Annotated in this window: 83 protein-coding genes and 1 pseudogene (2 of these 84 cut by a window edge); 39 read left to right on the forward strand and 45 right to left on the reverse strand. The window is 65.4% G+C overall.

Features of this window, described 5'->3' with window-relative positions:
- Positions 1-1,561: the 5' portion of a PVC-type heme-binding CxxCH protein gene (locus ACYOEI_RS19605; protein WP_462851249.1), read on the reverse strand. The gene continues 1,415 nt to the left of window position 1, outside the view; the window shows 1,561 of its 2,976 coding nt (coding positions 1-1,561); its start codon is at positions 1,559-1,561; its stop codon lies off the left edge, out of view.
- A gap of 343 nt (positions 1,562-1,904) precedes the next feature.
- On the opposite strand from ACYOEI_RS19605, the gene ACYOEI_RS19610 reads away from it, so the two are divergent.
- The 3 genes from ACYOEI_RS19610 (at position 1,905) to ACYOEI_RS19620 (ending at position 3,905) form a co-directional block, all read left to right on the forward strand.
- A complete protein-coding gene (locus ACYOEI_RS19610) occupies positions 1,905-2,789 on the forward strand; it encodes an aldo/keto reductase family oxidoreductase (RefSeq protein WP_462851250.1) in 885 nt (294 codons plus the stop codon).
- Between the two features lie 69 nt (positions 2,790-2,858).
- Positions 2,859-3,446: a TetR/AcrR family transcriptional regulator gene (locus tag ACYOEI_RS19615; RefSeq protein ID WP_462851251.1), complete on the forward strand. Its 588-nt coding sequence runs from the start codon at positions 2,859-2,861 to the stop codon at positions 3,444-3,446.
- Positions 3,447-3,485: 39 nt separating this feature from the next.
- Complete coding sequence (locus ACYOEI_RS19620; RefSeq protein ID WP_462851252.1) at positions 3,486-3,905, forward strand: VOC family protein; 420 nt, start codon at positions 3,486-3,488, stop codon at positions 3,903-3,905.
- Between the two features lie 113 nt (positions 3,906-4,018).
- Here ACYOEI_RS19620 and ACYOEI_RS19625 read toward each other — a convergent pair whose 3' ends face one another.
- Complete coding sequence (locus ACYOEI_RS19625; protein WP_462851253.1) at positions 4,019-4,231, reverse strand: hypothetical protein; 213 nt, start codon at positions 4,229-4,231, stop codon at positions 4,019-4,021.
- A gap of 303 nt (positions 4,232-4,534) precedes the next feature.
- Between ACYOEI_RS19625 and ACYOEI_RS19630 the strand changes: the two genes are divergently transcribed.
- From ACYOEI_RS19630 to ACYOEI_RS19655, 6 genes are all read left to right on the forward strand, one after another.
- Positions 4,535-5,245, forward strand: a complete 711-nt coding sequence (locus ACYOEI_RS19630; protein ID WP_462851254.1) for a response regulator transcription factor — start codon at positions 4,535-4,537, stop codon at positions 5,243-5,245.
- Entirely contained in the window at positions 5,242-6,714 is a 1,473-nt protein-coding gene (locus ACYOEI_RS19635; protein WP_462851255.1) for a sensor histidine kinase, read from the forward strand. The genes ACYOEI_RS19630 and ACYOEI_RS19635 overlap by 4 nt, the downstream gene beginning before the upstream one ends.
- Before the next feature lie 288 nt (positions 6,715-7,002).
- Entirely contained in the window at positions 7,003-8,445 is a 1,443-nt protein-coding gene (locus tag ACYOEI_RS19640; RefSeq protein WP_462851256.1) for a putative sulfate exporter family transporter, read from the forward strand.
- 1 nt (position 8,446) lies between these two features.
- The gene (locus ACYOEI_RS19645) at positions 8,447-8,674 is read left to right on the forward strand and encodes a hypothetical protein (protein WP_462851257.1); all 228 of its coding nucleotides are present in this window, start codon (positions 8,447-8,449) and stop codon (positions 8,672-8,674) included.
- Positions 8,675-8,838: 164 nt separating this feature from the next.
- Positions 8,839-10,290 carry a sulfatase family protein gene (locus tag ACYOEI_RS19650; RefSeq protein WP_462851258.1) on the forward strand — a complete coding sequence of 484 codons (1,452 nt, stop codon included), beginning with the start codon at positions 8,839-8,841 and terminating at the stop codon, positions 10,288-10,290.
- Between the two features lie 148 nt (positions 10,291-10,438).
- Complete coding sequence (locus ACYOEI_RS19655) at positions 10,439-10,567, forward strand: hypothetical protein (RefSeq protein WP_462851259.1); 129 nt, start codon at positions 10,439-10,441, stop codon at positions 10,565-10,567.
- Between the two features lie 251 nt (positions 10,568-10,818).
- Here the strand turns inward: ACYOEI_RS19655 and ACYOEI_RS19660 are convergent, their stop codons facing one another.
- The 6 genes from ACYOEI_RS19660 to ACYOEI_RS19685 form a co-directional block, all read right to left on the reverse strand.
- A complete protein-coding gene (locus ACYOEI_RS19660; RefSeq protein WP_462851260.1) occupies positions 10,819-11,238 on the reverse strand; it encodes a Dabb family protein in 420 nt (139 codons plus the stop codon).
- A 356-nt stretch (positions 11,239-11,594) separates the two neighbouring features.
- Entirely contained in the window at positions 11,595-11,978 is a 384-nt protein-coding gene (locus tag ACYOEI_RS19665; protein ID WP_462851262.1) for a hypothetical protein, read from the reverse strand.
- 372 nt (positions 11,979-12,350) lie between these two features.
- Complete coding sequence (locus tag ACYOEI_RS19670) at positions 12,351-13,349, reverse strand: lysophospholipid acyltransferase family protein (RefSeq protein ID WP_462851263.1); 999 nt, start codon at positions 13,347-13,349, stop codon at positions 12,351-12,353.
- A 161-nt stretch (positions 13,350-13,510) separates the two neighbouring features.
- Positions 13,511-13,768: an acyl carrier protein gene (locus tag ACYOEI_RS19675; protein WP_462851264.1), complete on the reverse strand. Its 258-nt coding sequence runs from the start codon at positions 13,766-13,768 to the stop codon at positions 13,511-13,513.
- A gap of 701 nt (positions 13,769-14,469) precedes the next feature.
- Positions 14,470-18,450, reverse strand: coding sequence for a DUF6797 domain-containing protein (locus tag ACYOEI_RS19680; RefSeq protein ID WP_462851265.1), 3,981 nt, complete (start codon positions 18,448-18,450; stop codon positions 14,470-14,472).
- Positions 18,451-18,674: 224 nt separating this feature from the next.
- Positions 18,675-19,391, reverse strand: a complete 717-nt coding sequence (locus tag ACYOEI_RS19685) for a GntR family transcriptional regulator (protein ID WP_462851266.1) — start codon at positions 19,389-19,391, stop codon at positions 18,675-18,677.
- A 181-nt stretch (positions 19,392-19,572) separates the two neighbouring features.
- Between ACYOEI_RS19685 and ACYOEI_RS19690 the strand changes: the two genes are divergently transcribed.
- On the forward strand, positions 19,573-20,430 hold the full coding sequence (locus ACYOEI_RS19690; RefSeq protein WP_462851267.1) for an alpha/beta fold hydrolase: 858 nt from the start codon (positions 19,573-19,575) through the stop codon (positions 20,428-20,430).
- A 13-nt stretch (positions 20,431-20,443) separates the two neighbouring features.
- The gene (locus ACYOEI_RS19695; RefSeq protein WP_462851268.1) at positions 20,444-21,724 is read left to right on the forward strand and encodes a metal-dependent hydrolase family protein; all 1,281 of its coding nucleotides are present in this window, start codon (positions 20,444-20,446) and stop codon (positions 21,722-21,724) included.
- Positions 21,725-21,917: 193 nt separating this feature from the next.
- Here the strand turns inward: ACYOEI_RS19695 and ACYOEI_RS19700 are convergent, their stop codons facing one another.
- Positions 21,918-23,102: a M24 family metallopeptidase gene (locus ACYOEI_RS19700; protein WP_462851269.1), complete on the reverse strand. Its 1,185-nt coding sequence runs from the start codon at positions 23,100-23,102 to the stop codon at positions 21,918-21,920.
- Between the two features lie 266 nt (positions 23,103-23,368).
- Positions 23,369-24,376 carry a methyltransferase gene (locus ACYOEI_RS19705; protein WP_462851270.1) on the reverse strand — a complete coding sequence of 336 codons (1,008 nt, stop codon included), beginning with the start codon at positions 24,374-24,376 and terminating at the stop codon, positions 23,369-23,371.
- A 265-nt stretch (positions 24,377-24,641) separates the two neighbouring features.
- On the opposite strand from ACYOEI_RS19705, the gene ACYOEI_RS19710 reads away from it, so the two are divergent.
- The 5 genes from ACYOEI_RS19710 to ACYOEI_RS19730 all read left to right on the forward strand — a co-directional run bounded on the left by ACYOEI_RS19710 (position 24,642) and on the right by ACYOEI_RS19730 (position 26,809).
- Positions 24,642-24,875 (forward strand): hypervirulence associated TUDOR domain-containing protein, encoded by a 234-nt coding sequence (locus tag ACYOEI_RS19710; protein ID WP_462851271.1) that lies wholly within the window; start codon positions 24,642-24,644, stop codon positions 24,873-24,875.
- On the forward strand, positions 24,872-25,228 hold the full coding sequence (locus ACYOEI_RS19715; RefSeq protein WP_462851272.1) for a DUF3140 domain-containing protein: 357 nt from the start codon (positions 24,872-24,874) through the stop codon (positions 25,226-25,228). The genes ACYOEI_RS19710 and ACYOEI_RS19715 overlap by 4 nt, the downstream gene beginning before the upstream one ends.
- 40 nt (positions 25,229-25,268) lie before the next feature.
- Positions 25,269-25,745 carry a DUF4385 domain-containing protein gene (locus tag ACYOEI_RS19720; RefSeq protein ID WP_462851273.1) on the forward strand — a complete coding sequence of 159 codons (477 nt, stop codon included), beginning with the start codon at positions 25,269-25,271 and terminating at the stop codon, positions 25,743-25,745.
- 322 nt (positions 25,746-26,067) lie between these two features.
- The gene (locus ACYOEI_RS19725; protein ID WP_462851274.1) at positions 26,068-26,673 is read left to right on the forward strand and encodes an NAD(P)/FAD-dependent oxidoreductase; all 606 of its coding nucleotides are present in this window, start codon (positions 26,068-26,070) and stop codon (positions 26,671-26,673) included.
- Positions 26,630-26,809 carry a hypothetical protein gene (locus tag ACYOEI_RS19730; protein WP_462851275.1) on the forward strand — a complete coding sequence of 60 codons (180 nt, stop codon included), beginning with the start codon at positions 26,630-26,632 and terminating at the stop codon, positions 26,807-26,809. The genes ACYOEI_RS19725 and ACYOEI_RS19730 overlap by 44 nt, the downstream gene beginning before the upstream one ends.
- Before the next feature lie 12 nt (positions 26,810-26,821).
- On the opposite strand, the gene ACYOEI_RS19735 is transcribed toward ACYOEI_RS19730, so the two are convergent.
- Both ACYOEI_RS19735 and ACYOEI_RS19740 read right to left on the reverse strand, forming a co-directional pair.
- A complete protein-coding gene (locus ACYOEI_RS19735; protein WP_462851276.1) occupies positions 26,822-28,219 on the reverse strand; it encodes an FAD-dependent oxidoreductase in 1,398 nt (465 codons plus the stop codon).
- A gap of 154 nt (positions 28,220-28,373) precedes the next feature.
- Entirely contained in the window at positions 28,374-28,529 is a 156-nt protein-coding gene (locus ACYOEI_RS19740; protein WP_462851277.1) for a hypothetical protein, read from the reverse strand.
- A 24-nt stretch (positions 28,530-28,553) separates the two neighbouring features.
- Between ACYOEI_RS19740 and ACYOEI_RS19745 the strand changes: the two genes are divergently transcribed.
- The 4 genes from ACYOEI_RS19745 (at position 28,554) to ACYOEI_RS19760 (ending at position 34,062) form a co-directional block, all read left to right on the forward strand.
- Positions 28,554-29,030 carry an isocitrate lyase/phosphoenolpyruvate mutase family protein gene (locus ACYOEI_RS19745; protein WP_462851278.1) on the forward strand — a complete coding sequence of 159 codons (477 nt, stop codon included), beginning with the start codon at positions 28,554-28,556 and terminating at the stop codon, positions 29,028-29,030.
- Between the two features lie 112 nt (positions 29,031-29,142).
- A complete protein-coding gene (locus tag ACYOEI_RS19750) occupies positions 29,143-31,089 on the forward strand; it encodes a PAS domain S-box protein (RefSeq protein ID WP_462851279.1) in 1,947 nt (648 codons plus the stop codon).
- Complete coding sequence (locus tag ACYOEI_RS19755; RefSeq protein ID WP_462851280.1) at positions 31,077-31,727, forward strand: response regulator; 651 nt, start codon at positions 31,077-31,079, stop codon at positions 31,725-31,727. The genes ACYOEI_RS19750 and ACYOEI_RS19755 overlap by 13 nt, the downstream gene beginning before the upstream one ends.
- Before the next feature lie 937 nt (positions 31,728-32,664).
- The gene (locus ACYOEI_RS19760) at positions 32,665-34,062 is read left to right on the forward strand and encodes a monooxygenase (RefSeq protein WP_462851281.1); all 1,398 of its coding nucleotides are present in this window, start codon (positions 32,665-32,667) and stop codon (positions 34,060-34,062) included.
- A gap of 18 nt (positions 34,063-34,080) precedes the next feature.
- On the opposite strand, the pseudogene ACYOEI_RS19765 reads toward ACYOEI_RS19760, so the two are convergent.
- The 4 genes and pseudogenes from ACYOEI_RS19765 to ACYOEI_RS19780 all read right to left on the reverse strand — a co-directional run bounded on the left by ACYOEI_RS19765 (position 34,081) and on the right by ACYOEI_RS19780 (position 42,759).
- Positions 34,081-34,491, reverse strand: a pseudogene (locus ACYOEI_RS19765) (IS66 family transposase).
- A 45-nt stretch (positions 34,492-34,536) separates the two neighbouring features.
- Positions 34,537-37,905 carry an efflux RND transporter permease subunit gene (locus ACYOEI_RS19770; protein WP_462851282.1) on the reverse strand — a complete coding sequence of 1,123 codons (3,369 nt, stop codon included), beginning with the start codon at positions 37,903-37,905 and terminating at the stop codon, positions 34,537-34,539.
- Positions 37,902-41,309 carry an efflux RND transporter permease subunit gene (locus ACYOEI_RS19775; protein WP_462851283.1) on the reverse strand — a complete coding sequence of 1,136 codons (3,408 nt, stop codon included), beginning with the start codon at positions 41,307-41,309 and terminating at the stop codon, positions 37,902-37,904. The genes ACYOEI_RS19770 and ACYOEI_RS19775 overlap by 4 nt, the downstream gene beginning before the upstream one ends.
- A gap of 124 nt (positions 41,310-41,433) precedes the next feature.
- Positions 41,434-42,759: an efflux RND transporter periplasmic adaptor subunit gene (locus tag ACYOEI_RS19780; protein WP_462851284.1), complete on the reverse strand. Its 1,326-nt coding sequence runs from the start codon at positions 42,757-42,759 to the stop codon at positions 41,434-41,436.
- A 1,109-nt stretch (positions 42,760-43,868) separates the two neighbouring features.
- On the opposite strand from ACYOEI_RS19780, the gene ACYOEI_RS19785 reads away from it, so the two are divergent.
- The 3 genes from ACYOEI_RS19785 to ACYOEI_RS19795 all read left to right on the forward strand — a co-directional run bounded on the left by ACYOEI_RS19785 (position 43,869) and on the right by ACYOEI_RS19795 (position 61,752).
- Positions 43,869-60,041 carry a PKD domain-containing protein gene (locus ACYOEI_RS19785; protein WP_462851285.1) on the forward strand — a complete coding sequence of 5,391 codons (16,173 nt, stop codon included), beginning with the start codon at positions 43,869-43,871 and terminating at the stop codon, positions 60,039-60,041.
- 331 nt (positions 60,042-60,372) lie between these two features.
- Positions 60,373-60,951 carry a YceI family protein gene (locus tag ACYOEI_RS19790; RefSeq protein WP_462851286.1) on the forward strand — a complete coding sequence of 193 codons (579 nt, stop codon included), beginning with the start codon at positions 60,373-60,375 and terminating at the stop codon, positions 60,949-60,951.
- Positions 60,952-61,110: 159 nt separating this feature from the next.
- The gene (locus ACYOEI_RS19795) at positions 61,111-61,752 is read left to right on the forward strand and encodes a ribulose-phosphate 3-epimerase (protein ID WP_462851287.1); all 642 of its coding nucleotides are present in this window, start codon (positions 61,111-61,113) and stop codon (positions 61,750-61,752) included.
- Between the two features lie 33 nt (positions 61,753-61,785).
- Here the strand turns inward: ACYOEI_RS19795 and ACYOEI_RS19800 are convergent, their stop codons facing one another.
- Both ACYOEI_RS19800 and ACYOEI_RS19805 read right to left on the reverse strand, forming a co-directional pair.
- A complete protein-coding gene (locus ACYOEI_RS19800) occupies positions 61,786-63,207 on the reverse strand; it encodes a sensor histidine kinase (protein WP_462851288.1) in 1,422 nt (473 codons plus the stop codon).
- Positions 63,204-63,905, reverse strand: coding sequence for a response regulator transcription factor (locus tag ACYOEI_RS19805; protein ID WP_462851289.1), 702 nt, complete (start codon positions 63,903-63,905; stop codon positions 63,204-63,206). Before ACYOEI_RS19805 ends, ACYOEI_RS19800 begins: the two co-directional genes overlap by 4 nt.
- Before the next feature lie 523 nt (positions 63,906-64,428).
- On the opposite strand from ACYOEI_RS19805, the gene ACYOEI_RS19810 reads away from it, so the two are divergent.
- The 4 genes from ACYOEI_RS19810 to ACYOEI_RS19825 all read left to right on the forward strand — a co-directional run bounded on the left by ACYOEI_RS19810 (position 64,429) and on the right by ACYOEI_RS19825 (position 66,326).
- Positions 64,429-65,172, forward strand: coding sequence for a YncE family protein (locus ACYOEI_RS19810; RefSeq protein WP_462851290.1), 744 nt, complete (start codon positions 64,429-64,431; stop codon positions 65,170-65,172).
- Positions 65,157-65,483: a YncE family protein gene (locus tag ACYOEI_RS19815; protein ID WP_462851291.1), complete on the forward strand. Its 327-nt coding sequence runs from the start codon at positions 65,157-65,159 to the stop codon at positions 65,481-65,483. The genes ACYOEI_RS19810 and ACYOEI_RS19815 overlap by 16 nt, the downstream gene beginning before the upstream one ends.
- 238 nt (positions 65,484-65,721) lie before the next feature.
- On the forward strand, positions 65,722-65,976 hold the full coding sequence (locus ACYOEI_RS19820) for a ribbon-helix-helix domain-containing protein (RefSeq protein ID WP_462851373.1): 255 nt from the start codon (positions 65,722-65,724) through the stop codon (positions 65,974-65,976).
- The gene (locus ACYOEI_RS19825; RefSeq protein WP_462851292.1) at positions 65,973-66,326 is read left to right on the forward strand and encodes a type II toxin-antitoxin system RelE/ParE family toxin; all 354 of its coding nucleotides are present in this window, start codon (positions 65,973-65,975) and stop codon (positions 66,324-66,326) included. The genes ACYOEI_RS19820 and ACYOEI_RS19825 overlap by 4 nt, the downstream gene beginning before the upstream one ends.
- Before the next feature lie 469 nt (positions 66,327-66,795).
- Here the strand turns inward: ACYOEI_RS19825 and ACYOEI_RS19830 are convergent, their stop codons facing one another.
- The 12 genes from ACYOEI_RS19830 to ACYOEI_RS19885 all read right to left on the reverse strand — a co-directional run bounded on the left by ACYOEI_RS19830 (position 66,796) and on the right by ACYOEI_RS19885 (position 85,997).
- Positions 66,796-67,926, reverse strand: a complete 1,131-nt coding sequence (locus ACYOEI_RS19830; RefSeq protein ID WP_462851293.1) for a sensor protein KdpD — start codon at positions 67,924-67,926, stop codon at positions 66,796-66,798.
- 79 nt (positions 67,927-68,005) lie between these two features.
- Positions 68,006-70,144, reverse strand: coding sequence for a potassium-transporting ATPase subunit KdpB (kdpB, locus tag ACYOEI_RS19835; protein ID WP_462851294.1), 2,139 nt, complete (start codon positions 70,142-70,144; stop codon positions 68,006-68,008).
- A 193-nt stretch (positions 70,145-70,337) separates the two neighbouring features.
- Positions 70,338-72,107, reverse strand: a complete 1,770-nt coding sequence (kdpA, locus tag ACYOEI_RS19840; RefSeq protein WP_462851295.1) for a potassium-transporting ATPase subunit KdpA — start codon at positions 72,105-72,107, stop codon at positions 70,338-70,340.
- Positions 72,108-72,134: 27 nt separating this feature from the next.
- A complete protein-coding gene (locus tag ACYOEI_RS19845) occupies positions 72,135-72,272 on the reverse strand; it encodes a potassium-transporting ATPase subunit F (RefSeq protein WP_462851296.1) in 138 nt (45 codons plus the stop codon).
- Positions 72,273-72,595: 323 nt separating this feature from the next.
- Positions 72,596-73,318 carry a sigma-54-dependent transcriptional regulator gene (locus tag ACYOEI_RS19850; protein WP_462851297.1) on the reverse strand — a complete coding sequence of 241 codons (723 nt, stop codon included), beginning with the start codon at positions 73,316-73,318 and terminating at the stop codon, positions 72,596-72,598.
- A complete protein-coding gene (locus tag ACYOEI_RS19855) occupies positions 73,315-75,174 on the reverse strand; it encodes a HAMP domain-containing sensor histidine kinase (RefSeq protein WP_462851298.1) in 1,860 nt (619 codons plus the stop codon). The genes ACYOEI_RS19850 and ACYOEI_RS19855 overlap by 4 nt, the downstream gene beginning before the upstream one ends.
- Positions 75,175-76,134: 960 nt before the next feature.
- Complete coding sequence (locus ACYOEI_RS19860) at positions 76,135-77,175, reverse strand: tetratricopeptide repeat protein (protein ID WP_462851299.1); 1,041 nt, start codon at positions 77,173-77,175, stop codon at positions 76,135-76,137.
- A gap of 1,883 nt (positions 77,176-79,058) precedes the next feature.
- Entirely contained in the window at positions 79,059-79,988 is a 930-nt protein-coding gene (locus tag ACYOEI_RS19865; RefSeq protein ID WP_462851300.1) for a hypothetical protein, read from the reverse strand.
- A gap of 224 nt (positions 79,989-80,212) precedes the next feature.
- A complete protein-coding gene (locus tag ACYOEI_RS19870; protein ID WP_462851301.1) occupies positions 80,213-81,604 on the reverse strand; it encodes an alkaline phosphatase PhoX in 1,392 nt (463 codons plus the stop codon).
- 448 nt (positions 81,605-82,052) lie between these two features.
- Positions 82,053-83,135, reverse strand: coding sequence for an alkene reductase (locus ACYOEI_RS19875; RefSeq protein WP_462851302.1), 1,083 nt, complete (start codon positions 83,133-83,135; stop codon positions 82,053-82,055).
- A 143-nt stretch (positions 83,136-83,278) separates the two neighbouring features.
- Complete coding sequence (locus tag ACYOEI_RS19880) at positions 83,279-83,986, reverse strand: M17 family peptidase N-terminal domain-containing protein (RefSeq protein WP_462851303.1); 708 nt, start codon at positions 83,984-83,986, stop codon at positions 83,279-83,281.
- Positions 83,987-84,140: 154 nt separating this feature from the next.
- A complete protein-coding gene (locus tag ACYOEI_RS19885; RefSeq protein ID WP_462851304.1) occupies positions 84,141-85,997 on the reverse strand; it encodes an amidohydrolase in 1,857 nt (618 codons plus the stop codon).
- Between the two features lie 142 nt (positions 85,998-86,139).
- Between ACYOEI_RS19885 and ACYOEI_RS19890 the strand changes: the two genes are divergently transcribed.
- From ACYOEI_RS19890 to ACYOEI_RS19900, 3 genes are read left to right on the forward strand one after another with little or no spacing between them, the layout of a single operon-like run.
- Positions 86,140-86,316 carry a hypothetical protein gene (locus tag ACYOEI_RS19890; protein ID WP_462851305.1) on the forward strand — a complete coding sequence of 59 codons (177 nt, stop codon included), beginning with the start codon at positions 86,140-86,142 and terminating at the stop codon, positions 86,314-86,316.
- 32 nt (positions 86,317-86,348) lie between these two features.
- A complete protein-coding gene (locus ACYOEI_RS19895) occupies positions 86,349-86,567 on the forward strand; it encodes an RNA polymerase sigma factor (RefSeq protein ID WP_462851306.1) in 219 nt (72 codons plus the stop codon).
- A 33-nt stretch (positions 86,568-86,600) separates the two neighbouring features.
- Positions 86,601-89,501, forward strand: a complete 2,901-nt coding sequence (locus ACYOEI_RS19900; RefSeq protein ID WP_462851307.1) for a protein kinase domain-containing protein — start codon at positions 86,601-86,603, stop codon at positions 89,499-89,501.
- A 168-nt stretch (positions 89,502-89,669) separates the two neighbouring features.
- Here the strand turns inward: ACYOEI_RS19900 and ACYOEI_RS19905 are convergent, their stop codons facing one another.
- The 3 genes from ACYOEI_RS19905 to ACYOEI_RS19915 all read right to left on the reverse strand — a co-directional run bounded on the left by ACYOEI_RS19905 (position 89,670) and on the right by ACYOEI_RS19915 (position 92,122).
- Complete coding sequence (locus ACYOEI_RS19905) at positions 89,670-90,182, reverse strand: DinB family protein (protein WP_462851308.1); 513 nt, start codon at positions 90,180-90,182, stop codon at positions 89,670-89,672.
- 179 nt (positions 90,183-90,361) lie between these two features.
- Complete coding sequence (locus ACYOEI_RS19910; RefSeq protein WP_462851309.1) at positions 90,362-91,093, reverse strand: SDR family NAD(P)-dependent oxidoreductase; 732 nt, start codon at positions 91,091-91,093, stop codon at positions 90,362-90,364.
- 282 nt (positions 91,094-91,375) lie between these two features.
- Positions 91,376-92,122: an SDR family NAD(P)-dependent oxidoreductase gene (locus ACYOEI_RS19915; RefSeq protein ID WP_462851310.1), complete on the reverse strand. Its 747-nt coding sequence runs from the start codon at positions 92,120-92,122 to the stop codon at positions 91,376-91,378.
- A gap of 125 nt (positions 92,123-92,247) precedes the next feature.
- Here ACYOEI_RS19915 and ACYOEI_RS19920 point away from each other — a divergent pair, with 125 nt between their 5' ends.
- Positions 92,248-92,652 (forward strand): ArsR/SmtB family transcription factor, encoded by a 405-nt coding sequence (locus tag ACYOEI_RS19920; protein ID WP_462851311.1) that lies wholly within the window; start codon positions 92,248-92,250, stop codon positions 92,650-92,652.
- 148 nt (positions 92,653-92,800) lie between these two features.
- Here the strand turns inward: ACYOEI_RS19920 and ACYOEI_RS19925 are convergent, their stop codons facing one another.
- The 6 genes from ACYOEI_RS19925 to ACYOEI_RS19950 form a co-directional block, all read right to left on the reverse strand.
- Positions 92,801-94,138, reverse strand: a complete 1,338-nt coding sequence (locus ACYOEI_RS19925; protein ID WP_462851312.1) for a sigma-54-dependent transcriptional regulator — start codon at positions 94,136-94,138, stop codon at positions 92,801-92,803.
- A gap of 88 nt (positions 94,139-94,226) precedes the next feature.
- Positions 94,227-94,631: a peptide-methionine (R)-S-oxide reductase MsrB gene (gene msrB / locus ACYOEI_RS19930; protein ID WP_462851313.1), complete on the reverse strand. Its 405-nt coding sequence runs from the start codon at positions 94,629-94,631 to the stop codon at positions 94,227-94,229.
- Positions 94,632-94,802: 171 nt separating this feature from the next.
- Complete coding sequence (locus ACYOEI_RS19935) at positions 94,803-95,999, reverse strand: hypothetical protein (RefSeq protein ID WP_462851314.1); 1,197 nt, start codon at positions 95,997-95,999, stop codon at positions 94,803-94,805.
- A 418-nt stretch (positions 96,000-96,417) separates the two neighbouring features.
- Complete coding sequence (locus ACYOEI_RS19940) at positions 96,418-97,260, reverse strand: NYN domain-containing protein (RefSeq protein ID WP_462851315.1); 843 nt, start codon at positions 97,258-97,260, stop codon at positions 96,418-96,420.
- A gap of 209 nt (positions 97,261-97,469) precedes the next feature.
- The gene (locus tag ACYOEI_RS19945) at positions 97,470-97,766 is read right to left on the reverse strand and encodes an RNA recognition motif domain-containing protein (RefSeq protein ID WP_462851316.1); all 297 of its coding nucleotides are present in this window, start codon (positions 97,764-97,766) and stop codon (positions 97,470-97,472) included.
- Positions 97,767-98,297: 531 nt separating this feature from the next.
- Positions 98,298-98,801, reverse strand: a complete 504-nt coding sequence (locus ACYOEI_RS19950; RefSeq protein WP_462851317.1) for a hypothetical protein — start codon at positions 98,799-98,801, stop codon at positions 98,298-98,300.
- Positions 98,802-99,421: 620 nt separating this feature from the next.
- On the opposite strand from ACYOEI_RS19950, the gene ACYOEI_RS19955 reads away from it, so the two are divergent.
- From ACYOEI_RS19955 to ACYOEI_RS19980, 6 genes are all read left to right on the forward strand, one after another.
- Positions 99,422-100,753 carry a hypothetical protein gene (locus ACYOEI_RS19955; RefSeq protein WP_462851318.1) on the forward strand — a complete coding sequence of 444 codons (1,332 nt, stop codon included), beginning with the start codon at positions 99,422-99,424 and terminating at the stop codon, positions 100,751-100,753.
- A gap of 498 nt (positions 100,754-101,251) precedes the next feature.
- Positions 101,252-103,312, forward strand: a complete 2,061-nt coding sequence (locus ACYOEI_RS19960; protein WP_462851319.1) for a PrkA family serine protein kinase — start codon at positions 101,252-101,254, stop codon at positions 103,310-103,312.
- Positions 103,313-103,723: 411 nt separating this feature from the next.
- Positions 103,724-104,827 carry a DUF444 family protein gene (locus ACYOEI_RS19965; protein WP_462851320.1) on the forward strand — a complete coding sequence of 368 codons (1,104 nt, stop codon included), beginning with the start codon at positions 103,724-103,726 and terminating at the stop codon, positions 104,825-104,827.
- A gap of 53 nt (positions 104,828-104,880) precedes the next feature.
- The gene (locus ACYOEI_RS19970; RefSeq protein WP_462851321.1) at positions 104,881-105,153 is read left to right on the forward strand and encodes a hypothetical protein; all 273 of its coding nucleotides are present in this window, start codon (positions 104,881-104,883) and stop codon (positions 105,151-105,153) included.
- A gap of 90 nt (positions 105,154-105,243) precedes the next feature.
- Positions 105,244-106,794, forward strand: coding sequence for a SpoVR family protein (locus ACYOEI_RS19975; RefSeq protein WP_462851322.1), 1,551 nt, complete (start codon positions 105,244-105,246; stop codon positions 106,792-106,794).
- Positions 106,760-107,242 carry a hypothetical protein gene (locus tag ACYOEI_RS19980; RefSeq protein ID WP_462851323.1) on the forward strand — a complete coding sequence of 161 codons (483 nt, stop codon included), beginning with the start codon at positions 106,760-106,762 and terminating at the stop codon, positions 107,240-107,242. The genes ACYOEI_RS19975 and ACYOEI_RS19980 overlap by 35 nt, the downstream gene beginning before the upstream one ends.
- A 117-nt stretch (positions 107,243-107,359) precedes the next feature.
- On the opposite strand, the gene ACYOEI_RS19985 is transcribed toward ACYOEI_RS19980, so the two are convergent.
- The gene (locus ACYOEI_RS19985; RefSeq protein ID WP_462851324.1) at positions 107,360-107,653 is read right to left on the reverse strand and encodes a hypothetical protein; all 294 of its coding nucleotides are present in this window, start codon (positions 107,651-107,653) and stop codon (positions 107,360-107,362) included.
- 277 nt (positions 107,654-107,930) lie between these two features.
- Complete coding sequence (locus ACYOEI_RS19990) at positions 107,931-108,140, reverse strand: hypothetical protein (protein ID WP_462851325.1); 210 nt, start codon at positions 108,138-108,140, stop codon at positions 107,931-107,933.
- A gap of 555 nt (positions 108,141-108,695) precedes the next feature.
- Here ACYOEI_RS19990 and ACYOEI_RS19995 point away from each other — a divergent pair.
- A complete protein-coding gene (locus ACYOEI_RS19995) occupies positions 108,696-111,056 on the forward strand; it encodes a PAS domain-containing hybrid sensor histidine kinase/response regulator (protein ID WP_462851326.1) in 2,361 nt (786 codons plus the stop codon).
- A gap of 170 nt (positions 111,057-111,226) precedes the next feature.
- Here ACYOEI_RS19995 and ACYOEI_RS20000 read toward each other — a convergent pair whose 3' ends face one another.
- Together ACYOEI_RS20000 and ACYOEI_RS20005 are read right to left on the reverse strand one after the other, a co-directional pair.
- Positions 111,227-111,622 carry a hypothetical protein gene (locus ACYOEI_RS20000; RefSeq protein ID WP_462851327.1) on the reverse strand — a complete coding sequence of 132 codons (396 nt, stop codon included), beginning with the start codon at positions 111,620-111,622 and terminating at the stop codon, positions 111,227-111,229.
- Between the two features lie 46 nt (positions 111,623-111,668).
- Positions 111,669-112,160, reverse strand: coding sequence for a hypothetical protein (locus ACYOEI_RS20005; RefSeq protein ID WP_462851328.1), 492 nt, complete (start codon positions 112,158-112,160; stop codon positions 111,669-111,671).
- 451 nt (positions 112,161-112,611) lie between these two features.
- Between ACYOEI_RS20005 and ACYOEI_RS20010 the strand changes: the two genes are divergently transcribed.
- A complete protein-coding gene (locus ACYOEI_RS20010) occupies positions 112,612-114,507 on the forward strand; it encodes a PAS domain-containing protein (protein WP_462851329.1) in 1,896 nt (631 codons plus the stop codon).
- Positions 114,508-114,901: 394 nt separating this feature from the next.
- On the opposite strand, the gene ACYOEI_RS20015 is transcribed toward ACYOEI_RS20010, so the two are convergent.
- Together ACYOEI_RS20015 and ACYOEI_RS20020 are read right to left on the reverse strand one after the other, a co-directional pair.
- Positions 114,902-115,267: a VOC family protein gene (locus ACYOEI_RS20015; RefSeq protein WP_462851330.1), complete on the reverse strand. Its 366-nt coding sequence runs from the start codon at positions 115,265-115,267 to the stop codon at positions 114,902-114,904.
- Between the two features lie 70 nt (positions 115,268-115,337).
- Positions 115,338-115,343: the 3' portion of a hypothetical protein gene (locus tag ACYOEI_RS20020; protein WP_462851331.1), read on the reverse strand. The gene runs 525 nt beyond the window's last position; only the last 6 of its 531 coding nucleotides appear in the window; its start codon lies off the right edge, out of view — the gene reads right to left on this strand; its stop codon occupies positions 115,338-115,340.

Genomic DNA, 115,343 nt, shown 5'->3' on the forward strand with positions numbered 1-115,343 from the left:
GATCCACCAGCGGCCTGGCGAGCTCCTGGGGGAAGTCTTCGAGGTCGCCGATCAAGCGGACGGTCCACGAGCGGATGTCCTCGTCGGCGTGGCCGAGCAGGTTCATTGCGGTCTTGTCGTCGAAACCGCCCGTGTTGCTCAGGATCCAGAGGCTTTCGAGTGCGGCCCGGCCTCGGCCCGAGGTCGCGCGTTCGCGAAGCTTCGGCCAGAGCGAGGCGTCGGCCCGCTCGGAGAGGAGACGCCGGGCTTTGCGGACATTCGCCACGTTCGGATCCGCGAGCCGCTCGAGCAATGCGTCGTTCGAGAGCGTGGCGAGGTCGACGCCCGGTGACGAGACCCGGGGTGCCCCCGCGCCTTCGATTGCGAAGATCCGGCCGTTGCTGCGGTCCCAGTCGGCGTCCGGGTCGGGGTGGGCGGTCCGCTTGTCGTGCCAGTCGGTGATGTAGACCGAGCCGACGGGCCCGAGGGTCATGTCGCTGGGGGCAAACCAGGTGTCGTTGCCTCGCAGCAGGTCCCCTTCCTGGGTCGCTTTGAAGGTGGAGCCGAGCCGCTCGACCTTGTGCCAGTGGGCCGAGTGGTCGAGCAGGTCGCCCGAGAGGAATTTGCCACGATACGACTCGGGGAAGCCCTCCGCGTCGTAGAAGAAACCGCCTACCGACACGTGCCCCCCGCGCACCCCAACATGGGCGACGTGGTCGAAATATCCGAATGTGTAAGGGTTGTGCAGCGGGCCATGCTTGCCGAACGACTTCCAGTAGTATCCCCCCTGGACCCCGTGGAGCATGACCGAGCCGCCGTAGTTCGTGCAGGCGAACAGATTCCCGTGGCGGTCGAAGTCCAGTCCCCACATGTTCCCGCCCCCCTCGCAGAAGAGCTCGAACCGCCGAGTCTTCGGGTGGTAGCGCCAGACCCCTTGCTGGAACTCGATGCCGCGGATCTTGGCCGTGACCGTGCTCCCTTGCAGGCCGTAGAGCCAGCCGTCCGGCCCCCACGTGAGCGAGTTGACGACCGAGTGGGCATCCTCCATCCCGAACCCCGTCAGGAGGACCTCGGGGTCGCCGTCGGGGACGTCGTCGCGGTTCCTGTCGGGATAGAAGAGGAGATAAGGCGCCTGGGCGACGAACACGCCGCCGTGCCCGAACGCGAGCCCGCTCGCCAGGTTCAGGTCCGAGAGGAAATCCTTCGCGTGGTCGGCCCGGCCGTCGCCGTCGCGGTCCTCCAGGATCGTGATCCGATCTCCCCCCTTCGGCCCCTTCGGCGGCGGCTCGGGGATCCGGTCATAGGCCGTTCGCGAGTACCGGTCGACCGTCACCCGACTCAGGCCGGCGGGGTTGGGATATTGGAGGTACTGGATGACCCACAATCGCCCCTTGTCGTCGAACTCGATCGCTACCGGCTGATGGATCATCGGCTCGGACGCGAAGAGCCGCACGGATAACCCCGGCGCGGGCGACATCTTCCGCGCCGCCTCCTCGGGGGCGTACCCCTGGCCCAGCACGGTCATCGGCGCCAGGGTTGCCAACACTCCCAGGATCCGCAGGAACGCTCCGGCTCGACTCATCGTGCTGCCCATGGGGTTGAATCAATGTTGGATCGCCGTCCGCCCATCATAGCGGCCCGCCCGGGCCGAAGGGATGGCCGACCCCGTAAAACCGAGACGGCGAGCGAAGCGTCACGAGAGCAGGATATGATTCGAGGTTGTGCTCAACCGAACAAGTCTTGTATGATTATCGAAATGTGAAACGAATTAGATGTTGTTCGGTCGGTCTCCGTGGGACCGAGTCATGAATATGTGAAGTCATTGCACGGAGTAGAGTGGTCGGCGTTTGATGTTTCAAAGTTTGACTTTTGAAACTTGTCCTCCTACACTGACTCGGGTCCGCAAAGAACTCAAGGAGCCGAAGATGAGTGAAGGCACGCTTGGGGGACGCTTCACGTTCCCGGGGACGTCATTGACGGTTCAGCGGATGGGCTATGGGGCCATGCAACTGGCGGGGCCCGGGGTTTATGGGCCGCCCAGGGATCCGGAGGAGGCGGTGGCGGTCCTCCGCGAGGCGGTGGCGTCCGGTGTGGATCACATCGACACCAGCGACTATTACGGCCCGCACGTCACCAACCAGATCATCCGGCAGGCGTTGCATCCGTATCCGGAGGGGCTCGTGATCGTCACGAAGCTCGGCGGGAGGCGCCCGCCCGACAAATCCTGGCAGCCGGCGATTACGCCCGAGGAGTTGACTCAGGGGGTCCACGACAACCTCCGCAACCTCGGGCTCGAGACGCTCGACGTCGTCAACTACCGGGTGATGGGCGGAGGGCTTGGCCCCGAGGAGGGATCGATCGCCGAGCAGGTGTCGGTGCTGGCCGACTTGCAACGCCAAGGTTTGATCCGCAACGTCGGCATCAGCAACGCGACGGCCTCCCAGGTCGCCGAGGCGCAGGGGATCACGAAGATCGTCTGCGTCCAGAACAACTACAACCTGGCGCACCGGCACGACGACGCCCTGATCGACGACCTGGCTAGGCAGGGGGTCGCCTACGTGCCGTTCTTCCCGCTCGGCGGGTTCACGCCGCTCCAGTCGTCGACGCTGTCGGCCGTCGCCGAGCGGCTCGGGGCGACGCCGATGCAGGTTGCACTCGCGTGGTTGCTCCAGCGCTCGCCGAACGTGCTGCTGATCCCGGGCACGTCGTCGCGGGCCCACCTCCGCGAGAACCTGGCCGCCGCCCAGCTCGCCTTGCCGGAGGAGGCCCTTGCGGAGTTGAATGGGATCGCCGCGTCGGCGCAAGCGTGACGCGGGCCGACCCTCGGGTGTTCCTCGAGGGAGGTCCGAGGGGCTTGCCGCCGGGTCGAGAGGTGACCAATGTCTCCCGCCGATGCTCCGCTCACGCTCGAACGGGTCCTGGCCACGGCCGAGGACGTCATCCGACGCTTCGGCCCGGCCAAGGCGACCGTCGTCGATGTGGCGCGGGCCCTGGGGGTGAGCCACACGGCCGTCTATCGACACGTGGCGACCAAGGCCGAGCTGCGGGACCTCGTCGTCGGCCAGTGGTTGGAGGTGATGATGCCCACGCTGCGCGCGATCGTGGCCCAGCCGTGCCCGGCCCCGCAGCGGCTCCGAAGCCTCATCGACGCCATCATCGCGTTCAAGCGGCGACGGGCCGCCAATGACCCCGAGCTCTTCGCCGCGTATCTGCAACTCTCGGCCGACGCCAAGTCGGTCGTCGCGTCCCACGTCGGGGAAATGGTCGCCCTGGCCGCCGCGATCATCACCTCGGGCGTTGAGGAAGGCGCCTTCCGCACGGCCGACCCCGCGGCCGCCGGCCGCGCGGTCCTCATCGCTACGTCACGCTTCCATCACCCGGTCCATTCCGCGGAATGGGCCGATCCGGAGATCGACGCCGACTATGACCATGTCTGGCGGTTGATCATGGACGGCCTGCGCTTCTAGGAACACGGGCTTTCGATGGGATAAACCAGGAGGCGAGCCATGCAGGTTGGAGGGATTCTCGAGACGGCCCTGTATGTGGCCGACATCCGGCGATCGTCGGCGTTCTACCGGCGGGTTTTCGGGTTCTCGACGCTCCTGGAGAGCGATCGGCTGATTGCGATGGACGTCGCCGGGAAGAGCGTGCTCTTGCTCTTCCCCGAAGGCGGCACGACCGAACCGTTCCCGGTGCCGGGGGGACGCGGGGTGATTCCGCCGCATGGCGGCTCGCGCGGGGGATACCATTTCGCGTTCTCGATCGAACGCGAGGAGGTCGAGGCGTGGAAAGGGCGCCTCGAGGCCGAGGGCGTGGCGGTGGAGAGCGTCGTGGAGTGGCCGGGCGGGGCCACAAGCGTCTATTTCCGCGACCCGGATCAAAACCTCGCGGAGCTGATTACGGCGGGTTTTTGGAAGACCTCCTGATTCGTCATGGCATGACAGAAGTCCCCATGGGCGATGCCCACCCTACAAGAAAGAATGAGCATTTCTTGTAGGGTGGGCCTCGCCCGCCGAATTTCCCCGGTCGGTGCGCGAACTCAAGACCTCGGGCGTCGGGGCTCTCTCGCGAAGTCGGCGAGGGTGATGGGGCGTCGGGGGCCGGAGTCCCAGGAGTCCTTGGCGGACCAGCCGAGGCGGGAATGGTCGACGCCCCAATGGTTCCCCCGGCGCAAGGTGTCGAGGGTCCAGCCGATCAGGAGCATGCTCAATCCGACGGAGAGCATGCCCAGGCTCAAAGATGTGAATGTCATGCAAGATCTCCCGTTGCGAGGCCAACCGCGGGGGCTCGACCGAGCCGACCGACATGGCCCGCGTGGCCTCGGCGTCGTCGCTTGGGGTAATCATAGGCGCCCAACATAAACCCCGCCTAAGACGCTCGTGAAATCCCCTTTAACTTCGAAGGGTCGCATGGGGGAAAGCCCCTGGATGGGACCCGCCGGGCTCGCCATCACTCGACTTTTCCCCGGCCGCGGCTATCGTTGGGAGGGGTAAGGTGTCGGGACGAGTCGGCGTGCTTGGGGGACCGGGGGCGTCAGGACGGGGGCGGTAGCGGTATGGGTATCCGGATCCTCGTGGCCGAGGATGACGCGAGAGTCGCCAAATTCCTCGTGCGAGGCCTGCGCGAAGAGGGATTCGTCGTCGAGCACGCCCCCGACGGAGAGTCGGCCTGGCACTCGCTGCGGTCGGGGGACTGGGACCTCGTGCTGCTCGATTGGTGGCTCCCCGCCCAGGACGGGCTGACGGTGTTGAAGCGGTTCCGCCAGGTCAACCGCATCACGCCCGTCCTGTTCCTGACGGCCCGCGACGCCGTCTCGGATCGCGTCCAGGGGCTCGACGCCGGAGCGGACGACTATCTCGGCAAGCCGTTCGAGTTCGAGGAACTCCTGGCCCGAGTCCGCGCCCTGATCCGGCGCCGGGACGTCGCGGCCGGGACGACCCTGACGTATCGAGACGTCCGCGTCGACCTCGCCTCCCAGCGTGCCGAGCGGGCCGGGCATTCGCTCGAGCTCACGGCCAAGGAGCAGGCCCTCCTGATCTTCTTCCTGAGGCACCCCGGCCAGGTCCTCTCGAGGACCAGGATCTACGACCACGTCTGGGGGGAGAACAGCGACCTCTTCTCGAACACGCTCGACGTCCACATCAAGGACCTCCGCCGCAAGCTCGAGGCCCAGGGGCCTCGCCTGATCCAGACGTTGCGCGGACGGGGCTATCTCCTCGGTGATGCGCCCGACGCTGTCGCTTCGGCGACGGAGGGGGGGCCGTGAGCCTCTCGACGCGGCTCTCCGCGTTCTTCCTGGTGACGCTCGCCCTGGCGCTCGGGGGCTTCTCGACGACCCTCTACTTCCTGGCCCGGATTTATATGATCCGGCACCTGGACGAGCACATCATGTCGGACCTCGACGCGCTCACCGCCGCCGTCGAGGACGGCCCGGGGCGCGTCCAGGCGTGGGAGGCGCGTCGGCCGACGGTCGGGCTCGACCCCGAGGTCGAGGAGATCTTCTGGGTCCTCTACGACGAACAGGGCCGGTCGGTCGCTCGCTCGAGGAACGCAGGCCGCGAGGACTTCTCCAGTAACCGAGGGCTGGCGGCGGCCATTGGCCATGCCCACGCCTCCGCGACGAACCCGGACGGCCGCCATTGGCGACTCGCGCTCCGGCGCCTGGAGGCCGACGAGCCGGAACCGTCCGCGAGGCCGTCGCAAGGGGGCCCGAGGGCGGCTCCGAGTTGGGGGTATCCCGCCCTGATCCTCATGGCCGGCACGTCGCTCGCTCCGTTGGATACGACCTTGCGAAGCCTGGCCGCGGTCCTCACCGTACTGTCGGCGGTCCTCTGGGGAATGGTCGCCGCCGTGGGCCGGATCTTCGCCCGACGCGCCCTCAGTCCGATGACCCGGATGGCCGAGGCCGCCCGCGTCATGACCACGACCGACCGCGCACAACACCTCCCCAGCCCCGAGACCGACGACGAGCTGGTCCACCTCGCCGAGAGCTTCAACGGCCTCCTCGACCGCTTGAACGAGGCACTTGAGCGCGAGAAACGGTTCACGGGCGAGGCCTCGCACCAGCTCCGCACCCCTTTGACGGCCCTGATCGGCGAGATCGAGGTCGCCCGGCGTCGCGTGAGGACGGTCGAGGAGTACCGCGAGATCCTCGACGAGATCCACGGCGACGCCCTCCGCCTTCGCCAGATCGTCGAGGCGATGCTCTTCCTCGCCCGGGCCGATGCCGAGTCCGCCCGCCCCAGCCTCCAGGCCCTGGACCTGTCGGCCTGGCTCGTCGACCACCTCGCCCAATGGTCCGGTCACGAGCGAGTCGCCGACCTCCAGGCCTTGGACACGTCCAACGGCCCCGCGACGATCCGCGCCCATCCGCCCTTGCTCGGGCAACTTCTCGATAACCTGATCGAGAACGCCTGCAAGTACAGCCCGCGCGGGACCCCGATCCGCATCCGGATCGACCGCGAGCCCGGATTCGTGGCCCTGGTCGTGGAAGACCGGGGCCGGGGTATCGAGCCGGAAGATCAGCCTCATGTGTTCAAGCCCTTCTATCGTGCCGAGCAAGCCAGGAGGCACGGCGACCCCGGGATCGGACTGGGCCTCGCCGTCGCCCAGCGGATCGTCGACGCCTTCGGGGGCACGATCGAAGTCGCGAGCCAGCCGGGCCGGGGCTGCCGCTTCCTCGTCCGGCTCCCCGAAGCCGCGCTGCCGGTGCCGATCCCCGCGGCGGCGGATTGAGTGGAGGAGGATTCACCACAAAGGGCACAAAGGGGAATAACATGTAATTTCTTGCTTGGTATTCTTTGTGTCCTTTGTGCCTTTGTGGTGAATCCTCCGCGATTCGTTCCTTCGAGAGTCTGGCTAGCCCGGTGACGCTTGCTTGTGGTGATCCGGAGCCTGCGTGTATAACCTTCGTCACGCACGGTCGAGGCAGAGCCGTCGATCGCGCAGAGGAGATGACTCGACCCGTCGTGAATCGGGACCGCGGCGGCCTTGTGAGTTGGTGATGGAATGGGGGAAGGCGCCGTGCGATCGTGGTTCGCGTCGGAGGACTGGTTTGCGGTGTGGCTGGCGTTCGCGCTCGTGCTGATTGCGCTGCCGACCGCGATGGGGATCGACCTCCTCGGATGGGTGGCGGCTCCTCAGGTCTGGCTGGGCCCCGCCGAGGCGGTTCGTCCCGTCTCGAAAGCCTATGTGTCCCTGCCCGGGCTGGTCAGCCTGGCCGCCACGTTTGTGCTCATCCTCGGGCTCGTCGGCATCTGTGCGGCCGTCCGGGCGATCGACTTGCGATCCTTCGTGCCAGCGTTCACATTCATCTACTGGGTCAGCGTCCTGAGCTGGATTGCCGGGCACTATGGCTATATCGCGCTGACTCCCGACAAGCGGGCGGGTAAGGGCCTCTCGTGGTCGTTGGGATTGACGGGCGAGGCGGGATACCTCGTGGCGTTGATGGCGGGTTTGTTCGTGGCGAACGTGACCCCTGCTCTCGCCGCGCGACTCAAGTCGGCGGCGCGTCCGGAATGGTTCATCAAGACGGCGATCGTGCTGCTCGGTGCGGGCCTTGGCGTCAAGGCGGCCGCGGCCTCGGTCCTCGTCACGTCGATCATGTTCCGGGGCCTCGCGGCGATCATCGAGGCGTATTTGATCTATTGGGCCTTGGTCTACCTCTTCGCGCGGACCGTCTTCAAGTTCAGCCGGGAGTGGGCGGCCCCTTTGGCTTCGGGGATCTCGATCTGCGGGGTCTCCGCCGCGATCACGACCGGGGCCGCCATCCGCGCCCGGCCGGTCGTGCCGATCATGGTCTCGTCGCTCGTCGTCATCTTCTCGGTGGTGGAACTCCTGATCCTGCCGATCGCCGCGCGGGAATTCCTGTGGGAGGAGCCCCTGGTCGCTGCGGCCTGGATGGGCCTGGCGGTCAAGACCGACGGCGCGGCGGTGGCGAGCGGGGCGGTCACCGAGGCGTTGATCCTGTCCAAGGCCTCGGCGGCCGGGATCGCGTATGAGCCGGGCTGGATCGTGAACACGACGACCACGGTCAAGGTCTTCATCGACGTCTTCATCGGGATCTGGGCCCTCGTCCTGTCGGCCGTCTGGGCGTATGGGATCGAGCGGAAGCAGGGCAAGGGGATCGCGTTCCGCGAGATCCTGGCACGCTTCCCGGCGTTCGTCTTCGGCTACTTCGCGTTGTTCCTGGCCTTCCTCGGCGCGGCGCTCGGCTGGCCGAGTCTGGCGAAGGGGCTCGCGGCGGCGACCGCCCAGACCGACCCGTTGCGGGGCCTCTTCTTCGCGATGACCTTCTTCACGATCGGGATGGCGTCGGACCTGAAGCGACTCTGGGCCGAGGGGATCGGCCGGCTCGCCCTGGTCTATGCCGTGAGCCTCTTCGGTTTCATCATCTGGATCGGCCTGGCGATCTCGTGGTTGTTCTTCCACGGGGCCCATCCGCCGATCCTCCGCGGGGGGCTCTGAAATGAGCGACCGACCATCCGAACGCCCGAGCCTCCCGCAGCCCTCGCTCGCCGAGGAACTGGCCGCGATCCCTTACGAACCGCTCCTCGCGGTCGAGAAGTGGCTCATCGCCTCGAGCCTGCTCCTCGGCGTCGTGCTCCTGGGGCTGCTCCTCTGGCTCAGCACGACGTATTTCCCCGTCAATACCGCGCCGGGATCGCGCGAGCCGGCCGCGCAGAAAAAGGCTTGAGGGATTGCCTCGAAACCTGTTTTTTTCTTAAAAAACGGGTTCCTGACGCCCTCGAACCCCGACGACCCCTCTCTCGGGGATGCCGTTGTGTGGTCCCACAGCAACCCGTTCTTTATGAAAAGAACAGGTTTCGGGCCAGTCACGACCACGACCAAGGGTTGACCATGAACGATCGTCGTCCGAGTCGGTCGGATTCACCTGCGCGTTGGGTTGGGTTCCTGGCGCTGGCCCTGGCGGCACCCGCCGACGCGGGCGAGTCGGCCCAGCCCGTGGCGAGGCCGAACGTCCTGATCCTGTTCGCGGATGACCAGCGGGCCGACACGATCGGGGCCCTGGGCAATGCACAGATCAAGACCCCGAATCTCGACCGCCTCGTTCGCGAGGGGACGTCGTTCACTCGGGCCTACTGCATGGGCTCGCAGCAGGGGGCGGTCTGCGTCCCGTCGCGGGCGATGCTGCTGACCGGCCGGTCCCTCTTCCATATCAAGGAGGATCTCGAAGGCCAGCGTACCTGGCCCGAAGCCTTCGCGGCGGCGGGCTATCGGACCTTCCTGACGGGCAAGTGGCACAACGGAGCCGAATCGGCGCTGCGGGTATTCCCGCAGGGTAAGGCGATCTTCCTGGGTGGGATGGGTGACCCGTACCGACTCCCGCTCCAGGACATCTCGCCCGAGCACACGTTCGTGAACAAGCGGACGAGTGGCGAGCATTCCGTGGGCATCTTCGCCGACTCCGCGATCGAGTTCTTGAAGGGGCAGGGGAGGGCGACGCCGTTCCTCTGCTACGTCCCATTCAACCTCCCGCACGACCCTCGCGTGGCCCCTCGGCCGTATCACGAGCGTTACGAAGGCCAAAAGCCGTCTCTCCCCGCGAATTTCCTCCCGCAGCATCCGTTCAACAACGGCGCCCTGGTGATCCGAGACGAGGAGCTCGCCCCCTGGCCGAGGACGGCCGAGGTCGTTCGCAAGCATCTCGCGGACTATTACGCGGCCATTGAGTATCTCGATGCGCAGGTGGGGCGCATCTTGGATACGCTCGAGGCCACCGGCCAGCGCGAACGGACCCTCATCGTCTTCGCCAGCGACCACGGCCTGGCCATCGGGAGCCACGGGCTCTTCGGAAAGCAGAACCTCTACGACCACTTGATGCACGCCCCCCTGATCATGGCGGGCCCGGGGATCCCCGCGGGGCAGCGTGTCGACGCGATGGCCTACCTCTTCGACATCTTCCCGACGCTCGGCGAGCTCGCCGGAGTCTCCGGGCCCGAGGGGAGCGAAGGGCAAAGCCTCGTGCCGACCCTCTCCGGCCGCGAAGGGGCAGGCCGGTCGTCGATCTTCACGTCCTATGCGACCTACCAACGTGCCGTACGAGACGACCGCTGGAAGCTCATCGTCTACCCCAAGGTCAACAAGACCCAACTCTTCGACCTCAAAGCCGACCCGTCCGAGATCCACGACCTCGCCGCCGACCCCAGCCACGCCCGCGAAGTCGAACGACTCACGGCACTCCTCCGCGACTGGCAGACGAAACTCGACGACCCCCAACCCTTGACGTCCCCAAACCCCGAACCGCTCGAGTTCGACTTTGCCAAGGCGGCTTCGTCCAAGACGAAATAGCCACTGTTCGATGCAACCTTTGAATCTTGATGCGCTGCCGTTTTCCCGGGCGCCAAACCCTGATTCAAGCGTTGGCATGCTGTTTGCTTTTCCATCCTCCCGTGGCCGATTCGCTCCGAAACCGGCATGACTTACAGGGAGAAGTGAAATGGAATCTTTGGATTTGGTGGTTCTCGCCGTGTCCGCCTGGCGTTACTCCGCGGCCTACCTGCTTTGCGGTGGCGGCGTCTTCGGTGCCATCGTCATCTTCTTCGGGGCCAAGGTTCTCGGGAAGTGATCATACGTGGCCTGAGAGGCCGAACTCTCCGCGACAAGCCCGACGCACCAGCGAGTGAATCATCCCAAAAGGCGTGGATGATTCACTCGCTGGTGCGTCGGGCTTGTCTTTGTTGAGCTGACGATATCCTTGCGCAATGAGATGTTGCGCGTGAGGAAATCCTTTGCGGCCTTGTCCCGAACCGACCGGTCGTCGGAAGTCGCGACGCTCCCAACCGTATCGGGAGCGTCGCGGTCTGATTGTCCGGTCGCTCAATGCTTGAACGGCACGATGTAGGAATCGAAGACGCGGACCTGGGCGAACGACGCCTTGCACTCCTCGACGAACTTCAGGTGGCGAGGGGCGACGAGGTACTTCGCGCCGGCTTCCTTGTTTTCGAAGACGAGGTGGAGGGCGACGTCGAAGTCGCGGACGCTGACCTTCGGCTCGACGACGTCATGGGCGATCGTGCCGACCGAGAACGAGACGGTGCCTTCGTGCTCCGAGAGGTACTTGTGGCACGCGGCGACGAACGTCTTGACGGCCTCTTCGGAGTGGTCCTTGAGCGTGAAGAAGACCATGTGGGCCTGCTGCGGCTCGGTCTTCTCGGCGGACTTCGATCGCGAGACCACGCCGACGATCAGGAGCGCGGCGAGCGCGGGGACGACGGCAAGGACGGAAAAGTGCTTCATCGGAGCGTCTCCTCGGTGGTGGACCGGGCAGGTCCGTGGCAGGGCCTTGGGGAACGACATCATGTCTAGCCTCGCCCGGATTGGCAAGGGTGTGGCCAACGCTTGAAGGGCCATTCCTTCCAGGCCGAGACGGCCTCGTCTGGGCACGAAGCTTTGCATCCTGGATGGTCGCTTGCCGCTTGTGTTGACTGCTTCCCGGTCAAGTGCGGTTCTTTTGCCCTCTCTCTCCGTGCTGTGCGCGAGGATTCGTTATTGTCGTCGCGGAACTTCGGCCACCGAGATCCTCTCTCCCAGCCTCTCGACGTCCATCCTCGTGGCCACGGCCCGCCATGAACGACAAAACGCCGACCCGCGAATCAAAGCTTTGCGGTGAATATCGTCACGATGAGCGTGATGACGATCACCGTGATGAACCAGAGTGCCAGCATCAGGCAGCCGTTGCCTTGGCCGAAATAGGCGCGGAGGAGAAAGTTGACGCGTTTCCCTTGATCGACCCGGCGCACCACGACATCCCGGAGCGAGAGTCCAAGTACGACGATGGCCCCGACTGCTGCCGCGATGATAGCGATCGCGACCTTCACGGGCGTGGCGGTCGTAAGCCCTCCACGGCCCGGTTCTTTGAACAACGAGCCCATCGTGACTACGACGCCCACGAACGCCCCTGCGATCATCTTCAACGCGATTGACTTGTCGGAGGCGAACAGGTCTTCGATTTCGCGCCGGAAAGGAACTTTGCCCATTATGAAGATAACCCTGGTATTATTTAGTGTTTTCGCGTCGGAACGAGGGTCCTCATTCGAGGATTCCTCGCGACGACCTCGGATGCGTTACATTGTATTCTGAAGTGAGTAATAATAAATTTTGTCGACTTGATGTGGGCGATAAGCGTGATTAGGGGCTGGGTCGCGACTCTCGACACCAAGAATGGCGCGAGCCTTTGCGGCCGAAAAATGGTCTCACGCCCTCGAAATGTAGTAACCGACTGCAAGTTTGCAGAGTCTGTGGATTGCGATGAACCGTGGCAGACTGGAGGCCAAAAATGGAGGATGCGTGAGAGGTCCGAGTGCCTGGGATTCGAGTCAACACCACGATAGTCTGGCCGACCGAATCCGCTATGAACCCTTCTCATTCACGAACGTGGATCGTTGCCGACGTGGCTCGTGGGGGGCTTTGATGGCGGGGAGACGCTTGCCGTGCTCGGCTTCGGACTGCCAGAAGAAGTAGTCGTTGCTCTGCTCGGGGTGTCGGCGGACCTGGTCTTCGAGTTCCTTGAGGGCGCGTTCGACCCACTCGGTGGCGCGGCCTTCGCGGCGGGCGTCGGGGGGGACGTGGAAGGCGTCCAAGAAGTCGAGCTGGAAGGTCCCGTCCTCGTTCATCCGGCAAGAGGCCGGGACCACGGCGGCGCCCGTCATGGCGGCGAGGGTCACCCAGGTCGTCGAGAACGACTCGCGGCGGCCGAGGAACGTCACGTGGGCGGCCTTGGCGTCGCTCCAGCGGACGTCGCAGGCGATCTTCAGGACCATCCCGGCCCGGAGCGCCTTCGACGCATTGTAGACGTTCGAGGCGGCCTCGGCGGTCGCGGCCTTGCGCGAGACGAATAGGCCGTCCTGGCCGACCGGGCCATCGGTCTCGAACTGCGACATCACGTAGGTCGAGACGTTCCGGGGCTTCTCGCCGAGCCAGCGGAGGGGATACTTCTGGCGGAAGAGCCAGTGGGTCATCAGGACGTGCGAGCCGAAGTGGTTGGCGAGGAGGATCACGCCTTTGCCCTCGGCCAGGGCCGAGTCGAGCTGGTCGCGTCCTTGTACCCGGAAGAGGCTGTTGACCCAGGGGTCGGGCCGGCCATCGAGGAGGAGGTCGCGGATCCTCCAGCGGTAGGTCTGTCGGGCCAGGGCCCGGCTGACCTCGCGGTTGTTCCAGGAGCAGCCCAGACGCCTGGCCCCGTCGGCGACGGCCTCGTCGTAGAGGCGCGTCTGATGGGGGATGACGATCAGGTCGAGGCGACCCATGAGGCTCAAGAAGGCGTGCGAGAGCCGGTACGGCGCGCGACGCAGGACCGGGAGGACGACCTGCAAGACGACCTTGTGAACGATCATCCATCGTTGCCACATCGCCTTGCCTGCGCTCCTCTCTGACTTCCCCGAAACGCGGTTCTTCCGAGCTACCGGGTTGACTCATGCGGCGAAATTAATGGTCAGGATCGGGACTTCGCAACCTCCGTCGATCCACCAATTTCGCGACATGAGCTGACCAGGTTTCGGGATGGACGGCCTTACGCCGCCGATTTTCCGATGAGCCGGGACATGTGGTCCATCAGGTCGGAGACGAAGCGGAGATCCTTGACCTCCTTGACGTCGATGCTCACGAGGAAGCGGTCCTCGAGCCGGATCGTGACCGCGACGATGTCGATCGAATCCAGGTTCAGGTCTTCCACGAGCCGAGAGTTGGCATGGATGGGGAGCATCTTCGTGCTCTCCACTTCCGCTCGGATGGAACTGGCAACAGCCTCGAGAAGTTCGGCCTCGGTCACGGATCGACCTCCCGCGCAAGGATTCGCGTGTTCGGGTCTTCGAGGACTCGTCCGCTCGTGGGAAGGATCCTCAGCACCCCGCCGTCTCGACCGGGAACCTCTTTGCTGCAAAGAGACCCCATTTTGGTCGATCGGCCACGCCAATTCGGTTACGTCAACCACACCACCAAGGCCCGCGTCATTCGCCTCGCACATCGTGGAGGCGACGTCGATGGTCCCCGATGAAGGGTGTCTGCGAGGGCGTGATTCTCCCGGGAGTTGGACCGATCGACGGCCACCCAACCGAACCGCGTGCGAGGCTCATGTCGCCCGGGACTTCGATCGGCCGAAGGCTCGGGGGGGACGATTGGCCTCCGAATCGAGGCGGTGCGACGATCGGTGTCGCACCGCGCGATTCGCGGACATGGGGCCGTGGACCGGGCCTCTCTCGGTGTCGAAAACCGTCTGCCTCCGACACCCTCAGCCCTCTATCTCGACAGGTCACGCGACGAACTTGAGGATTCTCAGAGATGTGGGGTTTGTCGCGGTCCTGTCGTCGGGCGAGCGTTCACGCCTCGGTCCTGAACCCGAGTCGAGCACGCCCGGCAAGCTTTGCCGGGCCTCTCGTCCTCGGGCGGCCCCTTTCTAACGACTTTCCCGGATCAGTTGAATGGGGGTTTTGCTGAATTCTCGGTCCTGGCTTGACGCGTCCTCCCTGGGGATCATTCCACGACCATGACGCCGTTCATGACCATCCAGTGTCCGGGGAACGTGCAGAGGAACGGGTATCGCCCCTTGACGGTCGGGGCGAGGAAGGAGATCGAGAACTGGTCGAGGGGGTACACCATGTCGGTGCCGGCGAGGACGTCGTCCGTCTTGGGGATGTAGTGCCGCAAGACGGCTTCGGGGTCGGCGACGATCTTATTCACCAGGTCGCCGACCTTCGCGAGCGTCCCCGGCTTGATCAGGACCCAGTTGTGGGGGACCTGGTCGGGGTTGAGGAACGTCAGCTTGATCGGCTCGCCGGCGCGGACGGTGAAGGTCTTCGTCGCGAAGGTCAGGTTCTTGCCGGCCTCGATTGTGATCGGCCGTGAGTTCGGGATCCCCTTGCGCCACGGGTTCGGGACCGTCTTCGTCGACAAGGCGAGGTCGGAGAGCATCGGATGCGCGGCGATCGTCTTCGCGACCGGCTGATAGCCGGGGATCGCGGTGAAGGGGGCGCCAAGCTTGTGGACGGTGGCGATCAGGTCGCGCGGGGGGCCAGGGTCGACTCGCATGTGCAGGTGCAACTGGTTCACGGGCTGCAGGGCCGGGATTTCGAGGAAGAGGCTCCGGCCGTCGTCGAGCACCGTCGCCGAGCGGATCGCCAGCGGGTCATGGCCGGGCATGCCGGGGTGGCTCGGGGAGAGCTCCGCCGACCCGTAGGCCGCGCCGTAGCGGTAGTTCCAGGCCTGGGCGAGGTGGCTTTTGGGATTCGCCGCGATCGACGGGTCGATCGGGCTCGAGAACGTGACCAACACGCCGTTCTGGTGAGCGTGGAAGGCGACCGGGAGTTGGACGGGGTCGCCCGTGTATCGGACGCGTTGGAAGCAGCCGTCATCCGGGGTATACGTCCCCCAGCCGCCCATGCCGGAGACGTAGAGCTGCCCGTCCTTGGGGTTGAACCGACCCCGGTGGGTGCCCGAGAGGAAGTCGCCGAGCAGGGGGACGATCGCCCCCTGGGACTGGCCGTCGACCTGCTCGCGGAGCAGGAGGAAATGGGTCCCCGTGCCGAAGGAGAGGTGGACCATCTGTCCCTTGAGAGGGCCCCAGCGGTCGCTGGTGACGGTCACCTGGGCGCCGCTCGAGTTGTCGAGCCCGCGGGGGAGGTAGACGAGCGGGAGTTCCGGGGCTTTTCCTTGCTTGGGGCCGCCGTAGCCGTAATGACCACCGGGCTTGATCTCGCAGATCATCGACGCGGGGGTCCATTCCCCCTCGGAGCAGGGGACGGTGATGATTCCATCGGGGGAGAGGCCGAGGCCGTCCGGGTTCCGGAAGCCGGTGGCGAGCACCTCGGCCTTCTTGCCGTCGGCGGGGATCCGGAGGAGCCCTTGCTTGCTCGAGGCGCTGTAGAAGGTCCCCGAGGCGTCGCGCTGGAGCCCCGAGACGAAGTCGTGCCCGCCGGGTGATGTCTCGTAAGTATTGTTCACGCACTCATAATAGTCGGCCTCGCCGTCGCCGTTCAGGTCGTGGAGCCGCGTGATTTGGTCGCGCCCGAGGACGTGGGCGACGCCGTCGGCGATCACCACGCCGAGCGCCTGGTGCAGGCCCGAGGCGAACCGCCGCCAGCGGACGTGCGCGAGCGACTCGTCGAGGCCCTCCACCCGCCAGATATCTCCCTGCATCGTGCTGATCATGGCCGTGCCGTCGGGGAAGAAGTCGTGGTCGCCGAAGTAGAAGAGGGCGTTCCAGGGATTCTTGAGCGGGCGCACGATCGTGTCGACGGCGTAGGGGCGGCCGTCGCCGAGCGTCCCTTTCGTCTCGAGCGTCTGGGGCCACTGCGGCGATCCCCCTCGGGTCAAGCTCGCGAGCGGGTGATCCTTCGCGGGACCGACGAGCCGGGTGAACTTGCCTCCTTCGACCCAGGGGGCGTCGAGCATCTCGACGTCGCCCACGCGGTACGAGAAGACGATGCGCTTGCCGTTGCGGTAGAAGCCGTGATAGGTGAACGGGCCGGTCGGGGCCTTCCCCTCGGGGCGGGGCAGGGCGGTCCCGTCCATGTTGAGGCCGTCCATGAAGCCGTGGCGGACCTTCGAGAACCGGACGAAGCCCCCTTGCCAGACGGCCTCGAACTGGAGCGTCTCGGGGTTGAAGCACGCGGCCATCTCCCCGTTCTCGCCGAGCCGGACGCAGACGCCCTTGGGCACGGTCACGCCGTCGCCTCGGAAGACGCCCGAGAGGACCGTGCCGAGGTCGGTCTGGTTCCAGCGCTCCGAGGCCCACGTCCCCTCGTTCTGGTTCCCCCAGTGCCCCAACGTGCCGCCGTCGAGGCCGGGGAATTGCGGCAGGATCGGCGGTAAGCTCGGCCGCTTGACGAAGTACTCGGCCTCTTTCGCGTAGAAGTCGTAGATGCGATCCCGGTTTACGGGATGCTTATGATTCGGCCATTGGGCCGGTTCGATCGGGGTTTTCTCGAACGGGAATGCGACCGGGGCGTGGATGTGATGGAGACGCTCCGCGGCGCTCGTCCCCTCGGGATGACCGAGCTCGATCAAGAAGCGGAACAGGTCCCGTCGCTGGTCTTGCGACATGGACGCGGCCAGGCCCTCGGGCATCAAGGTCCCGACGACTCGGGCGTCCTCGATCTCGGCCTTCGGGATCGTGACGGTCTCGCCGTTCGCGGCGTCCTTCAGGGTCAGGGCCTTGTCCGTCTCGCCGAGTTTATACCCCTGGATCGTCCTCCCGTCCAAGGTCGCCACGACCGTCGCCGAGAAGTTCTCTTTGACTTGCCGCGTGGGCCAGAGGACCGACTCGACGGTTTGTTCGGGCGTCAGGCAGCGGCCGACCGCCGAGAGGTCTGGGCCGATCGTCCCGCCTTGCGTCCCGACCTTGTGGCACGTCAGGCAGCCGAAGCGGGCGTCCGCGAAGACCTCGGCCCCCCGCGCGGCGTCTCCCTTGGACTTGGCCTCTTCGACGAGCTTCGTGGCCATCTCCGGGCGGTACGCGAGCGCGTCGACCGGCGCCGGCGATGCGGGCGCGACGGCCCCTTGCGGGCCTTCGGTCGGGGTATACGTACGGGGCTTCGGCTTCGGTCCCGGGGCCTTGCCCTCGAGCTGCGGGACGAGCCAGTCGAGGCCGTCGAGGTTGTCGTGGAGCCGCTCCTCGGCGTCGTCCATCGTGTGCCCGAGGATCCCGATCGGTCCCTTGTAGCCGCTCGCCTGGATCGTCTTCAGCAGGTCGAGATCGAGCGTCCCCTGGCCTAATGGGAGGATCTTCTTGCCGACCTTGTCACCCCCCGGGACCATCCCGTTGAGGTTCAACGCCACGAGGTAGGGCTTCATCTTCTGCAAGAGGGCGGGGAAGCGGTCGAGGTGGTCGTGGCCGTGGTGGAGGTTGTAAACCATGCCGACGTTGGTGACCCCCTCCTTCTTCAGCCGCTCGATGATCTCGATCTGGTTCTCGGGTTCGCCGAACCAACCCCCGTGGTTGTAGAGGGCGAGGGAGCAATGGATCGCCTCCGCCTCCTCCGCCAGCGGCTTGAGCTTCGCGACCGCCGCCGAGACCCGGCGCTCTTGCTCGGCACCCGAGACGCGGTCGGGCCCGAAGTCGAGGAGCACCCAGAGTTGAGTCTCGACCTTGTGACGCTTGAGTACGTCGAGGATGATCCGAGACTCCCGGTTCAGCTCCCCGGGCGCGACCCAGAACGCGTCGAGCGAGACGCCGTGCTTCTTCAGGGCGTCGATCTCGGCATCGAAGGTGGGGATGTGCTCGGCACGCCAGTCATAAGCGAACCGCTTGAAACCGAGCTTCTCGAGCATCGCCGCCCGCTCCTCGGGCCCGCGCTTCTTGGAGTCGAACGGGACGATGCACCAGGCGACGAGGTTGTCCCTCGAGAAGAGCGGGGTCTCCGCAATTGCGAACGCCGGGGCGAGCCCGCAGGAGAACAGGAGCCCGATCAGAGCCAGGCGGCCAGCCCCGGTCGTTCGGAGAGGTTGAGATTTCATCAAGGGATCCCTATGAGAACAGGGTGAGTACGCACGCCTCTGGGGCAGGCCCGATACCGGTCGTTCGGCCGTGCGGGGAACGATAGGCCCCGAAACCCGGTTGATTCTTATAAAACCGGGTTTCTGACCCGATCGTCGTCGACGTCTCCTTGCGGGGAGTCGTCGTGCCTCCGCACAGAAACCCGGTTTATAAGAATAAACCGGGTTGCGGGACGAGTTCTAACCTAACGCGGTGCAGGGTCGTCGGCCATGCTCGACCCCTCGACGGCTTGCCGATCGAGTTCGGCGAGGACGGACTTCAACCTGGCCTCGATGTGGGCGGCCATCTGCTTGCGGGCGGCCTTCGGATCACGGGCGACGAAGGCGTCGAGGATCCGTCGGTGCTCGTCGAGAGCGGCGCGGAGGTTCGCGGGGGCTCCGCTCATCCGGCAGAAGGCGCGGACGAGGTTGCGGTACTTGCGGATTTCGGCCTGGAGCCGCCGGTTGCCGCAGGCCGCCGCGACCTCGTCGTGGAATCGGATATCGAACGCGATGGCCCGAGTCGCCCAATTCGCCGACGTCTTGGCGGATTCGAGCCGGCGAGCCTCGCGGTCGAGCTCGGCGAGTGCCTCGAGGCCGAGGTCCTTGGCGGCCCGCTCGGCGGCGGCCGGTTCGAGCAGGAGCCGCATCTCGTAGATCTCGACGACCTCGCGTGGGGAGAACCGAGCGACCCTGGCCTGCCTGCCGGACAACTGCTCGATGAGCCCGTCGGCCGCGAGTGCGAGCAAGGCCTCGTGGACCGGCGTCCGGCTGACGCCGAGCTCGGCCGCGAGGGCGACCTCGCTGAGCTCGCTCCCGGCGGCCAGGCGACCTCCCACGATCGACTCGAGCAGCCGCTGATACGCGAGCTCGGCCAGGGATGTCCGGGCCAGGGGAGACGCTTCAGAGATCGGGCCGGCCATTCGAGACGCTCCGGGCCGAGACATCGTCTGCATTCGAGGGACGCCGGCCGCTTGACAATCGCGGGGTGGGGGTCTAGATTCCATGCTGCATGCAGGATGCACCATACGAGAGGCCCGGCCCCTTTGTCAATCAACCACCCGAGGGGCCGGGAGGGTCGCCACAAGATCTCGAGTACCGCCAATGCGCGAGCAGGCCACGGAAACGTCGGCGGGGGTGCGCCTCAACGTCGCGGTCGGGGAACGGCCCAACCCTCCCCTCGTCCTGCTCCACGGCGTCACCCGACGCTGGCAGGACTGGCTGACATTGACGCCCTTCCTCGAGCCGACCTGGCGTGTCTACGGGGTCGACTTCCGGGGCCACGGGCGGTCCTCAAGGACCCCCGGGGCCTACCGGATGGCCGACTACGTGCCCGACGTCGTCGACCTCCTCCGACGCGAGCTCGACGAGCCGGCCGTGATCATCGGCCACTCGCTCGGCGGGAACGTCGCCGCATCTGTCGCCGCCGAGGCCCCCGACCGGGTCCGCGCGATCGTGCTCGAAGACCCTCCGCTGGAGATGGCCGGCCCTCGACTCGGCGAGACGACGTTGACCGAGACGTTCCAGGCGTTCGTTCAACATGCCGGCTCGACTCGTCCCGTCGCCGAGATCGCCGCCGAGCTGGCCGAGGCCCGCGTCCCGGCTCCCGGACGTACCCGGATCGTTCGGATGGGCGACGTCCGCGACGCGGTCTCGCTCCGTGCAACCGCCGCCGGCCTCAAACAACTCGATCCCGAGGTGCTCGCGTCTCCACTGGAGGGGCGTTGGCTCGACGGGTTCGACGTCCCGGCGATCCTCGGGCGCATCGCCTGCCCGACCTTGCTGATCCAGGCGGATTTCGCCGTCGGGGGGCTGCTCCCCGACGACTATGCGAAGGCGATGGCCTCGCTCGTCCGTGCCGGCGTCCACGTCAAGCTGCCCGGTGTCGGCCATAACGTCCACACGACGGCGCACGAGGCGATGGTGCGCCTGGTGATCCCCTTCCTCGGCTCGCTGGAATAACGAGGCCCCGACCATGAAGACCGCGCGAGGCGTGACCCTGATCGCGAACGGACAGCTCCTCGACGGCACGGGTGCCCCGCCCTTGCGCGACGCGGCCGTGGTCGTCCGGGACGGCAAGATCGCCTATGCCGGCCCCGCCGCCGGGGCCCCCGAAGTGCCTCCCGACTCGGGCCGTATCGATGCCAACGGCGGCACGATCATGCCGGGCCTCGTCGAGGCCCACTTCCACCCGACCTACTTCGACGTCGCCGAGCTTGCCGACCTCGACATCAAGTACCCGGTCGAGTACGTGACGATACTCGCCTCGTGCAACGCCAAGCTCGCCCTCGAGTGCGGCTACACCTCGGCCCGGAGCGGCGGCAGCCTGCACAACATCGACGTCTGGCTCAAGAAGGCGATCGAAGAAGACCTGATCCCGGGACCACGACTCGCCGCCAACGGCCGCGAGATCTGCGGCGCCGGGGGCTTGATGGATTGGAACTCCGAACACCTCAAGCTCGGCATGGAGGGGTTGATCCTCCTGATCAACGGCCGCGACGATGCCCGCAAGGCCGTGCGCAAGCTCGTCAAGGACGGCGTCGAGTGGATCAAGACCTACCCCACCGGCGACGCCGCCGCCCCCGATACCGCCGACCACCACACCCTCTGCATGACCTTCGAGGAGATGGAAGCGGTTGTCTCCGAGGCGCACAACTATCACCGCAAGGTCACCGGCCACTGTCGCGCCAACCTGGGAATCAAGAACGCCCTCCGTGCCGGCTTCGATTGTCTCGAGCACGGCACGTTCATGGACCAGGAGGCCCTCGACCTCCTCCTCGAGCGCGACGTCCCCGTCGTCCCTGCGCTCCAGTTCGAGCACGCGAGCATCGAGTACGGCCCCCGCTTCGGCATGCCCTCCCGGGTCATCGACGGGCACCGGGAGACTCTGGAAGGAGGCGCCGAGAGCGCCCGGATGATCCTCAAAGCCGGTGGGCGGCTCGGCATGGGGGGCGACTACGGCTTCGCCTGGAACCCCCACGGCGACTACGCCAAAGAGCTGACCTTCTTCGTCAACTACGTCGGCTTCACCCCCATGGAAACGATCGTCTGCGCGACCAAAAATGGCGCCGAGATCATGGGCCGCGGCCACGAATTCGGCACCCTCGAGCCCGCCAAGCTCGCCGACATCCTCATCGTCGACGGCGACCCCCTCGCCGACATCGCCCTCCTCGAAGACCGCTCCCGATTCCTCGCCGTCATGCAAGGGGGCATTGTTAAGGCGGGAAGGCTTTGTGGAGTAGACAGTAGACAGTAGACAGTAGGCAGTAGAAAGCATGCGAACAAAAGTTGTCTACTGCCTTCTCCTCGCATTTGGAGTGCGCCCCGACTCTTCAACTCTCCAGTTGGCCTGTTTTAGCCAGTGATTGGCACGAGACCAAATGCTGGTTTCTCGTTTCTTCTGCTGTCTGCTGTCTACTGTTTACTGTTTCCTGTCTACTCCTCATCGTCTACCCCTTGAGAATCGCCAAGACCTCTGTCTGGAGCCCCCCCGTGACGTGGACTTGTCCGTCTGCGGCGATGTAGACGTTGATTTCGCTGCGGATGCCGAATTCGGGGAGGTAGATGCCGGGCTCGATGGAGAAACACGTGCGGGGGAGGACCAGGCGCTCGTCGTGGGTCTCGAGGTTGTCCATGTTGGCGCCGTTGCCGTGGGTCTCCTGGCCGATGTTGTGGCCGGTGCGGTGGATGAAGAATTTGCCGTAGCCGGCCTGCTCGATGACCTGGCGGGCGGCGTCGTCGACCTCCCAGCCTTGAAGCGGCCGGCCGGCCGCGAAGGCGTCGCGGACGAGGGCGATGGCGGCGTCCCGTGCGCGGGCGACGACCTGGAAGACGGCCTCGTACTCGGCGGGGACCTCTTCGCCGACGTACCCGACTCGGGTCAGGTCGCTATACACCGCGCGGGGCTTGTCGAGCTTGGCCCAGAGGTCGATCAGGACGAAGTCGCCTTGTTTTATCGGGGTGTCGGTCCTCGGGTCGGGCTCGAAGTGGGGGTCGCCGCTGTGGGGGCCCACGCCGACGATTGGGCCGTGGTCGGTGGTCAGGCCATTGGCCCGGAAATGGTCCAAAATCGCCTTCTGGACCTCGCACTCCCCGACCGTCCCGCCGTTTCGGGTCCGCTCGGCGATCAGGCCCCAGGCCACGTCATAGGCGGCCTTCGTCTGGGCCTCGGCCTGGAGGTGCATCGCCCACTGGTCGTCGTCCCAGGCCGCTTCAAAAAGCTGGATGAGGTCGCCCGAGGAGGCAACCTCGGGGACGAGGCTCCGCACGAGCTCGACGGTCCCGGCGTCGACCCGGGCGATGTACGGGTTGGCGTTGCGTGGGGAGTATTCCATGGCCACGCGTGACATCCCGTCCAGGAGTCCGGCCAATCCCGCCTCGAGCTCCTGCCAGCGGAGGTAGACCGTCGCCTCGCCGGGGAGGTGGTCGAGCGCCCCGGCTTCGATCCGGTGGACGAGCTTCCTGGGAGGGCCCTCGGCGGGGATCGCGTAGAAGACGCGGCGGGTGCCGCCGGGCTTGCCCTCGAGGTCGAGGACCCGGCGTGCCAGCACGTTGCCGCCTCGGAAGTCGCAGAGGAGCCAGCCGTCGAAGCCGAATTGGCGGAGCGCCGCCTGGATCGCGGGGAGGTTGAACATAAAGGAACCCTGGTTCTTGGGCGTCGAGCGGACGGACCGAGCCTGGTTGCCGTCGGCCTCCGACCAGTCTCGCCGCCTCTCGAGGAAAACACAACCGATGCGGGCCGGTCGCAGCGACGGCCTGGAAGCTGTCCCGAAACCTGTTTTTTTCTTAAAAACGGGTTTCTGACGCCCGCGACATCGACAACCCCTCCTGAGTTGTCGTCGTCGACTCCTGCAGAAACCCGTTTTTAAGAGAAAACCAGGTTTCGGGACAGGTTTTCAGCTCAGGCTTTCACGCCTTCGATGACGCTGACGTCGGCGGCGGTCGGCACGATCTTGGTGAGGCGGAAGCCCGAGGCGGCGAATAGCTCGCGATACTCGTCCTCGGTACGCTCCTGGCCGCCGGGAATGAGGAGCATCGTCAGGTCGAGGACCTTACCGAACGAGGGGTCGTTGCCGGGGGCGATCACGCTTTCGACCACCAGGAGCCTCGCGCCGGTGTCCATCGCGTCGTGGACGTTCTTGAGGATCGTCCTGGACTTCTCGTCATCCCAGTCGTGGATGATGTGGCGGAGGAAATAGACGTCGGCGCCCCCGGGGACGGACTCGAAGAAGCTGCCGCCGACGGCCTCGTACCGGCCGGAGAGCCCGGCCGCGTCGAGTTCCTGGCTTCCTTGCTCGACCACCCCGGGGAGATCATAAAGGATCCCCTTGATCGTGGGGTGTCTCGTCAGGATGCCGGCGAGCGTGCTCCCGTTGCCGCCGCCGACGTCGGCCACGACCTCGACGCCGGCGAGGTCATAGGCGTCGAGGAATGCCGCGGTTTCCCGCCCGTGGATGCTCGTCATGGCGGCGTCGAAGATCCTCGCCTGCTCGGGGCGCTCGGCGAGGTAGTCGAAGATCGGTTGGCCGTGGATCTTCTCGAAGGCGGTCTTCCCCGTCTTCACGCTCCAGAGGAGGTCGCCCCAGGCGCGGTACTGCTCCTCGCCCGCCATGAGCGCCAGAGCCCTTTGCGAGCCAGGCCCGAGGGTGCGGAGGCACTCGGCCATCGGCGTGAGCGAGAACTGTCGGCCTTCGCCCTCGGAGAAGATCCCCAGGCTGGCCAGAGCCCGGAGCAATCGATAGAGCGAGGGACCATGCGACTCGGACGCCTCGGCGAGCTTCTCGGCGGTCCGGGGACCGTCCTCCAGCAAGTCGGCGACCCCGAGCTTGGCGGCCACATAAATGGCTTGCGCGATCCAACTCGCGGTCACCATCCCGGCGACCTTCTCTTGGGGCGAAGGTTCGGACATATTCGTCTCCGACTCGGCGTTGGAAGGTCGTCTCGTTGGGATTTGCAGCGAAGATACCGGCGGGCCGTTGCCGTAGCCAGGGACTCCCGAATCGCCCGTCTCAGTAGGAGGTGAGATAGCCATGCGGGATTCCAATGTCCCGGTGCAAATCTCCACGCGATTCCGGTGCCTTTCGCCGAGGCGATCGGCTTGGCACGGGAGTCGCAATTGGAGGGAGGGGAGCAGAGGCTGAACTCGACCGCTCGATCTTTCGGAGGCATCATCGATGTCCGACTCCTTGAAGCCCGGCGATCGCGTGAAATGGAAGTCATCCCAGGGCACGGTGACGGGCAAGGTGAAGCAGAAACTCGTCAAGCCGACCGACATCAAGGATCACCATGTCGCGGCCTCGCCGGAGAATCCTGAATACCTGGTGGAGAGCGAGAAGACGGGGGCGCAGGTGGCACACAAGCCGGAATCGCTGAAGAAGGTGGCCAAAAAGTCGGGAGGACGTCCATGAGCCTCGACGAACCCGATCAGGTCATCTCCGACTTCAAGGAGGCGGTCAACATGACCGCCCATCGGTTGGAGGAATGGCTCCGGACGGCGGAGTCGAAGACGGTCGGCGACAAGAACGAAGGCAAGGGCGAATCCGTCGGGCATCACTCGGGGCGTCGGATCGTCGAGATCCTGGGGAAGGAAAAGTCTGACTACGATGACGACGACCTCCGCCACATGACCAAGGTCGTTGGCTATGTCCATCGTCACCTGGCCCAGAGACCCGAAGGAGACGTCGAGGAGACACCTTGGCGGTACTCGCTCATGAACTGGGGGCACGACCCGCTGAAAGAGAAGGCCAAGTCGTCGAAGTGATGAGCCTCGAACTCCAATCGCGAACGATCCAATCCCTGATATGAGCAAGCCCAGCTACGTAAACTTCGACAAGGACTCCTACCACTGGCGGCCCGACGTGGATTATCGCGCTCACCCGGAGTCTTACCGTGTGGGGAAAGGCGAACAGGGTGTCCTCATCTGCGAGCCGTACAAAGGGGAGCTCGTGCCTCTCTGGCGGTTCAAGACGCCCGAGATCGCCGAGGCGAGCAGCCGGGCCATCTATAAGAAGTTCCTCGCCTACCTCCGGCAGAAAGATTTCGTCGGCGCGGACATGGCCCGCAAATTCCTCCAGATGGGCTTCACCCGCGCACGCCGCTACACGAACTACAAGGGGGGGCGGAAGTATGACCCCACCGACCAGCACCCGCTCGAAAAGGGCACGGGCGACCCCGTGAAGGCCGAGTCGGCCCGGATCTTCTTCGACGCCTGGAAGAAAGCCGAGGCGAAGACGAGGTACGCCCGGATGAAGGCCGAGTGGAAGGCGAAATATGGATAACTCTGGACGGTGGCCCTTAGCCTGGCGCGGGCATGCGGTCGAACATGTCTCGAAACCTGTTTTTTCTTAAAAAACGGGTTTCTGCGGGAGTCGACGGCATCCGGGGGGGGGATTGTCGATGTCGCGGGCGTCAGGAACCCGTTTTTTAAGAAAGAAACAGGTTTCGGAACCGACTCTCATTGCTCGGCATCGTCCCCAGGCCGTGAATCATAAATTTGCTTAAATTGATAATTGGCGATGCATGGTTCGAAAGTTCGACGTCTTCACCCACCCACCCCGACCGCGTTGCGAGCGGCGGCTTTCAACCGCCGAGTGATTGCCGATGGATCTGCGCTCGGGTCAGCCGTTCTGGCCGTTGAAGGATGGGCTCCCGGGGAGCTATCCCGCCTTGAGTCGGGAGGAATCCTGCGAGGTCGTCATCATCGGAGGCGGGATCACGGACGCGCTCATCGCCTACCACCTCGCGGAGGAGGGGGTCGACATCGTCCTCCTCGACAAACGTGACGTCGGCATGGGCTGCACGGCCGCGAGCACCTCGCTGCTCCAGTATGAGATCGATACGGAGCTCGCGGACCGCGTCAAGCGAGTGGGGGAAGCGGATGCCGTGAGGGCCTACTGGCTTGGCCTCGAGGCGATCACTCGGGTCGAGGAATTGGTGGGACGCCTCGGCGACGACTGCGGGTTCACGCGGCGGGCCAGCCTGTATCTGGCGAGCAAGTCGTCCCACGTCTCGAAGCTTCAGAGCGAGCACGATTGCCGCAGGCGATTTGGCTTCGACGTCGAATATCTCGCGCCGGACCGGATCCGGGAGGAATACGGATTCTCGGCACCGGCGGCCATCCTCTCGACGGGCGACGCCGAGATCGACGCTTTCCGGCTCACGCATGCCCTCCTGCGTCGCTGTCGAAGTCTGGGACTACAGCCCTGAGCGACCGGACGACTATTTCGCCCAGGGCTACGGCGGCAAAGGGATCACGATGAGTGTCATCGCCGCGCGGCTCATCGCCGACGACTTCCTCGAACGGCCGAACCGAGACGCCCACATCTTCCGGTTCGGCCGCTGATGCTTCGCCCGGTCATTCCTCCTCGTCGAGTGAGACGGGTTCCAGGGGAGACTCGGCGGGGCCCGCGAGCACATGGCCATTGGGCTTGAAACGGGAGCCGTGACACGGGCAATCCCAGGTCGATTCGGTCTTATTCCAGCTCACGAGGCAGCCCAGGTGGGTGCAGATCGGCGACAGCGTCACCAGTTTCCCCTTCGGGTCGCGATACGCCGCCACGCGCCGGCCCTTGAGCGTGAGGATCTTCCCCATCCCCGGCTTGAGGCCGCGAGTCGTGTTGCCCTCCGTCGATGAGAGCCGGTCCTTGATCATGTAGTAGGGATGGTCCAGGTTCTCGCGGAGATAGTCCCAGGTGCTGCTCAGCTTCTTGCGATGGACGTCGAAGAGGTCGCGCCAGGGGTTCTTCATCCGCCGGGCCGCATCGCAGGCCATCATGGCGGCCAAGGTGCCGAACGTCATGCCGTTCCCCGCGAAGCCCGTCGCGGCGAACTGGCGCTCGGAGGTCTCGCCGATAAGTGGCAGCCCGTCGTTGGTCTCCACCACCTGGCCCGACCATTGGTAGTTGATCTCTCCCTCGGGCAAGAGCGCCTCGAGGCTTTGGGCCAGTGCACGAAAGCAGCCCTCCGGGTCGTCTTCCTGGCCCGTCTTGTGGTCCTCGCCCCCGAGGATGACGAAGACGTGGCGGGGATGTTCGTCGGCCCTCAGGTAGTGATAGGGGCTTGCCGTATCCCAGAAGAGCGCCTCGGGGATTGCGCCTCGCTTCGCCTTCACGCCGATCGCGTAGCTCGAGTACGACGCGAGCTTCGACTGGAAGAGCGCGGCGCTGACCTGGCCCGCCTTGCCCATGAGCGGCACGTGGGTGGCGATGACGAGGTAATGGCAATGGATCGAATGGCCGTTCGCCTTGACGACGAGCGGGTCATCCTCGACCTCCGTGACTTCGGTGTGCTCGAAGATGTGGGATGGCTTTCCGGGGATCTGATCGAGCAGCCTGGCGAGATATTTTAATGGGTGGAACTTGGCCTGGTTGGGAACGCGAACACCAGGAGTGCCGACGAACGGGACCGACCCCAGGAACTCCATCTCGAAACCGAGCTCCCGACCGAGCTCGGCGTCCTGTTTCCGACGTTCCCTTTCGTCCCCGGCGTCGGCCCCGCCCGCGGCATGGAGGTAGCCGGGGACTCGGATACGGCGTATTGGCCATTGGGCCTCCGGTCGACTTGTGTCGGAGATGTCGGGCGTTAGGTTTTGCGATTCGTTAGAGCGGCAAACGGTTGGGTTGCACACGGTACGGCGTGTCTGTGACCCGAGAGCGGAGGCGAAAACGGGGACTGGCTCCGCAGCGAAGCGCAGGTGCCTGTCCCCGTTTCCGCCGCAGCGGACGGCGACGGCCCGGAAAATGGGGACAGGCACCCGGCCTCCATGTTCATTCGCGAAAACCCCAGCCTGATCCTGCCGAGAGCCAGTCCCCGTTTTCCTCCGACGTGCGCAACGCGTGCGTGATCCGCTCTAGGTCGGGATGCGAGCGGTCGGTGTTCCGCCCGAAGGCCTATCTGTACGATCGGCGTCAGAATTCCTGACCGTACGCGGCCCGGCGGAAGATCTTCGTCGCTTCTTCGACGGGGATCCCCACGATCTTCAAGCGGCCCTGGCCCGACTCGCCGCCGATCGGCGTGAGCGGCACGCCGAGCCCCAACTCGGCGGCCTGGCGGATGTGCTGCACGGCCAGGGTCTCGAAGCCCAGCAGGTGCGCCCCGACCGAGTCGACGGAGACGGCGTTGCGGCCCGCAGGCTTGCGGAGACCTTCATCCTGGCCCGGACCGATGGCCGAAGCGCCAAGGGCGTGGACGAGGCGATCCGCCGCGGCAAAGACTATCGAGACGCCGGGGCCGACGGCCTGTACATCGAAGGACTCAGGAGCCTCAAAGAGCTGGAGCAGGTCGGCAAGGCCCTCGCGGGGACGCCACTGGCGACGACGTTGATGGAAGGGGGGGGCCGGATGCCCTGGGCGTCGCCAGCCGCGATTCACGAGGCGGGATTCGCGATGATTATGTATCCCACCATGCTCCTCTTCCAGATCGCTCACACCCTCGCGCGCGCCCTCTCCACCCTCAAGGCCGGCGAGCCGATGCCCGCGAATGAGGCGATCGACCTTGATAGCTTCGAGGACATCGTGGGCCTGGCGAGTTGGAGGGACATCGAGGAGAAGTTCGGGACGAAATGATCGAGCATCCGTGCGAAAAGCGGACTATGGTAGAGTCCGAGGATCTCGCCAGGGCAGGTCCGTGCTCGTCATTCGACGCGTGATCCGTTGCTTCCAAGCAAGGTCCAGGCCGATGCCATTGTCAGACCCCGAGGTTCGCGAAGCACGAGGCGCACCCGCCGTCGGCGGAGCGATGGGCTATCGGGTCCGAGCGTTCGACGGGTCGACAACTTCACTGGGTCCGATCGAGACCCGGTCGGAGCGGTTGAAGGCCCTCGTCGAGTTGGTCCTTACGTCGCGACAGGCGATGTACCTGGCGGCCGGCGACGACCTCGTCCTCATCGGCAACGACGCTTATGAGGCCCTGTTGCAGGGCAATCGCCGGGAGACTCTCGGCGTCCCGTTCCGTGTCGCCTTCGCTCACATCTCGGCGGAGATGGAACCGTTGCTGGCGTCGGTGCTCGAGGGCCGGCCGCACGTCGTGGTCGCCCAACGTTTTCCGGTGCCGTGGCGATCGGATCGACCCGAGGCCGGTTTCACGTTCAGCCTTTCTCCCGTGCTCGACCGTGACGGCTCGGTCTTCGGCTTCCTGGCCTCCGTCATGGAGACGACGGATAAGCTCCTCAACGAATTGGCGATTCGTGAGAGCGAGGAGCGACAGGCCTTCCTCTTGAGATTGAGCGACGCCTTGCGGCCGATCGCCGATCCGTTCCAGGTGAAGGAGATCGCGGCCCGGTTGCTGGGGGAACATCTCGGAGTCGACCACGCCGCTTATGGGGAATTCCTCCCGGACGGCGAGCACTTGATGACCGAAGGGGGCTGGACGCGAGAGGGGGCGTCGCTCGTCACGGGATACCGTCGGGTCGTGGATTTCGAAGCGTTCTTCCGAAATATCGAACGCGGAGAGGTCGCCATTCTCGAGGACACGCAAGTCGACTATGGAGTGACCCCCGCGTTGCACGAGGCGACCTGGGAATTCGTCGGTGTGCGTGCCGCGATTGCCTATCCGTTCGTGAAACATGGTAAGGTTGTTGCAATCTTTTACCTCCACTCGCTCACGCCTCGCCGATGGTCATCGGGTGAGGTTTCGCTCGTCGCGGAAGTCGGGGAGCGGACCTGGGACGCGGCCGAGCGGGCCCGCGCCGAGGCCGCCCTGCGGTCGAGCGAAGAACGGCTGCGGCTGATCGTCGCCAGCGCCACCGATTACGCCATCATGGCCCTGGACCCGGCCTTGGGTGTCACCGCATCGAGCCCCGGGGCCGAGGCGACCTTCGGTTACACCCAGGAGGAGGTCGTCGGCCGCCCTTTCGCCATGCTGTTCACTCCGGAGGACGTGGCGGCCGGGATACCCATCGAGGAGGGCCGAACGGCGCTTCGGGAGGGACGTGCCTCCGGCGGGCGGTGGAATGTCCGCAAGGACGGCACGCGTTTCTTCGCCTCCGGGGTCCTGACGCCGCTCGGCGAAGGCGGTGACTTGGGGTTCGTCAAGATCACCCGCGACCTCACCGAGTGGAAGCGCATCGAGGACGAGCTCCGCGAGGCCCGTGACGAGTTGGAACGGCGCGTCTCGGAGCGGACCGCCGAGTTACAACGGGCCAACGAAGAGATGAGGGTGAGCATGGCCGTCCGACAGGAGTTGCTGCGGCGAGTCGTCACGGCCCAGGAGGGTGAGCGTCGTCGCGTCTCTCGCGAGCTGCACGACGGGCTCGGGCAGGAGCTCACGGCCTTGATCCTTGGCCTGAAGTCTCTGGAAAGGGCCCTCCCGGAGGACACCCGGGCCCGCGACCGGCTTTTCGACCTCGAGCGGATCGCCAACGCGATCAGCCGCGAGGCCCACGACATGGCCGTCGAGCTCCGGCCGACCGCCCTGGATGACCTGGGCCTCGGCCCCGCGTTGTCGGCCTACATCGCCCGATGGTCGGAGCCTCGAAAGCCTGGGACTGCTGGGGATGCACGAACGCGTCGGCCTGGTCGGCGGGACGATCCTCATCGACTCGGGAGAGGGCGAGGGGACGCTGATCCGAGCCCGCATCCCCATCAACCGATCATCCGAAGGGGGAGCTGGTCATGTCTAAGCTGAGAATACTCCTGGCCGACGACCACAACCTCGTCCGCGAGGGCCTGCGAGCCCTCATCGAATCGCAGCCCGACATGGAAGTCGTCGCCGAAGCCCCCGAGGGCGAGACCGCCTGCCGGCTCGCGTTCGAGCTGGCGCCCGAGGTGGCGGTCATCGACATCTCCATGTCGCTGCTGAGCGGGGCACAGGCCACCGAGAGGATCCGACGGGAAAGGCCGGAAGTGAAGGTGCTGGCCCTGACGGTCCACGAGGACGGCGGCTATCTCCAGCAGATGATGCAGGCCGGCGCCTCGGGTTACCTGCTCAAGCGGGCCGCGGCCGATGACCTGATTCACGCCATCCGGGCGGTGGCCAAAGGCGGCTCGTACCTCGACCCGAACCTGACCGGCGTCTTGCTCGGCGGCCTCATGGAGCGTTCGCCCCGGCCAGACTCCCCGAAGCAGGCACTGACGGATCGCGAGGAGGAAGTCCTCAGACTCATCGCCCGAGGCTTCACCAACCGGGAAGTGGCGTCTCAACTCAACATCAGCTCCAAGACGATCGAGACCCACAAAGCCCGAGCCATGGAGAAACTCGGCATCGACAGCCGAGCCGGGATCGTCTCCCACGCCATTCGGGCCGGCTGGCTGTCGGGCGGCTGAAGATCGAGTTCGGGCGAGGAAGACGTCATGGGGGGGTCAGGAAAACCCCGCGACGATTTTTCGGATTTTCCCGATGGCGGCAAATCGGAAGATCTCCGAAACTCTCGAAAACCGATTCGATGCGCAAGGACCTCCCACTCCCCGCAATCGTGGCGCACTTTGTCGCGTTCGCGGGGCGGCCCATTTCTTCGTCGCAGCAATCTCCCGGAACAGAGACGCTGGTCGGAGAGTGCGCCGCCTCGCGACCGACGAGGAATGTAACCCGCGGACGACTCCCTTCGAATTCGTGACTCCCCCGACACTCAAGCCGTCGGCGGGCGACCCTTCCGCGACAAAGAAACCCCCGCCTACGTTTGTCTTTGTTTTTCAAGATATGATTATCATGATCGTTTCTTGGAGTCATTTGTTGGGGAATGAGCCTCGGTCGGGTGAGGCCGAGCGTCCGATCCTGTTGGCTCGTGGGAGGACAGACCGCCGACAGGCTACCGACCGGCTTCGGAGCCGAGCGCACGAGAAGATGATCGAGACGTTCGCCGATCGGGAGATTCATCGGCGGCTCGAGGATGGCGCGAAGTCGGCCGGCATCGAGCTGCCTATGCTCACGGAGTCGGGGAAATGGCCGTCTTGAGGCCGCGCCGGACGATCGTCTTTTCAGATTATTAAACGCTTGATTTTTCGGACGCTTCGTGCTACGATCCGACTCTGTCAAATCTCTCCTCAAAGACTCGGCGCGAAACCGTTGCCTGCTCCGCCTTTTCGTGAGCCTGCGCAACGCTGATTTTTTCGCGCGGTCTCCAACTGCGTCATAAATTCGGCCCGTTTCCATCCAGGCGAAAGCCTGTGCGCGGAGCTTCGAACGCGCCCAATGAACGCGCACTCCTCTCGGGTGTCGCGGCTCGTTGCGGGAATCGAAGACCCGGCTGAGGGACCCGCTTGCATGTGCATCGAGGAAGTGGGCGGAAATCACGTCCGGGTCGTCCGTCTGGGATTCGCGGCCTGGTTCGCGATCGTGACCCCATGGGCTCTCGCGGGAGGGGACCGCGCCCGCACGCCTGATAAACCGACGTTCACGCGCGACGTCGCGATCATTCTTCAGAGACACTGTCAGACTTGCCACCGCCCCGGACAGGTCGCGCCGTTCCCCCTCGAGACTTATGAGCACGCTCGCAAGCGTGCGGATGACATTGCCACGGTCGTCGCTGAAAAGCGGATGCCACCGTGGAAGCCCGCACACGGCTACGGGCCCAAGCTCAAGGACGAGCGGGCACTTTCAACGGCCGAGATCGAGGTCATCAAGGCGTGGGCCGAAGCAGGGGCGCCTCGTGGCGACGAGAAAGACATGCCGCCGCCGGTCAAGTTCCCGGACGGATGGCGGCTCGGTACGCCCGACCTCGTGCTCGAGATGCCCGAGGAATATGAAGTGCCCGCGAGCGGACCCGACATCTATCGGTGCTTCGTGATCCCGACGAACCTGCCGAAGGACGTGTACCTCTCGGCCGTCGAATACCGGCCACGTAATCGGCGCGTCACGCACCACATGCTCGGCTTCATCGACACGGAGGGCGGGGCACGGCTCCGCGACAAGGCCGATCCGGGACCGGGCTACACCGAGTTCTCCGGTCCAGGAGCCGAGGTCTTCGGCGACCTCGGAGCATGGCTCGCGGGTACCGACCCCACACACCTCCCGGACGGCATCGGACGTCTCTTCCCCCGAGGAGCCGACGTGATCTTGCAGATCCACTATCATCCCAGTGGAAAGCGGGAGACCGACCGGACCCAACTGGGGTTCCATTTCGCCCGCAAGCCCGTGAAGAAAACGCTGCACTGGAATAATGCATCCTGCCCAGACATCGTCCTCCCCGCCGGCAACCCGAACATCCCGATCAAGGCGACCTGGTACGTTCCCGTCGATACCGAAGCGATCGCCGTGACGCCTCACATGCACCAGCTTGGCCATGATATCCGGATGTTTGCCGTCCTCCCTGGAGGTCGCAAGCAGCACCTGATCTACATCCCCGATTGGGACCCGGCCTGGCAGGGGACATACTATTTCGAGAAGCCGGTGACACTTCCCAAGGGGTCTGTCGTCCACACCGTCGGCCACTTCGACAATTCGGCCCATCCGCGCAACCCGAACCATCCCCCGAAAATCGTGCGCTGGGGCCATGGCGTGAAAGATGAAATGTGTGTCGGCTACATCGGCGTGGTCAAGAAAGATCAGGACCTCACCGATGGCGAGGACAAGGACGATCTCTTCCAGATCTTCCTCACGCAGCGGGAAAAGAACCTCGTACGTGACCAAAAAACCAAGCTCCGCCGCGCTCGCGGCGACTGAATTTTCTTCGCAGCGGGTTCAGACAGGACGCCGTCGCAGCCGGTTCATGCATTGCCCAATGCTCGCGGACCGGCCGTGTCGCTCCCAGTAACTCCAGTATTTCCGGCCGATCGCCTGGTCCCGGAGCCGACGCTCCGACACCTTGTTGTCGATCGACAGCCGGCCGTCCTCCGTGTATCGACATGACGATTTTCATTGATTCAACGTGTGCTTTTCTGCTTGTGCCAACGACGACTTCGGCAACAGTCGCGCCGACGGTCGATCCAGGACCGGCACTGCTTCCGCCTGGCGGGGCCTGGCCCGGTCCTCGGCATCCAGCGGCCGGGCCCGATCCTCGACCTCGTAGAACTGCTCGATCATTTCGAAGATCAGCGACGCCTCCGACGGAGACGACGTCCGCGCCTCGAAGGACTTCGGCCGCGCATGCATCCAGCAAGCAGGCCACCTCGATGATCCGGCTGTCGAGATCGTCGCTTATCCCTCCGACCCTTTCGATTCAGGGACGGGGTCGGAAGTACGGGGCTGTTGCGAGGGATGGCCGTCGTGGGGCGGGGGGGTATGGTCGCCGCCGAAGCGCTGGACGACGTCGTAGAAGACCGGGGTGAGGAAGATGCCGAAGAGGGTGACGCCGAGCATGCCGCTGAAGACGGCCGTGCCGAGCGAGCGGCGCATCTCCGCCCCCGCGCCTCGGGCGATGACGAGGGGGAGGACGCCGAGGATGAACGCGAACGAGGTCATGAGGATCGGCCGGAGTCGGAGCTTCGCGGCCTCGAGCGTCGCCTCGCGCCTCGGCATCCCCGCATCTTGCTGCTGTTTGGCGAACTCGACGATGAGGATGGCGTTCTTGCACGCCAGTCCGACGAGGACGACGAAGCCGATCTGGGTGAAAATCGTCACGTCGAGCCCGTCGGCGTCGACGCCGACGACCGAGCAGAGCAGGCACATCGGCACGACCAGGATTACCGCCAGGGGCAGCTTCCAGCTCTCGTACTGCGCGGCGAGGACCAGGAAGACGAAGACGACGGCCAGGGCGAAGACCTGAATCGCCGTGCTGCCGGCCTGGAGCTGCATGAACGCGAGCTCGGTCCAGGCGAAGGCCATCGAACGCGGCAACTCCTCGTGGGCGATCTGCTCCATGAGTGTGACCGCCTGGCCCGAGCTCGTGCCGGCCGCGGTGTCGCCGGTGATCGCCGCGGACGAGTACATGTTGAACCGCATGCCCATGACCGGCCCGCTGGTGTCGCGGACGGTCATCACGGCACTTAGGGGGATCATCTCCCCCTTGGCGTTCCGCACCTGGAGCTGGCCGATCCCCCGGATCTTGTCGCGATAGTGCTGGTCGGCCATGAGGTTGACCTGCCAGGTCCGGCCGAACTCGTTGAAATTGTTGACATAGTATGAACCGAGGTAAACCTGGAGGGTGTTGAAGATCTCACCGAGCGGGACCCCCAAGGTCATGCATTGGGTCCGGTTGATGTCGAGGTAGAGCCAGGGGGTGTTGGCCCGGGCGCTGTTGAAGAGCCCCTTGAGGCCGGGGGTCTCGTTCCCCTTCGCGACGATCCGGTCGCTGACGCGTTGGAGCTCGGCGAGGCCGAGATTGCCACGGTCCTCGATGATGAGCTTGAACCCGCCGGTCGTGCCCAGGCCGTCGACGGGCGGGGGGCCGAAGATGGTCACGGCGGCTCCCCGAACCTGCTTGCGGCAGCGCTCCTGGAGCCCGGCGGCGATCGCCTCGGCGGCGAGCTTGGAGTCGCGACGTTCGGAGAAGTCGCGGAGCATGATGTACATCGACCCCAGGTTCGGGGCGTTCGCGTTCAGGATCAGCGAGCGGCCCGAGATCCCGACGGTGTGCCGGACCCCCGGGGTCGCCCTGGCGATGGCCTCGATCTTCGAGAGGATCTTCTCCGTCCGCTCCACCGACGCGGCGTCGGGCAACTGGACATTCAACATCAAGTAGCCTTTGTCCTGCGCGGGGATGAATCCCGAGGGGACTCGATTGAACTCCCAGTAGGTCAGGCCGAGCAGGCCGACGTAGACGAGCAACGCCAGCAGAGTCACACGGAGGAGCCCCGCGACCAGCCTCGTATAGATCGACGAGGCGGCTTCGAAGGTGACGTTGAAGAGCCGGAAGAACCAGCCGAGGAGGAGGTCGATGAGCTTCGTGAGTGGGTCCCTGGGGTGGTCCTTCGGCTTGAGCAAGATCGCCGCGAGTGCCGGGCTGAGGGTGAGCGAGTTGAGCGCGGAGAAGGCGGTGGAGACGGCGATGGTGACGGCGAACTGCCGGAAGAATTGGCCTGTGATTCCCGCGATGAAGGCGCAGGGGACGAAGACGGCGGCGAGGACGAGGGCGACGGCCACGACGGGCCCGGTGACCTCGTCCATGGCCTTCCGCGCAGCGTCCCTGGGATTGAGTCCCTGTTCGAGCCAGCGTTCGACATTCTCGACGACGACGATGGCGTCGTCGACGACGATGCCGATGGCGAGGACGAGTCCGAAGAGGGAGAGGTTATTCAGTGAGAACCCGAGGGCGGCCATGACGGCGAAGGTGCCGACGATGGCGACGGGGACGGCGACGAGGGGTATGAGTGCGGCACGCCAGTTCTGGAGGAAGACGAGGACCACCACGGCCACCAGGATGATGGCGTCGCGCAAGGTGTTGAAGACTTCGTTGATCGACTCGCGGACGAAGGGGGTGGTGTCGTAGACGATCTGGTAGTCGAGTCCGTCGGGGAACCGCTGCTTGAGCTCGTCCATTTTGGCGTAGACCCCCCGGGCGGTCTCGAGTGCGTTCGAGCCGGGGAGCTGGAAGACGGAGAGGGCGACCGAGGGCTTGCCGTCGAGGGTGCACGACTGGTCGTACTGCTGGGACCCGAGCTCGACACGAGCGACGTCGCGGAGGCGGATGATGATAGGCGAGGGGGCCTCGGAGGGGCTCGACGCATCCTGGCCGACCTGCGCGGGGGCTGCGGCGGGGGCGGTGCTCGAGGTCGATGTCGACGAGGCCGACGCGGGGGTGGCGTTGTCGGTCGCGGGCTGGGCCTGGTTCGAGGAGTCCGGGGTTGTCTGGCCGGGGGGGCTCGCCTTGAGGATGATGTCCCCGAACTGCTCGGGGTCGGTGAGCCGGCCGAGCGTGTTGATGGTGAGCTGGAACTGCTGCCCCTTGGGGACCGGCTGCTGGCCGATCTGGCCGGCGGCGACTTGCAGGTTCTGCTCGCCGATCGCGGCGACCACGTCCATCGCCGAGATCCGGAAGGCGGCGAGCTTGTCGGGGTCGAGCCAGGCGCGGAGGCTGTAGTCTCGCTGGCCGAGGTAGGTCACGCCGGCGACGCCGGGGAGGCGGCCGATCTCGTCCTTGATCTCGATCGTGGCGTAGTTGCTCAGGAAGATGTCGTCATATCGTCCGTCGGGCGAGACGAGGTTGACGATCATCATCGTGTTGGGGGACATCTTCTTGACGTTGATCCCCTCGCGCTGGACCAGGTCGGGGATGACCGGGAGCGCGAGCGAGACTCGGTTCTGCACCAGGACCTGGGCCATGTCCGAGTCCATGCCCAGTTTGAAGGTCACGGTCAGGGTGTAGGCGCCGTCGTTGGTGCACTGGGACGACATCGACTGCATGTTCTCGACGCCGCTGACCTGCTCTTCGATCGGGGCGGCGACCGTGTCGAGCACGGTCTGGGCGTTGGCGCCCGGGTAGATGGCGGTGACGAGGACCGTGGGCGGGCTCACGTCCGGGTACTGGGCCACGGGCAAGGTGAAAACGGCCACGCCCCCCGCGAGCGTGACGACGATCGAGAGGACCGAGGCGAAGATCGGCCGATCGATGAAGAAATGAGAGATCAAGGCGATGTCCCTCCGATCGTTGCGTCGGGCCCCGGCCGATCGTCGGGGGACCGCCCGGACTCGTCCGACCTACCCCAGAGCTTGCGGTGGAGGCCGAGGGCCCCGATCGCCACGAGGATGCCCGCCGAGGCGCCGACGAAACGCGACCAGGTGGGATGCACCGCGCCGACCTTCGCGAGCAGGCCCCCGAGGGCCTCCCCCGCGACTCCGCCGATCAGGATCGAGCCGATCCAGCGGACCGGGATGGCGCGGAAGAGGCGGGTCTCGCCACACCACTCGATCAGGTCGTAGAAGACCGGCGTGAGGAAGATGCCGAAGAGGGTGACGCCGAGCATGCCGCTGAAGACGGCCGTGCCGAGCGAGCGGCGCATCTCCGCCCCCGCGCCCTGCGCGATGACGAGCGGCAGGACACCGAGGATGAACGCGAACGAGGTCATGAGGATCGGCCGGAGCCGCAGCCTCGAGGCCTCGAGCGTCGCCTCCCGCCTGGGAGTGCCCGCGTCCTGCTGTTGCTTGGCGAATTCGACGATCAGGATCGCGTTCTTGCACGCGAGACCCACGAGCACCACTAATCCGATCTGGACGAAGATGTTCACGGATGTTTTCGTGATCAGGACGCCGACGACCGAGCAGAGGAGGCAGAGCGGCACGACCAGGATCACCGCCATCGGCAGCTTCCAGCTCTCGTAGAGCGCCGCCAGGGCGAGGAAGACGAAGACGACCGCCAGCGCGAAGACATCGAAGGCGGTGTTGCCCGCCCGGATCTGCATGAACATCAACTCGGTCCATTCCGTCGTCATGGACCGGGGCAGGCTCGCGTCGGCCACCCGCTCGACGGCCGCGATCGCCTCGCCGGAGCTCATGCTCGGGAGCATGTTCCCCATGATCGGGGCGCTCGCGTAGAGGTTGTACCGAGGCGCCAGGACCGGCCCGCCGATCTCGCGGACGTTGACCAGGGTGCCGAGCGGGACCATCTGCCCGACGCTGTTGCGGACCTGGAGCAGGTTGAGCCCCTCGACGCGGTTGCGGAACTTTCCCTCCGACATCAAGTTAACCTGCCAGTGCCGGCCGAAGTCGTTGAAGCTGTTGACGTAGAGCGAGCCCAGATAAACCTGGAGCGTCATGTTCACGTCGGCGAGCGAAAGGCCGAGCGCCTTGACCTTGTAGCGGTCGATGTCCATGAAGAGCTGCGGCGTGTTCGAGCGGAACTGGGTGAGCACGCCCACGAGCCCCGGCGTGGCCTTCAGCTTCGCGACCAGGCGGTCGACCTGGCGCTGGAGGGCCTGGAAACCAAGCCCCCCACGGTCTTCGACCATGACCTTGAACCCCCCCGCCACGCTCAGGCCGGGGATCGGAGGGGCTCCGTACACGGTGACCGCCGCATCCTTCACCCTCCCGGGGAACTCCCCGCGCATCCTCGCCATGATCGCCTCGTCGCGGAGCTCCGGCTTTCGACGTTTTTCGAACGGGTCGAGCACCACGAACATCGAGCCGAAGTTCGAGCCGTTCGCCGACAGCAGCATCGAAATCCCCGAGACCGTGGTCGTGTGCGCGACCCCCGGCGTCTCCCTCGCGATCTTCTCCACGATCGCCATCGCCTCCCTCGTCCGCTGCACCGACGCGGAGTCGGGCAGTTGCACGTTCACGATCAGTCGCCCCTGGTCCTGCTGCGGGATGAAGCCCGTCGGCGCGCTCGTGAAGACCCAATACGTCAGGAACAACATCCCGGCATAGACCACGATCACCAGAAGGCTGACGCGCAAGAGGAACCCAACGATCCGGGCATACGCCGAGGTCCCCGCCTCGAAGGCGACGTTGAAGAGCCGGAAGGACCAACCGAAGAGGAGGTCGATGAGCCTCGTGAGCGGGTCCCTGGCGTGTTCCCTCGGACGGAGGAGGATGGCGGCGAGTGCCGGGCTGAGGGTGAGCGAGTTGAGTGCGGAGAAGGCGGTGGAGACGGCGATGGTGACGGCGAACTGTCGGAAGAACTGCCCGGTGATGCCGGCGATGAAGGCGCAGGGGACGAAGACGGCGGCGAGGACGAGGGCGACGGCCACGACGGGCCCGGTAACCTCGTCCATGGCCTTGCGCGTGGCGTCTCTGGGGCTGAGTCCCTGTTCGAGCCAGCGTTCGACGTTCTCGACGACGACGATGGCGTCGTCGACGACGATGCCGATGGCGAGGACGAGCCCGAAGAGAGACAGGTTGTTGAGTGAGAACCTGAGGGCGGCCATGACGGCGAAGGTGCCGACGATGGCGACGGGGACGGCGACGAGGGGTATGAGTGCGGCGCGCCAGTTCTGGAGGAACACCAGGACGACCACAGCCACCAGGAAGATCGCTTCAAAGAGGGTCTGCACGACGTCCTGGACGGACTCGCGGATGAAGGGAGTGGTGTCGTAGGCGATGTAGTAATCGAAGCCATCGGGGAACTGGGCCTTCAGCTCTTCCATCTTCTCCCGGACTCGGGTGGCGACGTCGAGGGCGTTCGTCCCGGGGAGTTGGTGGACGCCGAGCGCGACGGATGGCTTGCCGTCGAAGCTGCAATACTGGTCGTACTGCTGGGCCCCGAGCTCGACACGAGCGACGTCGCGAAGTCTCACGATCCCGGCCGAAGGGCCGGCCGGGCCCGGCACGCCGACCTTGACGATGATGTCGCCGAACTGCTCGGGTTCGGTGAGTCGTCCCAACGAGGCGATCGGCCGCTGGAGGTCCTGCGTCGCCCCCGACGGGGGCTGGCCCACCTGTCCGGCGGCGACCTCGAGGTTCTGGTCGCGGATCGCCGCCGCAACTTCGCTGGCGCTGATGTTCCTCGAGGCGAGCTCCTGGGGATCGAGCCAGGCACGAATGCTGTAGTCGCGCTGGCCGAGGTAGTTCAGATCCGAAACCCCTTCGACCCGCAGCAGCTCGTCCTTGACGTGAATCGTCGCGTAGTTGCTCAGGTAGATGTCATCGTAACGGCCGTCGGGCGAGATGAAGTTCACGATCAACAGGAGGTCCGGTGTCTTCTTCCGGATCGTGATCCCCTGGAGCTGGACCGACGTGGGGAGTTGGGGCATCGCCAGTGCGACGCGGTTCTGGACCATCACGAGCGCGGTATTCAGGTTGGTCCCGACGTCGAAGGTGACCGTCAGCGTATAGGAGCCGTCGTTGCCGGCCTGGGAGGACATGTAGAGCATGCCCCCGACGCCGTTGACCTGCTGCTCGATCGGCTCGGCGACCGTGTCGGCCACGATCCGGGCGCTGGCGCCGGGGTAGTTCACCGAGACCTGGACGGTCGGCGGCGTGATCTCGGGATACTGCGTGATCGGCAGCGAGAACAACGCGATCGCACCCGTCAGGGTGATCGCGATCGAGAGCACGGAGGCGAAGATCGGCCGATCGATGAAGAAATGAGAGATCATTGCGGTGCCCTCGCGGGGCATCCCTCGGGCAGGGCTGGTCGTGTGATCGCGACGGGCAGGTGAGCCGACCATGGGCCAACCTGAGAGGCTCCGGGCCTCGGTCCTCCCGCCCGGTTCCCGGGTCTCATTCTTCGCCTTTGGCCTTGTTCTTGGTCGCTGAGGCCGCTCCGGCCGGCTTCGAGGGGGAGGGTGCCGGGGCCGGGGCTTTCTCGGAGTCCTCGTCGGCGTCCGACGCACGCATGGGGGTGGGTTCGGGCTCGATGACCATGCGGGGCTTGATCTGGGGCAGGCCGCCGATCACGACCCATTCGTCGGCCTTCAGGCCCTCGTCGACCGGGATCAGGCCGTCTTCCTGAACTTCGCCAGTCTTCACGCGGCGGTACTGGATCGTGTTCTTCGCGTCGACCACATAGAGGAACTTCACCCCCTGGTCCGAGCCGAGGGCCCGTTCGGCGATCAGGAGCGCGGGGCGAGGTTCCCCGATCGGCAACTGGATGCGCACGAACATCCCCGGCGTGATCAATCGCCGCCCTTGGGGGGGCAGGGGGTTGGCGAAGACCCCGCGGAGCGTGATCGTGCCCGTGGTGAGGTTCACCGTGTTGTTCACGAAGTTCAGGGTGCCGTGGTGCGGGTAGCCGCTTTCGCCTTCGAGCCCCATGTTAACCGGGATCTCGTTCGTGTCCTTGTGCGGCTTGATCTTGCCGTCATTGATGGCCTTGCGGACCCGGAGCACGGTCCGCTCGTCGACGTCGAAGAAGGCGTACATCGGGTCGACCGACACGACCGTCGTCAGGAGGGTCTGGTCCTGAGAGATCAGGTTGCCGACCGTGAGGAAATACCGGCTGACGTGGCCGCTGATCGCCGATGTGACCTTGGTGAAGTCGAGCTCGAGCTTGGCGAGGTTGAGGTTCGCCTTGGCGAGGTTCAACTGCGCGACCGCTTGTGCCTCCTGAGATTGGCTTTGCTCGAGCGACTCCTGGCTGATGGCCCCGTTGGAGTTCTTCGAGATCGCACGCGACCTCGAGTTCTCGGACTTGGTGAGCCTCGCGTTGGCCTCTCGGAGCTCGACCTGGGCCTTGCTCGCGTCGTATTGGGCCTGGTAAGGTCGAGGGTCGATCTCGAAGAGGACATCCCCCTCCTTGACCTCCGCCCCTTCCTTGAAGGGCATCTTCATCAAGTAGCCGCTGACTCTGGCCCGGACGTTCACCGACTGTACCGCGTCGGTCCGCCCCGTGTAGTAAACGTAGTCGGAGATGACCCGCGAGACGGCCTTGCCGACCGGGATCACCGGCGGCTTGGCCGGTGCGACCTTGGGGGCCTCGTGCCGGCAGCCGACGGCCGCGGTCGCCAGGAGCAGGGCGACCGACCCCGTCAGGAGCCAGTGCCCAGCCGCGTCGGAGAAGGCTCGGGGCCGCCCCCCGGGGGGCCCATCAAGGAAAACTCGGGCCATCGCAGGATCTCACCTTCGGGGGGGAAAGCTTGTTCGCCGAGGTTACGCAAGCGGCATGCCAATCGTGGGATTGGTCTCGGCCGGGGTTGTCACTCTCTGAACATTCTATGCGGCGAGCGCCGCCGTGCTGATTGCCTGCCCCGAAACCCAGTCTTTTCTTGGAAACCGGGTTTCTGTGGGACTGGGACGACACGGCTTCCGGGAGGGGGCGTCCACGTCGAGTGGGCCAGAAACCCGGTTGGCTCAAGCGGCGAAATCCGTGCTGAAAGTGGCGGCTTAAGGGTAGCACCGGTTGTTCCAACCGGTGCTACCCAGATTACGCAGGAGCGACACCACACATCCGACGTGTGACAATACCGATCTCGCCCCATGAACTAACCCGAGTTCCAAGAAATCCGGGGTTCGGGATTAGTTCGGACACGATCTCCGTCTCGCCGTCGATCGCGCTACAGCATTCGCACCAATCACCTCCGGATGATCGGTCGGCCAGGCTTGTTTTGCCGGAACCCGGAACGTTATTAAGGCTTGCGGCTACAAAAGAAACGTCTGGGGCCAAAATCTGAACCCAATCGGGACATTTTTGTACTTTTCTTACCAAACGGTGTAAGGTTTCGTGGGACACGCCGTTTTCTGTTAGGTGGGGATGGGGCGATGTGATCGCCAGGTCTTCACGACGCCGTGCTCTGTGCGAGGCTCCCAAGGTCGTCTCCTCATTCGGTGCCATGGGCGTCCCCCGGCCGCGAGGGCCTGCGTACGGGGTCCGTGGCGTGACGGTCGTCGATTTCTTCCTCGTGGTCGGCGATCGCCCGATCCCGGTGCGCCTCGTCGGAACGCGTCTCGGCGCGGGGGGAGGAAACCCCGTCGGCTCGGCTTTCGAGATCGGCGGCCGGTTGGATCGTGTCACGGCCGAGTCTTCATTAAGTGTAAGTTTTTAAATAAATAGTTAATTAATTTATGCTAGATGGTCCCGCGCAAGGCGTCTTCGGATACGACTAGGCGGGACGAACGCCAGCGATTTCGTGCTCCCGGCTCCGCAGCAATTGAGGCACACACGCAGGGCGTGCCCGCCCTCGCATGCAGGTGCATACACCCACTTCGAGGAGACTCTCATGGGCCGTTCCGCCCCCCGGAAACGGAAGCCACTCCCCCGCCTCCGCCGAGGCCTACTCCACCTCGAGTCTCTCGAAGAACGGGTGCTACTCACGGGCGGGTTGACCGTGAGCCTTGTCGATTCGGCGAGCGAGAAGTACGCCCTGATCAATCCGACGTCCGACGATCCGATCAAGATCTTCGCCCAGAACGACTCCGCCAGCGAGCAACTCTTCACCTTCTTCGGCGCCCCCGACGGGCAGGCCGTTCCGACCACGATCGAAGGGCGCATCGAGTCGGGTGAGCAGGAAATCACCGGGACCTTCACCTTCGCGGAGCTGGCGGGCCAGGCGGGCGTCGGGCTGGTCGCGTCGAACGCCTCGGTCACCTTCGGCGAATCGGTGGGCATCCAGTTGTCGGATGCCGGCGGGGCGCTGGCGATCGTCCCGACCGGGCTCGCCGGCCGGCTCACCACCGATAACGTCAGCGATGGGGTCGGGCTCTCGATCGTGGGGTTGGCCGGGTTGGGACTGGCTTCGTCGGCCTTTTCCTACGAGGTCAATACCACGGGCGCGGCTACCGACATCGCGGTGCCGACCCCGCTGGGCACGGACCAATTGACGCTCGCCGATGGGACCGACCAACTCCAGGGTCTCGGGACATTCTCCGTCGGCGGCCTCTCCCAGGTGTTTACCGTCGCCGGTGACTTCACCGTCACCCAAGGCGCGAACACCTTGCTCATCGCCGCCGCCGGCGTCGACCTGACCCTCTACGCCGGGTCGGTAAGGGCCGTCACCCTGTCGAGCGACACCGCGGACTTCACGCTCGGACCGGACGACGACGACGCCCCGACGTTTGCTTTGGTGGAGGACAGTTTCACGGTCAGCGGGTTCACCCTCCTGCCGGGACATGGGCTACCGGCCCTGTCCGGCGGCGGTAGCCAGTTGACGTTCTCCGCCGCGCTCGGGCCGATTGCGCTGGACCAGGTCGGCATGGTCGTCCCGAACTTGAGTTTCGGCACGGGCGGCCTGAACGTCGAGCTCGGGTTGTCGGCCGCGTCGGCCTCGCTTTCGTTCGCCAAGGAGGGGGCCGAAGGGGACGAGTCGGGCCTGATGAGCGCCGTCGCCGAAGACCTGACGGGCTCGTTCTCGCTCACCGGGGATGTCGATCCGGACACGGGTGCGATCACGAGCACCGGCGGGTCCGGAGCCTTCGTGTTCACCGCCGCCACGTTCGTCCTGGACGTGCCCGGCGTGCTGACCGCGACGGCCAACGGCGTGGCGATCCATTATGATCCCCAGGCCGGCGATTCGCAGGAGATCCTCGTCGCCGAGGACCTCACGCTCTCGGTCCCGAAGCTCAAGCTCCTGGGCGAGCTGACGGGTTCGGAGGAGCTGCCCGGCCTGGTCGTGCGGACCGACGGCTTCGCCTTCGGCGCCGCCCGGCTCACCGTCGAGAAGACGTTCACCCTCGGCGCCCTTGAGATCACGAACCCGTTCGTCGAGCTGGGCAACTTCCGGTTCAGCGACAGCGAGGGGGTCTCGCTCGACCGCTTCCAGATCGGGGCCGGGAGTATCGCCGTGGCGGCGGCCGGGTTCACCCTGACCGGCGAGGATGTCGCGGCCGAGCTCGGCTTCGACGAGGAAGGGGCGGTCAACCGCTTCACGTTTAGCGTTGGGACGGTGACCGGCGAGCTCGGCAGCCTCGTCACGCTGAGCGCCAGCGACGTCGAGCTCAACCCGACGGCGACCGGCACCGACACTCTCCTGTCGATGGGCACCGCCACCGCCACGGTGGTGATCGCCGCGGCCGACCTGACCCTCGACGGCGAGGTGAGCGACGTCGTCATCGACGGCGATGGCACGGTCACCGGGCCGGCGACGCTCTCCGTCTCCGTCGATTTCGGGGACGACGCCGCGGCCAAGCTCAAGCTCCCGTCTTATCTGCCGTTCAAGGTCGACACGCTGAGGCTCGACTGGGCCGAATTCGCCGACCACCCCGACCAGTTCACGATCGCGCTGACCGCCAGCGTCACCGGGACCATCGGCCCGCTGACGTTCAGCGGCGGCGTCGACAACATCGTGATCGACCCGTACCGGCTGGCCGAGGGGGATTTCCCGATCGTCGGGCTCGACGGCTTCTCCGTCGGCGTGTCCGGCGACCTCTTCGCCGGCAGCATCGAGGGGGCGGTCACCGGCGGCATCGTCAAGCTCGACGCCGAGGGCAACGTCCTCGACGACGGCGAGACAAACTTCGCCAGCACCGTCTTCTACGCCGGCATCAACGGCGGGTTCCAGCTCGGGGATAAGGGGTTCGAGATCCTGATCGGCTTCAGCGATCGCGGGTTCCTCCAGGGGTACCTGCGGGCCGACGTGCCGATCGTCCTCGAGCCGATCTCCGGGCTCACGCTCAGCGGCTTCCGGGGCGGCATCAGCTTCAACGCCACGCCGTTGCCGGTGCCGGGCTCGCCGAGCGAGCTGCTCGACCCGATCTTCCAGCCGACCACGTCGCTCACCGCCGCCCAGTGGCAGGAGCAGCTCAAGCAGCAGGTCGTCAACCAGGTCAGCGGCGGCAGCCGGATCTTCGTCATCGACGAGGGCGTCGGCGCCATCGTCGACGAGCTGGGTACGGGCGAGGTCACGGCCGACGGCACGCTCGCGGCCGCCTTCGACGACGCCGGGTATCCGGTGGCCGACGACAAGGTGAGCGGCGAAGTCACCGAGCTCGAGCCCGGAACCCTCTGGCAAGTCAACTACCTCGCCGCCACCTACCTGATCGAGCTGAGGGACGGCAAGCTCGACGTGACCAGCACCCGCTTCATCACGGAGGACAATGCCCTGGCCGCCTCGCTCGGCGAGGGTGGGGTCGTCGGTCAAGATGTGCTCGACGCGTTCGCGGAGCATGAGCTCCTGCTCCACGCGGGGGCCACGGTCGAGGTGATCGAGCGGTCGGGCACGGACCCTTCCAAGTGGAAGATCAGGGACGGCGAAACGGAGTACTTCGTCACGGTCCGCGGCGACCGTCTCGCCGTCACCGGCGGCGACACGGGCAAGGCCGATGCGGACGCCGTCGTGCGGATCGAGGCCGGGGCGACCCTGTACAGCACCTACGTCTCGGAGCACTCGTTCCGGGCGGACGTGGATATCATCATTTCGACCGACGGCAAGTTCGTGATCCTCGGGAAGGCCACGCTGGCCGACAACGTCTCGGTCGACCTGCGCCTGTTCGCCGACCTCAGCCAGGTGGACAAGGCCGACCCGACCGATCCGCTCAAACTCGTCTTCCTCGGATCTTTCCCCCCGGCCGACGGCGGTCCGTCGCTCGTGACGATCGGAGGACAGGCGACGATCGAGTTCCTCGACTCGGCGGGCAACCTCACGAATCCGGCGGTGACCGGCGTGGCACCGGCCGCGTTCCGGTTCAATATCCTGGGCCGCGCCGAGGTTGGCCTCACGAGCTTCGCCACCGCCGTCTTCGGCGGCGATGCCGGGGAGAACGGCGACTCGGCCGAGCTGGACCTGCAAATCGCGAACAGCCCCGACGCGACCTCGGTCGAGCTGAACGTCTCCGGCAGCCTGTCGATCGAAGGGCTCATCCCCATCAGCGACGCCGTAAGCGCGGCCGGGCGGATGATCATCTCCCGGGAGGGCGACGGGCCGGTCGAGATCATCGGGGCCGTGAAGCTGGATTTCACGACCGCGAACCCCGACCTCTCGTTCCTGCAGGACGCCGGCATCAGCGTCGACGCCTCGCTGCTCCTGGGATTCAACACGTCCACCGCGTCCCGCGACCTGGAGCTGACGCTCCCCGGCCGCGACCCGGAGACCCTGACGCTCGACCCGACCTCGCTCGTGCTCGAGGGCGAGGGCTCGCTGAGCCTCGGCCAGTCGGCCTTCGGCGTGGGCGCGCAGATCGGCTTCGACGGGGCGTTCAGTGCCCGGATCGTGGTGGACGCCCCGCGCCTCGTGCTGCCGGGCTCCGCGTCCGCACAGTTGAACGGCGGAACCATCCCCGATGCGATCATCGAGTCCCTGGGCCTGACCGATGCCGCCACGGTCAGCGCGCTGGTCGTCGCCGGTGCCGGGCCGCGCTGGAAGATCGACGATGGCACGAAGTCGTACTATGTCGTCACCCGCGGCAGCGAGCTCGCGGTCCTCGACAACACCCGGGCGGCGACCGACCTGACCGTCCGCGGTGATTCCGGCGTGGACCTGGATCTGTTCCTGGCCGGCCGCCTCGACGTGAGCGTGAGTGCGGGCGACGAGTTCAACCTGATGAGCCTGGACGCGGTCGGCGTGTTGGCCCTGCGCGACCTCGGCGGGGTCGTGGACGGCACCGTGCTCGCACCGCAGGTCGTCGGCCGGGTCGACCTGCTCATCATGGCCGGGCTGCAAGGGGTCGCCGAGGTCCAGGGGTCGGCCCAATTGCTGATCAACACCCTCGGCCAAGAGTTTACCTACGCCATCCCGGACCGGCTCCAGGATCGCCTCCAGAAGATCCAGGACAAGCGTGAGAACGCCAGCGGCCTGTCTCTGCCGCCGCTCCCCGTCGCCGAGGGCGCGTTGTCGGTCGTCGTCCCTGGCCACGCGACGCAGCTCGACGGCACCGCGCTGCCGGACGGGGCCTACTTCGTCCTCCAGTTCGGCGACCCGGATGAGACGACCCCGCCGGGCGGCACCACCGACCCCGACGGAGACGGGTTGGTCGACGTCAGCCTGACGATCGCCGACGCGTTCCGACTCGAGGGGGATTTGCGAGTCCTGGTGGCCGGCGGTGTCCTCGAGATGGATGTCTCCGCCAACGCCACGCTCGACCTGGCCGGGGCCGGGAGCCTCTTCAACGGCGAGGCCACCGGCCGACTCCGGATCAATTCCGACGGGCTGGTCGGCTACATCGCCGTGCAGGCCGAGCTGGATATCCCGGACGTCGACCTGAACGCAGGGGCCGAGGTCTACCTGGGCGTGAACACGACCTCGACCGCGTCCACGATCGAATTCCAGAACCCGAAGTTCGACGATCAACCTCTCCCGGCCCACTCGGGCGTGTTGTATATCGCGGGCAACGTCGATATCGCCGGCTTCGCCCTGGGCGGGACCTTCAGCCTGCTCGTCGGGGCGGATGCGCTCCGGATGGAGATCCACGCCGGGCTCCAGTTCTTCGACGCGAGCGTGCTCCGCGTCGATGGGACCGCCGGTATCTATTACGGGGCCAATCCCGGCCTCGTGCTCGACACCGCACTGACGGCCGGCGGCACCGCGGCGAATGGGGATCCCATCCCGTTCGGCGTCTCCGGCATCTTCACGGCGAGCGCCCAGTTGTCGCTCTCGATCGACACCCGCCGAGGGTTCGGCGAGATCGCGCTCAAGGACCTGCAACTCCAGTTGCTGAGCGTGATCACCCTCACCGGCGACGCCAGTATCAGCGGCGGCTTCGACCCCATTACCAATGATCCGTTTTTCCGAGTCGCCGGCAGCTTCTCGGCCGACTTGTTCGGCCTGGCGAAGGTCAACGCCAGCGGCTACTTCGACTCGCGCGGGATGTTCGACGTCGACCTCAACGGCAAAATCTTGCTGGGCACCGACGACTGGGGCATCCGTGCGAACGTCGCGTTGGCCGCCAGCTACCAACCCGATTCGAACGGCGTCATGACGCTGAATTTCGGCGGCAGCGCCTCCGGCGAGGTGAGGGCGGCCGGCATTACCCTGGTGGGGGCCGGAATCGGTATCAGTTACGACGGCGGGAGCGGCAAGGCCACCGCGATGGCCGATGTCACCATCTTGGGGATCACGTACGACGTCGACTTTACGCTCGGCTACGTCCTGCTCGGCACCCGCCCCGACCCGCGGCTCGGCCAGGTTGCCAACGGCGTGCTGACGCTCAACGTCGGCGCCGGCGGGGTGAACCGCAACGTCGGCAAGAAGAACGGCGTCGCCGACGTCGACGAGGCGTATACGCTCCAGTCGCTCGGGGCGAGCCAGGGCGGACCCGGCGAGGACATCATCCTTCGGGCCTTCGGCTCATCCCAACTCTTCCACAACGTCACCTCCGTCAATGCCGACTTCGGCGACGGCGACGACGAGTTCCGCGTCATCGTCAACTCGCGAAAGCCGGTCGTCCCGGGCGTGCCGATCGTGATCGACGGCGGTGCGGGCAACGATCTGTTCATCAACGAGTCGACCGCCGCGGTCACGTTCCGCGGCGGCGAGGGTAACGACGTTCTGATCGGGGGACCCGGCAACGACCGCCTGGAAGGGGAGGGCGGCAACGATTACCTCTTCGGCGGCGGCGGGCAGGATGTCCTGCTCGGCGGCGCGGGGATGGACCGCATCACCTGGAACGTCGGCGAGGGCCAGCCCACCACGATCGACGGCGGAGCCGACGCGGACACGCTCACCGTGAACGGCACCGACGCGGCCGAGACGATCCGCGTCGACGCGAGTGGCGCCGATGTGCGGGCCCAGTTCTCGGGAGGGTCGAACGACAGCGTCGTGGGGGCCGGCTTCGAGACGCTCGCCGCCAACGCCCGAGGCGGGGCCGACACGGTCACCGTCAACGACCTGACGGGGACGTCCGTCACGACCGTGGCACTCGACCTCGGCAGCATCGAGGGCGACCAAAGCGGCACCGGAACCACCACGACCGTCGGCGCCCGCGACGACGGCGCGGCCGACACCGCCATCGTGGAGGGGACGAGTGCGAGCGACTCGTTCGGCATCGACACCGGCGGCAACCTGGTGCGCGTCACCCGCGCCGGGGCGGCGACGGTGACGCTCCAGGGGATCACCGCCAGCCTCGACCGGTTGCGGGTCGAGGGGCTGGGGGGCGACGACACGATGACGGTCGCCGGCCGATCGACCGGCGATCAAATCAAGATCCAACTCGCCGGCGGGGCCGGCGCCGACACCTACCGGCTGCCGATCGGCGGGGCCACCTTCGAAGGCGACGGCAGCGACAAGGCCGTGTTCACCGTGGATGCCGGCGACCCGACGGCGGTCGCTGTCACCTCCACCGAGGTCAGTGACGGCGGCGCCTCGACGGCCTACGCCGGGCTGGCGGAGGTCGCCGTCGAGGCCTCCGTCGCCACGGCGATCACCGTGGAGTCCACCCACACCGCCGCGACCCGCATCGCGCTGGGGCCGGCCGACAGCGTGCTGACGGTCAAGTCCACGTCCGGGCCGCTGACGGCGACGGCGAACACCGACACGCCCGGGTCGAGCGGCGACCGGCTGGTGATCGACCAGACCGGCTCTTCGGTCCCTCGCGTCGGGGCGATGACGGCGACGCAGTTCAGCGGGTTCGTGGATGTCACTTACAGCGGGTTCGAGTCGATCGACGTCAACCTCGGCGATGGCAGCGACATCTTCACCGTCAACGGTACGCCTGCCGGCCCCACCCTGACCCAGATCAATAGCGGCGGAGGTTCCGACGAGCTCCACGTCCGCGCGGTCGGCGGCAAGACGACGGTCAACGACCCGACGGACGCGAGGAACTCGGCCGACGCTCTCTATGTCGACTTCACCAACCCCGGCACCCTGACCGGCTCGCCTTTCGGCGACAACCTTGTTTTCACCGTCGGGAAGGTCGTCGTCAGCGACATCTCGGGCTCGACGACGCCCGTCGACTGGGCGTATCGCAACGGCCGCGTTTACGTCGGCGCCATCGAGGTGTTCAACACCATCGATACCCCGACGGTCTTCAACGGGGGCGGGTCCCTCCAGGACAGTCTGACGGTGGAAGACACCGTCCCCGCTCTGCAGAACATCAATGTGGACGGGGCGCGGGTGCAGATCGCGGAGGGGGCCAACGTCCTCTCGTTCAACAACATCCGTACCTTCGACGGGTTTAACTACATCACGCAGGTCACGGGGCTCGCGGGAGTCAACAGCATCGCGTTCAGCCCCGACGGCAATTTCCTCTACGCCACCGGCCTGCAGGACAGTGCGGTGACCGTGTTCCGCCACGACGCCTCGACCGGCTCGCTGACGTTCGTGCAGATGCTCCAGGCCACCCCCGCCGTGATGCAGGGGCTGTTCGGTGCCGATTCCGTCGTCGTCAGCCCCGACGGTAAGAACGTCTACGTCGCCAGCCTTTCGGGCTCGGTCGTCACCTTTGAACGCATCCCGGCGACCGGCCGACTCGTGTATCGCGGCGCCAACATGGTAGGCCCGAGCGTCACCGCGCTGGCGGTCTCGCCGGACGGCACGAATGTGTACGCCACCGCCGGCGACCAGGTGGTGCGGTTCGATCGCGACACCGACACAGGGGCGCTCACGTTCGCCGACCAGATGTCCTTCGGGACCAACGGATATCTCGCCCTCGCCATCAGTGCCGACGGCCGGACACTGTTTGCCGCGGGCGGCAACGGCCTGGATTCGATCCACCTGCTCGACGGCGGCGAGCTGTTCGCGCCCGATAGCGGTGCGGCGGCTCGGGCGTTTCACGCCTCCGGCGTCTACTCGGACGTGGCGGTCGGGTCGAACAACACGTTCTACGCCAGCCGGGTCGGCGGGGTTGATACGTTTACGTATACCGATTTTTCGCTGGATCTGGTGACGACGGCAGCCCTGCCCAGCTTCATCCAGCCGGCGAACTCCACGGCGGTCGCCGCCAACCCGAACGGGAGCCAGGTCGTCGCATCGTTCGACGTCAACAGCGTCCCCACGCTTCCGCCGACGAGGTACCTGCGACTCGACAGCTTCCACGTCAACAACCCGAACGACGATGCTTCCGGCGACGAGCCTTTCATCAATGTCAATGGCGAGCGTATCTACACGGGGCCGGAGGACGGCGCCGGAGCGGGGGCGACCGTTGATCTGACGAACTACTACAACAGGGTCCTCACTTCGGACGTCACGATCGTCGTCCAGGAAGAGGACGTCACGCAAAATGTCCCGGTCGGCGCCCCCTTCGCTGTTGGCACCAATACCGCTCCCGGGACGTACCAGGTGACCCTGACCACCGCGAACGGCTTTGGTGTTCAGTTCATCAACTACACTTTCACCTACACCGTCTATGATGTGAGCTTCCCCACGCCGACCATCACCCCGGTCGTCGCGTTCGACCGCTTCTTCAACGGGGCGCTCTTCAATGCGCGGCCGGTCGATGTGCCCGGCGTGAATTCTCTGGCGGACTTGCAATACAGCCCCGACGGCCAGCATTACTATGGGGCCAGCCTCGCCAACGGGTGGATCACTCAGGACGGACAACTCGCGGTCAGCAACGGCCAGTGGCAATTCGTGACGACGACGGCCACGACCCGGCGCGACGACGTCCAGACCGCCTTCAGCCCCGACGGCCGCCACGCCTATTCGATCAGCACGAAGTTCGGCGTCCTCACCGTCGCCGATGTCGATGCGGTCACCCGGGCCCTGGGGGCCGCGACGCAGGTGATCCCGGCCGGCGTGACCGATGGAGCGTCGGTCGTCGTCAGCCCCGACGGAAAGAACGTCTACGTCACCAACCCGTCCGAAGACTCGGTCCTCGTCTATGGCCGAGATTCGGGCTCCGGCATGCTGACGCTGCTCCAGGTGTTGTCCGACGGCGTCGACGGCGTCGATGGCCTCGCCGGGGCGAGGTCGCTCGCGGTGCGGCCCGACGGCACACAGGTGTACGTCGTCGGCTTCGACGACAACGCCATCGCGGTCTTCTCTCGCGACGCCAACACCGGCCTGTTGAGCTTCTCGTCGACGTTCACCGACGCCGGCCTGGTCGGGCCGTCGAGCCTGGTGTCCAGCGCCGATGGCCAACTCTACGTCGCCAGCGCCGGCACCGGGAAACTATTCTGGCTCTCCGAGGACGCCACCCTCTCGGTCCTGGGCGTCTCGAGCAACGGTGACGGTGGCGTGACGCAGATGTCCAACCCGGTCTCCGTCGCCCTCAGCCCGGACGGGACGTCGCTTTACGTGACCAGCCAGTCGGACTCCTCCGTCGTCGTCTTCCGGCGCACGCCGGCGACCGGAGCCTTTACCTTCGTCCAGTCGCTCCGCGATGGCAGTGCCGGCGTCCAGGGCATTGGCGGGGCCGTCCACGTCGTCGTCAGCGGTGATGGCAAGTATGTCTTCGTTGCCGGCGACGTCGACACCATGGGCGTCTTCGGCCGCGACCCTTCGACGGGTGCGTTGACCGTCCTGCAACAGTTGCGCGACGGATCCTCGGGGATGACCGGGATCGACGGCGTCAGCGACCTCGACGTCGTCGGCGGCAAACTGTATGTCTCCAGCGCCGGCTCTGAGTTCGGGGCCGGCGGCGTGTCCGTCCTCGACATCGCCGTCGACACGCCGACGCCGCGTACTTATGACGTGTCGTTCAACGGCGTGGAGAGCCTGACCGTGCAGTCGGGGGACGGTGGCGATGTCGTGAATGCCGGCGATGTTGCGGTGCCGTTCACGCTCAACACCGGGGGAGGCGCCGATTACGTCACCTTGCGCAGCACCGCGGACGGCGAGGCCACCACGGTGGACCTCGGCGACGACGCCGACACGTTCGATCTGCTGAGTACCGGCAACAACTCGACGACGACGATCAACGGTGGTGATGGCGCTGATGCGATCCGAGTCTACGGCACCGGCGTGGGGGCCGTCACCACGGTCAACGGTGGGGACGGAGCCGATCAGATCCTGGTGGACGGGGCGAGGCTCGGGTCGCAGGTGACGGCGAACGGCGATGCGCCGAACGCGGGCGATACGCTGACCTTCGACGCCCATGGACAGACCGTCAGCCCGGGTGCTCCGCAGCCGGGTGCCGGTTCGGTGAACGTCAACGGTGCGACCTTCGGTGTAACGTATGCCACGATTGAGCAACTCAACATTCTCGCGAGCCCACTCGCCGACGCCGGCGGACCTTACACGATCGCCGAAGGGGGCTCGCTGAGCCTCGACGGCACGACCACCCTCATCCCGTCCGGGCACACGGTCGTCTCCTACGTGTGGACCGTCGGCAACCGCGTCGTCACCGGCGCAACTCCCTCGGCCCTCTCCTGGAGTGACCTCGTCGCGGCCGGGATCAACGACAACGGCTCCTATACCCTATCCTTGAAGGTCACCACGACGTTCGGCGACCAGACCTACACAAACACCGACGTCGCCACGTTGTCGGTGACCAATACCGCTCCGACGCTTTCGCTCTCCGGGGCCGGGACGGTGGCGGTCGGGTCGCTCTACACCCTTGGCCTGTCGTCCAGCGACCCGGGCGTCGATACCGTCCGCACCTGGACGGTGGACTGGGGCGATGGCTCTCCGGTCGAGACGTTCAACGGCACCCCGGCTACGGCCACTCACCTTTATGCCACGGCCGTCGCCCGTACGATCAGCGTCCGCGCGACGGACGAGGATGGCACGTATGGCCCGGTGACGAAGGCGCTCACCGTCGCCGCTCCTCCCACCCTGAGCGGGCCGGCCACGGTCCTCGAGGGGGCGAGCTACACCCTCACGCTCGGCAGCGCGGCGACTGGCCTCCCGGCCATCGCGAACTGGGCGATCAACTGGGGAGACGGCAGTGCCGTTCAGACGGTCAACAACGGCCAACCCAACGTGACTCACGTCTATGCGGCCGACGGTGCCTACGTGATCTCCGCCGTGGCCCAGGACGTTTCCGGAGACGTATTCTCGGCCGCCAACACGCTGACCGTGACGGCCCTCGACGTCGCCCCGGTCGTCACCTTGAGCCAATCGTCGCCGGGGCCCGTCGAGGGCGACCCGACGCATCCGCTGATCCTCAACGTCCAGATCACCGATCCGGGTAACGAGACGGTCGCCGGCTACGTCGTGAACTGGGGCGACGGAACGACGTCGGTCGTGAAGGGGACCGAACTCAAGCCCCAGCACTTCTACACCGACGCCGGCAGTTACCAGGTTGCCGTGACCAGCCTGACGAACAGCGACGGGACGTTTGCCGACCCGTCGACTCCGCTGAGCGTCACCGCGGCCGATGTCGGGCCGCGGATCTTCTCGCTGACCGTGGATCCGTCACCGGGCGCCGAGGGCGGGACACTGCACTTCCGTGCCCTGGCCGCCGGCCCGGTCCAGGGGAGCGACACGCTCACGTTCGCCTGGTCCGTCAGCGGGCCGAACGGATATTCGCAAACGTTTACGGGAACGGTGGGCCCGGACGGGACGGTGCTGCCCGACGACCCCGCAGGGTTGTTCCCCGACCTTCCCGCAGAGCTGCTCGGCCAGGTCCGGGCCTACCCCGGTTCGTTCGACTTCGTCGCGCCGGACAACGGGCTCTACCGTATCACCCTGACGCTCACCGACGACGACGGGACTACGGCGAGCCAGTCGGCCGAAGTCACGGTCGCAAACCTCCCGCCGAGCATCAACACGTTCAACGTCCCGACGACGGGGACCGAGGGGCAGTCGATCACCCTGACCGCGGCCGCGAGCGACCCGGCAGGAGCCGATGATCCGCTCTCGTACCGCTGGAAGGTGACGAACATCCAGACCGGCGTCGTCGTCACGCTCGACGGCCCGACGGTCAACTTCGTCCCCAACGGCGGATCGTACGGCATCGAGCTCACGGTGGGCGACGGCGACGGCGGTTCGGCCACCCGCTCGGCGTCGATTGCCGTGGCCTCGTTGGCCCCGGAGATCGTCCCCAACTCCTTGCAAGTGCCGACCTCGGCCGACGAGGCGGACACCGTCACCTTCTCCGTCGCGGGGCAGGACAACGACGGCACCGATGCCGGCCTTCGCTACGCCTGGAAGGTCCTCGGCCCAGGCGGGAGCGTCTCCACACTTCTCGGGGCGAGTGTGCCGTTCACGTTCCCCGACAACGGGATCTACCTCGTGTCGGTGACGGTCACCGATGACGAGAATCAGTCCACGACCTCCAACCCGGTGAAGGTGACGGTCGCCAACCTGAACCCGACGATCGAGAGCGTCCTCGCGCCGACCAGCGGGACCGAAGGCGTCGGCCTGCAACTCGTCGCGACGGCCAGCGACCCGGCGGGGGTGTCAGATCCGTTGTCCGCGATCTGGACGCTGACCGCCCCTGACGGGGTGAAGTCGTTTGTCTATGGGAACAACGCCACCTTCACGCCCGGGGACGACGGCACCTACCAGGTGAGTCTGACAGTGCGGGACGACGACGGCGGCTTGGCCACCCGCGACCTGGCCCCCATCATCGTGGCGAACGTGGACCCGACCCTCGGTGCGATCGTGGTGCCGGCCGGCCCCCTCGTCGAGGGCGACACGGTCGCCTTGAGCGTCTCGGGAGACGACGTGCCGGCCGACCGGGCTGACCTGACCTACACCTGGACGATCACCACCCCGGCCGGCGCCGCCGTGACCCGGCTCGGCTCGTCGGTGAGCTTCCCCGCCGATGACAGTGGCACCTATCAGATCCGCGTCGATCTGAGCGATGGCGACGGTGGTTCGGCCTTCCGAACGGCCAGCGTCACGGTGGCGAACCTCGACCCGACACTTCGATCCGTCACCGTCCCGACCGTCGGATATGTCGGCCACGCTGTTGACCTCTCGGCCGAGGCGACGGACGTCCCTGGCGATCAGTCGGACCTGGTCTACTCCTGGACGATCACGCCGACGACGGGGCCAGCCTCGAACCTCAACGGCCGAACGACGAGCTTCACCCCGAACGCTCCTGGCTCGTATACCGTCGACTTGGTCGTGACCGACGGCGATGGCGGTCGGGTAGCGTCCGCTCCCGCCACGGTGAATGTGAAGGCGACACCGATCACCATCACTCAGTTGAACGTGCCGACGACCGGCCAGGAGGGTTCACCGGTCACCCTGAGCGCCGTCGCTACCGACGCCCTGGGAGGCGGTTCGCTCGTCTATACCTGGACGATCACCCCGGCCGGGCAGTCGGCCACCACTCTGGTCGGTCGAGAGGTAACTTTCACCGCTCCGGACGATGGTCTTTACACCGTCTCACTCGAGGTCAGCAACGACAACGGCGAGGCGACGGCTCCGGGGAGGACCCTCGCCGTCACCAACCTCGACCCCGTCCTGGCGAGTTTGAGCTGGCCCGACCGCGTGTTGGTGGGCTCCTCGGTCAGTCTCCAGGCCCAGGCCTCTGATCCGGCCGGAGCACACGACCTGCTGACGTACACATGGACGGTGACTCGCCCCGACGGCACCTCATTCGATCTCTCGGGCCCGTCGGCCGGATTCAATGCCGACCAGATCGGGTCCTATGGTCTGAAGCTGGTCGTGACCGACGGCGACGGCGGTCAGGTGACCGCCCAGAAGCTCCTGGCCGTCCCCAACGCCCCGCCGGTCGCGCGGGCGGGCGGCCCCTACGCGATCAACGAAGGTAGTTCCCTGACCCTCGACGCGACGTCGACGACGGATCTCAATCAATCGTCCACGACGTTGAAGTACGAGTGGGACCTGAACGGCGACGGGGTCTACACCGACGCGACGGGAGCCACGCCCACGCTGACCTGGGCCCAGTTGCAGGCACTCGGGATCGACGACGGACCTTCCAACTTCACCGCCCGCGTGCGTGTGACCGACGACTTCGGCGACTCGAACATCGCCTCCGCGGCCGGGGTGGTCGCCAACCTCAACCCGGTCCTCACGAGCCTGAGCTGGCCCGACCAGCTCTTGGTCCGGTCTCCGGTCAGCCTTCAGGCCCAGGCGTCCGACCCGGCCGGAGCTCGCGACCCGCTGACATACACGTGGACGATTATGCGTCCCGACGGCACCTCCTTCACCCTCTCGGGCCCGTCGGCCGGATTTATCGCCGAACAGCCCGGGTCCTATAAAATGAAGCTGGTGGTTGCCGACGACGACGGCGGTCAGGTGACCGCTCGGAAGCTCCTGGAGGTGCTGAACCCCGTGCCGGTGGCGGTTGCCGGTGGCCCTTACCGAATCAACGAGGGAGACGGCCTGAGCCTCGACGCGACCGCGACGACGGACCCCAACCAACCGGCGAGTACCCTGACGTACGCCTGGGACCTGAACGGCGACGGTATCTACACCGACGCGGCCGGTGCCCGGCCCACGCTAAGCCGGAGCGAGTTGCAGGCGCTCGGGATCGACGACGGGCCGGCCACTTTCACCGCCCGCGTGCGGGTGACCGACGAATATGGCGCGGTGGACATCGCGTCGGCCAAGCTGACGGTGCTCAACGTCGCTCCGACCGTCACCTCGCTGGTGTCCGACCACGGCGATCCCGAGGCCAATCCGTCCGTCGATGGCATTGTCCGCATCACCGGGACGGTCTCCGACCCCGGCAAGGATACCCAGGTCGTCCGGGTCAACTGGGGCGACGGCTCGGCCCTCCAGACGTTCGCCGTCGACCCTGTGACGAAGACCTTCAACGCGACCCATACCTATGCCGCGGGGGGCATCTACAACGTCACCGTGGATGCGGTGGATAGCGACTCCGCCGTCTCTCAGACGGTCACGACGAAGGCGGTGGTCTCCGGGATCGTACTGGTCGACGGCGTGCTTTACGTCTACGGCAGCAAGGGGCCGGATGACATCACGGTGTCGGCCAAGAACGGCAAGTTCGTGACGGTCGAGGCCACGTTGAACGCGACGGGTGGGGCCGTTGGCCGGAAGGTCCAACAGACCTTCCGCCGGGCCGACATCGCACGGATCGTCGTCGTCGCCTTCGAGGGCAACGACAAGGTCCACCTCGACACAAGCTCTCGTCCCGGTGTCAGGGCCCGAGGCGGCGCCCGGAACCGAAACCTCGCGATCCCCACCGTCGTCTTCGGAGGGCCCGGCAACGACATCCTGAGCAGTGTGGGCGGAAACAGCATCCTTGTCGGCGGAGACGGCGACGATTGGCTGAAGGGGCGGAACGGCCGGAACCTCCTGATCGGTGGCCTCGGCCGAGACAAGCTGATCGGCGGCAGGGGCCAGGATCTCCTGATCGGCGGGTCCACGGCGTACGACGACAACCTCGCCGCCCTCGACCAGGTCCTCGCGATGTGGGCCTCGCCCACGTCTTACCGACACCGGGTGCGCGAGCTTCGGGCGACGTGGCTTTCACACGACGGCACGGTCTTCGACGACGGGGCGTCGGATACCCTGACGCCGCAACCCGGCCGGGACGTGTTCATCGGAGACTTCCGCCGGAGGGCGGCGAACAAAGACAAAGCCCCCATCGGCGGGCGGGCCAACGAGAGGACCGTCCAGGTGCCCTCAGGTCCGCAGAGGCCGTTCGAGGGTCGTCCGAGGCGGCTTGCCGGGGTGATCGGTCTCTTTCACAGACCGTCGTGACACCTTCACCGAACCGTAGACCCGGCAAGAGACTGCCCGGGTTCGGAATCGGGGAACCGCTCGATATCGATGCCTCTTGATTGACGCAAAACCTGTTGTCGCAGAGACCTGACCAGCGGTGTGGCCGTCGTGTCCGGATGCGGCGACTCCACACCCCAAGGGTCGTGCTGGACCCCAGGGGCTGGCCCGAGGGAAGCCGGCGCTGGTAATCTCGGCGCGGTCGGGCGACGAGAGGACGAGCCGAGGACGGGTACGCCCCCGTCGCCCGCCGCTCCGTCGAACACGTCGTGTGTTCCGTTCCGGTTCCGGTACTTCAAAAGCGAGGGACTGAATGACGCTCCGAACTTCCGCGTTGGCCGTTGCGATGACCCTGGCCTCGTGGGCCACCCCTTCGTCCGCGACTGCGTCGGACACCTTCACGGTCGACACGGTCCACTCCTCGGTGGTCTTCCGCGTCAAGCACATGAACACCAGCCACGCCTGGGGTCGTTTCAACGACATCACGGGCACGTTCTCGCTCGACGAGGCCAACCCGTCGGCGAGCCTGTTCGACTTCCAGATCAAGGTCGCCAGCATCGACACCGGCAACGCCAAGCGCGACCAGCACCTGAAGAGCCCCGACTTCTTCAACGCCGTCCAGTTCCCGACCGTCATCTTCAAGAGCAAGTCCGTCGCCAAGGCCTCGGACGGCTACGACGTCTCGGGCGAGATCAAACTCCACGGCGTGACCAAGCCGCTCAAGGTCAAGATCACCCCCGTGGGCGCCGGCAAAGGCCCCACCGGCGCGGCCATCGCCGGCATCGACGCGACCTTCACCCTCAAGCAGACCGAGTTCGGCATGTCCAAGAATGTCGGCCCGATCGGCGACGATGTCTGGGTGAACGTGAGCATCGAAGGCATGAAGAAGTGAGCTGAGACACTTGGGTGTCGATGGGGAGGATTCACCACGACGGACACAAAGGTAAGATTTGAAAAATGAACTAAATTGGATTTGTTTGTTTTCGGGTCCCCCCTTTGTGTCCTTTGTGGTGAATCCTCCCCGCCCGCCCATTTCTGCGAGTCTAACGTCGTGTTGAAATGCTCGACATCTCTCTGGTCGGCCGACCTGACGGGCCTCGCCTCGGACATCCGGCGCGTCGAGCCGTACTCCGAGCGGTTCCACCTGGACGTCGCCGACGGCCACTATGTCCCGACGCTCCTGTTCTTCCCCGACCTCGTGGCGGCGATTCGGAAAAAGACGTCGCTGCCTCTCGAAGTCCATCTCATGACGGCGGACCCGCTCGCGTGGGTCGGGCCGTTCTCGGACGCGGGGGCCGACGGGTTCATCGTTTGCCAGGACTCGACCCTGGACCTTGCTCGAGTGCTCGTGGAGATCAAGTCTCGGGGCAAATTCGCGGGCATCTCGCTCAAGATCGACGAGGACCTCGAGCAACTCGAGCCCTTCTGGGACACACTCGACCTCGTGACGATCTTCGGCACGAACGTCGGCATCAAGGGGGCCTCGCTCGACCCGAGCATCCCCGACAAGGTCCGCAAGGCCCGCGAGTTGATCGACGCGAGGGGGTTGTCGACCGAGATCGAGGTCGACGGCGGGATCCGCCGACAGAGCGTCCCCTCCCTCAAGGCCGCCGGGGCCGACTGGATCGTGCCCGGATCGCTGATGTTCGGCGAGGAGCCCGGCGAGATGAGGCGATGGCTCGAGACGCTGTGAGCCAGAGTGCACGGAACGCTTCGGGCTCGGGGCTCATCCCGTGGTCGGGACGAGCGACGGGGCCGGGGAGCGGGGAAGGCGGAGCACGAACCGGATCCCTCGGCCGGGTTCGCTCTCCGCGGTGATCGTGCCGCCGTGCGTGGCGGCGATGCGACGGGCGACCGCCAGCCCGAGCCCTACCCCGGCGTGGCCTTCTCGGCGAGCGGATTCCGTGCGGAAGAACGGTTCGAAGACGCGCGAAAGGTCGTCGGGCGCGATGCCGGAGCCGCGGTCTTCCACCGAGAGCGCCACGGAATCCGGCTCGGGCCACGCACGGACGACGACCGGCGAGCCGGGCAGACTGTATTTGCAGGCGTTCTCGAGCAGGTTGTCGAGGAGCTGGCTGAGCAACGGCAAGTGCGCCCGAGTCCAGGGGAGATCGCCTTCGGTCGAGGTGAATTGCAAGTCGGCCGCTCGCACGTGGTCTGACCAGGTATGGATGTGGTCGGCGGCCCAGGCCGCCAGGTCGAGCTGCTCGAGGTTGGGCAGCTCGGCCTCGGCGTCGGCCCTGGCGAGGAACAGGAGCGCCTCGACGACCCGCCAGAGGCGGATCGCGTCGCCGTTGAGTCGCTCGAGGACGACCTCGTGCTCGGAGACGGTGCGGGGGCGTCGTCGGGCGACTTCGATCGCGGCGATCAGGGCCGCCAGCGGGGTCCGGAGCTGGTGCGACGCCTGGCCGGTGAACTGGCGCTGACGCTCCAGGGCGACGTGCATGCGTTCGAGGAGCCCGTTGAAGCTACGAGCGAAGTCTTCGAGCTCGTCGCCCGTCCCCGGGCTGGGGAGCCGGGCGTCGTCGAAGGGCATGGTGCGGGCCGACTCGGCCATGTTCGTCAGCGGAGCAAGAGCCCGCTTGCCGAAATACCGGCCGATCGCCGCGGCCAGGACCCAGAGCCCCGCCGAGATCAGCGGCAGAATCGCCGCGAGGGAGCGGATGTCGGCCTCCACCGGCTCGAGCGAGGCCCAGGCGGCCAGGACGGGGGTCGGGCCTCGACGTTCATCCCGAGGCGGCGGACCGTGGCGAAATCGGCCCCCCTTGGTCTCGGGCGGGCCGTGTGGGCGCCGGCCTCCGCCGAATTTTCGCGCGAGTACACGCCAGCGGAGGCCGTCGGGGCCCTTGATCGTCGTCGCGACGTCCACCGCCAGGGGGGCGAGGTTGCGGCCGTCGAGGACCATCGGCCGCCCCGCTTCGCGCGGGCCCTCGATCCGTCGGCCGAATTCGTCGAACAAGGCCCAAGTGACCCGACCGCTTTCGAAACGGGGATGGTCAGCGAACTGATCCAGAGTCGCCTCGAGCTCTTGATCGACGGCGAGCCGCAAGCGGAGGTTGGTGAGGTAGTAGAGCGTGACCGAGAATCCGCCCAGGGCCAGGGCCAGGGCCACGAGGAAGGCGATCGAGACGCGCGAGACCAGGCTCATGGGTGGTCCTCGGCCCCTCGAGGATCCGGGTTGGCGAGCATGTAGCCCCGGCCTCGCACGGTCTGGATCAGTCGAGGCCCTATCGCCTCCAGGGCGCGTCGGATCTCCATGATGTGGACTTCGAGGGTGTTCGAGACGAAGTCGTAGTCTTCGCCCCAGACGTGGCCGTAGATCCTCGTCCTCGAGAGGACCTCCTCGGGGTGCGTGAGGAAGAAGACGAGGAGCGCCAACTCCTTGGAGGTCAGGTTCAGGGGATGACCGGCCCGCTCGGCCCTCTGGGCCGCGAGGTCGATGTGGACGTCCTGGTAGGAGAGCGTCAGGACCTCGACCGCACGCCGACGTCTCACGAGGGCGCGGACCCGAGCGAGGAGCTCCTCGAAGGCGAAGGGCTTGCAGAGGTAGTCGTCGGCACCGCCGTCGAGCCCGCGCACCCGGTCGCTGACCGCGTCGCGTGCCGTGAGGAAGAGCACCGGGGTCGTCCCCCCCTCGCGGCGATGGCGCTTCAGCACTTCGAGCCCGTCCGGGCCGGGGAGCCACCAGTCGAGGATGACGAGGTCCCACTCGGACGCTCGTAACGCCAGGCGGGCCGAGCCGCCGTCGCCGACCTGCGAGACGGCGAACCCCTCGTCCGACAACCCGTCGACGATCGACCGCGCGAGGCTCGCGTCGTCTTCGACGAGTAAGACCCGTTGTCCCATTCGCATCCCCTCGCGCGTGCCTGTCGTCGGCTCTGTTCGGTTCGGTAGGTTGCCGACGTCTCCCATTACACCATGCCGAGCCGGCCGGAGGGAGGCGAGCCTGCGAGATAAAGCGGATTTTATATGCGGTGACGATGGTCGTCTCGGAGGCCGATTCCTCCGACGAATCGCGGCCCTGGGAGAACCGTTGATGAACGGGAATTTATGGTTTCGCGCCCCCCGAGCGTGGAGCCCTGGCGCTACAATCCCCCGTGCGACGCGCCGACTCGACGTCGCGGACGGACTCGAGCCCTTCCTTGGCGATGTCGCCGCATTCGAGAGACGACCGAATGACCATGCCACACGTCGCTGAGGACAGGCGATCTCCACACGCATTACAGGAAAAGAACCGGCTGCGAATCGAGGTTCATGCGTCGGATGCCAAACCCGACTCCGCAGAGAGTACCTCGGCACGACCCCGTTCAGGCACCGATTTCGTTACATGAGCTACGCGGGTTACCCGAACGCGAAGGGATAGAAAGATATGATGCGACGAAAATCGGTGGGAGACGTCATCCTCGTACTCGTCATGGCCCAGGGAGTCCTCCTCTCCGCCCGGCCCGGGAATGCAGCACAACCCACGCCGGCACGCTCATTCCTCATGCTGTCGAAGGTCGACCACACGCTGGCGATCGTGGACCCGTCGAACCTCGCGATCGTCGCCCGCCTCCCCGTCGGGCAGGACTCCCATGAAGTGATCGCGACCCCGGGCGGAAAGACGGCGTATGTCTCGAACACCGGCGGCGGATTCATCCACGAGATCAACGTCCTCGACCTCGTGGGACAAAAAGCCCTACCGAGCATCGACACCGGCCCCATGATCGGCCCGCACGGGCTGGCCTTCGTCGGCGGGAAGCTCTGGTTCACCGCCCAGGGGGCGAAGGCCCTCGCCCGCTTCGACCCCGAGGCGGGCCGCGTCGATTGGGTCATGGGTACCGGCCAGGACCGCACGCACATGCTTTCCGTCACCCCGGACGGCAAGCGGATCTACACGACGAACAGCGACTCCGACACCGTCAGCATCTTCGAGAACGTCCTCCCGCCGCCCCCGCTTCCCCCTTCGGGTGTCATGCCCCCGGGGGCCAAGGCCCACATGGATTGGATCCAGACCCTCATCCCCGTGGCGAAAGCCGCGAAAGCTTCGACGTCTCGCCCGACGGCCGCGAGTTGTGGACCGCCAGCCCGGACGGGCCGCTCTCGATCGTCGACGTCATGCCCAAGAAAGTGACGACCACCGTCGACGCCAAAATCCTCGGTGCCCACCGCCTCAAAGTCACCCCCGACGGCCGTCGCGTCCCGATCGTGAGCGTACGCACCGGCGAGCTCGTCGACTACGACGCCGGCTCACGCCAGGAAACCAAACGACTGAAGATCGGCCGAGGTGTAGCCATGCTGATGGACGCCGACGGCCAACGCGCGTTCGTCTCATGTACCACCGAAAATTATGTCGCGGTTATCGATCTCAAGGCCTTGGAAATGTCTGGTCGCCTCGATATCGGTGGGAGGCCCGATGGCCTGGCCACGGCCGTCCGACCCTAGCGTGATGTAAAAGTGTCACAATGTGTTCTGAGTCATTATGGAGTGCAGTTCCTCTCCAAAGGATGGGGGGAATGGTCGAGAGCCACCGATGACGACAGTGGCGGGTTGTCGGTCACACGAGCTATCGACGTCACGTCATGACACGAATGTACGGCCGCCCAATGCGTCCGGTCGTCACTTGGTAATTCTTGCCATTCATGCTAGATTTCGGGGGTAGGAGGATCATTCCGTGACGACCATGAATATTTCCCTGCCTGACGAGATGAAGGCGTTCATCGAAGCCCAACTCGTCCACGAAGGATATGCTTCCGCGAGTGAGTATCTACGTCATCTTATCCGCGAAGCCCAGAGACGGAAGGCGAAGAAAGAGCTTGAGGCGAAGTTCCGCGAGGCTTTCGAGAGTGGACCCGCGACGCCGATGACGCGAGAGGATTGGGACTCAATCGAGGGTGAAGCCCTCGCAAGGCTGGCCGCCGAAAAAGGCCCCCGATGAGCGCCGTTGTCTATACGCACCGAACTGCACGCGTTGACTTGGTCAACAGCTTTTACTACGACGCCAGTCAAGGGAGTCTTCAGTCCGCCCGCCGGTTCTTGGCCCAAGCGGAAGCGACCTTCAGTCGATTGGCTCGCATGCCGGGCATAGCCACAATCTATGAACCAGATGAGCCGATGTATATCGGCCTAAGGTACTTTCCCATCTCTCGATTCCGCGACTTCCTCGTCTTCTATCGAGAAATACCCGGCGGCATCGAAGTCCTTCGGATCTTGCATGGAGCACGCGACATCGCTGGTATCCTGAGCGAGGAATTCGCCGGAGATGGTAGGGACGATGTCGAGGAATGAGCCGAGGCTCTGTTTCGTCGACGACCCGCGGCTGCCACGGTGAAGGACCGAAGCCTATCAACCGCTGGTTTCGAGGCAACGTTTTGCTTTGGGCTTGGAGATAGCGAGCATGTCGGCCGCCTCGACGTAGCTCAGTTACTCATCACGTTCCGCGGAGGTGGGTTGCCCCTCGTCGGCTCGCTCGGCAAGAACCAAGACCCGAGCTTCGATCTCAGGATCCATCTTATGTTCGATGATACTCCGTGCCGCTTCGGGATTGAGTGTCGAGGCGAGGGGGTCGAGTCTACGGTCCAGATAACGGGCGGCCCGCGTTGATGTGTCAATGCCCGTAGTCTATCAAGACTGGCACGATGAGACGGTGTCGACTTCAAATCACCGCTGGGATCCGATCACTGTCCCGGGCGAGAAGAAGGCGTCGAATGTGCCAGAAACTCGGATATGAAGATGAGCCGGGTTTCGGAACAGTGGATCAGACGTCGACGATGACGACGTCGGCGCCGACGGTCATGCGGAGGACGCGTTCGAGGATGGAGCCGCCGAAGAGGTGGGCGTACCAGGGTTGTCGGCTCTTGCCCATGACGATGACTTTGATGCCGTATTCGTGGGCGAAGGCGGCGATGGTGCTGGAGACGTCCTTGCCTCGGAAGGTCATGGGGATGCCGCCGAGCTGCTGGGCGAGCTCGAGGTTCTTGCCGAGGACGCGCTGGGTGGCGGCGTCGATGCGGGTGAGGTCTTCGGCGGGGGTCTGGATGTAGACGGCGTACCAGGGGGCGTTGAGGCGGTCGGCGAGGCGGGCGGTCTTGCGGAGGAGGGCGGGGGCGTTGGGGCTGAGGCTGGAGAGGCCCACCATCACGCGCTCGGTCGCCGAGACGGGTGCCTGGTCGGCGGCGGCTCGGCGGTGGCGGCGATCGATCAGGTGGGCCATCTCGGTCAGGGTGATCTCGCGCAGGCGCGTCAGGTTCGGCGCGGTGAAGAAGTTCGCGAGGGCCCGCTCGGCGCGTTCGGGAGGGTAGACCTTCCCGGCCTTGAGGCGCTCGAGGAGGTCCTCGGCCGAGACATCCACGTTGACGATCTGATCGGCCTCGCCGAGCACGCTGTCGGGGAGGCGTTCCTTCACCTTGACCCCGGTCGAGCGCTCGACCTCATCGTAGAGGCTCTCGAGGTGCTGGACGTTGACCGTCGTGATGACGTGGATCCCGGCACGCAGCAAATCTTCGACATCTTGGTATCGCTTGCCGTGTCGACTCCCGGGTGCATTCGTGTGGGCGAGCTCGTCGACCAGGCAGACGCCGGGATGTCGGGCGAGGATCGCTTCGGTGTCCATCTCCGAGAGCGTCACACTGCGGTATTCGATGGTGCGCGGGGGGATGATCTCGAGGTCGCCGACCTGCTCGGCGGTCTCGACCCGGCCGTGGGTCTCGACGATGCCGATGGCCACGTCGAGCCCTTGCTTCTTGAGCCGTTGCCCTTCGCGGAGCATGGCGTAGGTCTTGCCCACGCCGGCCGACGACCCGAGGTAGACCTTGAGCCGTCCCCGCTCCTGGCGTCGGATGAGGTTCAAGAATTGCTCGGGACTGGGACGGCTCGGTTCGACGGCCATGATAGTGCGGACCTCGCGGACGAAGGAAGGAGACCCCGGCCCCGTTTCGTCGGGAGGGCCGAGGTCTCCGGAGTCGCGGTCAAAGGATACCGACGATGGCCAGGAGGGGGTCGATGGCCAGGTCGATCAACTTGATGCCGATGAACGGGGCGATCACGCCTCCGAGGCCGTAGTACAGGAGGTTGCGGCGGAGCAGGGCCCCCGCGCCGACGGGGCGGTAGGTCACCCCTTTGAGCGCGATCGGGATCAGCATCGGGATGATGATCGCGTTGAAGATCACCGCCGAGAGGATCGCCGAGTACGCCCCGCCTTTGGCCGCCAGGCCCATCAGGTCGAGGACCTTGAGGTTGGGCAGGGTGACGATGAACATGGCCGGGATGACGGCGAAGTACTTTGCCAGGTCATTCGCGATCGAGAAGGTCGTCAGGGCTCCCCGCGTCATCAAAAGTTGCTTGCCGATCTCGACGACCTCGATGAGCTTGGTGGGGTCGCTGTCGAGGTCGACCATGTTGCCGGCCTCCTTGGCGGCCTGGGTGCCGGAGTTCATCGCGACGCCGATATCCGCCTGGGCGAGCGCGGGGGCGTCGTTGGTGCCGTCGCCCATCATGGCCACGAGCTTGCCGCCGTCCTGCTCCTTGCGGATATAAGCAAGCTTGGCCTCGGGAGTCGCCTGGGCGATGTAGTCGTCGACGCCGGCCTCGGCGGCGATGGCCTTGGCGGTCAGCGGGTTGTCGCCGGTGACCATGACGACCCGGAGGCCCATCTGCCGGAGGCGCTCGAACCGCTCGCGGATCCCCGGCTTGAGGATGTCCTCGAGCTTGACGACCCCGACGATCCGGTTGTCCTCGGCGACGGCCAGGGGGGTGGCGCCCCCGGAGGCGATGGCGTCGACGGTCTCCTGGTATCCGTCGGGGATCTGCCCCCCTTGGTCGCGGACGTAGCGGGCGAGCGTGTCGGGGGCCCCCTTGCGGATCCGGGCTCCTTCGGGGAGGTCGATGCCGCTCATCCGGCTCTGCGCGGTGAACTCGACGAAGCGGGAGCCGTGGGGGGCCTCGCCGTCGATGGCGGATTGCTGGCGCGCCAACTCGAGGATGCTCTTGCCCTCCGGGGTCGGGTCGGCCATCGAGGCGAGCCCGGCGAGCCGCGCCGTATCTCGGGGCGAGGCACCGCCCAGGGGGACGAACTGGGTCGCCTTGCGGTTGCCGATCGTGATCGTGCCGGTCTTGTCCAGGAGCAGCGTGTCGATGTCTCCGGCGAGCTCGACCGACTTGCCGCTCTTCGCGATGATGTTCGCCATCAAGGCCCGGTCCATCCCCGCGATGCCGATGGCCGCGAGCAACGCCCCGATGGTCGTCGGGATCAGGCAGACCAAAAGCGCGATCAAGGTTGGGATGTCGAGCGTCAGGTCGAAGTAGCGTGCCATCGGGTAGAGCGTCGCCGTCACGATCAGGAAGATGAGCGAGAAGGCGGCGAGCACGATCGTCAGCGAGATCTCATTGGGGGTCTTCTGGCGGCTCGCCCCTTCGACCAGCGCGATCATGCGGTCGAGGAAGCTCTGGCCGGGCTCGGCCGTGACCTGGATGACGATGCGGTCGGAGAGGACCCGCGTCCCCCCGGTCACGCCGGAGTGGTCGCCCCCCGCCTCGCGGATCACCGGGGCGCTTTCCCCGGTAATCGCCGACTCGTCGACGGAGGCGACCCCCTCGACGACCTCGCCGTCGGCCGGAATCACCTGGCCGGCTTCGACGAGGATATAGTCTCCCGAGCGGAGTTGGGTCGACGAGACGACGTGGCCTTCACTGGTCCCCAGGCGTTCGAGCCGGAAGGCGGCCGTGTCCTGGCGGGTGGCCCGGAGGCTGTCGGCCTGGGCCTTGCCTCGGGCCTCGGCCAGGGCCTCGGCGAAGTTGGCGAACAGCACGGTCAGGAGCAGCAAGGCCGCCAGGGCCACCTGGTACACGATCAGGCCGGTCGCCGCGTGGCCGAGGATCGACTGCACGGCGACGATCGTGGTCAGGACCGTGCCGACCTCGACGAGGAACATGACGGGGTTGCGGGCCATCAGGCGGGGGTCGAGCATCAGGAACGACCGCCGGGCCGCCATCCGGACCAGGGCCGGCTCGAACAGCTTGAGCCGCCGGGCGTGGCGGCGTTGGATCTTCAGGCTTTGCGCGTCGGAGGATGCCCGGCCGGGCAGCTCGACCTCGGTCTCAAGGCTCATGGGTCGATTCCTAATCTTCAGCAAAGGCTTATATGGGTGTCCGGCATTCGGACGTGTGTCTGTCCCGAAACCCGGTTTCTTCTTCAAAACCGGGTTTCTGAGGGAGTAGGCCCCGACGTCCCACGAGGGGTCGTCGGCGTCGACGGCACCGGAAACCCGGTTTTGAAGAAAAAACCGGGTTTCGGGAGCGTTTCTAAGGCGCCTGGGCAAGCGGCGCGGTGGCCGTGAGGTGGTCGGCCACGGGGCCGAGGACCACGGCCGGCATGAACGACAGGGCGCCGACGAGGAGGACGGTCCCCAGGAGCATCCCGGCGAACGTCAGGTTGTCCGTGCGGAGCGTCCCCGAGGTCTGCGGCACACGCTTCTTCTGCGAGAGGAACCCGGCCACCGCCAGCGGCAGGATCAGGGCCGGGAACCGGCCCAAGAGCAGCACGATCCCCGTCGCGATGTTCCAGGCCGGGTTGTTGTCGGCCAGTCCCTCGAAGCCCGAGCCGTTGTTCGCCGCGGCCGAGGTGAACTCATACAGGATCTCGCTGAACCCGTGCGGGCCGGGGTTGGCCACCGTCTTTGCCCCCCACAGCGTCGCGGCGAAGATCCCCGCGCCGACGCAGATCAACAGCGGGTGGAAGAGGATCGCGATCATCGCGAGCTTCACCTCCTTCGCCTCCACCTTCTTGCCGAGGTACTCCGGCGTCCGCCCGACCATCAGCCCCGCGAGGAAGACGGCGACGATGATATACATCAGCATGTTCTCGAAGCCGGCGCCGATGCCGCTGAAGACGACGTTGAGCATCATCAGCACCATCGGGACGGCCCCGGCGATCGGGTTCAGGCTGTCGTGCATGCTGTTGACCGACCCGTTGGACGTCGCCGTGGTGACGGCCGCCCAGGTCGCCGCCGCCACCGGACCGAGGCGGACTTCCTTGCCCTCCATGTTCGGCGACGAGACGACCGGCAGGCCCGCGGTCGCGACGCTCGGCTGGGTCTCGGCCCGGATCGCCACGCCCGCGCCGACGAGGAGCAAGGCGAGCATGACGCCGAAGATCACGGCCGCGTGGCGGCTGTCCCGGATCATCCGGCCGGCCATGACGATCGAGGCCATCGGGAGCACGATGATCGAGCCGATCGCGAGGAGGTTGCTCCAGGGGGTCGGATTCTCGAACGGATGGGTCGAGTTGGGCCCGAAGAAGCCGCCGCCGTTGGTCCCGGCCTGCTTGATCGCCACGAGTGCGGCGACCGGTCCTCGGGCAATCGTCTGGGTTTCCATCGTGGTCGCCGCACCGTCGACCGTGGTCGCCTTGGCCGCCCCTTCGAAGGTCATCGGCACGCCGCTCGCCACGAGCAGGACCGCGACGACGAGCGCGACGGGGATGAGCGTGAAGACGAGACTCCGCATCAGGTCGAGATAAAAGTCGCCCATGTGCCGGTCGCCGCGGAGCCCGCGGAGCGTCGCGAGCATGACGGCCAGGCCGGCCGCGGGCGTCACGAACATCAGCCAGACGATCGAGCCGAGTTGGCTGAAGTACGTCAGGTTCTGCTCGCCCGAGTAGTGCTGCAGGTTGGTGTTCGTCACGAACGAGCAGACCGTGTTGAACACGACGGCCGTATCGGCGCCGGGGTGGTCGACGCCGGCGGTGTCCTTGTAGCCGAGGGCTCCGAGCGACCCTTTGCCGTCGGGGTTCAGCGGCAGGAGGGTCTGGGCGTAGAGCAGGCCGAAGGTCAGGATGAAGAGGGCGGCGTTGAACATGAGGAACGTGAAGGCATATTGCTTCCAATCCATCTGGGCGGCCTTGCGGCGGCCGAGCAGGCGGCAGAGGAACATGGGCAGGGCGTCGAGGCCCCGCCCGGCCCGGTCGTCGGGCACGTCGAGTGCCCGGAACATCGACCACCCGAGCGGGATCGAGACGGCGATCGGCAGGCCGATGGCCCAGAACGGGTGGATCCAGGCGAGATTCGTTTCCACTTTACGTGGCTCCGGTCGTGTTTCGGGTCAGAATCGCTCGGGGCGGATCATCGCGTACCCGAGATAGAACAGGGCCGCCACCGTGAGGATCGCGGTCAGGTAGAGCATCGCCGGACTCCCGCCCGGGGCGGGGGTCGTCGCGGCTGTTGCGAGCAGCATGGACATCGTCGGACACTCCGGTTGGTTCAAAGCCGGTCGCACGCCGCGACGAGGCCGAAGAACAAGGCGAACAGGGTCATCCCCAGGGCTAACGTGGCGAAGGCCATTGCGGGTTCCTTTTTCGGAGTTGGTCTCCGACCCAACCGACCACCATCATCGAGAGGGCGAGGGAGAGCACGCCCAGGGTCACCGTCATGAATGTCAAGGGTTGCCTCCTCCCATAAGTGGGAGGCATCTATGGCTTGGGGTTACTGCCGAGCCGGATAAGCAATGCTCGGAAACCATTCCGAAACCCGGTTTTGTCTTCATAACCGGGTTTCGTGAGGCGGTCATCGGTCGCCCGTGTCGATCGGCACGTCGCTGCGGCCGAACGTGAACCGTTCGTAGTAGCGCTTCATGTTGTGTTGGGCCGGCTCGTATTGGCGGTCGGACTTGAGCGCCGCGCGATACTCGCGGTACGACGCGTCGTGGTCGTTGCGGCACTCGTGGAGCACGCCCATGAGGTTGTGGGCCTCGGCCGAGCTCGATTCCAGCGCGATCGCCTGCCGGAGGAAGACCTCGGCCTCATCGAACGAACGATGATTCAAGGCCCGCTTGGCGCGGGTCAGGTTGTCGGCGAACTGCGAGGCGACCGTCACCACCTCCGGCGTCGTCGTCCGGGCGGAGAGGTGCTTAATCGCCGCGTGCCGCTCGAGCACCTCGGAGACGACCCGACGGAGCGTCTCGGGGGTCAAGGGCTTCGCGAGGAAGTCGATCGCGCCGAGCTTCATGGCCCGCACGGCGTCGGGCACGCTGCCGTGTGCCGTGATGATCACGACGGGGGTGTCGAGGCCCTCGTCGCGGATCCGACGGAGCACCTCCATCCCATCCATTGCGGGCATTTGGAGGTCGAGCAGCACGAGGTCGGCGGGCGACTGCTTCAGCCACCGCAGCGCCGTCTCGCCGTCCTCGGCCGCGGCCAGGAAGTACTCCGACGACTCGAGGGCCGTCCGGAACACGAGCCGGACGTTCGGCTCGTCGTCGACGATCAGGATTCGCTTCGCGTCGCTCATGATCCAGGCGTCTCGTGCCCTGTCGGCCCGCCACCCGAGGGTGCGACCGGCAGGGTGAACGTGAACGCCGTCCCCCTTCCTCGTTCGCTATGGACGTCGATCTGACCGCCGTGTGCCGTGACGATCTCGCGGGCGATCGCCAGGCCAAGCCCGGCGCCCCCGCTTCGCTTCGACCCGGGCACCCGATAGAACTTCTCGAACAGGCGAGGGAGGTGCTCGGCCGCGATGCCCTCGCCGGTGTCTTCCACGTTGAATCGGACCTGGTCCCCATCCTCCTCGGCGGAGACCCGGATCACTCCCCCTCGCCCCGTGTGTCCGAGCGCGTTGACGAGGAGGTTGTCGAAAACATGTTCAATGCGTTCCACGTCGGCCATGACCTTCGGCAAGACGCGGGGGACCTGGTTCTCCAGGGTGATGCCGACGTCCCGGGCTCTGGTCCCCGCCCGATCGACGGCGTCTCCCGCGAGTTGGTCGGGAGCCTGGGGGGCGAGCGTGAGCCGCACACGCCCTTGTTCGATCCGGGTCAGGTCCAATAAGTCGTTGACCATCGCCAGGAGCCGCTCCGAGTCCTGACGGGCCGCCAGGAGCAGCTCGGTCTGCTTGGAGGTGAGCGGGCCGACAGCCTCTTCGAGCAGCAGGTGGACGGCCATCTGCACGCCCGTCAGCGGGGTCTTGAGCTCGTGGCTGACCGTCGAGACCATGTCGCTCTTGAGCTGGTCGACCAGGCGGAACTTGGTCACGTCCGAGAGCACGACCGCCGCGCCGAGAACCCCTTCGTCGCCCCGGATCGAGAGGACCCGAGGGAGGAAGAACCGCTCCTGGCCGTCGTCGCGGAAGCAGAGCGCGTGCTCGAGGCTGGTGGGCAGCGAATCGGGCTGCCCGCCGAGGACCTCGGACAGGGTCGGCTTCAATTGCGGTGGCGGAGTCCAGGGGATCGAGCCGTCCGAGGTGACGACGCCGAGGATCCGCCGGGCCGCCGGATTCGCCCGTTCGACCGCGCCGGTCAGGTCGACGACCACGACGGGGTCGGGGAACGAGTCGATCGTCGCCTGCGCCGTCTGCTGGGCACGCAGGAGCCTGGCGGTGCCGGCCTGCTGGAACTCCCGGATTGTCCGGGCCATGGTGTTGAACGCCGAGGCCAACTCGCCCAACTCGTCTCGCGTCGAGGCGGGGACGACCTGGTCGAGGTCACCCTTGGCCATCGCCCTCGCGCCCCGCGTCACCGCCCCGATCGGCTCGAGGATCGAACGGCTCAGCACCAGGGCGATCACCGTCGCGATCGCCGCCCCTCCGAGGAGCGCCACGATCATCACCCGTTCGGATCGTGAGGCGGCTTCGCGGGCCTTGCGGTCCTCCTCGAGCATCTTCGCCTGGTTGATCGTGAGGACCTTGTCGGCGGTCTCCTTGATCTCGAGGAATGTCCGATACAGCTCCTTGTAGTAGAAGTCCGCCCGACGGGCCTCGGGCATGCCGTAGAACGACTCGCTCTGCTTCAGGTAAGCGTCGAAGAGCTTCGTGAGCCGGTCCGCCTGCTCCTGCTCCCCCTCGACGATCAGCGTGACGTTGTGCCGCTCCTTATCCAGATTCTTCTGAAATACCGGAGCGTACCTGTGATATTGCTCGCGGGCCCGCCCGTCCTGGCCGTTGACCGCGAACTGCGCGGCCGAGTCCATCCGCTCGAGCGCCTCCTTCATCCCCTCGGCGGCGAGCACGCTCTCGTAGTTCTCCCGGAGGATGACGTCGATCCGCCCTCCCAGGTGATTAAACATCGCGATCGCCCAGAGCCCGAGCCCGACCAAGATGGCCAGGAGCGGGGCGATCCCGAAAAACAGCTTGGTTCGCAACGTCCGGAACATGAATCCTCCCAACATGGCTCTCACTAAAAGCAAGAGGAGTGCCAAGGGTTTTGGATTTGTCGTAAGTTGATTTAGGTTAGTGGTTTGAGGGGAGTTCTGTCCGCGAATGAATCGGCAGCTGCATCCGCGTGCCGTGCAAAATGCAACATCCGCACGTCATCCTGCACGGCCTTCGGTACGAACACGACGGCTGCCGAAGCGATCCACGAACTCTGACGGAGAAGTGTCGATTTTAGGCGTCGCATTCGCGAGCTGACCGAGGCTAGGCAACGTCGCCTTGAGGATCTCGAAAAATCGACTCGTCGCACGATTCTTACTTGAATAAGATTAAATTATATAAGTAATAATGCGAGATTCGTTTGTCTAAGACAGGTATGCAGCCAAGACGATCAAGGGCAAGACAATCCAGAAGATCCCTAACAGTCGTCCCATCCATTCTACCCAATCTCGCTCGAGGTTCCACTCGACGCAAAACCAGACGGATACCCACATCGCCACGACGCTCATTCCTATCAAGGTCGAAAGAACAACGGCCAAGTTTGATGACGACGTCTCTTCACCCGACCTCGCGGTCGCGATTGCTCCCACCACGCGTTCGATGAGCGCCGTACCGCAAGCGATGAGCCCGGGTTGCCTCAGAGCGCGAGCCATGGGTGGCCTGGGCTGGCTGAATCGAAGCGGGAAGAACGCGACCGTCAAGGACGCTACGCAAGGGAATGCCGCCTCATGGCCGCATGCGAAACCGAAGAATTGCTGGAAACCAGCCGGGATTGGTCGGGGTGGATTGCATTCGTAGAAAGCGGCTTTCGCGAACGTAATCCCGACACCGATCGCTGCTACGAGGATCATCGCATCCGAGAGGTGAAAGCGACGACCGTTTCACTCGATCTCTGGTGGCACGATTTCGGAATCGTTCATTCGAGGCGGCCCCCTTTGCTAATCACTTCGACGCGCCGTCGGTTAACGGACCGGCCGACGCGAGGCTTCCTCCAGGGCTCGGGCCGCCTCCTCCCGGTGGGTGTCGCGGAGGAATTGGGCATACTGCTTGATGATGGCGGTTGCCGTCGGGTGGGCGAGTCCGATCGTCTTCGAAGCGAGGGCGACCGAACTTCGATAGCTGGTCTCGGCCTCATTAAGGCGCCCGAGTTTCTTCAAGGCGAGGGCACGGTAAGCCAAGGGAGTGATAAGGTGCGTCGAATTCTTGCCGCGTATCTTCTCGACGATGGCGATGCCGCGAGCCAGGTTCGGCTCTGCTTCTGCGGCACGGCCCTGGATTTCCAGGAACGTCCCGTATGACGCCAACGCACGACCGTAGTCGGGATGCTCCGTCCCCTGGGCCTGTTCGAGGCTCGCCAATGCTTTGTGATAGAGTTCCTCGGCCTGGTCCGCCCTGTCGTCACGACCGAAGACGTCGGCAAGTGCGATCCTCGCCTCGGCGGTCGCCGGGTGTCCTTCGCCGAGCAGTCCCTTTCGGATGCGGACCGCTTCATCGGCGAGGGATCCGCTACTGAAATAACGTCCTTGGCTAAACCGCAATCCGGCCAGTCCGAGATACCACGTTGCCAACGTGATGTCATCGACTTTCCTCTTGATCCCTTCCGTGATAGCCTCGGCATATTCAGACTCGGCTCGAGAGTAGTCACCCTGTAGGAAGTGCTGTTGTGCGGCGACGAACCTCGATTGAGCATGACTTTGTTCGGGCGGTCTGGTTGGGGATAATGTGAGGTCAAATAGCGAGGGAGTCGTCGGCGCGAACCAATCGGCGTCACCTCGCTGCTTGCCGGTGGCCTGGGCTGAAAAGCTCAGATCCTCGTGGCGGAGGAGTCGGTGAGGTGTCTGGAATCGGCCGTCGGCATCGGTGCGAAGATGCCACATCCCGCTCTCGGAGGGGGTGCGGCGCACATCGACGTTCGCAGATGTCCTATATCGCGTATAGACGGAGATGTCGGCGTCCGGAATCGGCTTGCCTAACTCATCGACGACCCGTCCTCCGAGGCTCATCGTATTCTCCTGGCTGACGACCAGTGTGATTGGCCTGGTCGCGGAGGGGAGCCAACGTGCGGGTGCCCCCGTCCCTGTCTCGCCAAAGGGGGCTGTCAACTCGAGTGGGACGTCCGGGGCGATGCCTTTGAGGATGAATTCCCCTCGCTCATTTGTCTCGAAGCCCGGACGGAGATTCGATTTTCCTCGGACTTGACTTCCGTCGATTCCGATGACCTCGACTCGGGCCCCGACCACGGGCTTTTTTTCCTGGTCGAGGACGAATCCCCGTGCATCGATGCTTCGAATGACCTCCACAGGCGGGAGGTCGAGTTTCTCTACTCCCTCCTCGGCCATCGCAAGCAGGTTCCCGAATCGATGCGACGGCAAGTAGGGACCAGCATCGATGCAACGAAATCGTATCCGTCCTGGTACCAGGACAACCTCGTAACGGCCCTCGGCATCAGTTCGGGTGATTGTGAATCCGACGTTGGGTCGGCTATCGAGTTGAACGAGGGCACCCACGATCGGGAGCCCGGTCCCGCGTTCGTGGACAAGTCCTCGTGCTCGGATGCCTTTGGTCATGTCGATCTCGATGTCAGTCACCTTGCCGGCTTCGATGAGAGGATAGGTGCGGAGTCGGCAAATCAGAGGGGACGAGGTTTGCGACCGGATGACTCCGATTCTCAACTCGCCCTCGGCAAGCGCCGAAACCTCAAATCGGCCGTCATGGTCGGTGGTGGCCTCGAAATGGCCATGAATCTTGTTTGGCAGGTCTGGGTTCGTCGGTAACGTATCGCCCTGGATGACAAGCCCCGCCACATCCTGACCAGAGTCAGTCCGTACGTGGCCACGGAGCCGACCCGTTGGTCTCAGGACCATGGCCAGCTCGCCGTCGTCGAGCTTGGGGGTAAACACGGTTTGGTCTCCCAGATCGGGAGATGTCACCTTCAGGCTAATGATATCGTCCGGGGTGAAGGTCTGGACACGAACTCGGCCCTGCTCGTCGGTCTTGCCACCGAGTTGCTCGCTTAGGTCATCAGGGAGCACCAATACTGGCTTGAGTATCCCGACTTGGAGTCGTACCCCGCTCGCTGGAGTCTGGTCATGTTTGAGCACTCGGGCCGAGACCGTGGGGGCCTTTCGGAGAACCAGCCGCACAGGATCGTCGGTTGGCTGTGATCGGATATCGGCATGGATTCCAGTTAAACGATCACCGGCTCTATAAGCAAACACCACATGCTCGGCGGAAGAGAGATAGGGCGGCCCTTCGACAATGCCCTTCGTGCGGGGTGCCGAAAACTGACCCTCGGCATCCGAATTGCCTTTCCAGAACGTCTTGAACCTCGCGCCGATGTTACCTACGAGGAAAATCTCAGCTCCGCGAACTGGCTTGCCCCGTTCATCAACAACGATCCCTGCAATAGGTGCCGGGGGTGGGATGACGATCATATCGTCATTGAGTGATACAAACGCTAACATTAGAATGGTTGACAAGCACATAGATTGTCCCCCTGCGAAAATGAGCGAGGAGGATCGCCAAACTCTCGATCCTTCCCTCGGCGCCGCCAACCGTGATCTTCCATAGCTGGAGCTCTCCGATCGTTGTGCGGCACCTTTCTATCGAGAGTGCCAGAGACGGCACAGATTTTCAAAGAAAACCTACATGGCTGGCGATGACGAGCAGCATGGATCGAGAGGATAGAGGAAACGAGTAAGGTCCGCGCGATTCATGCGGGGCATGGATCGCGCGGACCGTGGGAACGCGAGTAGGGCTCGTGCCGATGAGTAGGGCTCGTGCCGATATTGCCGTCGCACGCCCTCAGGGGAGCGTGCGCAACGCGTTCAAATTCCGCACGAGCCCAAGCCTATGTGCGAGGGCTTGGGCGGGATCTCAGGCCGTCTCAACGACGTCCGCTTGTGGATTCGTAACGCAGGGCCTCAGCCATTTCTTGATATTCGTCGCCAGCGATCCAGTCGACCCCGGCCTTGGCGGCGGCCAGCCAACGAACTTTGGCGGTCGCGTCATCGGCAAAGCGGTAGCTGCCGCCGAGGGGGCCCGAGTGGCCGTTGAGGCTGTAGAACCGGACGCGGAAACCTCGACGATGGGCCAGGTCCATCAGCGTGCTCAGGCGAGTCATCTCGTCCGATGTCCATTCGCCTGCGGAAGGGGGGCCTCCTCGTTCGATCGTCCCCCAGTGCATGGCAAGAAATCGGAGGTAGGGTGTCGAGTTGCTCGGGAGGTAGGCCGCGACGTCATTCGAGTATGTGCCGGAGACGACGCGGTCGCGGAAGGCGCGATAGGTCCCCCCGGCGGGGATCAACGCGTCGTAGGCGTTCTTCGCGGCCTCGCTGCCGCTGAAGCACACGGTCAGCCGACGGGTCGTCAAGGGGGAGTCCGCCGCCTTCGGGGCCGACGAGAACCATTCGGCGTGCGCGTCGAGCAAGTCCTTGAACTGCTGGACCGCCTCGGGCCGGCCCGTCTTCCAGTCGATCGTGAGCACGGTGGGGGCGCCGTCGGCGCGAGGCGCCTTGAAGTGGGCCTCGAGCGCGGGGATCAGCGACGTCTCGAGCCGAGGGTAGGCGACGTCGGGGTGGGGCTTCGCGTCATGGCCGATGATGAGATGCTTCGCCACGTCGTCCCAGCCGAGGTCGATCTCGATGTTGTCGATGCCCAGCGCCAGGGCCTCGGCCAATCGGGGGTTGTCGGTACGATTTTCCGGATAGCAGTTGTGGGCGCTGATCGGAAGCGGGCGGGCCGTGCTGTCCGCTGCCCCCTGCGTCGACGGGGCGAGTGCCAGCAAGAGGATCAAGCTGACGAATCGGAATATCATGAAGTCGTCCTCGGAGAGTTCTCGTGAGGTGGGCCGTCGAGATCGGGCTGAAGTCAACTACGGAGTGAATACGCGCAAGAGAAGGCAGACTTGTCCGCAGATGACGCCGATCGGCGCAGAGGAAATTCATAAAACGAATTCGATTTCATCCGCGCCGATCGGTGTCATCTGCGGGTGGTCTTCAGCCTTCGGTTCCTAGCCTGTCGACGGGTTGATTTTTGAAATCAGATGAGCCCGTCCTGCCAGGGGCCGGTGATGGCGAAGGTGATCCCGGGGATTTGCAGGTTGGCGAACAGCCATTTCCCGTCGGGGCTGAACGTGGCGCCCGCCCACTCGAGCTTGCGGAAGTCGCGGTCGAAGCCGAGGTGCGGCGTCTTGCGCAGGTCGACATTGTTGGCCGCGAAGGGGACGACTCCGCCGTCGGCCGTCAGGCACTGGAGGCGTTGTTGGGGTGCCGTGCTCCCGTCTTCGCAGATCACGAGTCCGCCTCGCGGGCTCATCGTGATGTTGTCGGGCATGTCGAGGACCATCCCGCTGGGAGAATCGAAGAGGAGCGTCAACTTCTCCTCGGCGGGGATATAACGCCAGACCTGGCCCGCGGCCGAGTCGCCACCGCTCTTGGCCGTGAAGTAGACCTTCCCCCGGGTAAACCAGCACCCTTCAAGGCCGGAGAACATCGCCCCTTGCTGGGCATAGCCCTTCTGAAAGCAGCCGTCACCCCGGCGCCTGTCGTCGGCGTGCGCGACCTCCGGGTCTTCGATGTCGACCCAGGAGACGTCGAAGGTCTGCCCGGCCTTCAACCCCCGGACGAGGTTCTGCGTCCCCTTGGCCTTGAGCATCTGCACCTTGCCGCCGGCCTGGAGGTTTCGGCGCTCGGTGGGCACGAAGCGGTAGAAGCCGGCCTTGCCCTGGTCCTCGGTCATGTAGATCACGCCCGAGTCGGCGTCGAACGAGATGGCCTCGTGCGTGAATCGTCCCATCCCTCGAATCGGTCGGGCGTCGGAGGTCCCCACGGCGGGGACTTCGAAGACCCAACCGTGGGTCTGCTCCAACTCGAGCGCCTTCGCGTCCCGAGGATTCTCCTTATCGCCATTCTCGAGGGTGGTCTCCTCGCAACTGAGCCAGGTCCCCCAGGGCGTCGGACCGCCGGCGCAATTCCTGATCGTGCCCCTCAAGCTCACCCAGGACGACTCGAGCTTGGCGGTCTTGGTATTGAAGACCAGGTTCGTGCACCCGCCCTTGCCGAACTTGTCGTAAGCCGAACCCGCCTTGCCGATCGCGACGCCCGAGCCGTTGACTTCGTGATTCCGGCAGAGCGTGACGGTGTCTCCGGACGACGCGATCACGGCCATGCCGTCGTGCGAGTCGGGGGTCGTGCTCCCGTCGGAGAGCGTCTCTCCGGTCCAACCAAACGACGTATAGCGGAAGCCTTCGGGGAGCTCGAGGAGTGGCAGTCCCGTGGCTTCATCCCGAGTCGGCCTCAAGGGGCCGAAGCTCTTGCTTCGAGCGACTTCGCTTGCGCCGAGGTGACCGGCCCATTCGTCGAAGGGCATGGCGAATGTGGCGGCCCCGAGGGCGGCCGTGCCTTGCATGAAGCCGCGGCGAGTGATGGGCATCTGAGGAATCTCCGAGGCATGTCGAGATGAGCTTCAGCTCGAATCGTCCCGTAACGACCCGAAAACAGACGAAGAGTTTGGTCGGAGCCAAGCACACGACCGTAACAACCAACGCTGAAGATGGTGCGAAGAACCGATGTGATCCACGCGTGGAATCCCAATAAGCTAACCCAGTCGGGATCGAAGTGCATACGGCTCCGTCAAGCCTTGATTCGGGGTTTGCCGTGCCGGCATTCGTCGACGTCAGGCGCACAGGACCGCACGGACCTCCCCCCGGTGGGTGGGGCACCCTTGCCCCGCTCTTGCTGCAAGAGTCGAGGCGAAAGCCGCGGGGCAAGGGTGCCCCACCCACCGGGGGATCATCCTCATCCGAATGAAGCCGTAAACACGACCCCATTTTTTAGCGTTGACGCATCACCGGGAGCGTTTCGAGAAGAACTCCTCCCCGTCAAGGAAACGTGGGGTAGTCGACATAGCCCAACGCACCGTGGGTGTAGTAGGTCGAAGCGTCGGGCGGATTCAAGGGGGCGTTGCGGGCGAATCGTGCCACGAGGTCGGGATTCGCGAGGAACGGCTGGCCGAAGGCGACGGCATCGGCACGGCCCTCGCGGATCGCTTCGGCGGCGTCCTCCTTCCGGTATCCCCCGTTCGCCACGAGGACGCCGTCGTAGGCCGCCCGGATGTGCGGGGTGACCCGGGGCCCGTCCGGGTTGTACAGGCGCCCCGGCCGGATCGACTCGGCCACGTGGAGGTACGCCAGCCCGAATGGGGAGAGGACGCGCGCCACGTGCGTGAAGAGCCCGATCGGGTCGCTATCCGCCATACCTTTTTCGTTCATGGTGGGGCTGATGCGAACTCCGGTGCGGTCTGGGGACCAGGCCGACGTGACGGCCCGGACGACCTCGATGAGGAAGCGGGCCCGGTTCTCGGTCGAGCCTCCGTACTGGTCCGAGCGATGGTTTGACGAGCTGCGGAGAAACTGGTCGATCAGGTAGCCATTGGCGCCGTGGATCTCGACTCCGTCGAATCCCGCGACGCGCGCCCGCCGGGTCGCCTCGGCGTAGTCGCTCACGATCTGGGCGATGTCCTCGACCGACAACTCCCGGGGGACGACAAAGGGCTTCTTGCCATCCGGAGTATGGGCCTCGCCTTCGGCCGCGACGGGGCTGGGGGCGACCGGCTGCTCGCCCCCGAGGAAGTCGGGGTGGGAGACGCGGCCCATGTGCCAGAGCTGGAGGACAATCCGGCCGCCCGCGCCGTGCACGGCCTCGGTGATGCGTCGCCAGCCGGCGACTTGCGTGGCGTTGTAGATCCCGGCGGTCCCCACCCAGCCATAGCCCTGCTCGCTGATGGCCGTCGCCTCGGTGATGATCAGCCCGGCCGAGGCTCGCTGGGTGTAGTACTCCGCCATCAGCTCGTTCGGGACTCGGTCCGTCGCCCTCGAACGCGTGAGCGGGGACATGAAGATCCGGTTCGGCGCCTCGATCACCCCGAGTCGCAAAGGTTTGAACAATTCGTCACCGATTGCCATGATGTGTGCTCCCGACTCCCAACGGATGATGTTCCGGAATGAAATCAATGACCCGACATCGGCCTAAAGCGGATTTGAATCGAACACGGCGAAGAGAAGGCAAACCTATCCGCAGTTGGCTCATAGCAAAACATTGAGAATTTTCAATTTCGTCTGCGACTTTCTGCCTCGGCCTTCGCCTCGCTTGCGCCTTTCGTCACGCCTTCCGTCGTCTCGTCGTAGAACTTGGGGCCGGCCTCGACCACCCATTCCGACAGGGTGAACGGCCTGGCGAAACCTTCGTTCTGGAGGCGTTTCTCGGTCTCGTAGGCGAGCAGGACGCCGCGGGTCACGGCCCGTTCCACTTCGCCGGTCGCGATCGCGGTATTGCCCTGGTCGCGGATTAGGGGGGCGAAGCCGACGCTCGTCGCTCCCAGCCTTGCCGCTTCTCTCAAGGCCACCCGGCCGACTCGCTCCATCCTCTCGACCGACAACGTCGCCTCGTCGCCGAGCCCGATCAACAGGAGGCGTTTCGGCCGGATCGTCCCATTGGGCGTGTCGAGCAGGATCGTCTCGAGTGCCTCCCCGCCGAACTCACCCCGCGATCGGAGGGCGCCAATCAGGCCGCCCAGTCGCCTGTCGAGCTCGAGCGGCGCGCCCGACATCCGTGAATCCGAGTCTGGCGTACGCTTGAAGTAGCAGATCACCTGGAGGGGGACATCCGCGTCGTACGGGCCCTGCATGCGGACGATCAGCGTCGTCCCCCGCGGGCCTTCGACCCTCGTCTCGGCGGGTTGAGTCGACGCCTGTTGCGCTGTGGAAGGGCCGGGCCATCCGACCAGCAGGGCGATCGCGAGGAAGAGGCGGGGCATGGGAGTCTCCGGAAGGTGAATCTCAGAACGTGAAGGTGACCCGGGGGGTGGAGTCGTCGACGTCCTTCCCTCCCGGGCGAAGTCTCCCGGATGAACCGACCCGGGAGGACGTGGACGCAAGCGACGACCCTCGGGGAGCACGCGGGGCCGGCCGTCAGAACGCCCAGCAAGCGCAACCGCCTCCCCGGAACGGGTCGCCCGCGTGCGGCCTCGACGGGCGGACCCGCTTCCGGGGCGACGACGGGGCGTGCGAAGCCTGGCCGCACCGCGACGCATGCGAGGGAGACTCGGTCGCGGCGATCGTCCGATCGCGCTGATAGCCGCCGTAGAATCCGACCGGCGACCAGTCCGGCGTGACGGGCAGCGGCGCCGGCCCGAGGGCTCCGAACGGCCCGTCGCCGTGGACGATGCGTCCGCCGACCACGGTGAGCAGCGACTCGATGCCCCGGATATTCGGCTCAGGGACGGTGAAGTAATCGGCCGAGAGCACCGCCAAGTCCGCGAGCTGGCCCGGGGCGATCGCGCCCTTCGCCGCCTCCTCGCCCGACATCCAGGCCGACCCCTTCGTGTACAGCCGCAGGGCCGTGGTGCGGTCGAGGCGGTTCGACTCGGGATAGAGCGCGAGCCCGCCGACCGTCCGTCCGGTCACCAGCCACGACAAAGCGACCCACGGGTTGTAGCTCGCCACGCGGGTTGCGTCCGTCCCGGCCCCGACGGGGATTCCCATGGCGAGCATCTTCGCCACCGGGGGTGTGTGCGTCGCCGCCTCGGCCCCATAGCGGTCGACGAAGTACTCCCCCTGGAACGCCATGCGGTGCTGGACCGCGACCCCGCCGTCGAGCGCCTTGATCCGCTCGAGGTTCCGCTCGGTGACGGTCTCGGCGTGGTCGAAGAACCAGCGGAGCCCGGCGAACGGGACTTCGCGATCGACCGCCTCGATCACGTCGAGGAATCGGGCGATCGACTCGTCGTAGGTGGCGTGCAGGCGGAACGGCCAACGGTGCTCGGCCAGCAGCCTGACGACGCGGTGGAGTTCGTCCTCCATGCCGGGGGCAAGGTCGGGCCGGGGTTCGAGGAAGTCTTCGAAGTCGGCGGCCGAGAAGACGAGCATCTCGCCGGCGCCGTTCATCCGGTAGAAGTCGTCGCCCGCCCACGGGCTCGACATCCCGACCCACTTCGAGAAGTCGTCGAACTCCTCCCTCGGCCGCTGAGTGAACAGGTTGTACGCGACGCGCACGGTCAACTCGCCGCGGCGGTGGAGGTCCTCGATGATCGCGTAGTCGTCGGGGTAATTCTGGTAGCCGCCTCCGGCGTCGATGACGCTCGTCACGCCGAGTCGGTTCAGCTCGCGCATGAAGTGTCGCGTCGAGTTGAGCTGGTACTCGGGCGGGAGCTTCGGCCCCTTGGCGAGTGTCGAGTAGAGGATCATCGCGTTCGGGCGGGCGATCAGGGCTCCGGTCGGGTTGCCTCGCTTGTCTCGCTGGATCTCGCCGCCGGGCGGGTCGGGCGTGTCCTTGGAGTAGCCGACCGCACGGAGGGCGGCCGCGTTCAGGAGCGCGCGGTCGTAAAGGTGCAGGATGAAGACGGGAGTCTCGGGGGCGGCTTCGTTGATCTCGGCGAGTGTCGGCATCCGCCTCTCGGCGAACTGGAACTCGTTCCAGCCGCCGACGACGCGCACCCACTGCGGGGCGGGCGTCCTCAGGGCCTGCTCGCGGAGCATCCGGAGCGCGTCGGCCAGAGACGGGACGCCATCCCAACGCAATTCGAGGTTGTAACTCAACCCGCCCCGGATCAGGTGGAGGTGCGAGTCATTCAGCCCGGGGATGGCCCGCCGGCCGCCGAGGTCGACGGCCATCGTCGACGGCCCGCGCGTCGCCATCACCTCGGCGACCTTACCGACCGCGAGAAACTTGCCGGCGCAGATCGCGACCGCGTCGGCGTAGGGATTCGACGGGTCGAGCGTCGCGATCTCCCCGTTGTGCAGGATCAGCTCGGCATGAGGCGAGGCCATCAATCCTCCAGGATCTGAGAACGGTGCAGCCAGCCATGGAAGCCGCTGGCGGTCCGACCCGCCGCAGTTGCTAAGCGTGGCAGGGGTCCACGCCATCCGGTACAATGACCCGAATCGTTGCAAGTCGCGGTCGGGATTCACCATGGAACCTGAGCCGACCACCGTCGTCGTCCAGCGTTATCTCGATGAGCTCGCCCGCGACGATCCCTCCGAGCTCGTCGTGAGGGCGCTCCTGGAGCGGTCGGCCTGTCGGCTGCGGAGGCTCTGCGTCCTGTTCCTCCGAGTTGAGCGAGGACCTCGTCCTCGCCCCCGACGTTGAGCGACTCGAAGCTCAGCGGCGACGGCCGACGGATGCTTGCAGCGATCGACGGCTTGCCCGAGGAGGAGCGCGAGGTGTTCGACCTGATCCGCATCCAGGGGCTGACGACCCCGGAAGCCGCCGAGGTGCTCGACGCGTCGGAATCGACCGTGAAGCGACGGCTCCGGAGGGGGCTCTCGAGCCTTGCCGAGAGGCTGCATTACCTCCGGCCGCAGGACGAGCCTCCCTGCGGGCGCCGCCTGGCACCCTGACCGCGATCCCGCGATGACGAGGGCAGCGCCGTGATGATCGACTTGCGAATCCAGGAACTCCTCGATGAGCTGAACGACCGGGATTTGACTCCGGAAGTCGTCTGCGACGACTTCCCCGAGTTGCTGCCCGAGGTCCGCGAGCGCTGGAGACGGGTCCGCCTCCTGGAGGCCGAGCTCGACGATTTGTTCCCGCCCGAGCGTGAGATCCCGGCCCGCGAGTCGTCCACCACGCCAGGGGGTGCCGACCTGCCTCGCGTCGAGGGATACGTCCTGGAAGCGCTCATTGGCAGGGGCGGGATGGGGGTCGTCTACCGGGCCCGCCACATCCGGCTGAACCGCATGGTCGCGATCAAGATGGCGATCGCGGGGTCCGATCCAGGCCCGCAAAAACGCGACCGGTTCCAGAGGGAGGCCGAGGCGGTGGCCGCCCTCCGGCACCCGCACGTGGTCCAGATCTACGACGTCGGCGACGCCGACGGCAGTCCCTACTACGCGATGGAGCTCGTCTCGGGGGGGAGCCTCGCCGCGAGGGTCAAGCCGACGAGCCCGCGTGAGGCGGCCTCCCTTCTCCTGCCCCTGGCCCGGGCCATCCAGGCCGCCCACGACGCGGGCATCATCCACCGCGACCTCAAGCCGGCGAACATCCTGCTCGATGAAGACGGCACGCCGAAGGTCGGCGACTTCGGCCTCTCGCGACGGATCGACGACGACTCCAACTTGACGCTGAACGGGGCCGTGATCGGAACCCCGAGCTATATGGCCCCGGAACAGGCCGCGGGCGATTCCGCCATCATCGGGCCGGCCGTCGACGTCTACGCCCTGGGCACCATCCTCTTCGAGTTGCTCACGGGTCAGCCCCCCTTCCGCGGCAAGTCGCCCGCGGAGACGATGCGCCACGTCGTGGCCCTGGAACCCACGCCGCCCACCTCGCTCAACCCCAAGGTCCCCCGCGACCTCGAGATCATCTGCCTCAAATGCCTGAGCAAGGATCCGGCACACCGCTACTCGTCGGCCGAAGCGTTCGGCGACGACTTATGTCGCTTCCTGGATGGGGAGGCCATCCGGGCCAAGCCCGATGGCCGGACCGCGCGGATCTGGCGACGGATCCGCCGCAGCCCGGGGTGGTACGCGATGCTCGGATGCATCGTCCTCCTCGTCGGTACCCTGGCTGGCGTCGGCGCCTGGATCGCCGCGGATCGGGCGGAGTCGGCCCGCCGTTCCGCTGCCGAGACGGCGGCCAACGAGCGGGCCGCGATGGGCGACTTGCGCGAGATGGCCTCGGCGATGGACCGGGCGGGTTGGGTCGAGGCGAGGGCGGCGTTCGGGCGGGCCGAGGGACGCCTGTCAGGGAGGGGGGCGGCCGAGGTTCGCGCGGCCGTCAAGCGAGCCCGTCTCGACCTGGAACTCGTGGGGCGACTCGAATCGATCCGCATGGGTCGTGCCCGCTCCGTCGGCGGGGTCTTCGATGTCGCAGGCGCGGATGTCGCTTACGGGAACGTGTTCCGTCGCTACGGCTTCGGAGGTCCCGAGGAGGCTCCCGAAATCGTCGCGCCCCGGATCGCGCGGTCCGACGTCCGGCGGGCCCTCCTGGACGCCCTCGACGATTGGCCAAGCCAGGGGACGGATCTCGCCAGGAAGACGTGGACGCTGCGGGTCGGCAAGCTGGTGAGTGGGCAGAAATCGACCTGGGTCGCCGACGCCCGAGATCCGGAGTCGCGAAGCAGCCGGCCCGCGCTCGAACGGCTCATCGCGGAGGCCCACGTCGAGGACCATTCCGTCCCGCTGCTGCTGGCCATCTCCGCCGACTTCCAGGCGGCGGGAGGCGATCCCGTCTCGTTCTTGCAGAAAGTCCAGCGCGCTAATCCCGGCGACTTCTGGGCGAATCTGGCGGTCGGGATCGCGCTCAACGGTGCCCAGAGGCATTCGGAGGCGGTTCGATATTACCAGTCCGCGTTGGGACTCCGGCCCGATGCGGCCGTGAGCTATAACAACGTGGGAAGCAGCCTGACCGCCGCCGGCCATCCGGACGAGGCCATCGCGTATTTCCGCGCCTCGCTGAAGATCGACCCGACCGCCATCGTGACGATCTACAACCTGGGCTACGACCTGAGGGTCACCGGCCAGATCGACGAGTCCCTCGCACTCTTCCGATCGGCCGTCGATCGCGGGCCTGAGCATGGGTTACTCCATGCCGGCCTCGGCGATTCCCTCGCCGCGGCCTCGCGGCCCACGGAGGCCCTGGCCGAATACCGTCGGGCCATCGCGCTCGATCCGCAACTCTTGATGGCCCAGCCGAGCCAGAGGGCCACCGTCCTCCGTCTCATGCCGGCGGAAGACGCGTTGGCGACCTGGCGACGGGCGATCGCCGCGAATCCCGACGGGATCGGAACCCGCGATGGCTATGCCGAGTTCTGCCTGTTCCACGGCCACGAGGACGACTACCGCGAAGAGAGGGTTGTCCTGCTCGAACACTTCGGAGGGGCCGAGGAGCCCCAATGGGCCGAGCGCATCGGTCGCGCCTGTCTCCTTCGCCCACTCCCTCCGGATCAGGCCGAGAGGGCGATCGCGCTGATCGACCGCGCGTTGGCCGACCGTCGTGCACCCTCGGGGGCTTGGACGCGGCCCTATTTCCTCGTGGCCAAGGCGCTGGGCGAGTACCGCCTTGGCCATTTCGCCGCCGCGATCCCAATCCTGGATGGCGAAGCCGCGACCGCGCTGGGGCCTTGCCCGCGCTTGATCAAGGCGATGGCGCAACAGAAGTTAGGCCAGGGCGACGTGGCTCGCAAGTCGCTCACGGCAGCGATCCGGGCCCACGACTGGAATCTCGCCCGAGCCGACTCCCGCGAGGCCTGGATCTATCATGTCTTGAGGCGGGAGGCCGAGGCCACCGTCCTGGGTCACGATTCGCGCGGGGACGGGGTCGGGCGAGAATAGGCGGCGAGCGTGGGCGAGGAGACGTGAGGGAGAGACCCCTCGCGGAAGTCCACCAAGCTCTCCGCGTTCGACTTGGCCGAAGACGCACGACTAAGGCACCAAGATACAAAAGGTTTTTGTATCTTGGTGCCTTTGTGATGAATTCGCGAGGCGAGAGTTCGGGGGAGATCAGCGAGGCGTGTCCGAATTCACGACATCGTCGAGGCCCAGTGCTCGGCGCTTTTCATAAACGTGCTCGAGATGGCGTGTGACATGCCCCGTGATGCTGCGGATCATCTCGCCGACCTCGCGGGTCACCTCCTCGCCTCCGGCTTTCGCGAGCACGATTTGCCTGGAGAAAACCTCCGGCGCCATCGCGCCGACGATGCGAGCGGTCTGACGACGGAGCGTCTCGAACAGGAGCATCTCCTCGTCGAGGTCCCGGGCCTCCGGCCGCAGGATCCCGGTCAGCTCCTGCTGCGAGAGGGCGGGGAGGCGCGGCCGGTCGGAGATGAGGGCGGCGCGGATCCGCGAAGCGATCAGGAAGTCGGCATCGACGAGGTGGCAGAGGACTTCCAGCGAGCTCCATTTCCCCGCCACGGGATGGGCCATCGCCTGCTCCCGCGTCATCCCGGCGTATGCGGCGCGGACCGCGTCGCAGGATTCCAGGTAGGGCTCGATCAATTCTTTGGTGTCATTCACGCGAACATTCCCCTCGCTCAATCGAAGTGCCGTCGAAGTCTGTTTAAGGGGGGGAGGATTCACCACGAAGGCACAAAGGTCAAAAAGTTTTAAAAATGGAGAAGTTAATTCTTGAATGTTTCGTTGCGTCCCTTGTGCCTTCGTGGTGAATCCTCCCCGCCTCGATACCCCGCCTCCGCTCAGACCTGCGCCACGCCCCCGTCGACGAAGAGCTCGATGCCGGTGACGAAGCTGGAGTCGGACGACGCGAGGAAGAGCACCGCGGTCGCGATCTCTTCGGGGCGTCCCATGGTCCCGCGGGGGATGAGCGCGACGAAGGGGTCGAGGAGCTCTTTCGGGACGCCTTCAAGGATCGGGGTGTCGATCGTGCCGGGGCTGAGGACGTTGACGCGGATGTTCCGGGACTTGAGGTCCAACGTCCACGTCCTGGCGAACGAACGGACTGCAGCCTTGCTCGCGCTGTAGACGCCGAAGGCGGGGTAACCCTTCGACCCCGCGATCGACCCGTTCATGATGATCGAGCCGCCGTCGGCGAAGAGGGGCAGGGCCTTCTGGACGGTGAAGAGCGTCCCCCGGACGTTCAGGCCGAAGGTCTTGTCGAACTGCTCTTCCGTCACCTCGCCGATGGGGGCGAACTCACCCGTCCCCGCGCTGGCGAAGAGGACGTCGATGTGGCCCTTCTCTCGCTTCACGGTCTCGTAGAGGCGATCGAGGTCGGCGAGGTTGCTGGCGTCGCCCTGCACGCCGGTGACGTTCCGGCCGATCGCCTTCACGGCGGCGTCCAGATGTCCCTGACGACGGCCCGTGATGAAGACGTAGGCACCCTCCTCGACGAAAAGCCTGGCCGTCGCCAGGGCCATACCCGACGTCCCGCCCGTGATCACCGCGACCTTATCCTGGAGCTTACCCATCGTCATTGACCTCCGTTGATCAAACGTTCTTTGGATCTCGGACCCCGTGCGAGGCTGGAGACGTTGCGTTGGGCCTCGCCAACCCCTCCTCGCCGATCCTCAACGCGGTTCGCAACGCCCGTGTCACACCACAAAGGTGCAATGTCACAAAGAGGAGCCCTTGAGGAAACGAATCCTTTGGCTAATGACTCTCCGATTCCTTTGTGTCTTTGTGCCTTCGTGGTGAATTTTCAGTCAGGTCAATCGGATCGAACTCCGAGATGCGTCTTCGCGTCCGGAGGCTCAGTGCAGGCCTCCGGACGCGATCAACTGCTCGCCGGTGAGCCAGCGGGAGTCGTCCGAGGCCAGGAAGACGGCGATGGCGGCAATGTCGCCCGGCTGGCCGGCGCGGCCGAGCGGCGTCTGGGCCACGAAGCCCTTCTCCATGTCCGACCCGACGAGCCCGATCGTTTGCGTCCCCTCGGTGTGGACGAGCCCCGGGTTGATCGTGTTGACGCGGATCTTCTTCGGCCCGAGCTCCTTGCCGAGCACGCCGGTGATGGCGTCGACCGCACCCTTCGTGCCGGTGTAGACCGAGGAATTCGGCGGCGTCACCCGGGTGACGACGGAGCCGATGTTGATGATGCTCGCCCCTTCCTTGAGGTGCTTGACGGCCGCCTGGGTCGTGAGCAAGAGGCCGAGGACGTTGATGTCGAAGATCCTGTGGAAATGCTCCTCCGTGATCTCCTCGATCGACGCGAACTCGTAGACCCCCGAGTTGTTGACCAGGATGTCGAGGCGGCCGAACTTCTCGACGGCGGCGTCGATGAGCCCCTGCGCGTCCGCCTTCTTCGAAACGTCGCCCCCCACGGCGATGGCCTTACCCCCCGACTTGGTAATCTCCGCGACCACCGTCTCCGCGCCCGACTTGCTGGAGTTGTAGTTGACGACGACCGACGCCCCTTCCGCGGCCAACGACTTGGCGATCGCGGCCCCAATCCCCTTCGACGCACCGGTGACGACCGCGACTTTTCCCGAGAGCTTGCTCATGACCGAGTCCTCGCGAATGATGAAATGTCGGGCGGAGGCCTGAACCTTCCGTCGCCTCTAGGTCTCTTAGTTCCGAATGTTAGAACTATGGAACCGAGAGTCAAGCCCCGGTAGAATGGGACGTCATGAGGCCGTTATTTCATCCCTCGGTGTCGGACATCACCGTCGAGGGCGTCCTGCACGCCCTCTCCGACCCGGTGCGCGTGGCGATCTACGCCAAGATCGTCAGCGCCGAGTGTTCGTATAATTGTTCGGCATTTTTGAGCATTCAAGAGAAAGAAGTCCCGAAGTCGACCCTCTCCCAGCACTTCAAGATCCTGCGAGAGGCGGGCCTGATCCGGAGCGAACGTCGAGGCGTCGAGATGCACAACACATCCCGTTGCGCCGAGATCGAGGAACGATTCCCGGGATTGATCGCCGCCATCGTCAACGCCCATCGGATCCAGTTGAGCGAGAAGTCGTCTGGCGGTGCGTCGGGATCGCGGAGTCCCGCCAAGCGCGACGTCGGGTCGTCGGCTCGCGAGGCTTGATCGAGATTGGGTGTGTCCCGAAACCTGTTTTTTTCTTGAAAAACGGGTTCCTGTTGGGAGTCGACAACCTCATCCCGGGAGGGGTCGTCGAGGTCGAGGGCGTCAGAAACCCGTTAGTTAAGAGAATATCGGGTTTCGGGACGGATTCTTATAAGCCGTGTTGCTTACGCTTGCGGTAGAGGGTGCTCGGGTCGATCCCGAGGGTCTTCGCGGCGGCATCGAGGTTGGGGCTGGTGGCGAGGACGCGGCGGATGTGCTCGACTTCCATCTGCTCGAGGGTCATCGCTCCGCCGATCTCGAGGGGGCCGGGGTGCTCGGATCGGGCCTGGGCGATGCGTTCGGGGAGGTCGGCCAGGCCGACCTCGGGGCCTTCGGCCAGGATTGCCGCGCGTTCGACGGCATTGCGGAGCTCGCGGAGGTTGCCCGGCCAGGGGTGTCGCGTGATGGCCTCGCTCGCCTCGCGCGTGAAGCCGGAGAGCGGTCGGCCGGTCTGTCGGGCGAAGAAGGTGAGGAGGTGGCGGGCCATCTCGAGGATGTCGGTCCGACGTCGGAGGGGGGGGAGGGTCAGCTCGACGACGTTCAGCCGGTAGAAGAGATCCTCGCGGAACTCGCCCGAGGCCACGGCCTTTTCCAGGTCGCGATTGGTCGCGGCGACCAGGCGGACGTCGGCCTGGCGGGTCTTGGTCTCGCCCACGCGCTCGTACCGTCGTTCCTGGAGGAAGCGGAGGAGCTTGGGCTGGAGCGCCGGGGGGAGGTCGCCGATTTCGTCCAGGAAGAGAGTTCCCCCTTCGGCGGCGGCGACCTTGCCCAACGCGTCGCGGACGGCCCCGGTGAACGCCCCTCGGACGTGACCGAAGAGGTCGCTCTCGAGCAGCTCGGGGCTGAGGCTGGGGCAGCTCACGGTCACGAACGGGCCTGATGATCGCGTGCTCCACGCGTGCAGGGCGCGGGAGAGGACTCCCTTGCCGGTGCCGTTCTCGCCTCGGATCAGCACGGCGGCGCCGCTGGCCGCGACGCGACGGGCGAGGTCGAAGACGCGGCGAATCTCCGGGTCGGTCGTCTCGAGCTCGACCTCGGGGACCTCGCTGCGCACCTTGTCTTCCAGGTCGGCGATGCGATCGCGCAGGCCTCGGACACGGGCGACTCGCTCCAGGACGGCACGGACCTGGGCCGGGGTGAATGGCTTCGGGAGGTAGTCGAAGGCGCCCCGGCGCATGGCATCGACCGCGGTGTCGACGCTGGCGTGCGCCGTGATCAATACGACGGCAAGCCTCGGGAGTTGGCCGAGCATCGGCTCCAGGAGGTCGAGCCCCGACTTGTCGCCCAGCCGAAGGTCGACGAGTGCCGCGTCGCAAGGCTGGACTTCGAGGTGCCGGAGGGCTTCGGCTCCCGACGAGGCCTCGACGACGGTATGGTTCATCGCCTCGAGCGCGATGCGCAAGGTGCGCCGGATGTTCGGCTCGTCGTCCACGATCAGGATGCGCATGGCACGTTAAGCGCTTCGGTTCCGCGGGGGGTGAATGAGCCGGCCTGTGACCTACGGGGGCGTCGACGCTCCGAGGTTAGGGTCAGGCCTAGTCGTTAGATTTGGCCTTGAGGTCGATTGACGCCGAGTTGATGCAGTAGCGTAGCCCGGTCGGGCGAGGCCCGTCGTTGAAGACGTGGCCGAGGTGTCCCCCGCAGCGGTGGCAGGTGACTTCGGTCCGGATCATCCCGAAGCTGCGGTCGTCGTGTTCCTCGACATTCGGCTCGGCGATCGGTTGGTAGAAGCTGGGCCAGCCGCAGCCGGAGTCGAACTTCGTCTCGGACTCGAACAAAGGCTCGCCGCAGCCGGCACAGTGGTAGACGCCCGGAGTCTTCGAGTTCCAGTACTCGCCGGTGAAGGCCCGCTCGGTGCCTTTTTGGCGGAGGATCCGGTATTGTTCGGGCGTGAGCTCCTCGCGCCACTGCTCGTCGGTCTTCTCCACTTCGTGACCCATCGTCGCCCGTCCTGTCTTCGCTGGTCGTGGAACGACTCGGGCTTTGAGATGGCCTCGCGATGTCCGCGAGAGGGAACCTCGGCCCGTCATCCCATTATAGGCGAGCGTGTCCTCGCCGACTCGGGGACAAGGGCTGGCGTCGTCCTTCGGTCCGGGAGACGGCTCGCAAGGTCAACGGGACCTGGCCCGTTGGCGATAGAACTCCAGCCATTTCTTACCGTTGTCACTCGTGCCCTTGGCGTTTTCGTCGAGGCCTCGAAACGCGAGGTCGATGTCCGAGGCCGGTGGGGTTCCCAGGCGTTCTCGTTCGACTCCTTGTTCGACCAGGCGCACGGGCTCGCCCACCCATTGATTCGTGGCGAAGCCGTTGCTCAGGGCCGCGTAGTACCAAACCCTGGCGTCGTCGGGGTGGGACTTCACCAACTGGTTGAAGAGGGTGGACGACTCGCTGAATTTGCCTTGCTTGAACAGCGAGGCTCCCTGGGACAGCAGGACGTCGAGCGAAGGAGCCTCCTCCACCACCGGTTTGGAGGTGTCTCGTCGATCGTTGTCGACGTTCGTCCCTCCCGCTCGGGGCATCTTGGCCTGAATGGTGGCGAGCTTCTCGGTGTCGGCACGGACCGTCGCGAGGTTGTCCCGCAGGAGCTTCTGGGCCGCTTCGAGGCCGTCCACTCGACCCGTCAAGGCCCCGACGTCCTTGGCGACGGTTGATGAGCCACCGTCGCCCGACTTCGGGAGGCCATCGAACTGCCGTCGCAGTCTCGAGACCTCGGCGAGCGGGGCGAATTCGGGCTGTTGTTCGAACCGCTTCTGGAGGTTCTCGAGACGCTCGGTGAGGGTGTCGAGCTGCCGCTTCAACGGTTCGAGGTCGGCGGCCGCGGCGTTTGGGGGTGTTGTCGGGCGATCGGGGCCGATCCCCTTGGTGCTCTCGGCGACCGCGGGGCTCGCTTCGGTCGGGCTTGTCGGCGCAGGGGCCTGGGTCTGGCCCGCGATCAGGGTCTGATACGCCCAGGCGCCGGCGAGCCCGAAGACGAGAGAGACGAGGGCCGACGCGCCCAGCATAAGTCCCATTCGAGAGCCGGAACCCTGGGCGGGTGCCGGGGGAGTGACCCAGCGACCGCTGTCGTCCTGCACCTCGGTCGGTGTGGAGGCCGAGACTGCTGCAACGGGGATCGGCTGAGCGGGCGGGGGGGATGCGGGCGGGACGACGGGGCCGGACGATTCGTGATAGCTCAGCTCGCCCTGGAGCTCGGCCAAGGCCATGTTGATGGGGTTGGCCCGCGGGGAGGCGCCCGTCACCGTGGTCGCCCTCGTCGTTCCCGATTCGGGGCCGGGTCGTCGGTGGACGTTGCGCTCGTCGGAAGACATGGGACGCTCTCCTGCGCTCTTCACGGACGAAGGCAAGGCAAAGCAAAGCGAGATTTGCAAACGCCGTTCCGGCCCGATGGTCGGGAGAACTGCCCAGCGTTGCGAGTCTCGGCGGGGTCCGGCGTGGTCGGCCTCTCGTCGCTCGCGCTCGTGGCGTTCGAGGGCCGTCGCCTCTCCTTTGCCGTCGTCTCCTGGCAAAACCGTGGCTCAGGGCCGCATAATACCAGGCCTTCGCCGCGTCCGGATAGGTTCTCTTCGGCCCGAACGGCCAAATCCTCGGGTTCGAGACCGAGCCGGGCCGAGCCGATGGCCTTCGAGGTGAACCCGGCCGGTCGTCCTCTCGCACGCAAGTCTCCGAGCTCGAAGCGCAAGCGCTTCGAGCTCGGGACGGCGTATGGTCACTCGCTTGGGAAAAACCTCAGCGACGGTGGGGGGGGGATGGGCGGGGTTTCTCGTTCGCGTCCTTAGCCTTCCCCTTGTCCGCGTCGCGGGGACCGAAGCGGGTGACGGCGTAGGTGCCGCTCTTGGGGTTCCGCTCGATGTCGACGAGGGCGAGGTTGTCGGCCTCTTCGAGCAGATGCGTGAAGCTGCGGTAGCCGTAGTAGCTCTCGTCGAAGGACGGCTTCTTACGCTTCATCGTGTCCTTGATCATCGAGGCGTAGAGGACCTCGTGATTTTCACGGCGAAGGGCGTTGCAGGCTTCGATCAGGAGGGTGTAGACCTCGCGCTTCCGCTCGGGCATGTCGGCGTAGAGGTCGGTCGCCAGCTGCTGCTCGTCCTGCTCCTGACGCTCAAGGTCTTCATAATAAATGAATTCGTCGCAGTTGTCGCGGAGCAGCTCCGACGTCGAGCCTTTCATGCCGAGGCCGATGACGTGCTTCCCGTTTTCTTTCAGCTTGGAGACCAGGGGAGAGAAGTCGGAGTCGCCCGAGACGATGACGAATGTATCGACGTGGGGCTTACTCCAGGCGAGATCCATCGCGTCGACGACGAGTCGGATGTCGGCGGAGTTCTTCCCGGTCTGGCTTCGTTTGGGGATCTCGATCAGCTCGATGGCGGCTTCGTGGAAGGGCGAGGTGTAGTTTTGGTAGCGGTTCCAGTCGGCGTAGGCCTTCTTGACGATCAGCTTGCCCTTTTCGACGAGCCGTTCGAGGACCTTCTGGATATCGAACTTGGTTTTCCGTTGATTCTGGAACCCCATGGCGAGGTTTTCCAGGTCGACGAACATCGCGAGGTTGCGTTCACGGTCATTCTTGGACATGAAAGGCTCGATTCCCCGCGGCGAAATGGGGGAGGGGACGGCCCGGCGACGCGAGGTGTTTCGCGCTTCTCCCGCCCGCGTCGGTCGGGCGCATCAACGTCGGGATCGATCGCGAGGGTATGACGCCGGAGGTCGTTCCGCAACCCCGGGCGGCACGCGGATTTTCACGCGCCGTTCCCCGGGTCGGACGTCCCTTGGCATGTTGGGGTTTAGCCCGCGCCGCCGCCGAACCAGCCGCCGCCGGCATAGAGGTCGCGGACCGTCCGTCGCGGGCGCGACTCGTTGACGGTCAAGGCGCGATCGCGATGCTCGCGGCCGTGGAGGGCTGAGATGGCCGCCTTCGCCTCGGTCTCGTTCGGCATCTCGACGAGCCCGAAACCACGCGACTGCCCCGTCCGCGACTTGACCTGCACTTCGGCCAAGGTCACGCCACCGAACGGGTCGAACAAGGCCCGTAAGTCGTCCGACGTCACCCCATAATCCAGGTTTCCGACATAAATCATCATGACGGGCCTAACTCCTCTTCAAGCGGCGGAAAACGAAATCGAAACCGAGCCTCCCTTCGCGATCGGACCTCACACCGCCGGACCGGCTTGAAGGCGGTCCCGGTGCGCAGGCTCGCGAAAGTGGATGCCGGTCTCGAGAAACGACCGTCGTGGCACACCGATCCCAGTCCACCGCGTCGAAGGCGGGGCAGGCGTGCGATCCGACCACGGATTGGCGGCGAGGGGAGAGGACGTCGGCAATTCACCGACCCAACCCGACCCGGCGGCCTCAGCAACATCGAAGCTTACCGGAAACCGGCCGTACTCGCCAGGGGCCTCCGGCATCATTCGGAAATGCCGCACGACCCGACTCGGGCGCTCGCGAGAAGATCTGGTCGAGTGATCGTGCCCTGCGAGACGGGACGTCGTGCCGTCTCGCAGGGAGAAAAGGGGGAGAGGAAAGTCGTCGCTTCGGTTGGCCCGAGAAACGAACAACCCCGGCCGAATGGGAATCCGACCGGGGAAGTCTGGTTATGAGTTGATCAGGAGTGATCAAGCTTGCGGGGCGGCCTTGGCCGGGGCAACCGGGGTCGGCAGGACCTTGGCGGGAGCCTGCGGGGCCGGGATCACCTTCGAGGGGGCCTGGGGAGCGGGGATGACCTTGGTCGGGGCCTGCGGGGCCGGGATCACCTTCGAGGGGGCCTGGGGAGCGGGGATGACCTTGGTCGGGGCCTGCGGGGCCGGGATTTCCTTGCTGGGCGCCTGCGGGGCGGGGGCGACCTTGGTCGGAGCGACCGGGGCCGGGATTTCCTTGCTGGGCGCCTGCGGGGCGGGGGCGACCTTGGTCGGAGCGACCGGGGCCGGGATTTCCTTGCTGGGCGCCTGGGGAGCGGGGACAACCTTCGTCGGGGCGACCGGGGCGGGGATGACCTTCGCCGGGGCCTGCGGAGCCGGGATCACCTTGGCGGGCGTCTGCGGGGTCTGGGCCGAGGCGAACGAGGTCAGGCCGCTGAGAACGGTCGCACCAGCCAAGGCCAAGAAACGGCGGGAAATCATGGTTGCGAACTCCTCTAATTCAATGGTGCTTGCCAGGGACAACCGAGGGCCAGGACGAGAACCATCACCCATCCGAACCCGGTTTGCTTCAGTATACCCGATAACTTGACTGCGATCTCTGGGTATTTTGCGGATTTTTCGAAGAATAAAGTGATCGGCTGATTCGGTGGGGTCGTCGGCGACTTTTATAGCAGACGGAGTGCCATCGTTCACGGGTACTCCGGTGGGAACCGGAAATCCCCGAGGATTGGAGGTGGGTACCGGATGGGGTGTTCATAGGATCCGGGGATTCACGTGCCAGGTTGAAAATCTTGATGCAGGCTCGTCGTATTTCCGACTTGGGCAGAGTCGGGCACGGCTTCTAGGGGATAGACATCGGACGGGAGCTGCCGAGACTTGAGGCAGGGTTCCGAAATTTGTCGAATCCGTCGGGCCGATCGTCGAAGGGAGCCTTCGAAAGACAAGTTGGGGCGAGGCGTTTGGGACGGCTCGGACAAATGTGTTTCGGCTCCTGGTGATCGGCCGAGGGCCCTAGTACAATCGGCGGCTCGATGGCGATTGGGCCGAAGACGAGGGCGGGCCTCGCGGCGATTGGGCTCCGGAATCGAGGGGGTGCGGCGTTGAGCGGTCTGGATCGGCTGCCGGCGTTCTGGGCGCAGGCGACGGGACCGGGGATGTCGTCGCTCGCCCCCCAGGCCTTGAGGCGCTGGTATTCGAGCCTGACGCTCGCCTCGCCGGGGGCGGTACCGAGCTTCGACGGGCTCTGGTCCTGGTTGGCAGGCCTCGCAGGGCTGCTCGTGCTCGCGATGCTGTTCCAGGGGCCGGCTCGGGCACTCGGGCAACTCCTCGACCTCCCCGGACACCTCCGGCTGCTCGCCGGGTCCGCGGGGCGACTTCGCCGTTCGGGTAAGGTCCTCGCCGTGACGATCGGGATGACCGTGGTCGCCTGGACCATGGGCCAGCTCCGGACCTACAACGCGCCTCTGGGACGCGAAGACCTGGTCCAGATCCTGAAGTCGCGGAGCCTCGTCGAGCTGGCAGTCGAGCAAGGGGCGCTGGCCGCCTTGACGCCGTTCCGCGACGTCTTCGGGCTCGGGGATAACCTGGCCCTCCTTTTCGTCGCGACCTTGGTTCTGTTCCGGCGCTGCGCCGAGCGTTGGGGCGCCCCGTACGTGCCGCCGACGGTCGTCCGCCCTCGGTCGTTCCGCTGGGGCTATCTTTCCTGTCTGGCCTGCGTGTTCTACTTGCTCTATCGGCTGGTCTGCATCGCGTCCAGGAGCAGCGACCTTCCGATGCAAGGGCCGCCCTTCGTGCAGGAGTTCGCGGTCCCGGCCCTGATGGCACTCTCCGACGGCCTGCTCCTGGCCTGGATCCTGTCGGAGCTTAGGTCCGCGGGCCCCGGCGACGCGGCCGGAGACGGCCAGGGGGCCGAGCAGGCGGCGGGTCTGCTCCCCGGCGCGGCGCTCGCCTGCCTGGCGGCCCTGCCGGCGCGATACTGGGCCACGACGGTGCTCCTCACGTCTTACGACTTGCCCGGGGCTCTCGCGACCCCCTCGGTGCTGCAATACATCCGCTGGCAGTTGAGCTGGGGCCTGGCCCCGCTGCAAGGGGGGGCGCTCCTCGTCATCGGCCTGGCCGGGGCGGTGGCCTGGACCCGAGGCGGGATCCTCTCCGCCTTGAAGGGTTATGGACGACTGCTCGCGGCCGAAGGGGGGCACCTCGTCGCCGTGCTCCTCGGCGCGGGGCTCGTCGCGGGCGGGGTCTCGGCCCTCGCCTACGCGCTGGTGCTGTCGCTGCCCGTGCAGACCTGGGTCCTCTCGGCGGCCGACAGCTATGCGCACTACGCCACCTTGCCCGTCGGCCTGCTCGGCCTGGCCGCGATGGTCGAGCTCGGCGAGCGATCCCTCCCCTTCGCGACCGCGGTGGACGAGGCCGGCTCGACGACCGGCTGAATCATTGGCGGACGCGAATATCGACAAGTGCTAAATCGGTCGCGGGAGCGCCACGCCCCCCGCCGAATGGCCGGGAATGCGCGCCGACGGCCCGTCCGTGGCGGGCCGGAAGACGGCATGTCGTGGCCGGTTTCGCGGAGTCATCACGGGGCCGTCGAATCAACCTTTCGGGGCTTCTGCTTCGCTTGACAGGAACGGGAGATCGGGGTTGTAATGAATGTGATGGCCAGGTGTTTGACCGGTACCGAGCACCGGCACCCCCCGTTGAGGCCCCATCAACCGTTCCCTCGGGTCCCCACGACGACGACCCGAAGGCGATCCTCGACTCAGGCCTTTCCCCAAACGACGCGTTGACAATTCGGAATAGCCTCGCTTCGAGGATCCCTAGCCGTGCGCGCGGGCCGACGACACGATCGCCAGCCCGACCCCGCATCGGGCGGCCCTGATCGGCACGCCGCGCGACGCCCGCCGGATCCACCATCAGGAGGGAAACCGCTCATGTCCACAGGAACGGATCTGATCGCGTTGATTGCCAGCCGCCAGAACCTGGCGGATTACCAAAAGAAGCACTGGCACGGGTCCTTCGCCGAATACATCGACATCGTGCGTCGCGACCCGAAAGTGACCCGCACCGCCTACCAGCGGGTCTACGACATGATCTTGAGCCACGGCACCGAGGAGGTCTCCATCAACAAGGAGAAGCTCGCCCGTTACAAGTTCTTCGACGACAACGAGTCCGGCGGACAGGATGCGATCTTCGGCCTCGATCGCACGCTGATGAATCTGGTGAACATCCTCAAGAGCGCCGCCCACGGCTACGGGACCGAACGCCGCGTCCTGCTCCTGCACGGGCCGGTCGGCAGCTCCAAGAGCACCATCGCCCGCCTGCTCAAGAAGGGCCTCGAACGCTACTCGAAGGCCGACGACGGTGCGCTCTACACCTTCGGCTGGCGCGAGGAGACCCTCGACGGCGGCGAGGACTTCGCCGACTGCCCGATGCACGAGGAGCCGCTCCACCTGATCCCGACCGAGTTCCGCCCCTCGGTCCTCGAGGCCCTCAACGCCGGGCTCGAGGAGGCCGGGCACCAGGTTGCCGTCGAGGGGGAACTCTGCCCCTACTGTCGGCAGATGTTCAACGAACGGATGGAACGCTACAACGGCGATTGGTCGAAGGTCCTCGGCGACGTCCGCGTCCGTCGCCTGATCCTTTCCGAGCAGGATCGGGTCGGCGTCGGCACGTTCCAGCCCAAGGATGAGAAGAACCAGGACGCGACCGAGCTGACGGGCGACATCAACTACCGCAAGATCGCGGAGTATGGCACCGAGAGCGACCCACGCGCCTTCAATTTCGACGGCGAGTTCAACATCGCGAACCGCGGTATCATCGAATTCATCGAGGTCCTCAAGCTCGACGTCGCCTTCCTCTACGACCTCCTGGGCGCCAGCCAGGAGCACAAGATCAAGCCCAAGAAGTTCGCCCAGACCGACATCGACGAGGTCATCCTCGGCCACACGAACGAGCCCGAATACAAGAAGCTCCAGTCGAACGAGTTCATGGAGGCCCTCCGCGACCGTACGGTTAAGATTGACGTGCCGTACGTCACTCGACTCTCGGACGAGATCCATATCTATCAGAAGGATTACAACAGCCGGAAAGTACGCGGCAAGAAGATCGCGCCCCACACCCTCGAGGTCGCCGCGATGTGGGCGATCCTCACCCGGCTCGAGGAGCCCAAGAACGCCGGGCTGACCCTGCTCCAGAAGCTCAAGCTCTACAACGGCAAGACCCTGCCCGGGTTCACCGAGGACAACATCAAGGAGCTCCGCGAGGAGGCCGAACGCGAGGGGATGCACGGGATCAGCCCGCGCTACGTCCAGGACAAGATCTCCAACGCCCTCGTGTCCCACGCCGACGAGCGTTCCGTGAACCCGTTCATGGTCCTCAACGAGCTCGAGTCGGGGCTGAAGCACCACTCCCTGATCAACAACGACGACCTCCGCAAGCACTACAAACACCTGCTGTCGGTCGTCAAGGAAGAGTACGAAGACATCGTCAAGAACGAGGTCCAGCGCGCGATCGCGGCCGACGAGGACTCGCTCGCCAGGCTCTGCGGCAACTACATCGACAACGTCAAGGCCTACACCCAGCGCGAGAAGGTCAAGAACAAGTACACCGGGCAGACCGAAGAACCCGACGAGCGGCTCATGCGGTCGATCGAAGAAAAAATCGACATCCCCGAAAGCCGCAAGGATGATTTCCGCCGGGAGATCATGAACTACATCGGGGCCCTCTCGCTCGACGGCAAGAAGTTCGACTACCGGACGAACGAACGGCTCCAGAAGGCCCTCGAGCTCAAGCTCTTCCAGGACCAGAAGGATACGATCAAATTGACGAGCCTCGTGACGAGCGTCGTCGACAAGGACACCCAGGAGAAGATCGACATCGTCAAGGGCCGCCTGATCCGGAACTACGGCTATGACGAGGACTCCGCGACCGACGTCCTGAACTACGTCGCCAGCATTTACGCCCGCGGTGACGTCAAACGGGGCAACCACTGATCCCATTAGGGGACGTGGCCCGGCCGGCGGGGCGGCTGTCGAAAAGGGTTTCGCTCAAAAAGGTTATGGCATTTTGTCGTGGCCATTCATTGATTGTTGTCCTGCCCCGGCATAGCATTTGCTTTTAGGGGAGGCGGGTCAGCGGACGGCCAATCGGCGTCGGCCGGTTGGTCGTCCCCACACAGCCGAAGCTCCGCACCCGCCTCCGTTCTCTTCCTACGCGGCGTCTTTATCGATCTTTGCCATGTGAATCACAGCCGGACCCCTGGGCCGCGGGCGCGACGTGCTGCGCCCCGATCATAGGGAGGGCGGGGTCGGGCGGCGGGAGATGGGGCAGGCGGGTTGGTCGGCGCGACGGGTTGACCAAACGGCACGAGTCGGCTGTCCCCCAACGGCGAGGGTTCCACGGCCGTGGTGCGTAAAATCGAGCGCGACGCGAATCGGTTCAAGCAGATCGTCCGCGGTAAGATCAAGACCGATCTGCGTAAATATATCAGCCATGGTGAGATGATCGGGAAGACCGGGGGCGAGCTCGTCTCGATCCCGCTACCCCAGATCGACATCCCCGAGTTCCGTTACGGGCCGAAGAACAGCGGCGGGGTCGGGCAGGGGCCGGGGGACGTCGGCACCCCGATCGGCCGCGCGGGCGAAGGCGAGGCGGCGGGGGCCGCCGGCGACGCGCCGGGGCACCACATCCTCGAGGTCGAGCTCACGCTCAACGAGCTGGCGCAGATCCTCGGCGAAGGGTTGGCGCTCCCTCGGATCTTGCCCAAAGGCCGCGCCAACATCATCGAAGACAAGGACAAGTACACCGGGATTCGCCAGGCGGGGCCCGAGAGCCTCCGCCACTTCAAGCGGACGTACAAGAAGGCCCTGAAAAGGCAGATCGCCTCGAACACGTATAACCCCAGCGACCCGATGGTCATCCCCGTCCGCGAGGACAAGCTCTACCGCTCGTGGAACCCGATCCCGCTCCCGCACTCGAACGCCGTCGTCCTCTACCTGATGGACGTCTCCGGCTCGATGACCGACGACCAGAAGGAGATCGTCCGCATCGAGGCGTTCTGGATCGACACCTGGCTCAAGAGCCAGTATGACGGGGTCACGACCCGCTACATCATCCACGACGCGGCCGCCAAGGAGGTCGACCAGCACACGTTCTATCACACCAGGGAGAGCGGCGGGACGCGGATCAGCTCGGCGTACAACCTCGCGAACAAGATCATCGACGCCGACCATCCCCCGATCGACTGGAACATCTACGTCCTGCACTTCTCCGACGGCGACAACTGGGGCGAAGACAACCGCCAGTGCGTGTCCTTGCTCCGCGACCAGCTCTTGCCCAAATGCAACCTCTTCGGATACGGCCAGGTCGAGAGCCCGTATGGATCGGGCGAGTTCTATCGCGAGCTCGAGGAGGCGTTTGACGAGATCCCGAACCTTGCGCTGTCCGAAATCCGTAATAAAGATGGCATCTACGAATCGATCAAAGAATTTCTCGGCCGGGGGCGTTGACGCCGACCGGTCTCCCGATCAACCAACCACCCGCAGCATCGAGGGCGAACCGCGTGGGCCAGTTTCGCGTCCCTTACCCCCGAGAACCCGAGGAGCGTCGGGTCCTTTTCGACAAGGTCGCCGCACTCCTGTCTCGCCACGGCGAGTACTCGGGGACTCCCGAGGAAGGGACCTTCGGCGGCAAGACCCCGTTCGGCCGGTTCGCCGGGACCTACCGGGCCATCGGGGAGTCGAGCGAGCTTGAGATCACCCTGACGGAAAAGCCCTGGCTGGTCAGCACCCAAATGGTCGAGGGCGAGGTCCGCAAGCTCATCGGCCCACGCTGAGCGGCGGTGGTCGTCAAGCCCGGAACAGGGACGAGTCAGTCGGTCGGATCGTGGACGGGCATCGAAGGGAACGAGACCGGAGTCACTCAGATGTCGATCATGAGGAACGAACACGACCTGCCCGACGACCTTCGCGCCCTCCAGGTCGAGACCGAGCAGCACGCGCGCGAGTTCGGGCTCGACTTCTACGACACCATCTTCGAGGTCCTCGACTACGACGAGCTCTCCGAGATCGCCGCGCTCGGCGGCTTCCCGACCCGATACCCCCACTGGCGGTTCGGCATGGAGTACCAGCAGCTCTCCAAGGGCTACCGCTACGGGCTCCAGAAGATCTACGAGATGGTCATCAACAACGACCCCTGCTACGCCTACCTCCTGCGCTGCAATCAATGGGTCGACCAGAAGCTCGTCATGGCCCACGTCTACGGCCACAACGACTTCTTCAAGAACAACATCTGGTTCAGCCGCACCAACCGCAAAATGATGGACGAGACGGCGAACCACGGCAACCGGATCCGCTCCCACATGGAGCGGCACGGGGAGGACGCCGTCGAGGGGTTCATCGACAGTTGCCTGTCGCTCGAGAACCTGATCGACATGCACTCCCCGTTCATCAAGCGGCGCGATGACGTGGACCGCTACGACTTCAACGGGGCCGACGACAGCCAGTCCGCCTCGGCGAAGTTTCAGAGCAAGGACTACATGGACGCGTACGTCAACCCGCCCGCGGTCCTCAAGGAACAACTCCGCCAGAAAGAGGTCGAGCGCCAGAAGGCCAAGCAGTTCCCCGAGCAGCCCGAACGCGACGTGCTCCTCTTCCTCCTGGAACACGCCCCGCTGCACACCTGGCAGCGCGACGTGTTGAGCATCGTCCGCGAGGAGGCCTATTACTTCACCCCGCAGGGCCAGACCAAGATCATGAACGAGGGGTGGGCGTCGTACTGGCACTCGACCATCATGACGACCCGGACCTTGAGCCCTTCTGAGCTCGTCGACTACGCCGACCACCACTCCGGGACGATGGCCACGCAGCCCGGCCGCCTGAACCCGTACAAGCTCGGCATCGAGCTCTTCCGAGACATCGAGGAGCGCTGGAACAAGGGGCAGTTCGGCCCCGAGTACGACGACTGCGAGAATTATGAAGAACGCCAACGCTGGGACAAACAGCTCGGGCTCGGCCGGCAGAAGATCTTCGAGGTGCGGCGGATCCACAACGACGTGACGTTCGTCGACACCTTTTTGACCCCCGACTTCTGCCGTCGTTATCAACTCTTCAGTTTCAAGCACAACGACTCGAACGAGACGTACGAGATCGAGAGTCGCGAGTTCAAGAAGGTCAAGGATCGCCTCCTCTTCGGCCTGACCAACTTCGGCCAGCCGATCATCCGCGTCAAGGATGGCAACCACCGGAACCGGGGCGAGCTGTACCTCCAGCACGAGCATTTCGGGATCGACCTGAAGCTCGACCACGCCCAGGACACTTTGCGCCACCTGAACCGCCTCTGGTCGAGGCCGGTCCATATCGAGACCGTCGTCGACGGGCGGCCCACCCTCTTATCATTCGACGGGACGGATCACACGATCCGCCCGCTTGGAGGATCGTCCAATGAGTCTGAGCCAAAAGATCGCCGACGCGCTTGACGCCCCGATCGGCCCCGGGGCCGTGCCGGGCGACCTCACCGTCGAATCCGGCACCGATCGCCTCACGCTCCGCCTGACCGCCTCCGGCCCGGTCGGCCTCGCCTTCGACACCCTGAAGTTCGAATCGAGCGCCCGGCCCGAGTTGTCGGACGCCGACCTCGTCGGCTGGAGCCAGCGGATCGCGTCCCGCGTCACCTACCTGATGGAGCCTTTGGTCGTCCTCGAGCACGATACCGTCGGCGGCGCCGTCGAGCTGCGCAGCCAGGCCCCGACCGCCCGCGGCGAACAACGCTCGTTCTACGAGATGCGCCTCGGCCGCAATGGCGACGTCTCCCTCTCGCGCGTCACCTTCGACGCGACGACTCGCCGACGCCGCGCGACCTCCTGCCAGATGACCCGTGAGGTCCTCGAACGCCTCACCGACGACCTGGTCGCCTGCGCCTCGTGATCGGATTCGCCTTCAGATCGGCGGTTGTCGACAAAACGAAGGGGCGGCCTCCCATCGGGAGGTCGCCCCTCTTACATTGGTCGAGTTCGCGACTCGCGGCGATCGGCCGGCCAGCGGTCAGGCCGCCTGCGCCTCGCCGTCGTCGTGCTGTAGGGTGTGCAGGCCCAGGCGATGGAACTCTTCCTGGGTGACCTCGAACGGCTCGCCGTTCAACGCCCAGATCTCTTCGATCACCTCGTCGATGTCGCGCTCGGGCTCTTCCCAGGTCACGACGAACTTGGCGTCGTCGACGATCAGGACGTCGAGCCCGAGGTCGACGAGATACGACTCGATCGGGGTTCGCTGCTCCGGGTTGATGGTGAACGTCCAACGGAGCAAGTCGATCGAAGTGGACTCTTGTTCGCTGCTCATCGTCCATTTCCCTCCTTGAAACCTCGGACCGTTGGGTGCGTGAACCGACTCGCCGCATCCAGCCCGCATCAAAATTCGATCGGGATTCGTCGAGTGATTTCTTGAGCGGCTTTGCCCTTGACACTCGGTTTCGAGTCACGTCCGCCCCATCCGATCTTGAAGCGAACACGGGGCTTCGCTGTGACCTTCGACGAAGGACGAGAGGCGATTCGTGGCCCCGAATCGCCCCCGAATGGGGTTGGCTGGCGCTGTCGTCGAACTCGCCGTGCATCCGTTCTCAGCGTTTCGGCGGTCTCTGGAAGTGACGGTCCTGCGCGTAGAAGAGCAACGATTGCTCGATCGTGTCGGCAAGCCCGAGGCGGCAGTGTTCCGCGAACCCGTCGAGCCACGTCTTCCATTCCAGAGAGCCCTTCAGGGCAACCACCGTCTCGCGTGCCGGCCCCTTCCGCTTGGGTCGCCCCGGTTTCCTCCGTTCCTGTCCCTCCATCGGTTCCGTCTCCTGCGGGAGGTGCGGCCCCGTTGCCGATCCGTTCGGACCACCTGCCCGATTACAATCCTAGCAGCTAACGTGCAAAAACGAGCATGCTATTAATTAGTAATTCGATTGATTATTTTATTTTTAGTGGAACTTTACTGTTTTTTTACTATGCTTAATCTGCGGGGATCGCAACGCCCACCCCATCGGGGGGGGCGATGGACTCTCCGGCCCGGCCGGCCGCACTCTCCCCTCCAACGCCTCGGACCGCGTCGAGTCGACCCTGCGGCGACGATGCAGGAGTGCGGCAGACAACCCGCGATCCCTCCCCCCGATCGGGAGATCCCGAAGCCACGGTTTTCACGCGGCCCGAGTCGGACGTCGACCGGCGCGATATGGCGTTTCGGGATGGGGACCGTGCCTGAGCCTTGGGGCGATCGAGCCCTCCCGGTCATCGCAGTCGTCGAGAGAGCGAAGCTCTCCGGGGCAATGAACCTCCCGAACAAGCCGGGGTGCAAGAATTTCGACTTGGACGAGGGATCGCCGTTCAGAATAGGGGAGGATGCAATGGTCAAGAATCTCGAACGGCCGTCATCCGAATGGGCGCTGGCCGAGCAGGCGTTGCTTGAACAGAAGGAGGGGCTTCGCTTCACTCCTCCCGGCGCCGGCGACGCCGTCGTCACCGCGGACGCAAACGGCGGCATCACCTTCCTGAACGCGGTCGCCCAGACCTTGACCGGCTGGACGCAGGCCGAGGCGGTGGGCGTCCCCGTGCTCGACGTCATCCGCTTGGTCGACGAAGCGAGTCGCGCGGCGGTCGAGGATCCCTCCGCCCGAGCCTTGAGGGAGGGGACGATCGTCGGGTTGGCCGATGACTGCGTGCTCATCCGCAAGGATGGGACGGAGCGGCCCGTCGAAGCCAGCGCGACTTCCGTCCGCGACAAGGCCGGTATCATCACCGGGGTCGTCTTGGTCATGCGAGACTGCACCGAACGTCGACGACTCGAGCGGTCGGCGCGGGAAGCCCTCGTGTATGCCGAGGAGATCATCGCGACGCTGAGGGAGCCGTTCCTGGTCCTCGACAGTCGCCACCGGGTCATCTCGGCCAACGCTTCCTTCTATCGGACCTTCCACGTCTCGGAGGAGGAGACGGCCGGGCGCTTCATCTACGAGCTTGGCGACGGCCAGTGGGATATCCCCTCCCTCCGGACGTTGCTCGAGGAGGCGATCCCCAAGGCGATCGTCGTCCACGACTTCGAGGTCGAGCATGACTTCCCGACGATCGGCCCGAAGCTGATGCTGCTCAACGGCCGACGATTCCCGCCCGAGGGCGAGAACCCGAATCTGGTCCTGCTCTCCATCCAGGATGTCACCGAGCAGAGGAGGATGGACGCGATCCTCCGAGACTCCGAACTCCGGTTCCGGCGCCTGTTCCAAACGGCCAAGGACGGGATCCTCATCCTCGACATTGCCCTCGGGACGATCATCGAAGCCAACCCGTTCATGTGCGGCTTGTTGGGCTACGAGCGCGACGACTTCCTGGGCAAGGAACTCTGGGAGATCGGCCTCTTCCGGGACAAGGATGCAAACCGAGAGGCCTACGGTGAACTGCGGTCGAAGGGGTACATCCGCTACGAGAACCTGCCGCTGAGGACCAAGGGGGGAGGAGAGGTGGAGGTTGAGTTCGTCAGCAACCTCTACAAGGTGGGCAACCGCAAGGTCGCCCAGTGCAACATCCGGGATATCACCCAACGCAGCCGGATGGAGCGTCAGGCCAGGGCGCAGGTGGCGGCATTGGCCGACCTCCACCGACGCAAGGACGAGTTCCTGGCGATCCTCTCGCACGAGCTTCGCAATCCCCTCTCGCCGATCCTCAACGCGGTCCACCTCCTCCGCTTGCAAGGGGATGAGAACCTGATCCAGAAAGAGGCTCGCACCCTCATCGAGCGGCAGGTGGGACAACTCTCCGTGCTCGTCGATGACCTGCTGGAAGTGGCCCGATTCACCAGCGGGAAGATCCGCCTGCAGCCGGTGCGCATGGACATGCGGGGCGTCGTGGAGCGGTCGGTCGAGTCGGCCCGCCCCCTGATCGACCGCCGAAGGCACGTCCTCACGGTGGACGTACCGACCGAGCCGATTTGGCTGCAAGCCGACCCCGCCCGCCTGGAGCAGGTGGTGGTCAACCTCCTGAACAATGCCGCGAAGTACACCGACGAAGGGGGCTCGATCGACCTCGAGGTGCGGACCGACGGGCACGAGATGGTCCTGAGGGTGCGGGACTCGGGCATCGGCATCGACCTCGAGGAGTTCCCCGACATCTTCGACATGTTCACGCAGGCGGGACGGTCGCTGGATCAGGCGCAAGGGGGGCTGGGGATCGGCTTGTCCCTCGTCCAGCGGCTCGTCGATATGCACGGGGGGACGGTGGAGGTCCACAGCGATGGATTGGGTCGAGGGTGCGAATTCACGGTTCGCCTCCCATTGTCGCCGGCCACCGCGGCCGAGCCTCCAAAGGCCCGCCAAATACCGTCCGCTCGTCCCGCGAACTCCGGCCGAGTCCTGGTGGTCGATGACAACGTGGACTCGGCCGAAGTCCTGGCGAAGCTGCTGAGGCTGTCGGGGCACGAGGTGTCGACGGCTTACACCGGCCCTGCCGCCCTGACGGCCGCGCAGGCCGACTTACCCGACGTGGTGTTGCTCGACATCGGGTTGCCGGGATTGAACGGTTACGAAGTGGCCCGTCGACTCAGGCAGATCCCCCAACTCAGGGAGGTCCGGCTCGTCGCCATGACCGGCTACGGAGACGCGACCGAGCGCCGTCTCGCACAGGAGGCGGGGTTCGACAGGCACGTCGTCAAGCCGCTGGACTTCGCGCAGGTGGAACAACTTCTGGCGACCTTGCTCGCGGAGCGCCCCGTCGAAGGTTGAGGATCGTGGTCGAGAGGATCCCGACGGCGAAGCCTCGGTGTCCGCCGATTCGCTCCCGCGACGAACGAACCGGCGGCCCGGTCTCGAGGACCGCTCCCAGGATGTCGGGCCGTTTCTACCCTTCGGCGGTCGACTTCTTCAGGGCATGGACGAACTCCCATGCAACGTGGTCAGGAATTGGGGGCATCGAAGGCCCGGACGTTCTCGAGGACCCGCCCGAAGAGTTCGCGGCGGAAGTGATCGGCCACGCCATCGATCTCCCTGGCCAAGTCCTGTGCGAGGTTGGCGACGGCCTCGCGAGGCGTGGCCCCTTCGGCCTGCAGATCGGGGATGGCGCTATGATGGGCGCGGAAGGCCGAGGCCGTCGACCCGGATTCCACGACGACCTTCCCCGCATCGACGGTATCGCCGGCCCCGGTCTTGGAGGACGCCGAAGCCCCTTGCCTCCGATCGTTCGTGTCCTCCGACCCGGAGTTGCCCTCCAATTCGTAGGAGTCGACCGCTCCGGACTTGGAATCGTCGTCCGGGTCGGTCGATCGCTGTCCCGGTCTCTCCATGCTGTCCATGAGATTGATCCTTTCGTTAATGTAGTCATCGCGGAACTGGGCCGGCTCATCGAGACGAGCGGGCGCCATCCTTGTCGGATGTCGTCGTGATTTGGGGACGCAACTCCGGCGCCCGGCATGTCAAAGCCGGGCTTGCGATGGCCTCTCTCCCAGCCCCATCCTCCAGGGTGGCTTCGATCCCGGACAGGAGGCCTGCCGCGGTCCGACCACGACCTGACCGGACCTCGGCTCGGTATGCCTCCATGAATCGATGGAAACCGTAACGAGACGCGGCCATCAGCCGGTCGGCCTGAGCGTCGGTCAACTCGGCCTGGATGCAGAGGAAACGTGTATGCGCGAGGATCTGCTCGCCGAGGTCCTCGACCAGTTGGGCCAGGTCGACCTCGGAGCCGATCGGGATCGTCCGCAGCAGTCCCAGGCCCGCATCGGTGGCCTGAGAGGCGTGCTCGATGAGGAACGCCTTCCCGAGGTCTTGCTCCATCGCGGCTTGGATCTGGACGCCGACAACCCACCAGGGGCCTTTCTCCTCATTCGCCATGGCTCGGCCTCTCGGTCGGGATATGCAGGCGACACCGGGCCCACCGCCCCCTCGTTCGCCGACGTTGAGGGGCCGCATGACAAAGCCCAGATGCGTCGTTCCCGACTGGGATTGTAGCGCGGGAAGGTGATTAATCAATTTCTATAAATTTATTAAATCAATATTTTTGAGGAAGTTTTATTTTTCCACGGTATTCCGTTCGCAGGGATTATAATAGAGCTTCGCGGAGACCAAGCCGAACGGGGGGCTCGCCGGTGCCGCCCCGATTCGTGACCGTGGGACGACCTGTTCCATCGTCCGACCTCGCCGCCTTTTGGGCGGCGAACCGGCGGTCGAGGAGACCGGTAACCCTCGAGCAGGCTCGTCCCGCGGGGTGCAAGTCGCTCTGGAAACCATGGACCGTAATCGTTCGGCACGCGTTGGCAGAGCACTTCCAGAGGAGACCCTCGCCATGAAATCCGATCGTCTCGAAACGGGATCGAGGGTGGACAACCGGGATGCCACCGGCGCGATCCGGTTGCAAGCCGGAACGAAGGCGGGCGGTCTCCTGGAGAATCCGCTGTTCCACACGCTCCTGGATGCCTTCGCGGCCATCGCCTGGACGACCCAAGGGACCGGTGAATTCGACGTGGACCAGCCCGCCTGGCGCCGATACACCGGACAAACACAGGAGCAACTCCTGGGATGGGGATGGATCGATGCGATCCATCCCGAGGATCGGCCGAATACCACGCGGATTTGGTCGCAGGCCCTGGCGACCCGGACGCATTACCAGGTGGAACACCGGGTGTGCCGACATGACGGCGAATATCGCCATATGGCGGCCCAGGCCGTCCCGATTCTCGTCGATGATACGTCGATCCGTGAATGGGTTGGTGTGCATATCGACATAACGGATCGCAAGCGGGCCGAGGCATCGCTGCGACAGAGCGAGGAGCGTTTCCGCAAGGCCTTCGAAGCCTCCGTCGTCGGGATGGCGTTGGTGACACAGGCCGGGGAGTGGATCCTGGTCAATCCAGCCCTAGGCGCGATCGTGGGCCTGAGCGAGGGCGAGTTCTCGGCCACGACCTTCCACGCCATCGTCCACCCGGCCGACCTCGAGGCGAACCGTGCACTCTCCCGCGACCTGCTGGCGGGCGAGATTTCCCACTACCAGTCGGAGATGCGATACCTCCACAAGCTGGGGCATATGGTCTGGTGTCTCATGAGCGTATCCCTGGTCGGGAACTCCGTCGGCCAGCCCGGATATTTCGTCGCGCAGATCCTGGACATTACGCCGAGGAAACGTACGGAAGAGGCGCTGTCGGAGCGGGCTCGCCTCGCGGAGTTTGGGTCCGACATCGTCCTTCGCCTGGCACGACGTGCCCCCCTGGAGGAAATGCTCCACGAGTGCGCCGACAGCCTGGCCGGGCACTTCGGTGAAGCGTTCGTCGGGATTTGGTTGCTCGAACACGAGAGCGAAGTCCTGGACCTCCGGGCCCGGGCCGGGATTCCTCCTAAATTCGAAAAATCTTACGAACGAGTCTCTAGCGATCGGTCCAATATCGGCAGGATCGCCCGCGAACGCCGGCCTCACTTGACCAACGCCGTCATCGGCGACCCGCGCATGACCGATCAGGATTGGGGCGAGTGGGAAGGGATGGTCGCGTTCGCGGGCTTTCCCCTGCTCGTCGACGATCGACTCTTCGGAGTCATCGCCACCTTCTCGCGTCGTCCGCTCTCGCACGACGCCTTCCGGATGCTGGACGCGTTGGCCAACGCGATTGCGATGGCCATCGATCGCCAAGACGCCGAGGTCCAGCTTGTCCACCAGGCGACGCACGACGGCCTGACGGGGCTTCCCAACCGCGGCCTGCTGCTCCTAAGTATCGAACGCTCTTGCGAGGCGCTGCGGCGGACCGACCCGAGCGCGCATTTTGCCCTACTGCTGCTCGATCTGGATCACTTCAAGGAGATCAACGACACATTCGGCCATCACTTCGGCGACGAAGTCCTGAGGCTGCTCACCTCCCGTCTCCTCGGACTCGTCAGGGATTCCGACCTGGTCGCCCGGCTGGGCGGGGATGAAATCAGCATCCTGCTGCTCGACACCGACGAGTCGGAGGCACTCCGGGTCGCGGACCGGATCCTCGCCGAATTGCGCCTGCCGATCACGATCGAGAACCAGCCGTTCTCCGTCGGTGTGAGCATCGGCGTGGCCCTCTTTCCCGACCACGGTAGGGACGCCATGACCCTGCTTCGGCGAGCGGACACTGCGATGTATGCCGCGAAGCGCAGCCGGTCCGGCCGGCTCGTCTATGCCGATTTTGGGCCCGATCGCAACCGTTTAGGATTAAAAAATGTATAAAAAATGGACATGTTTAATGGTCGTTATGGTTTAAACGATTGGTGCACTGGGCAATCCGGTCTCGGCGTAAGTCGTTATTTTCGACAGGTCTCCCGCCGGAAAACCTCGCAGAATCACAAATCGAGAGTTAAAAAAATGATTATACTATATTAATCAATATAATTGGTTTTTAATGTTTTAATTATGTAAATGCTCGATTGCGAGTCATCCGTATCCGGTCGGCTGAGACTGAAACGTGACCTTGTGGCATTGGGCTGTCTTTCAGGATGTCTCGGCTTCCAGATCAGCATGTGCCGTCGAGTAGGTGGTGGGGGCGATGGGCAGACTTGTGCCGGTGGCACCGGCCATGCCCCGACGTGGGCACTCGCTCCGCAAACACTGTCCGGGGATTAATTCATTCGGCCTGCCACACCTCGACCATCAGGCCATCCGGGTCGGCGATCATCATGAACTGACCGTCTGACGGCCGGACGACTTCGACTTGGTTTCGGGCGAAGAGCTTTTCTGCGGCCTCTAGGTCATCCACCTCCAGCCAAAGGATTGTCATGGCGTGGTCCGGAAACGATGACGGGCTTCGCCTGTCCGCGTTCGGCATCAGGGTAATGGACCAGTCCCCGAGCCGATACCACGGACAGCCATAACCATCACGGGGGTCAGGGGACGCTCCCAGGACACCCTCGTAGAATCGCCGGGAGCGATCCAGGTCGGTGCAGGCGATCGTCATCGCCTTCAGTCGAAAAGTCTGTTCGCGCTCCGTCATCGGTGGCCTCCGGTTCATTCCGCCCGATGCGGATGGGTGGATGAGGTCGGCCTGACCAAGACCTTGACGGTCACCA

Source organism: Singulisphaera rosea, assembly GCF_054877945.1.

Bases quoted from the DNA above. Each gene is read 5' to 3' on its own strand.
- ACYOEI_RS19845 (WP_462851296.1), bottom strand. From the start codon at position 72,272: ATGTCCATGCTGCTCGCAACAGCCGCGACGACCCCCGCCCCGGGCGGG.
- ACYOEI_RS20015 (WP_462851330.1), bottom strand. From the start codon at position 115,267: ATGACGGAGCGCGAACAGACTTTTCGACTGAAGGCGATGACGATCGCC.
- ACYOEI_RS19920 (WP_462851311.1), top strand. From the start codon at position 92,248: ATGAGGCCGTTATTTCATCCCTCGGTGTCGGACATCACCGTCGAGGGC.
- ACYOEI_RS19985 (WP_462851324.1), bottom strand. From the start codon at position 107,653: ATGAGCAGCGAACAAGAGTCCACTTCGATCGACTTGCTCCGTTGGACG.
- msrB (WP_462851313.1), bottom strand. From the start codon at position 94,631: ATGGGTCACGAAGTGGAGAAGACCGACGAGCAGTGGCGCGAGGAGCTC.
- ACYOEI_RS19695 (WP_462851268.1), top strand. From the start codon at position 20,444: ATGAAGACCGCGCGAGGCGTGACCCTGATCGCGAACGGACAGCTCCTC.
- ACYOEI_RS19945 (WP_462851316.1), bottom strand. From the start codon at position 97,766: ATGATGATTTATGTCGGAAACCTGGATTATGGGGTGACGTCGGACGAC.
- ACYOEI_RS19975 (WP_462851322.1), top strand. From the start codon at position 105,244: ATGTCGATCATGAGGAACGAACACGACCTGCCCGACGACCTTCGCGCC.
- ACYOEI_RS19630 (WP_462851254.1), top strand. From the start codon at position 4,535: ATGGGTATCCGGATCCTCGTGGCCGAGGATGACGCGAGAGTCGCCAAA.
- ACYOEI_RS19665 (WP_462851262.1), bottom strand. From the start codon at position 11,978: ATGGGCAAAGTTCCTTTCCGGCGCGAAATCGAAGACCTGTTCGCCTCC.
- ACYOEI_RS19925 (WP_462851312.1), bottom strand. From the start codon at position 94,138: ATGCGCATCCTGATCGTGGACGACGAGCCGAACATCCGGCGCACCTTG.
- ACYOEI_RS19980 (WP_462851323.1), top strand. From the start codon at position 106,760: ATGAGTCTGAGCCAAAAGATCGCCGACGCGCTTGACGCCCCGATCGGC.
- ACYOEI_RS19830 (WP_462851293.1), bottom strand. From the start codon at position 67,926: ATGGCCGTCGAACCGAGCCGTCCCAGTCCCGAGCAATTCTTGAACCTC.
- ACYOEI_RS19690 (WP_462851267.1), top strand. From the start codon at position 19,573: ATGCGCGAGCAGGCCACGGAAACGTCGGCGGGGGTGCGCCTCAACGTC.
- ACYOEI_RS19860 (WP_462851299.1), bottom strand. From the start codon at position 77,175: ATGAGCCTCGGAGGACGGGTCGTCGATGAGTTAGGCAAGCCGATTCCG.
- ACYOEI_RS19915 (WP_462851310.1), bottom strand. From the start codon at position 92,122: ATGAGCAAGCTCTCGGGAAAAGTCGCGGTCGTCACCGGTGCGTCGAAG.
- ACYOEI_RS19775 (WP_462851283.1), bottom strand. From the start codon at position 41,309: ATGATCTCTCATTTCTTCATCGATCGGCCGATCTTCGCCTCCGTGCTC.
- ACYOEI_RS20005 (WP_462851328.1), bottom strand. From the start codon at position 112,160: ATGGCGAATGAGGAGAAAGGCCCCTGGTGGGTTGTCGGCGTCCAGATC.
- ACYOEI_RS19670 (WP_462851263.1), bottom strand. From the start codon at position 13,349: ATGTGGCAACGATGGATGATCGTTCACAAGGTCGTCTTGCAGGTCGTC.
- ACYOEI_RS19730 (WP_462851275.1), top strand. From the start codon at position 26,630: ATGCCCTCCTGCGTCGCTGTCGAAGTCTGGGACTACAGCCCTGAGCGA.
- ACYOEI_RS19620 (WP_462851252.1), top strand. From the start codon at position 3,486: ATGCAGGTTGGAGGGATTCTCGAGACGGCCCTGTATGTGGCCGACATC.
- ACYOEI_RS19780 (WP_462851284.1), bottom strand. From the start codon at position 42,759: ATGGCCCGAGTTTTCCTTGATGGGCCCCCCGGGGGGCGGCCCCGAGCC.
- ACYOEI_RS19645 (WP_462851257.1), top strand. From the start codon at position 8,447: ATGAGCGACCGACCATCCGAACGCCCGAGCCTCCCGCAGCCCTCGCTC.
- ACYOEI_RS20010 (WP_462851329.1), top strand. From the start codon at position 112,612: ATGAAATCCGATCGTCTCGAAACGGGATCGAGGGTGGACAACCGGGAT.
- ACYOEI_RS19865 (WP_462851300.1), bottom strand. From the start codon at position 79,988: ATGATATTCCGATTCGTCAGCTTGATCCTCTTGCTGGCACTCGCCCCG.
- ACYOEI_RS19815 (WP_462851291.1), top strand. From the start codon at position 65,157: ATGCCCAAGAAAGTGACGACCACCGTCGACGCCAAAATCCTCGGTGCC.
- ACYOEI_RS19610 (WP_462851250.1), top strand. From the start codon at position 1,905: ATGAGTGAAGGCACGCTTGGGGGACGCTTCACGTTCCCGGGGACGTCA.
- ACYOEI_RS19995 (WP_462851326.1), top strand. From the start codon at position 108,696: ATGGTCAAGAATCTCGAACGGCCGTCATCCGAATGGGCGCTGGCCGAG.
- ACYOEI_RS19705 (WP_462851270.1), bottom strand. From the start codon at position 24,376: ATGTCCGAACCTTCGCCCCAAGAGAAGGTCGCCGGGATGGTGACCGCG.
- ACYOEI_RS19855 (WP_462851298.1), bottom strand. From the start codon at position 75,174: ATGTTCCGGACGTTGCGAACCAAGCTGTTTTTCGGGATCGCCCCGCTC.
- ACYOEI_RS19790 (WP_462851286.1), top strand. From the start codon at position 60,373: ATGACGCTCCGAACTTCCGCGTTGGCCGTTGCGATGACCCTGGCCTCG.
- ACYOEI_RS19615 (WP_462851251.1), top strand. From the start codon at position 2,859: ATGTCTCCCGCCGATGCTCCGCTCACGCTCGAACGGGTCCTGGCCACG.
- ACYOEI_RS19960 (WP_462851319.1), top strand. From the start codon at position 101,252: ATGTCCACAGGAACGGATCTGATCGCGTTGATTGCCAGCCGCCAGAAC.
- ACYOEI_RS19900 (WP_462851307.1), top strand. From the start codon at position 86,601: ATGATCGACTTGCGAATCCAGGAACTCCTCGATGAGCTGAACGACCGG.
- ACYOEI_RS19940 (WP_462851315.1), bottom strand. From the start codon at position 97,260: ATGTCCAAGAATGACCGTGAACGCAACCTCGCGATGTTCGTCGACCTG.
- ACYOEI_RS19990 (WP_462851325.1), bottom strand. From the start codon at position 108,140: ATGGAGGGACAGGAACGGAGGAAACCGGGGCGACCCAAGCGGAAGGGG.
- ACYOEI_RS19805 (WP_462851289.1), bottom strand. From the start codon at position 63,905: ATGGGACAACGGGTCTTACTCGTCGAAGACGACGCGAGCCTCGCGCGG.
- ACYOEI_RS19785 (WP_462851285.1), top strand. From the start codon at position 43,869: ATGGGCCGTTCCGCCCCCCGGAAACGGAAGCCACTCCCCCGCCTCCGC.
- ACYOEI_RS19880 (WP_462851303.1), bottom strand. From the start codon at position 83,986: ATGCCCCGCCTCTTCCTCGCGATCGCCCTGCTGGTCGGATGGCCCGGC.
- kdpB (WP_462851294.1), bottom strand. From the start codon at position 70,144: ATGAGCCTTGAGACCGAGGTCGAGCTGCCCGGCCGGGCATCCTCCGAC.
- ACYOEI_RS19910 (WP_462851309.1), bottom strand. From the start codon at position 91,093: ATGGGTAAGCTCCAGGATAAGGTCGCGGTGATCACGGGCGGGACGTCG.
- ACYOEI_RS19625 (WP_462851253.1), bottom strand. From the start codon at position 4,231: ATGACATTCACATCTTTGAGCCTGGGCATGCTCTCCGTCGGATTGAGC.
- ACYOEI_RS19720 (WP_462851273.1), top strand. From the start codon at position 25,269: ATGAGCAAGCCCAGCTACGTAAACTTCGACAAGGACTCCTACCACTGG.
- ACYOEI_RS19810 (WP_462851290.1), top strand. From the start codon at position 64,429: ATGATGCGACGAAAATCGGTGGGAGACGTCATCCTCGTACTCGTCATG.
- ACYOEI_RS19725 (WP_462851274.1), top strand. From the start codon at position 26,068: ATGGATCTGCGCTCGGGTCAGCCGTTCTGGCCGTTGAAGGATGGGCTC.
- ACYOEI_RS19875 (WP_462851302.1), bottom strand. From the start codon at position 83,135: ATGGCAATCGGTGACGAATTGTTCAAACCTTTGCGACTCGGGGTGATC.
- ACYOEI_RS19700 (WP_462851269.1), bottom strand. From the start codon at position 23,102: ATGTTCAACCTCCCCGCGATCCAGGCGGCGCTCCGCCAATTCGGCTTC.
- ACYOEI_RS19820 (WP_462851373.1), top strand. From the start codon at position 65,722: ATGAATATTTCCCTGCCTGACGAGATGAAGGCGTTCATCGAAGCCCAA.
- ACYOEI_RS19895 (WP_462851306.1), top strand. From the start codon at position 86,349: ATGCTTGCAGCGATCGACGGCTTGCCCGAGGAGGAGCGCGAGGTGTTC.
- ACYOEI_RS19870 (WP_462851301.1), bottom strand. From the start codon at position 81,604: ATGCCCATCACTCGCCGCGGCTTCATGCAAGGCACGGCCGCCCTCGGG.
- ACYOEI_RS19850 (WP_462851297.1), bottom strand. From the start codon at position 73,318: ATGAGCGACGCGAAGCGAATCCTGATCGTCGACGACGAGCCGAACGTC.
- ACYOEI_RS19800 (WP_462851288.1), bottom strand. From the start codon at position 63,207: ATGAGCCTGGTCTCGCGCGTCTCGATCGCCTTCCTCGTGGCCCTGGCC.
- ACYOEI_RS19710 (WP_462851271.1), top strand. From the start codon at position 24,642: ATGTCCGACTCCTTGAAGCCCGGCGATCGCGTGAAATGGAAGTCATCC.
- ACYOEI_RS19760 (WP_462851281.1), top strand. From the start codon at position 32,665: ATGTGCATCGAGGAAGTGGGCGGAAATCACGTCCGGGTCGTCCGTCTG.
- ACYOEI_RS19950 (WP_462851317.1), bottom strand. From the start codon at position 98,801: ATGATTTCCCGCCGTTTCTTGGCCTTGGCTGGTGCGACCGTTCTCAGC.
- ACYOEI_RS19650 (WP_462851258.1), top strand. From the start codon at position 8,839: ATGAACGATCGTCGTCCGAGTCGGTCGGATTCACCTGCGCGTTGGGTT.
- ACYOEI_RS19715 (WP_462851272.1), top strand. From the start codon at position 24,872: ATGAGCCTCGACGAACCCGATCAGGTCATCTCCGACTTCAAGGAGGCG.
- ACYOEI_RS19680 (WP_462851265.1), bottom strand. From the start codon at position 18,450: ATGAAATCTCAACCTCTCCGAACGACCGGGGCTGGCCGCCTGGCTCTG.
- ACYOEI_RS20000 (WP_462851327.1), bottom strand. From the start codon at position 111,622: ATGGACAGCATGGAGAGACCGGGACAGCGATCGACCGACCCGGACGAC.
- ACYOEI_RS19935 (WP_462851314.1), bottom strand. From the start codon at position 95,999: ATGTCTTCCGACGAGCGCAACGTCCACCGACGACCCGGCCCCGAATCG.
- ACYOEI_RS19685 (WP_462851266.1), bottom strand. From the start codon at position 19,391: ATGGCCGGCCCGATCTCTGAAGCGTCTCCCCTGGCCCGGACATCCCTG.
- ACYOEI_RS19655 (WP_462851259.1), top strand. From the start codon at position 10,439: ATGGAATCTTTGGATTTGGTGGTTCTCGCCGTGTCCGCCTGGCGTTAC.
- ACYOEI_RS19750 (WP_462851279.1), top strand. From the start codon at position 29,143: ATGCCATTGTCAGACCCCGAGGTTCGCGAAGCACGAGGCGCACCCGCC.
- ACYOEI_RS19885 (WP_462851304.1), bottom strand. From the start codon at position 85,997: ATGGCCTCGCCTCATGCCGAGCTGATCCTGCACAACGGGGAGATCGCG.
- ACYOEI_RS19660 (WP_462851260.1), bottom strand. From the start codon at position 11,238: ATGAAGCACTTTTCCGTCCTTGCCGTCGTCCCCGCGCTCGCCGCGCTC.
- ACYOEI_RS19890 (WP_462851305.1), top strand. From the start codon at position 86,140: ATGGAACCTGAGCCGACCACCGTCGTCGTCCAGCGTTATCTCGATGAG.
- ACYOEI_RS19755 (WP_462851280.1), top strand. From the start codon at position 31,077: ATGTCTAAGCTGAGAATACTCCTGGCCGACGACCACAACCTCGTCCGC.
- ACYOEI_RS19825 (WP_462851292.1), top strand. From the start codon at position 65,973: ATGAGCGCCGTTGTCTATACGCACCGAACTGCACGCGTTGACTTGGTC.